This window comes from Amycolatopsis sp. NPDC052450, assembly GCF_044547565.1.
Taxonomy (GTDB): Bacteria; Actinomycetota; Actinomycetes; order Mycobacteriales; family Pseudonocardiaceae; genus Amycolatopsis.
The window spans coordinates 1-114093 of the sequence record NZ_JBIUAQ010000029.1; the positions used below are offsets into that span (position 1 = coordinate 1).

The window sequence follows — 114093 nt, forward strand, 5'->3', positions numbered from 1 at the left end:
CGGCCGCCTCTGTCGCCGCACCTCTGGCCCCGTTTGCTGTTTTTCTTTGTTTTGTTTTTTTTTTGGGGGGGGGGGGGGGGGGGGGTGGGCGCCCCCCCCCCCCCCCCCCCCCCCCCCCACCACCCCAGCCGATCCTTCCCCTGGACACGAAAGAACCCGCAGGCCAGGAGCCTGCGGGTTCTGATGTGGAGCTGTGGAGCGGGTGACGGGAATCGAACCCGCGTAGCTAGTTTGGAAGACTAGGGCTCTACCATTGAGCTACACCCGCATGCCCCGGAGTACCGGGTGCGAAAACAGCTTAGCGTGACCCGCTAGGCTGTGCGCACACCCCCCGGGAGATCGGGGAAGTCACGGGATGTGGCGCAGCTTGGTAGCGCATCCGCTTTGGGAGCGGAGGGTCGCAGGTTCAAATCCTGTCATCCCGACTTAAGGCCTTTGGCCTGCGGTTTCACCGGTGTTTCGGCTCGGCCGTGCCGGTTGTCACTCGATGAGGCCGCGATGGACCTGATCAAGACCGCCATGCAGGCCGGCAGCTGCTCGACGCGGACGTGGACCGGCGACATCGACTGTGTGGATTTTGTTGCGTTGGATGACCCGAAACCCACACGGTCCGCATGACCGGACCGATCACGACGGGCGTGTGGAAACAGGGACACTCAACGTCCCCATTTCCACACACCCCTCACTCCAAGTCAGCGGCCGAAACCTCCGCGACCCTCCGCTTTAATGAGGATCATGGAGATCCGCCACGCCCTCACCACCGACGCTCCCGCCGTGACCACGCTGCTCGCCGAGCTGGGTTACCCGGACAACGACGTGGAGGACGTGCGCGGCCGCCTCGAACGGTGGGCCCGCCATCCCGAAGGTGCCGCGTTCGTCGCCGAGGCGGACGGCGCGGTGGTCGGTGTCGTCGCGGTGGTCGCGATCCCGCTTTTCGAACGAGAAGGCTCAGTGGCGCGGATCGTGGCCTTGGTGGTGGACGAGACCCGGCGCGGCTCGGGCGTCGGACGCGAGTTGGTCGCCGCGGCCGAGGCGGAGGCGCTGCGCTTGGGCTGCGACACCATGGAGGTCACCAGTTCCCGCCATCGGACCGCCGCGCACGCCTTCTACCGCGCGCGAGGCTACGAGGACCGTTGTGAGCACAGCGCCCGGTTCATCCGCCCGCTGAACGCCTGACCAGCTCCCGGATGGTGAGAGCCCTAGGCCCACCCGCACCCGCTTGCGAACATCGGCACCGTGACGGGCAGGCGGAGCGCCAGTGCCAGTGCGGTGCTCCGCGCGGTGCTGGACGAAGGGGCGATAGCGCGCAGCACCATCGCGCGCCGCACCGGGCTGAGTGCCGCGGCCGTCACGGGGCACGTCGCCGAGTTGATGCGCCGCGGGTTCCTCACCGAACTGCCCGAGGTGGCAGGCGCGGTCGGCAGACCGCATGTGCCGGTGGACCTCGACACGGAACGGTTCGTGGTGTGCGGGGCGCATGTCGCGGTCGACCATCTGACGGTCGGGTTGCTCGACCTGCGCGGGAAGGTGCTGGCACAGCACGAGGCACCGCATCACGGTGCCGAGCCGGCGGTGCAGGCCGCGCAGATCGCGGAGCTGCTCGACGACCTCCTCATCGGACACGCGCCGGAGCGGACGCCGCTCGGGTTGGGGGTGGCGACCGGCGGCTGGGTCGACGAGGCGTCGGGGACGGTGGTGGAGCACGGCCTGCTCGGCTGGCGCGGGGTTCCGTTGCGCGACCTGCTCACCGAGGTCACAGGTCTCGACGTCCGCGTCGACGGGCATTCGCGGGCGCTCATCCACGCCGAACGCCTGCTGGGGCAGCCGAGAGCGCGCAGCAGTGTGGTGCAGTTGTTCACCGGCAACGTGGTCGACGCCGCCTTCGCCACCGGTGACACCGTCCATCATGGACCGCGGTCGGCCGCGGGCGCGGTGGCGCATCTGCGGGTCGACGACAGCGAGGAGCCTTGCCGCTGCGGGCGTTCCGGCTGCCTGGAGGCCACGGTGTCCGAGCGAACGGTCGCCCGTAAGGCATTCGAAGCGGGGCTCGTCGAAGAACCGATTTTCACCGATGTACTCCATTCGGCGGCATCGGGAAACAAAAGCGCAATAGCACTGTTTCATGAGCGTGCGCGAATTATCGGACAGGCCGCCGCATTGCTCTTCGACGTCCTCAATCCGGAAATCCTCATCGTGCTCGACCAGAGTGTACGCGACGTCGAAGGTTGCCTTTCCACGATCCGGGACGAGGTCGCTCAGCGCTCCTGGATCTGCCGGGACGCGGCGAAAAACGTTGTGGCGTCGAGTTTTCCGGGAACCGAGCTGGCGACAGCGGGCGCCGCGGTCATGCTGAACGCCCTCTACGAAGATCCGCTCTTCACAAGGCTCGCCAACGCCTCTTGAGTTACTTCACTAAATCGCAAAATTGACGCTCTCCGCCGGGCCTGCGAAGAATCTTCTCCATCGACGCGAACCCGAACGAAAGAGCCCACCGTGAAGAAACCAGTGCCCTTGCTCGCCGCGCTCCTCGCCGGATTGGCGCTGTCGGGCTGCGGCGCCTCAGCGACCCCGGCAGGCGTGGCCGGACAGCCCGAGAAACTCGAACTGCGCTACCAGGGGTCGGCGAACAACGTCACGTTCCCCGAACTCGCCGAGGACCTCGGGTACTTCGGCCCGGTCAAGCTCAAATGGGTCGGCAACACGATCAGCGGACCGCAGGACATCCAGTCCGCCGCGACCGACCAGACCGATTTCGGCGGCGCCTTCACCGGCGCGGTCGCGAAACTCGTCGACGCCGGCGCCCCGATCAAGGCGGTCGTCAACTACTACGGCTCCGACGAGAAGACCTTTCTGGGCTTCTACGTCAAGGAAGACAGCCCGATCCGCACACCGCGTGACCTCATCGGCAAGAAGGTCGGCGTCAACACCGTCGGCGCGAACCTGGAGGCCGCCCTGGACACCTGGCTCAAGCGCAACGGCCTGACCGACGCCGAGATCGACCAGGTGCAACTGGTCGTCCTCCCGCCGATCAACACCGAACAGGCCCTGCGCAACGGCCAGATCGACGTCGCCGCGCTCAACGGCGTCCTGCAGGATCGCGCCCTCGCCGGGGGCGGCGTGCGACCCATTGTGAAGGATGTCGAGGCGTTCGGTCCCTACAACGGCGGGCCGTACGTGCTGCGGACCGACTTCATCAAGAGGTACCCGGAGACCACCAAGACCTTCGTCACCGGCGTGGCCAAGGCGATCGAATGGGCCCGCACCACGCCACGCGACGAGGTGGTCGCCCGCTTCACCAAGATCATCCACAACCGCGGCCGCAACGAGAACACCGAAACGCTCAAGTACTGGAAGAGCACCGGCGTCACCAAGGGCGGGCTGATCTCCGACCACGACTACACGCTCTGGACCGATTGGCTCAAGCAGTCCGGGTTCATCAAGAACGACCAGGTCGACCTCAAAAAGCTCTACACCAACGAATTCAACCCGTACCGCGAAGGCGGTGGCGCATGACCGCCAAGATCAGCCTCCGCTCGGTCACCAAGACCTTCGACACGCTGACCGCGCTGGACGACGTCTCCCTCGACATCGAGGACGGCACGTTCCTCTCCCTCGTCGGGCCGAGCGGCTCCGGGAAGTCCACGCTGCTCGACCTGCTCGGCGGGCTCGCGAAACCCACCTCCGGCGAGGTCCTGATCGACGGGAAACCCGTCACCGGCCCGGGTTTGGATCGCGGTGTCGTGTTCCAGCAGTACGCGCTGTTCCCGTGGCGCACCGCACGCGCCAACGTCGAGTTCGGTCTCGAAGGCGGCACGCTGACCAAACGGCAGCGCGCGGACAGGGCCCGGGAATTCCTCGACCTGGTCGGGCTTTCCGGTTTCGAGGAGCATCTCCCCCACCAGCTTTCCGGTGGTATGAAGCAACGCGTCGCGATCGCGAGAAGCCTCGCCTACGACCCGGACGTACTGCTGATGGACGAACCGTACGCCGCGCTGGATTCCCAGACCCGTGAACTGTTGCAGGAGGAACTGCGGCGGATCTGGCAGCGCACCGGCAAGACCATCGTCTTCATCACCCACAGCATCGAAGAGGCCGTCTACTTGGGACAGAAGGTCGCGGTGCTCACGTCGCGGCCGGGCAGGCTCAAGGACGTCGTCGACATCGACCTCGGCGACCGCTCGAACGACGACCTGCGCTCGGCGCCCGCGTTCGTGGCCCATCGCCACCGCCTGTGGGAACTCCTGCACGACGAGATCCGGAGGGCCGCCTGATGACCGCCACCCTCGAGGCGCCGACAGTCCACACGGGACCGAAAGCCGCCACGAAACCGCGCAAGAAGAGCAGGCTCAGCAAGGCTTTCCGCAGTTCGGCGGCGATCCTGCTCTTCCTCGCGGTCTGGGAGCTGGCACCCCAGTACCTGCTCGACGAGGGCACGCGAACCTTCCTTCCGCCGCTGTCGGAAGATCTCGTCGCGCTCTGGGAGCTGATCCTCAACGGGCAACTGGCCGACCATCTGCTGGCGAGCCTCGGCCGGTCCGCCGCCGGATTCGTGATCGCGGTGGTGGTCTCGGTGCCACTGGGGCTGCTGATCGCCTGGTATCGCCCGCTCGCGGAGTTCCTGAACCCGTTGCTGGAGCTGGCCCGCAACACCGCCGCGCTGGCCCTGCTGCCGGTGTTCACGCTCCTGCTCGGCATCGGCGAGGTGTCCAAGATCGCGCTGATCGTCTACGCCTGCGTCTGGCCGGTGCTGCTCAACACGATCGCCGGGGTGAACACCGTGGATCCCTTGCTGGTCAAGGCCGCGCGTTCGCTCGGGCTGTCGAGTCCGAGCCTGTTCCGCAAGGTGATCCTGCCGTCGGCGGTGCCGACCATCTTCACCGGCATCCGGATGGCGGCGGCGTACTCGATCCTCATCCTGATCGCCGCCGAAATGGTCGGCGCCAAGGCCGGGCTCGGCTATCTGATCAACAACTCGCAGGTCAACTTCCAGATCCAGCAGATGTACGCCGCGATCATCACGGTTTCGGTGCTCGGGCTGGCCATCAACGCGGGCTTCGTCGCACTGGAGCGGCGGTTCTCCACCTGGCGTGTCAAGGAGAAGGCATGAAACACCTGCACCTCAACGCTTTTGTGATGCCGAACGGTCATCACGAGGCGGCCTGGCGGCATCCGAGCACGGATCCGCACCGGGCCTCGACCCTGAGGCACTATGTCGACATCGCCCGCACGGCGGAACGCGGCAAGCTGGATTCGCTGTTCCTCGCCGACGGTGTCGCCTTGTGGGGCAACGTCCGCTACAACTCGCACACCCTGTTCGAGCCGCTGACGCTGCTTTCGGCGCTGGCCGGCGCGACGGAGCACATCGGGTTGATCGCCACCGCGTCGACGACCTACAACGAGCCGTACCACCTGGCGCGGAAGTTCGCGTCGCTCGACCATCTCAGCGGCGGCCGCGCGGGCTGGAACATCGTGACGTCGGCGGGTGAGGACGAGGCCCGCAACTTCAACCGCGACGCCAGGCCGTCGCACGCGGTGCGCTACGAACGCGCCACCGAATTCGTCGAAGTCGCCAAGAAACTCTGGGACAGCTGGGACGACGGCGCGGCCGTGATCGACAAGGCGCGCGGCGTCTACGCCGACACCGACCGCATCCGGCCGATCGACCACGACGGCCCGCATTTCCAGGTGCGCGGGCCGCTGAACATCCCGCGTCCGGTGCAGGGGCATCCGTTGCTGGTCCAAGCGGGTTCGTCGGAGACGGGCAAGGAGTACGCGGCCCGGTTCGCCGAGGCGGTGTTCACCGCGCAGCAGACTTTCGCCGAGGGCAAGGCTTTCTACGACGACGTCAAGGGCAGGCTCGCGAAATACGGGCGCTCGCCGGAGGAGATCAAGATCCTGCCGGGGATCAGCCCGATCCTGGGCCGTACGGAGGCCGAGGCGAAGGAACGCGAGGCCGAACTCAACGCCCTCATCACGCCCGCGTACGGCGTGCGGCAACTGTCGACCATGCTCGACCACGATCTGACGCCGTATCCGCTCGACGGCCCGCTGCCCGACGTCGGCACGTTCACCGAAGGCGCGCAAAGCCGGTTCGAGCTGGTCACCGGCCTGGCGAGACGCGAGAACCTGACCATCCGGCAGCTCATCGAGCGGTTGGCAGGCGGTCGCGGTCACCGTGTCTTCGCCGGCACCGCCACGCAAGTAGCCGACCAATTGGAGCACTGGTTCACCGAAGGCGCCGCGGACGGCTTCAACGTCATGCCGCCCACGCTTCCGGGCGGTCTGGAGGACTTCGTGGATCTCGTCGTCCCGGAACTCCAGCGGCGCGGGCTGTTCCGCACCGAGTACACCGCCACGACCTTGCGCGGCCACTACGGCCTCGCCCGCCCTGTCACCCGCATCCGAGTAAAGGAGCACGCCGCATGACCGCCCTCAACACCCAGGTCGAGGTCCGCAAGATCACCGGCAGGATCGGCGCGCAGGTCGTCGGCGTCGATCCGGCCAAGGATCTCGACGCCGCGACCGTCGCGTTCGTCACCGAGGCCCTGCACGAGCACAAGGCCCTCGTGTTCCGCGACGTCGACCTCGACGACGCGGGCCAGCAGCGGTTCGCCGAGCATTTCGGCGAGCTGACGAAGGCTCATCCGACCGTCCCGTCGGTGGACGGCGAGCCCGCGATCCTGCCGGTCGACAGCGAGCAGGGCCGCGCGAACCAGTGGCACACCGACGTCACCTTCGTCCTCAACCCGCCGAAGGCCAGCACGCTGCGCAGCCTGGTCGTTCCTCCTGCGCGGGGGCGCCATCGATGAGTGAAACGCTGATCGCCAACTCGGCGGCGGCCTACCGGGACCTGCCGGAGCCACTCCGGGCCTTCGCGGACACGCTGCGTGCCGAGCACACCAACGACTACGACTACGCGAAGGCACCGGAGACCCTTGACGATGCGGAGCAGGAACGCCGGAAGGTGTTCGTGTCGCAGAAGTTCCGCACGGTCCACCCGGTGGTGCGGGTGCATCCGGTGACCGGGGAGCGCGGGCTGTACATCGGCGGATTCGCGCAGCGGATCATCGGGCTGTCGAAGGGCGAGTCGCGGGACATCCTGCGGCTGCTGCAGTCCTACGTGACGCGGCCGGAGAACGTCGTGCGGGTGAACTGGGAGCCGAACCAGCTGGTGCTGTTCGACAACCGCATCACCCAGCACTACGCCGTCGACAACTACGACGACCTGCCGCGCCGCCTGAACCGGGTGACCGTGGCGGGCGACGTCCCGGTGGGCATCGACGGGGTGCCGAGCGAGTCCCTCGAAGGCGACGCTTCGCACTACTCCCCCGTCGCCTGACCGCTCGCATGAGGTAAGACTGGCGTCGTGAAGGACGATCGTCAGGTGGAAGCGCTCCTGCGGGAGCTGGCCCCGCAGGTCATCGGGTTGCTGGTGCGCAAGCACGGGCAGTTCGACGCCTGCGAGGACGCCGTCCAGGAAGCCCTGCTCTCGGCCGCGCAGCAGTGGCCGGAGCAGGGCATCCCGGACAGTCCGAAGTCGTGGCTCGCGACGGTCGCGTCACGGCGGCTGGTGGACGAGTGGCGCAGCGAAAGCGCGCGACGGCGGCGCGAGGAGAACAACGCGCTGATGGATCTGGCCGAACCGTCCACTGTGGCCGATTCGGACGACACGCTCACCGTCCTTTTCCTGTGCTGCCACCCTTCCCTGTCCGCGCCGTCGCAGCTCGCGCTCACCCTGCGCGCCGTCGGCGGCCTGACCACAGGCGAGATCGCGAACGCCTTCCTGGTCCCGGAATCGACGCTGGCCCAGCGGATCAGCCGGGCGAAACAGACCATCAAGAAGGCGGGCGCCGAATTCGTCCTGCCGCCGGCGACGGAGCTCGCCGAGCGGGTCCGCGTCGTCCTCCAGGTGCTGTACCTGATCTTCAACGAGGGCTACACGACCAGCGGCGGCCCCGACCTGCACCGCGCCGACCTGACCGCCGAGGCGATCCGGCTGACCCGGCTGCTGCGGCGGCTCATGCCGGAAGAGGACGAGGTCACCGGCCTGCTCGCGCTCATGCTGCTGACCGACGCCCGCCGCGCCGCCCGCGCCGGCGAAGACGGCTCGCTCGTCCCCCTCGCCGAGCAGGACCGGTCGCGCTGGAACGCGGAAATGATCGCCGAAGGCGTTTCGCTGGTGAGCGCGGCACTGGAAGCGGGCCCGGTCGGGCCGTACCAGGTGCAGGCCGCGATCGCCGCCGTCCACAGTGAGGCGGCCACCGCGGCCGGGACGGACTGGTCACAGATCCTCGCGCTCTTCGACGTCCTGGAGAAGGTTTCGCCCGGCCCTGTCGTCACGCTCAACCGCGCCGTCGCGGTCGCCGAGGTCAACGGGCCGGAAGCAGGTCTCGAACTGCTGGCCACCCTCGACGACGACAGCCGGATGAGCCAGACCCACCGCCTCGATTCTGTGCGGGGGCATCTGCTGGAACTGGCAGGCGACACCGGCGCCGCGCGCGAGGCCTACCTCCGAGCCGCCGAGAAGACCGCGAGCGAACCCGAGAAGCAGTACCTGGCCCGGCGCGCGGAGCGGCTCACCTGAGCACCTGGAGGATCGTCTCGTGCGACTTCTCGTGGACGTAGCCGGTGTAGACGGCGTGGATCCGGTGCTCGGTGCCGTCGTAGAGGGTCACGGTCGCCTTGAGCGGGATGTCACGCTGCTTCTCCACGCGTGAGAACTCCTCGTACGGCAGCCATACCGCGCCCGCCCTGGCGGCGACCGCGAACGGGGCCTGCGCCATCAGCGCGAGCAATGCTTCTTTCCCGGAGTCGGACTCGGTCCCCGGCGCGGGTGAGAAGATCAGGCCGCGTTCGGTGATGACCAGATGGCCGAGCGAATCGTCGAATTTCACGTTCGCCAGCCCGCCGATCACCGGCGCCTCCCCCGGCGAAAGCCGCTCCGTCCCGCCGTTCGCGGCCGCCGGGTCGATGCCCAGTTCCGCCAGTGCCGCGCGGGCACGCGCGACATGCTCGGGTTCGCCGATCAGCAGATCCTCGACGAGGTCGAAGTCCAGGAAAGACCCATCGGCGAGGACGAAATCCGGTTCGTCGTCCCACCGGTGCACGAAGCGCATCGTGCCCGCGTCCAGGGCGGCCAGGACGACGGCGGCCATGACCCCGTCCTCCGGGACATCCGCTCCCGGCAACGTGAGAAGCGTTTCGAGGCTGCCGCCTGACTGTCCCGACGCCCGGGCGATGGCCCGGTACGCGGCCTCGGCTTCGACCTTCAGCCGCGCCGATGCCGCCTCGCGCGGGTAGGTGTCCCAGGGGAGACGACGGCGCTCACCGAAGTCGAACGACGCCTCTTCGAGCCGGGCGGTGGACCGGACGGGATCGGCGAGCAGGCCCAGTGCCGGACGTTCGTCCACATCGGACTTGCCGGGTGCGGTTTCCAAGGCCCACAGCCGTTCCGCCGTCGGCGGATGGGTGTCCCAGCGCGAAGGGAGCCGGAGGGGCGCGTCGACGGTGGCCAGCCATTCGCGCCGCGCTTCGAGCATTCTGGCGAAACCGCCGTAGACGGTGTCGGGGGCCATCTCGACCTCCGCCCCGGGTTCGACGTGGACGCCGAGGTACCGCGTCCATTCCCCGTCGAGCCGCGCGTGCAGCCGCAACGCCGAGTGCGCGGTGGCCCGCCCGGCGAGCCGGCCCATGACCTGGTCGGCCCCGTATTCACGGCGGCGGCTCGCCACCCGCTGGGTGAGGACGAACAGCCGCGCGTAGCCGCGGAACAGCCACGCCAAGGGGTTGATCGTGCTTCGGGGAAAGCGGTCGAGCATCCGCGCGACGGCGACGTGGGAGCGGTAGCCGGTCACGCTGGTCCGGCCGTCGAGCTGACCGTAATGGGCGAACTCGTGCGCCAGCACGGCGCGAGCCTGGGCACGGGTGAACGCTTGGAGCGTCGGAAGGCCGATCGACAGAAACCGGCGACCGGGTTTCAAGCCGAACAGCCGCGCTTCCTCGACGACCGACGCCCCCGGCCCGGCGGTGAGCCACACCTGGTCCGGCAGCCGGGTGCCGATCGCCTCCGCCAGTTCGGCGAGGGTCGCCCACAGCTCAGGGGCGTCGTCGCGGTAGAGCGGAACCCCTTTCGGCACGAAGGGCGCCGGGCGCAACGGCAGGAGCGCCGCGACCCCGGTGCCGAAAAGCAGGCCGAGGCCGAGCCCGGCGAGGATGAACAGCGGGACGTTGTCGATCCCGGCCAGCAGGAAGCCGCCACCGAAGGCGAGCAGGAGGAAGATCAGCGTGTCCAAGGCGTAGAACCCCACCACCAGGAGCACGACCTTGACCACGCCGATCCGCATGGCGTGAACCTACCCGGCGGTGAGGTCAGGCACGGGTGTCACTCATCGGCCTTCCTGGCGGTGGCCATGGCGCGCCCGGTTTCCCAGAACGCGCGCATCGACACGATCAGCCCGTCCTCGCGCACCCGGTAGACGAACACGCCGTCGGTGTCGACGCGGTAGCCGCCGGGCAGGTACGTCGTGATCGTCCCGACGTTCGCGACCTCGTCACCGGCGGCATGGGAGTCGCGGATGGTGAACTGGAAGCGTTCGACGTTCGCGATCGTCTTGTCCCAGAAGGCACTGATCCCGTCGTGCCCGTGATGTCCCTTGCCCTCTTCGTCGAACATCGAGGGGCCGATGGGGTCCTCGACGACGGCGTCCCCGGCGAAGAGTTCGAGCCAGGCGGCTTTCTCCCCGGCGGTGACGGCGGTCATCGAGCGGAACGCGGCTTGGCGCGCGGGCGGCTGTGTGGCGGCCGGATCCCAGCAGACGTCGACACCCATGGTTCACTCCCCCATCTTCGCGATGATCTCGTCGCCGAACTTCTTGATGGAATCGAGTTTCGGGCCGACTTCGGCGTCGAAACCGAGACCGTCGAACACCCACGGCATGGTGATGATGTCGGTGACGCCGATGTCGCCCTGTTCGCGATAGCCGTCGAGACCGAACTTGTCGATGCAGACGGCCTGGTACTCGAAGGGATCGTCGGCGCGGCCCCGTTCGGCCAGCAGCCCGCGCAGTTTGGCGATCGTGTCGCGGAGGTCGTCGAACTTCATCATCGCCGACGACCAGCCGTCGGCGACGCGGGCGGCCCGGCGCAGCGCGACGTCGGTGTGACCGCCGATGTAGAACGGCACCCGCGACGGCGGCGTCGGGCTCATGCGGAGCTTGTCGAAGTCGAAGAACTCGCCGTGGAATTCGACCATCCCGCCGTCGAGGATCAGCCGCAGCACCTCGATGGCCTCGTCCACGCGCTTGCCGCGCTTCTCGTACGGGGCGCCGCACCAGCGGAACTCCTCCGGCGACCAGCCGACGCCGAGCCCGAGGCCGAACCGGCCGCCGGTCAGCGCCGCGACCGAGTTGACCTGACGCGCGAGCAGGACCGGATTGCGGGAGCCGAGTTTGAGCACGGAGGTGTAGAACGTGAGCCGTTCGGTGACCGCCCCCATCGAGGCGGCCGCGACCAGCGGATCGGCCCAGGGCGTCTCCTCGGTCCAGAAGCGACTGCCGTCCGGCGTGTACGGATAGTCGGCCGAGACCGTTTCGGAATAGAACAGGGAATCCGGGAGCGCGATCGAGGAGAAACCCGCCTCTTCGGCGGCGCGGGCGAGCTCGCCCAGCTGATCGAGCGGATTCATCGCGATCGACAGGGTGAACTTCATGGAGCCGAACTATAACGTGTTCTAGTTTCTGCCGCCAGTGCGCGCGGGAACCACCGGCGGGCCGTCCGCGTTGATCGGAGCAAAGGCCGAACGATTCCTGGAGTGAACCCATGGGTACCGCGATCTTCCTGATCGTGCTCCTCGTCGTCGTGGCCGGCGGCGGCATCTACTTCGCGAAATCCCAGGCGGCGGCCAAGAAGCGCCAGCTGGACGACGCGAAGGCCGACGCACGGCGCCTCGTCGAGCGGCTCGGCGGTCAGGTCATGAACCTCACCGGCACGGACACCGCCTCGCAGCAGGCGATGGCGGACGCGTCCGAACGCTTCACCGCGGCGGGCTCGCAGATGGAGCAGGCGCAGAGCGTCGAACAGGCCCGGCTGGTGCGCGAGACCGCCATCGAAGGCCTCTATTACGTCCGCGCGGCCCGCCTCGCGATGGGCATGGACCCCGGTCCCGAACTGCCCGCAAGCGAAGAGCGCGACCGCGCCGGCAAGGTCACCGAGTACCGCTCCGTCGACGTCGAGGGCGAGCACTACGAGGCCTCGCCGGACCCGAGCCAGCGGACGCCCCACTACTACCCCGGCGGCCGCGTGGCAGGCCGTCCGGTGCCGCAGGGCTGGTACAGCGAGCCGTGGTGGAAGCCCGCGCTCGTCGCCGGCGCCTGGGGTCTCGGCTCGATGCTGCTGTTCAGCGCGATGTTCTCCGGGATGGCGGGTATCGCGAGCGCGTCGGCCTGGGAATCGGGCTATGACGCGGGCCAGGAGGACGCCGGTGCCGGTGACGCGGGTGGTGACGCCGGAGGCGACACGGGCGGAGACGCCGGTGGGTTCGACGGTGGCGGTTTCGATGGCGGCGGGTTCGACGGCGGCGGCTTCGACTTCTAGTCCGCGCCCCGTCCCTCAAGCGCTATGAACGGTCCGTTACTTGCAAATTTTGCAAGTAACGGACCGTTCATAGCGTTCGGGAAGACCGCCAGGCGGGTAGGCAAAGCCGTGAGGGCCTCCTTCCCTACCTTGAGAGTAGGGAAGGAGGCCCTCACGGCTTTGCGGCACCTTCGGCAACGTCGCGGCGGTAGAGACGGCTCTTGGGCGGTTAGGGCACTGTGGCATGTCGCGAAAGCCACTTTCGGGACGTCAGTGGTCCCGAAAGTGGCTTTCGCGACACCTCACGTCAGTGCCACTCAGCTCGTCAGGCGGGCTGGCAGGTCGGGCACCAGAAGAGGTTCCGTGCGGCCAGATCGCTCCGCAGCACCGCCGTCCCGCACACGAGACAAGGCTGCCCCTCGCGGCGGTAGACGTAGACCTCGCCCCCGTGCCGGTCCTGCCGCGGCGCGCGGCCGGTCGCCTCGGGCAGATGCTCCGGCGCGACCGTGTCGATCCGTCCCACCCGGACACCGTGCCGCATGAGCGTCACGAGATCCGCCCACATGTCGTCCCACAGCCCGCGGTCGAGCGCGCGACCGGGGACGAGCGGGGCGACACCGTGCCGGAAAAGCACCTCGGCGCGATACACGTTGCCGACGCCCGCCAGCACCGACTGGTCCATCAGCAGTGCCGCGATCGACGTCTTCGACCGCGAAATCCGCTCCCACGCCTTGTCCGGCTTCGCGTCCCGGCGCAGCGGGTCCGGGCCGAGCCGCGCCTTGATCGCGTCGACCTGGGGTCCGTCCAGGAGTTCGCACTGGTTCGGGCCGCGCAGGTCGGCGGAATGCGTCGGGCCGACCAGCCGCATCCGCACCTGCCCCACCGGTTCCAGCGCGGGCAGCGGCACGTCGGAGAACGTGCCGTAGAGGCCGAGGTGGACATGCACTGTCCCGTGTGGACCGTAGTCGTGGAACAGGTGCTTCCCGTACGCCTCGGCCTTGACCAGCACCCGGCCGTCCAAACGGGACGCTTCACCGGCGAAGCGTCCTTGCGGGCTGCTCACCTCGACCGGGTGACCGGCGAAACGGCGTTTGTGCAGACGTGCCAGGCGATGGAGCGTGTGCCCCTCGGGCATGTCAGTGCTCGGGAAGCGGCGGCGGCCAGCCGGTGTTCTCGTAGTCCAGGATCTGCTGGACGCGGCGGCCGTGGCGCTCGTCCGGGCTCGGCGGGGTCGCGAGGAACGCCTCGACGATCTCCGTGGCCTCTTCGGTGGTGTGCATCCGCGCGCCGACGCCGATCAGCTGGGCGTGGTTGTGCTCGCGGGTGAGCTTCGCGGTCTCGACGCTCCACGCGAGGCCGGCGCGAGCGCCCTTCACCTTGTTGGCCGCGATCTGCTCGCCGTTGCCGGAGCCGCCGACGACGATGCCGAGGCTGCCCTCGTCCGCGACGACGCGGCGGGCCGCCTCGATGCAGAACGCGGGGTAGTCGTCGGCCGCGTCGTAGACGAAGGGGCCGACGTCCTCGACGTCGTGGCCCTGCTCCTTGAGGTGGGCCACGAGGTGGTTCTTCAGTTCGAAACCGGCATGGTCGGAGCCAAGGTAAACACGCACAGCGCGGAGTCTGCCATCACGTTCCCGGGCGAGCATGCTGTGGGGGTGGACATCAGACTCGAATGGGGAACCGAGGGAGTCGCCGCGCTGGGCGCGGACTGCGCCGTTCTCGTCATCGTCGACGTACTTTCCTTCTGCACCACAACGGATCTCGTCCTCGGCAACGGCGGCCGCGTACTGCCCGTCCGCTGGCGCGATCAGCGCGGTGCGGAAGCCGCGAAAGCGCGAGGAGCCATCCTCGCGGGTGAAAAACGGTGGACCTTGCGACCTTCGTCTGTGACGGAAATCCCTTCCGGCACCCTCCTCGCGCTCCCCTCCCCCAACGGCGCCACGCTCTGCGACGCCGCAGCCACGACCGGTGCCGTCGTCCTGGCGGGTTGCCTGCGCAACGCGACGGCCGTCGCCGCCCGCGCGGCGGAACTGGCGGACGGTGCGCCGATCGGCGTGATCCCGGCGGGGGAACGCTGGGGTATCGACATCCACACCGAAGCCACGACGTTCGGGCCGCTCAGGCCGTGCGTCGAGGACCAGCTCGGCGCAGGAGCGATCGTCGCGGCGCTGGACGGCTACGGCCGTCTGTCCGCCGAAGCGCGTCTCGCCGCCATCGCGGCGAAATCGATCGACATCGCCGAAGCACTGACAGAGTGTTCTTCAGGACGTGAGCTCGCCGCGGCCGGACACGCGAACGACGTGACACTCGCCGCGAGGCTCGATACGAGCAGCATCGTTCCCTTGCTGCGCAACGGAATTCTGGAGGATTCGTGACTTGGCTCGAACTCGCGGACGGCGTGTACGCCCGCCGTTACGAAGAGCTGGACCTGACCGTCGGCCTCGTCGTCGGCAGTGAGCGCTGCCTGGTCGTCGACGTCCGCGGCGACGTCGACCAGGGTGCCGAACTGGCCGCGGCGGTCCGGGAGATCACGCCGCTGCCGTGGTCGGTCGTCTACACCCACGCCCATTTCGACCACGCCTTCGGCACCACGGCGTTCCTGCCGTGCGACGTTTGGGCGCACGAAGGGTGCGTGGCCGAGCTGACCACCTACGGCGAGGGCGCGCGCCGCAAGTGGATCCAGCACTACCTCGGCGAGAACCGGCCCGAGATGGCGGAGGCGCTGGAGCGCACCGAGATCACCCTGCCCGGCAAGCTGGTCACCGACACCGCGGAGATCGACCTCGGCGGCCGCACCGTCGTGCTGCGCTTCCTCGGCCGGGCGCACACCGATCACGACCTGTTCGTGCACGTGCCCGACGCGGGAGTCGTCTACGCGGGCGACGCCGTCGAGAACGCGGAAGCAGGCTTCAGCGCGTTCTCGTTCAACGACGGCAGTTTCCTGGCCGAATGGTCCGGTGTGATGGACGCGATCCGCGCGCTGGAGCCGAAGATCATCGTGGCCGGGCACGGGGACCCGGTCGACACCGCGTTCATCGAAAAGCACCGCGACGGGTTGCGTGAACTCGTCACGCTCAAGGCCCGGATCGCGGAGGGAGACCTCACGACGGACGAAGCCGTCGTGAGGTCCTCCTACCCCGACGATGTCACCAGGGCCGCACTGGCGACGCCTTAGTCGAAGTTCAGCTCACCGGACCGGGTGCGCTTCAGCTCGAAGAAGTCCGGGTAGCTCGCCAGCGCGCGGGCGCCGTCGAACACCTTGACGGCTTCCTCGCCACGCGGGATCGAGCTGAGCACCGGGCCGAAGAAGGCGACGCCGTCGATGTGGATGGTCGGGGTGCCGACGTCCATTCCGACCGGATTCATACCTTCGTAGTGACTCTTTTTCAGCGCTTCGTCGTACTCGGCTGACTCCGCGGCGTCGGCCAGCTCGGCCGGGGCGCCGATGGCCTCGAGGGTCTCCTTGATGACCTTCGGGATGTCCTTGTCGCCCTGGTTGTGATGGCGCGTGCCGAACTCCGTGTAGAAGTCGCGCAGGGCCTCTTCGCCGTTCTTCTGCGCCAGCGCGGTGGCGACGCGGACGGGACCCCAGCCGCGGTCCAACAGCTCCTTGTACTGCTCAGGCAGGTCCTCGCGGCCGCTGTTCAGCTCGGACAGGCTCATGATCCGGAACCTCAGGTCGAGGTCGCGGTGCTTCTCCACCTCGAGGATCCAGCGCGAGCTGATCCAGGCGAACGGGCAGATCGGATCGAAGTAGAAGTCGACCTTGGTCGTCTCGGACGGGGCGGTCATCAGGTTCTCCCAGTGCCATCGTCTTGGGTGGGCCGGTACGCACAGAGTGCTACACAGCGAGCCAACATCGCGGCCATCGGCGTTGTTCCCGTCGTCAGCACCGGCCTGGACATGATTGGATGCCAGTAGTTGGAAACCAAAACCGATACCGATGACCAGAGGTGCCAGTGCCCGCCCCCAACCTGACCCGAGACCAAGCCAAGCTGCGCGCGGAGCTGCTCGACGTCGAGTCCTACGACATCGAGCTGGATCTGACCGACGGCCGCGGCGGTCCCGGTGAGAAGACCTTCACGTCGAAGACGACGATCAAGTTCGCGAGCGCCAGAAGCGGCGAAGCGTCGTGGGTCGACATCGTCGCCGAGGGGATCGAGTCGGCCGTCCTCAACGGGACGGAACTCGACGTCAGCGGGTACGTCGAGGACAAGGGCGTCGAGCTGCCCGCGCTCGCCGAGTCGAACGAGCTCGTCGTGGACGCGGTCTGCCGGTACATGAACACCGGCGAGGGCCTGCACCGCTTCGTCGACCCGGTCGACGACGGCGTCTACCTCTACACGCAGTTCGAGACCGCGGACGCGAAGCGCATGTTCGCCTGCTTCGACCAGCCCGACCTCAAGTCGGTCTACCGGCTCACCGTCGTCGCGCCGAAGGACTGGAAGGTCATTTCGAACGCGCTGATCGAGTCGGCCGAGGAGACCCCGGAAGGGGCCGTCCGCACCGTGTTCAAGGTGTCCGAGCGGATCTCGACCTACCTGGTCGCGTTGATCGCCGGCCCGTACAGCGAGTGGCACGACGAGTTCTCCGACGCCCACCGCACGATCCCGCTGGGCATCTACTGCCGCGCCTCGCTCGCCGAGCATATGGACGCGGACAAGCTGTTCACCGAGACCAAACAGGGTTTCGCCTTCTACCACGAGAAATTCGCCACCCCGTACCCGTTCTCCAAGTACGACCAGCTGTTCGTGCCGGAGTTCAACGCGGGCGCGATGGAGAACGCCGGCGCCGTCACCTTCCTGGAGGACTACGTCTTCCGGAGCCGCGTCACGCGCTACTACTACGAGCGCCGCGCCGAGACGCTGCTGCACGAGATGGCGCACATGTGGTTCGGCGACCTGGTCACCATGCGCTGGTGGGACGACCTGTGGCTGAACGAGTCGTTCGCGACCTTCGCGAGCGTGCTCGCCCAGGCCGAGGCCACCGAATACAAGAACGCGTGGACCAGCTTCGCGAACATCGAGAAGTCGTGGGCGTACCGGCAGGACCAGCTGCCCTCGACGCATCCGATCGCCGCGGACATCGTCGACCTGCACGCGGTCGAGGTGAACTTCGACGGGATCACCTACGCCAAGGGCGCGAGTGTCCTGAAGCAGCTCGTCGCCTACGTCGGTCTCGACCACTTCCTCGAAGGCCTCAAGGTCTACTTCGGCAAGCACGCCTGGGGCAACGCGACCCTGGCGGATCTGCTGGGTGCGCTGGAAGAGGCCTCCGGCCGCGACCTGTCGTGGTGGAGCGCGCAGTGGCTGGAGACCACCGGCCTCAACTCGCTGAGCCCGCGCTACGAGGTCGGCGCCGACGGGAAGTACACCGCTTTCGCCGTCACCCAGACCGGTGCCAAGCCGGGTGCCGGTGAACTGCGCGCGCACCGGGTCGCGGTCGGGGTCTACGACGAGGACGAGCACGGCAAGATCGTCCGCAAGCACCGCGTCGAGCTCGACATCGACGGCGAACGCACCGAGGTGCCGGACCTGGTCGGCCTCCCGGCTGGCAAGCTCGTGCTGGTCAACGACGACGACCTGACCTACTGCACGATGCGGCTCGACCCGGCGTCGCTGACCACGCTGATCGACCGCATCGCCGACATCACCGAACCGCTGCCCCGCACGCTGTGCTGGTCGGCGGCGTGGGAGATGACGCGCGAGGCCGAGCTCAAGGCCCGCGACTTCGTCACGCTGGTGCAGCGCGGCGTGCACACCGAGACCGAGGTCGGTGTGGTGCAGCGGCTGCTGCTGCAGGCGCAGACGGCGCTGAACTCGTACGCGAACCCGGCGTGGGCGGCGGACAAGGGCTGGCCGGAGTTCAGCTCGCGGCTGCTGGAGCTGGCGCAGGGCGCCGAGGCCGGTTCGGACCACCAGCTCGCGTTCGTCAACTCGCTCGCCGGATGCGTGCTCGACGACAAGACGCTGGCGATCATCGCGGGCTGGCTCGACGGCACGGCGCCGCTCGACGGCCTGACCGTCGACACCGACCTGCGCTGGCGGCTGCTGCACGCGCTCGTCGCACACGGCAAGGCGGAGAACCCCGAGATCGACACCGAGCTCGCGAAGGACGACACCGCCGCCGGACGGCGTCAGGCGGAGCGCTCGCGGGCGCTGCGGCCGACCGCCGAGGCCAAGGCCGACGCGTGGCAGCGGGCGGTGTACGACGACGAGCTGCCCAACGCGGTCAGCGACTCTCTCATCACCGGCTTCTCCCACCCCGGCCAGAAGCACCTGCTCGGCGGCTACGTGACGCGCTACTTCGAGGTCATCGACGAGGTGTGGCAGCGGCGCTCCAGCGAGCGGGCGCAGCCGACCGTGGTCGGGCTGTACCCGTCGTGGGCCGTCGAACCGGCGACCGTCGAGGCGTCGGACGAGTGGCTTGCCGGGGAGCACCCGGCGGCGCTGCGCCGTCTGGTGTCGGAAGGCCGGGCCGGGATCGTGCGGGCGCTGGCCGCCCGTGAGTTCGACTCGCAGGCCGGGGTCTAGTCACGTAACGCAATGAAGGGGCCTTTCATAGCAAAATTTGCTATGAAAGGCCCCTTCATTGCACTTGAAAGCGGCTGAAGAGCGTCAGTGCTGCGGAGCGCCCGCCTGGTCGCTCAGCATGCGAAGCGCGTTCACGAGGCCGCCGATGAGGTCGCCTTCCTTGAAGGAGGCCACCATGCTGGCCACGGCGAGCTTCGCGCCGCGGTCGGGCAGGCGGAACCGGGCCTGCGAGCCCGTCACGATCTCGATGGCGCGCTGTCCGGGCGACACGGCGACCACCACGGCGTCGGCCGGGTTGTCGGTCGAGGCCAGCAGGCCTTCGGCGGTGACGCGCGTGTCCTCACCGAGATCGCCGAGGTACACACTGAAGTCCAGGCCGGTCTCGCGGCTGGCCAGCGTCAGCGCCTCGTCCAACCGGGCGAGCTGCTGGGTGGTGAATGGGCTGATCGGCCCAGCCGGTTCGTACATCTTGGCGGCGGAAATCCGGCCGCTGGAAGTAACGGCGGCGCCGTAACCGGGCTCTTCGTCAACAGCGGTGGACGAATGGGTCAGTTCACCAGTTGCCACGAGCGCCTCCCGTCACCGAAGCTCCGTCCGCCGCACCGACGGCGGTCGCGCCGCCCGCGTGCGAATGCCTGGCGCCGACCCCGTCGGGGTTGGCGCTCCACCACATGGCCGGGTACTCCCACGGCTGCCCCGGCCGGTACCGGGCGACGCCCGCGCCCTTCGACCGCAGCGTGGCCACCCCGCAAAGCGCGTAGATGACCAAGGGGATCACCGCGAAGACCAGGATCGTCTCGACAAGGTTCACGCGCGTGAGCGTATCCGATGGCGTGCGGCCGCACCCGCTCGCACGGGTGTGCGCCGCGGCACCAACCGCTCACCGTCCGGAGGGGGCCGTCCGCCGCTTGCCGCGAAAGCGCTCCCACGTTGGGCCGAAGCCCTCAAGGCCGAAAGGTTGCAACTCAACGTACGGGCGGCCGCACCCGGCGCTGTCGTCTTGTCGGAGCCTTGAAATCCTCGTAGCTTTTTCACCTGTACGGGCCTTGCGCCCAGCTCTCCCACCCCAGCAGGTAACGCACCGGTCGCAGGAGGATATGTCATGCAGAGCACCCAGACACCCGGCCAGGCGATCATCGACGACGTTTCGTCACTCTTCGAAATTGGATTCGTCCCCGGCACCCGTGTGACGGCGGGCACACGGGTTACTCGCGGTACTCGTGTCACTCGCGGTACGCGGGTCACCGCCGGTACCCGGGTCACTCGCGGAACGCGCGTCACCCGAGGCACTCGAGTCACCGCCGGCACCCGCGTCACCCGTGGCACGCGCGTCACTCGCGGCACCCGCGTGACCGCCGGAACCCGCGTCACCTGCGGCACGCGTGTCACGCGGGGGACCCGCGTCACCCGTGGCACCCGCGTCACCTGCCAGAGCGACTTCTCCCTCGCCGCCTGAGTTCGGGCACGACCGGTCAACGGGGGACGGCGTACTCCGTAACGAGCTTCATCACGGCATCATCGGCTCGCCCCGGCCGCCGCAAGGCAGCCGGGGCGCCGACGTGTTCATGGTCTGATCAGGCCGCGGTTCCCAGGTACGGCCGCCACAACGGGTCGGCCTCCTTCGAATGCGCGAGCAGCCGCCAGTGCGGCCCGTGCGGGGCCCTCGGCACGACGCGCAGCCGCCAGCCGATCTCGGAAAGCAGCTTGTCCGCCTTCCGGTGGTTGCACTTGGCGCAGCAGGCCACGCAGTTCGTCCAGCTGTGGGGGCCACCGCGACTGCGCGGGACGACGTGGTCGATCGTCTCGGCCCGCCCTCCGCAGTAGGCGCAGCGGTACCGGTCGCGGTGCATCAGCCCGGCCCGGGTCAGCGGCACCTGTGCGCGGTAGGGCACGCGCACGTAGGTGCTCAGCCGGATCACCGAAGGCACGGGCAGCGAGACCGTGGCGGCGTGCAGTTCGAGTCCTCCGGGGTCGCCGTGCACCACCTCGGCCTTGCCACACATCACGAGGACCACCGCGCGCCGCAACGGCAGCGCCGTGAGCGGCTCGAACGTGGCGTTCAACAGCAATACCCGTCTGCGGCCCCAAGACGACGCTGATGTCGCAGTGGGTACCGCCGTGGTCGACGGGTCCCGCCCTCTACGCTGTCCGGGCGGACGGGCTACACCCCCTGGCCGCGTTCCCGGCCCGGCCGGTGGGGCCCCGTGCGAGGGGGCACCTCCCGGATGAGCGCGCAACACGACCTCCGGCGCCTGTCCGGCCAAGGCTTGGCTCGGGACGCCGAGGGGGATGGGTTGTCGGTCTGGCACTCGACCACCTCCACCGGTGCAGGCATAGTCGACCACAGATCAGCCCCAAAACGCACGTGTGTTAGTGGACGTGTCACATGCCCGCGACCCGGCGGCCACCTGTGAGCAGGTATTCCGAATCTCCGCCGCGCGGAGCAGCGCGAACGAACCCTGCCGAGTACGAAAGGACATTTCTTCTCAGTGAACCTGCTGCCCACGGAACCCCCGGCCTGCACGCGAGACGCCGAAACCTTCTGCTACCAGGTGTTCCAGGTCACAAAAAACGAGTGGCTGTCCGCGTCGGCAGGCTGGCTGCTGACCAAGCCGCTCAGGATCCTGATGATCGTCGCCGTGGCGTTCCTGCTGCGGTACCTGGTGCGACGCCTGATCAACCGCGTGACGCGGATGCCGAGCGGTTCCTCGAAGCTGCCCGCCCTGTTGAGACCGCTGCGGGAGAAGGCTCCCGAAGTGCTCGGCTCGGCGGTGATGGAACGACGTCGTCAGCGCGCCGCCACGATCGGCTCGGTGCTCAAGTCGATGGCGACGTTCCTGATCTACGGCCTCGCGTTCATCCTCGTACTCGGCGAACTGGGCATCGACCTGGCGCCGATCATCGCCTCCGCCGGCATCGTCGGCGTCGCGCTCGGTTTCGGCGCGCAGAATCTCGTCAAAGACTTCCTCTCCGGCATCTTCATGATGATCGAGGACCAATACGGCGTCGGTGACGTCGTCGACGTCGGCGAAGCGTCCGGCACCGTCGAGGCCGTGGGCCTCCGGATCACCACCCTGCGTGACATCAACGGCACCGTCTGGTACGTCCGCAACGGCGAGGTGCTCCGGGTCGGCAACTCGAGCCAGGGCTTCGCGGTCGCCGTCGTCGACGTCCCCCTCAGCTACTCCGCCGACGTCGAGAAGGCCATCGAACTGATGGCCCAGAAGTCGACGGCCCTCCTGGAGAGTGAGGGGCTGGCGCCCAACGTCCTCGAGCCGCCCGAGATGCTCGGTGTGGAGACCGTCACGCCCGAAGGCATCAAGGTCCGCATGACGGTGAAGGTCCGCCCTGGCAAGCAGTGGGCCGTCCAGCGCGCGCTGCGGGCGCATCTGCTCGCCGCGCTGGACGAGGCCGGCTTCGAGCCGCCGCTGGGACGCTTTATGTCCACCGGCCCCGCCCCGCAGTAGGACAAGGGCAGAATGGAGCTGTGTCCGTGACCGAACCTGACCCCGCCACCTTGTACGAAGCGATCGGCGGTGAACCCGCCTTCACCCGGATCGTCGCGCGGTTCTACGCCGAAGTCGCCGTCGACGAGGTGCTTCGCCCGCTGTACCCCGAGGAGGACCTCGGCCCGGCCGAGGAGCGTTTCCGACTGTTCCTCATGCAGTACTGGGGCGGCCCGCACACCTACTCGGATCAGCGCGGTCACCCCAGGCTGCGGATGCGGCACGCCCCGTTCAAGATCGGCCCGATCGAACGCGACGCCTGGTTGCGCTGCATCAGGATCGCGGTCGACGAGGAGCACATCGAGGAGCCCTACCGCTCGCAACTGTGGGCGTATCTCGAAATGGCCGCCAACAGCATGATGAACAGCTTCGTGTGATGGCGACGGGCGCGGCTTGGTGGGACCAGGCGGTCTTCTACCAGGTCTACGTGCGCTCGTTCGCCGATTCGGACGGGGACGGCGTCGGTGACCTCGAAGGCATCCGCGGCAAGCTCGGTTACCTGGAGTTGCTCGGGGTCGACGCGTTGTGGCTGACGCCGTTCTACCGCTCCCCCATGGCCGACCACGGCTACGACATCGCGGACCCGCGCGACGTCGACCCGATGTTCGGCACCCTCGGCGACTTCGACGTCCTGCTGACCGAGGCGCACAAACGCGGCATCAAGGTCACCGTCGACGTCGTCCCCAACCACACCAGCAACACCCACGCCTGGTTCAAATCGGCGATGGCGGCGCCGCCGGGCAGCCCCGAGCGGGATCGCTACATCTTCCGTGACGGGCTCGGCCCGCGCGGCGAACTGCCGCCGAACAACTGGGTCAGCGCGTTCGGCGGCCCGGCGTGGACGCGGGTCCCGGACGGCCAGTGGTACCTGCACCTGTTCTCGCCGCAACAGCCGGACCTGAACTGGGCCAACCACGAGGTCGCGGCCGATCTGGAGCGGACCCTGCGGTTCTGGCTGGACCACGGGGTGGACGGCTTCCGCGTCGACGTCGCGCACGGCATGGCGAAACCGCCGGGCCTGCCGGACATGGACCCGCGGGTGAACCCGCTCGGGCCGAGCGAGTTCTACGACCCGAGGTTCGACAACGACCGCGTCCACGAGATCCACCAGATGATCCGCAAGGTGCTCGACGAATACCCGGGCACGATGGCCGCCGGCGAGATCTGGGTGACCGACGAGGAACGCCTCGCTCGCTACCTGCGGCCCGACGAGCTGCATCTGGCGTTCGACTTCCGGCTCGTGCTCACGCATTTCGACGCGGACGCGCTGCGGACGGCCATCGAGCGGTCCCTGGCGGTGCCGAAGTCGGCCGGAGCCCCCGCCACCTGGACGTTGGGCAACCACGACGTCTGGCGGCAAGTCAGCCGCTACGGCGGCGGCGAACGCGGCGTGCGGCGCGCGCGGGCGATGGCGCTCGTCGAACTCGCGCTGCCCGGGGTGGTCTATCTGTACAACGGTGAGGAACTGGGGCTCGGCAACGTCGACCTCCCGCCGGAAGCGCTCGCGGACCCGCGTGCCAAGACCTCCGGCGCCGAGTTCGGCCGTGACGCGTCACGGGTGCCGCTGCCGTGGGAAGGCGACCTGCCGCCGTTCGGGTTCTCACGCAATCCGCGGACATGGCTGCCGATGCCCGCTTCGTGGGCGTCGGTGACGGTGGAGGCGCAACTGGAGGATCCGGCGTCGACGCTGTCGCTGTACCGGCAGGCGATCGAGATCCGCAAGTCGCACAAGGCCTTCGGCGGTGACGATCTCGAGTGGTACGGCGCGCCCGCCGGATGTTTCGCGTTCCGGCGGCGCGGCGGCGGGCTGGTGTGCGCGCTGAACACGTCGGCCAGCCCGATCGCGCTGCCGCCCGGTGAGGTGCTGCTGTCGAGCGTTCCGCTGGTGAACGGGAAACTGCCGCCCGATGCGGCCGCCTGGCTCGTTTGAGCGCCCCTCGAACGCAATGAAAGGCCCCTTCATTGCAAATTTTGCAATGAAGGGGCCTTTCATCTCACGCTAGTGGGTCACTTGTTGAAGCCCGGGTGCAGCTTGTACTGCGTCTGGGCGTTGAACTCGTTCTGCCGGACGAGCTTCGCCGGAGCGGTCCGCCAGTCGTTGAGGTCCAGGACGTCCAGACCCTTCACGATGTCGGACGAGAAGATGTGGCCGTTGTACCAGTACGCCGACCAGGTTCCACCGCCGACGAGCTTCTCGTTCGAGAGCGGGCCCCGCTCCCAGTACGCGATCTCCTTCGGCCGCTTCGCGTCGGTGAAGTCCCACACCGAAATGCCGCCCTGGTACCACGACTGGACCATGATGTCCTTGCCCGGCACCGGGATCAGCGAACCGTTGTGCGCCACGCAGTTCTCGGTCTCGGACTGCAGACGCGGGATCTTGTAGTAGCTGACGAACTCCAGCTTGCGGTTGTCCCCGCGGCCGGTGATCTGGTAGATGCCGTTGGCGCCGCGAGTGGGGCCGAACTTCTCCAGGCAAGTGGCCATCCCGCCACCGCCGAGCTCGTCGGTGAAGACGACCTTGGTGGCGTCGTTGTTGAAGGTGGCGCTGTGCCAGAACGCGAAGTTCACGTTGTCCTGCACGCGGTTGATGACCCGCGGCTTGAGCCGGTCGGAGATGTCGATCAGGACACCGTCACCCATGCAGGCACCGGCCATCAGATCCTTCTCCGGCAGCGCCGTCAGGTCGTGGCAGCCGGTGGTCTCCGACCGGCGGGTGCCGTCGGGGTTGGGACCGCCGGGGTTGCCGCCGCCGTCGGCGGCCGGGAACATCACCGGCGTCGCGACGAGCGAAGCCTTCGCCGGGTCCTTCACGGGGACCTTGATGATCGACAGCTTGTCGTGCGGCGGCTGGCAGTCGGGCAGGTTCGCCGCCGGCGCGTACGACGAGACGTAGATGTAGACGTCCTTGCCGCGCTTGTCCGGCACCAGGGTGTTGGTGTGCGAACCGCAGTCGGTCTCGACCGCCGCGACGTACTTCGGCGCCGCGAGGTTCGAGATGTCGAAGACCTTGATGCCCTCCCACGCCGTCTTGTCCGAAGCGGGCTTCGAGACGCTGTTGCAGGAGTTGTCGCTGCGTGACGCGTCGGTCGAGAGGAAGAGCAGGTCGCCGGAGACCGACACGTCGTTCTGCCCACCGGGGCACAGGACCTGGCTGACGATCTTCGGGCGGTAGGGGTTGCGGACGTCGTAGACGTTGAAGCCGTCGTACGTGCCGATGATCGCGTGACCCTTGGTGAACGCGATGTCGGTGCCGGTCGAGTCCTTGGTGAACGGTCCCTGCTGCGGGAGGTTCGCGATCGACCGGAGGTTCGGGCTGTGGACGATCTCGTCCACCCCCGGAATCGCGGTCGCCGACGGTTCGGCGGTGACGGCCGGCGCGGCGAGCGCGCTGGAGGCCCCGAGGGCGGCGACTGCGGCCGCCGACACGAAGACCCTGGTCAAGCGGCGTTTCAGCCCAGGCTGCAGCACGATATGGCTCTCCTTCCACCCAGCTTTACGCGCACCTTATTCCTTATTTAGGCTCAGCAGATACCGACCAACGGAGGATCTCCCGGGATGAGAAAAAGTTTGACATCGGCGCTGCTCGTTGCCGCTTTCGTAGTCTCGGGCTGCAATGGCGACGAAAACCCGGCCGCACCGGCCCAGAGCGCACCGGTCATCGCTCCCGGGAAGCCCGGCGAGCAGGCGGGCACCGGTGTTCCCGGCCCGGTGAACCGCGATCAGCCCAACGAGGCCGACGTCGAGTACATGACGATGATGATCCCCCACCATCAGCAGGCGAAAGTGATGACCGACCTGGTGCCGGGCAAGACGGCGAACGAGCAGATCCGGGCCATCGCCGGCCGGATCTCGGTCGCGCAGGACGGCGAAATCGCGATGATGAAGACCTGGCTTGCCGACCGCGGCAAGCCGGTGCCGGGCACGGGCCACGGCGACCACGGCGGGGGGCACGATCACGCGCTCATGCCGGGTATGGCGACCGAGTCCCAGCTGGCGGATCTGCGCGCGGCGAACGGGGTGGCGTTCGAAAAGCTGTTCCTCGACCTGATGATCGCGCATCACCAGGGCGCGCTGACCATGGCCGAGACCCAGCTGGGTAAGGGCGTGGAGATCAAGGCGCAGGAGATGGCGCAGGAGGTCATCACCGGCCAGACCGCCGAGATCGAACGCATGCGGGCGATGCGCTCGAAGCTCTAACCCAGTCCCCGCAATTCGGCACCTGCTTGCGATGGTTCGCGATCCGGACTACCGCAAGCAGGTGCCGAATCGCGAAGGTGTCAGGCGTCGCCGGAGGAGCCCAGGTCGAACCCGGAGTCGCCGGAGTCGGCTGAGTCGTCGAGGGTGCCCGAGACGATCCAGGTCGCCAGCGCGGCGGCCTGGACGTAGGGCGCCGCCTTCGCCGCGGCTCGTCCGGCGGATTTGGCACGGCCCCATTTCTCCGGGCGTTCGGCGCGTTCCGGCGCCTCCTCACCCGGCGGACGCTCGGTCCGCCACGGGGTCTCCTCCGGCCGGACCTCGGCGAGGAAGTCCGCGGTCGGGTCCTCCCCGTCCTTACCAGCGTCCTTGTCGGTCATGGGGACAGCCTGACACCGCGGGCGGCCGGAAGCCACCCGCGGTGTGAAGCGGTAAGGGACTCGTCAGAACAGCAGCGGCAGGAGCGCGTGACGGCGCTTCAGCACGGCGCCGTACCTGGCGTCGATGCGCATCCACGAATCCGTCGCGGTCACCCGGACGACGTCGCCGTCGATCGACGAGTCCACGAAACCCATCCCCGACAGCGCGAACAGGCACCGCATCTGGACTTTGATCTCCTGCTCGTTGCCCGAAACGGTGAGCACCGTCTGGTCCATCAGCGAGGCGGGCGGGTTGCCGTGCGGTCCGACGTTGTCGCGGGCCAGTGTGACGCCCCGATCGGCCAGCTCCGAGATCACCGTCGCCGGCAGTTCGTCCACCAGCTGCCAGCGGCCGGAAGCGGGCAGCTCGGAATGCCACATCAGGTCGCGGGCCGGGCCCGGGTCCATCCGCTCGCCGCCGGCCACGGTCAGCGCGGCGAGCAGCTCGTTCCCAGATACGGTGACGTCCGACGGCGTGATGTCGCCGGCGACCGCCCTGGTGGCGAGGACCTCGAACGGGGTCGTGCTCCACGCCTCGACGACGCCGTCACCGCGCTGCCGAAGCCGCACCAGCGTGTTCTGGTCGAGCCGGACCGCCCTGGCCACGAACGCGCCGAGCGTTTCGCGGTCACCCGCGTCCGGGATGACGAGCTCAGGCATCCGCGAACCCCTTCTCCAGGAAGGCGCGTTCGTCCTCGGTCAGCCGCCGGGGCCGCTCCGACCTGGTGTCGAACGGCGCGAGCACCGTCTCCGCGGTGACCGCGACCTTGTCGGACCCGGCGGGCCCGGCGTGCACCCGGTAGCCGAGGGTGAAGCTGGCGTGCTTCAAGTCCTTCAACGAGATCTCCACCCGGATGTCCTGATCGGACACCACGATCGGCGAACGGTAATGGACGGCCAGCTTCACCACAACGATGCCCTTGGGCAGTTCGGTGAGCCCGGCCCGGACGGCGTCCCCGAACAGCAGGGGGATCCGTGCCTCTTCGAGCAGGGTCACCAGATTCGCGTGGTTGACGTGCCCGTAGACGTCCATATCCGACCAGCGCGGCCGGATCAGGGAAATGTACGCCACTACCTCACCGTGCTCCGGATCTGCCTCGCCGCCACCGACAGCGTCGCCAGGTCGAGTTTGCCGAACTGGCTGATCTCGTCCAGCGCGACGCGGGCCCGCTGCAACCGCGAAGCGTTCGTCTTCTCCCAGTGCGCGATCTTCTCGTCCGGGTCGGTGCCCGAATCGCTGTGCCGCAACGCGTCCAGCGTGATCGTCCGCAAGGAACCGTACACGTCGTCCCGCAACGCCAGCCGCGCGAGCGCGTGCCAGCGGTTTCCGCGTTCGAGACCACTGATCGACGTCAGCATCTTGTCGATGCCGAGGTGATCGGAGAGCGCGTAGTACAGGCCCGCGGTCTCCGCCGGGGTGTGCACCGCGTCGATGCCCGCCTGCTGCTCGGCGAGTTCCGCGACGTCGGTGACGTCGAGCAGGCCGAAGGTGTGCAGCAGGAGCGCGACCCGCTCCGCCAGTTCCGCCGGGACGCCCTTCTCGATCAGCCGCTCGGTGTTCGCGTCCACCGAAGCGCACTCGACACCGCGAAGCAGCTCATGCGCCCGCGGGGCCAGTTCGCCGACGACCCGGCCGAACCGGTTGATCTCGGCGAGCGGGGCCAGCGGCTGCGGCCGGTTGGTGAGGAACCAGCGGGCGGCCCGGTCGAGCAGCCTGCGGGTCTCCAGCATCATCTCGTCCGCGACCTCGGTCGGCACGACGTTGTCCAGCGCGTCGATCTGGGCCCACAGCGACGGCAGGTCGTACACGTGGGTGACCACGGCGTACGCGCGGACGGCGTCGGTCGCGGTCGCGTTCATCTCCTCCATCAGGCGGAAGACGTACGAAATCCCGGCGCCGTCGACGACCTCGTTGGCCACCATCGTCGTGATGATCTCGCGCTTCAGCGGGTGCTGGAAGATCGCGTCGCCGAAGCGTTCCCGAAGCGGCTTCGGGAAGTACTCGGGCAGGCGACGCGAGAACACCTCGGAGTCCGGCAGCTCGCTCGCCAGCAACTCGTCCTTCAGGTCGAGCTTGACGTGTGCGAGCAGCGTCGCCAGCTCCGGCGAGGTGAGGCCTTCGCCCGCCTTCTCCAGCGCGCGGAACTCCGCCGAACTCGGCAGCGCTTCGAGCTTGCGGTCGAAAGCGCCCTTCGCGACCAGCGCCGCGACGAGCCGCTGGTGCACCGAGACCATCGGACCGGCGTGCGCGCGGCTGACGCCGAGCACGGCGTTCTGCCGGTAGTTGTCGGCCAGCACCAGCTCGCCGACCTCGTCGGTCATCTGCTCCAGCAGTTCGTTGCGCTGCTCGGCGTCCAGCGATCCGGTCGAGATCAGGTGATCCAGCAGGATCTTGATGTTGACCTCATGGTCGGAGCAGTCGACGCCGGCGGAGTTGTCGAGCGCGTCGGTGTTGATCTTGCCGCCCGTGCGGGCGAACTCGATCCGGCCGAGCTGGGTCAGCCCCAGGTTCCCGCCCTCGCCGACGACCTTGACGCGAAGCTGGTTCCCGTTGACACGCACGGCGTCGTTGGCCTTGTCGCCCGCGTCGGCGTGGGTCTCGTTCTCGGCCTTGACGTAGGTGCCGATGCCGCCGTTCCACAGCAGTTCGACCGGGGCCAGCAGGATCGCCTGCATGAGGTCGTTCGGCGCCAGCTTCGTGACGTCCTCGCCGAGGCCGAGCGCCTCACGGACCTGCGGGCTGATCGGGATCGTCTTCGCCGACCGCGAGAAGATCCCGCCGCCCTCGCTGATCAGCGAGCGGTCGTAGTCCTCCCAGGACGAACGCGGCAGGTCGAACAGCCTGCGCCGCTCGGCGAACGAGGTCGCCGAATCCGGGTTCGGGTCGAGGAAGATGTGCAGGTGGTTGAAGGCGGCCACCAGCCGGATGTGCTCCGAGAGGAGCATGCCGTTGCCGAAGACGTCACCCATCATGTCGCCGATGCCGACGACGGTGAAGTCCTCGGTCTGGGTGTCCTTGCCCAGCTCACGGAAGTTGCGCTTGACGCTCTCCCAAGCACCCTTCGCGGTGATGCCCATGGCCTTGTGGTCGTAGCCGACCGAGCCACCGGAAGCGAAGGCGTCGCCCAGCCAGAACCCGTAGTTCGCCGAGACCTCGTTCGCGATGTCGGAGAACTTCGCGGTGCCCTTGTCGGCCGCCACCACGAGGTAGCTGTCGTCGCCGTCGTGGCGGACCACGCCCGGCGCCGGAACGGTCTTGCCTTCGACGCGGTTGTCCGTCACGTCCAGCAGGCCGGAGATGAACATCCGATAGCAGGCGATGCCCTCGTTCAGCTGGGCGTCACGGTCGAGGCCCGGGTCACCTGTAGCCGTCGGCGGCCGCTTCACGACGAAGCCGCCCTTCGCGCCGACAGGCACGATGACCGCGTTCTTGACCGCCTGCGCCTTGACCAGGCCGAGGATCTCCGTGCGGAAGTCCTCCCGGCGGTCGGACCAGCGCAGGCCACCGCGCGCGACGTCACCGAAGCGCAGGTGCACACCCTCGACCCGGGGCGAGTACACGAAGATCTCGTACTTCGGCCGCGGCTCGGGCAGTTCGGGCACCGCGCTCGGGTCGAGCTTGAGCGCCAGGTACCGGCGGGAGTTCCCCTCGCCGTCGGTGACGTGGTAGTTCGTGCGCAGCGTGGCGAGGATGACCGCCATCAGCCGTCGCAGGATCCGGTCCTCGTCGAGGCTGGTCACCTCGTCGACCAGCTTGCCGATCTCGGTGGTCAGCTGCTCGGCCTGCGACGCGCGGGCCTCCTCGCCGAGCGAGAGATCGAAGCGGGTCTCGAACAGCCGCACCAGCGCGGTGGCGATGTCGGTGTGCGCGAGGACGGTGTTCTCGATGTACTCCTGCGAGAACGGGATCTTCGTCTGGCGCAGGTACCGCGAATAGGCCCGCAGGATGGCCGCCTGACGCCAGGTGAGCCCGGCGCGCAGGACGAGGCCGTTGAAACCGTCGACCTCGCAGTCGCCGCGCCAGGCAGCATGGAAGGCGTCCTGGAAGCGGGTGCGGAGATCGTTGTCCGCCTGGTCGAGGACCTGCGGGTCGATCCGCAGGCCGAAGTCGTAGATCCACGACCGGCCGCCGTCCTCGCGGCGCAGTTCGTACGGACGTTCATCGACGACCTCGACGCCCATCCGCTGCAGGACCGGGAGCACCTGGGAGAGGGTGACGCCCTCGCCGCGCAGGTACAGCTTGAAGCGCCGCTCCCCCGCCTCGGCGTCGGCCGGCAGGTAGAACGACATCGACAGGTCGCCCTCGTCGGTCAGCGCCTCCAGGGCACGGAGGTCCGCGAGCGCTTCGAGCGCGGTGAAGTCCTCTTTGTAACCCTCGGGGAACACCGCGGCGAACCGCTGCCCCTGTTCGCCAGCGGACTCCTCGACCATCAGGCCGATCGCGACGCCACTGTCGCCGGCGCGCTCGCGGCGCTCGGCGAGGATCGCCTCGACCATCCGGTCGTCCCAGCCTCGAACGGCTTCGTTGAGCCGTTCCTGGATGCGCAAGGTGTCCGGTTCGGACCGCTGCGACGGATCGGTGTGCACGATGAAGTGCACCTGCGCGAGCACGGTCTCACCGATGCGCGCGCTGTACTCCAGTTGCGTGCCTTCGAGTTCTTCGAGCAGGACCTCCTGCATCGCGAGCCGCGAACGGGTCGTGTAGCGGTCACGCGGGAGGTACACGAGGCATGAGTAGAAACGGCCGTACGGGTCGCGGCGCAGGAACAGGCGCAGCCGTCTGCGATCCGACAGCGTGATCGCGCCCGTCGTCGTCGAGTACAGCGAATCGGTGTCGGCCGAGAACAGGTCCGCGCGCGGCCAGTTCTGCAGCACCTCGAGCATCCGCTGGCCGGAGAAGGACTCCATCGGGAAGCCCGCGCGGTGGATGACCTCTCGGACCCGGTTGCAGACCACCGGGATGTCCAGCACGTTCTCGTGCAGGGCGGTGGTGGTGAACATGCCGAGGAAGCGGTGTTCGCCGGTGACCGTCCCGTTGGCGTCGAACGTCTTCACGCCGACGTAGTACGGGTAGACCGGACGGTGCACCGTCGACGGCGCACTCGCCTGCGTCAGCACCAGCAGCGTCGGCGCGAGCGCGGACGCCGCCGTGTCGGGACCGGCGGTGAGGCTGCGCGCGGCCAGGCTGTCCTGACGCAGCACACCCAGACCGGTGGCCAGTACCGCGCGCAGGGCGGGCTCGTCGCTGTCCGGATGCGGGTTGTCGATCAGCTCGTAACGGCGGTAACCGAGGAAGGTGAAGTGGCCGTCGGCCAGCCAGCGCAACAGCCGGGCACCCTCCGCGACCTCGTGCGGCGACAGCTGGGGCGGGTTCGCGTCCAGCTCGTCGGCGAGACGGCGAGCCGTCTCCGCCATCTTGTCGGTGTCCTCGACGACCTCGCGGACATCACCCAGCACCGACGACAGCCGGTTGTCCAGCTCGCGGGCCCGGTTCGGGTCCGTGACCAGGTCGATCTCGATGTACATCCACGATTCGGCGGCCGAGTTCGACGGCGGCTCCGCCGGGTCGGCGTCCGGGTGGACCTCCAGCAGCTCACCGGTCAGATCGCGGGTCACCACGACGATCGGGTGCACGATGCGCTGCACCTGCACCCCGTCCCGCGCGAACTCCGCCGCGACGGAATCCACCAGGTACGGCATGTCGTCCGTGACGACCTGCACGACCGTCGCCTCACGCGTCCAGCCGTCTTCGGGGCCTGTCGGGTTCAGCAACCGCACCGCGGGACGGCCGGGCATCCGGTCCTTCGCCAGCTGGAGGTGCGAGCGGACGGCGCCGACGAGGTCGACCGGGTCGTCACCGAGAATCTCTTCGGCCGGGATGTGCCGGTAGTACAGGCGGATCAAGTCGCCGATCTCCGGGGCGTATGCCGCGGCGGCGTCGATCAGGTCGTCCCGGATCTGCTCCGGGTTCGCCGACCGGCGCCGGGCGCCATCCTCGGTGCCGACATCTTTTCCGGGCAGGGACGAGACTCCCGTCGAGCTCATTTGAGGCAACTCTCCACTGTAGCGAGATTGACACCGCGACCGGCACGACTCTGTACCGGCCCAGACCCAACCTACAGCTCCGGACAGTCGGCCCCACAAGGCCGGGTCCTTCCCCGCCGTCGAAGATTTCCCTGCTCAGATACCGGAATCGCCGTGATCGGTTCAGCTACTCACCGGTCACATCGGCGGTCTGTCCGGCCCTTCCCGAGCCCCGCCGCACCGGGGTGACCAGCACCCATTGCCCCGCGAGGGCGCGGCGGACGGTCCCGCCGGACCGACTGAATCGTTCAAGCCACGTTCGGTTCCCACCGAGGTGAGCAAGGGACCTTTGCTATCGCGTGGTCAGTCGCTTCCGTTGGCGCGGTGCCGGTCGTGGCCGTTGACCGGACGCTTTCCCGAGTCCTGGGAACCGAGCTGCTTCACGAGCGCGGCGGCGCTGGCGGTGCCCGCCTGATGCTCCGCGAGCGCGCGGGCGAGCAGGTCGGCGAGACCGGCGTCCGGCGGCGGCTCGTCCTCCGCGATCGCGCGGGCGTAGCTCTCCGGGAACGGCGTGATCGGCCGCCAGGAACCGGTGTCGGTCAACGGATCCAGCGCGGGCGGCATCCGCAGCCGCGGCAGCCACGGATCCGCGACCTCTTCCTTGGCGCTCGGGCGAGGGCTTTCCCGGGTTTCGCGGTTCGGAGGCGGCGGCGGGTCTTCCCGAGGCGGCGGCGCGAGCGGCACGGCGGGTTCGGCGTACTCGACCGGGGGCTGCTCTCGACGGGCACGGCCGGAGTCGGCACGCTCTTCGGCGACGGGTTCCGGATGCACGGGATCCGCGGCGCCGTCCGCGCGGCGGCGGCCACCGCCCTGCCCTCCGGCGCTCGAAATCCCGAGCCGGTCCAGCACCGACTTGGCCGCCACGGAACCGTGTTCGGCGTCGTGCCTGGTCTTGCGCGAAACGGGAGCGGAAGACCGGCGGGCACGCTCTTCGGCCGCCCACTCGTCGCTCTCCCACAACGGGGCGGCGGTCCCCGGCGGACGCGGAGTCCGGACCTCCGCCGCCATACGCGGCCGGGGTTCGGCCGCGGGTTCGGGAGCGAGAAGCAACTCCGGGGCCACGGATTCCGGGAACGCCACGGGCATCGGTTCCTCGGCCCGCACCGGTTCCTCAGTCCACACCGGTTCTTCGGCCCGGACTGGCGCCTCGGGCTCGGGCCGCCGTCGCGCGGCCGGGGTTTCGGGCTGGGCGACCGCTGGTTCGGCCGCGACGGTCTCGCGAGGAGCGGGAGCCTCCGGACGGCGTCGCCGGCCGGTCTCCAGGCCCGGACGCGACGCGGGCGCGGGCTCCGGTTTCGGCGGCGGCATCAGTTTCGGCGCGACGGGTTCGGCCCTGGGCTCGAACCGGATCGACGGCTTGGGTTGCTGAGGTTTTTTCGGCACCCGGCGGCGCCAGTCACTGTCGGACGCCGCCGCTTCCTGAACGGGCTCCGGACGGGGCGGCGGTTTCAACACCGGTGTTTCGATCTTTTCCGCGACCGGCGTCACGGCGGGCTCCACCGGACGTGGCGGCTCGGCGGGACGGGGGACCTCGACCGGCGCCTGCCGCACCGGAGCGGATTCTGTCTGTCGGCTCTGCCGCACCGGAGCGGGTTCCCTCTGCCTGCTCTGCCGTACCCGCGCGGGTTCCGCCTGCGTGTCCTGCCGCACGGGCTGCGTCGGCTCGCGACGGACCGGCGGCTCGGCCGCGGCCCGCTTCGGGGGCGCCGCGTCGATCGGCGCCATCACCGCGGTCACCTCGGCGGGTTCCGGCGCCGGAACCTGCATCGAGGTCGCCGACGGCCTCCCGGCGACGGCCCGCAGGACGTCGTCGAGGTCGACAGCCGCGTTCTCGGCCGCTCCGAACTCGCCGACCAGGACGTTGCACGCCTGCCTGCGCGCCCGCGAGTGCAGGTGCTCGGCGGCACGCGAACGATGCAGGCAGCCGATGGCCTCCTCGGCCCGCCCGAGCCGTTCCTCGATCTGCGCGAGTTCCAGCCACAGCCGTGCCGTGACGGCGTGCAGGTTGTGATCCTCGGTCGCGGCGACCGCTTCACGGACGAGCATGCCCGCGGCTTCCCCGGATCCCGCGGGCAGCAGGACACGGGTGGCCACCGCCAGCCGCAGCCACGCGGCAGGCGCGATCCCGGCGGCCCGGACGGGCGCGTCGAGGATCGGCTGCGCGACCTCCAGCGCCACCTCCGTGTCGCCCCTGTCCAGCAACGTGCAGACGAGTTGCAGGACCAGCCTGATCCGGACGAGACCTCCGTCGTCGTCAGGATTCGCGAGCTTTTCGAGCATGCCGAGCCCGGTCCGCGCGGCGTCGGCGGCCGACGTCAGATCTCCGTGACGGCGACGGTGCGCCGACACCCCGACCCGCAGCATCGCGCGGATCAGCAGTTGCGAGTCCGCCGTCATCGAGCCGTCGCCGAGCACCAGCTTGTCCGCCTCGGCCAGCACCCGATCCAGTTCCGCCTTGCGGCCGAACTGCGCCAAGCAGCCGACGAGGTGACACAACGCCTCTGCCCGGTGCGCCGGCGAGACCGCCGGATCCGCCAGCAACGGACGCAGCGCGGCCAGCCCCGTCAACGGGATGCCGACACTGCGCGCGCAGACCGCCAAGTCGATCCGCAACCGGGCGGCGATGTCGCCGTAGCCCGCGTGTTCGGCGGCGCGCAGGGCGGCCACCGCCCTGCCGACCGTCCGGGGACGGCCACCCAGCCGCACCCGCGCGCTCACCACCAGGCTCTCCGCGCGGATCCACTGTTCGTCGGCACCGGCGGCCTCGGCGAGCGCTGCCGCTCGCTCCCCGAGGACCAAGGCGAGCTCGGGCGCCCTCAGGTGCAGGGCGTCCGCGCGTTCGATCAGCCTGCCGACAGCGGACAGGGTTCCCCCGGTGGCAGCCGTCCGCCCACCCACCAAAGTGGTGGGCGAGCCCGGCCGTTGGCGCTTGCTGGCTTCCACGGGGAACCCCCGGCCCTCAGTCGCGGGTCAGCTTGCGATGGGTGACGCGGTGCGGACGAGCCGCCTCGGCACCGAGACGTTCGACCTTGTTCTTCTCGTAGCCCTCGAAGTTACCTTCGAACCAGAACCATTGCGAGGGGTTCTCGTCCGTGCCTTCCCAGGCGAGGATGTGCGTCGCGACCCGGTCGAGGAACCACCGGTCGTGCGAGATGACCACGGCGCAACCGGGGAACTGCTCGAGAGCGTTCTCCAGCGAGCCCAGGGTCTCGACGTCCAGGTCGTTCGTCGGCTCGTCGAGCAGGATCAGGTTCCCGCCCTGCTTGAGGGTCAGTGCCAGGTTCAGCCGGTTGCGCTCGCCACCGGAGAGCACGCCCGCCGGCTTCTGCTGGTCCGGCCCCTTGAAACCGAACGCGCTGACGTAGGCACGCGAGGGCATTTCGGTCTGCCCGACGTGGATGTAGTCCAGCTTGTCCGAAACCACCTCCCATACCGTCTTCTTCGGGTCGATTCCGCCACGGTTCTGGTCCACATAGGACAGTTTGACCGTCTCGCCGATCTTCACCTGGCCGTCGTCCGGCTCCTCGAGCCCGACGATCGTCTTGAACAGCGTCGTCTTGCCGACACCGTTCGGCCCGATCACGCCGACGATGCCGTTGCGCGGCAGGTCGAACGACAGCCCGTCGATCAGCACACGGTCGTCGAACCCCTTGCGCAGCTTCTCGACCTCGACGACCACGCTGCCCAGCCGGGGCCCCGGCGGGATCTGGATCTCTTCGAAGTCGAGCTTGCGGTGCTTGTCCGCCTCCGCGGCCATCTCTTCGTAGCGGTCGAGCCGGGACCGCGACTTGGTCTGGCGCGCCTTGGCGTTGGACCGGACCCATTCGAGTTCGGACTTCAGCCGCTTGGCGAGCTTGGCGTCCTTCTTGCCCTGGACTTCGAGGCGCTCGCGCTTCTTCTCCAGGTACGTCGAGTAGTTGCCCTCGTAGCCGACGACGCGGCCGCGGTCGAGCTCCATGATCCACTCGGCGACGTTGTCCAGGAAGTACCGGTCGTGGGTGACGGCGAGGACGGCACCGGCGTAGTTCGCCAGGAACTGTTCCAGCCACAGCACGCTTTCGGCGTCCAGATGGTTGGTGGGCTCGTCGAGGAGCAGCAGGTCGGGCGCGGACAGGAGCAGCTTGCACAGCGCGACCCGGCGACGCTCACCACCGGAGAGGTGGGTGACCGGCTCTTCCGGCGGCGGGCAACGCAGGGCGTCCATCGCCTGCTCCACCGCGGAGTCGATCTCCCACGCGTCGGCGTGGTCGAGGTCCTCCTGGAGCTTGCCCATCTCCTCCATCAGCTCGTCGCTGTAGTCGGTCGCCATCAGCTCGGCGACCTCGTTGAAGCGGTTGAGCTTGACCTTGATGTCGCCGAGACCCTCTTCGACGTTCTCGCGGACGGTCTTTTCCTCGTTGAGCTCCGGCTCCTGCATGAGGATGCCGACGCTGGCGCCAGGCTGGAGGAAGGCTTCGCCGTTGCTGGCCTGCTCGATCCCCGCCATGATCTTCAGAACGGTGGACTTACCCGCGCCGTTCGGCCCCACCACGCCGATCTTGGCGCCGGGGTAGAACGCGGTGCTGACGTCGTCGAGGATGACCTTGTCCCCGACGGTCTTGCGCACCTTCTTCATGGTGTAGATGAACTCGGCCATACAAGCGATCGTAGAGCGAGCCGATCGCGGACTCGACGGCGGTCACCATCGAGCTACCGTCAGTCAGCCCGACATCACTGAACGAGCATCGGCACCTCCGGCCGCGGGTGCGTCCTCCAGCGCGGTGACCATGGGATTCCCCCCGGGCGGCGGGGACAGCGGGATCGCCCTCGGCCGGTCGCGTCCCATCCGGTGGATCTCGGCCGAGCAACGCGCGAGGTTGGGCCCGATGGAGAAGGCCTCAAGCTCAGGTAGACCCAGAGGCGCCGGGATCTCCTCCGCGGTTTCGGCGCCGCGCAGCCGTCCGGCCACGATCACCGGATCGCCCTTGCTGAGGCAGGAGAACGCCGCCATCGCCAGCTTGCGCCAGCAGGTGACCTTGACCGCGAGCTGCCGCCCCTCGCCCCACTCCCCTCTTTCCTTGTCGTACCGGCGTTCGACACTCCGCAAGCCGAACGACACGACATCGTGGCCGTGCACCCGCTCCGGATGGTGGACCGGTTCGCTGGTCAGGTTGCCGATCATGGTCACCCACGTTTCGCCCATCGCCATCACACTCGCCCTTCTCCTCGTTCCGGGACCTTCCCGGCGTTTCCCTTGATCACAGACTGCCTCGGATCGAAGGGCGGAAAAGGACGCGAACCGGATCTGTGGACAACTCCGGGCGATGTGGGCTTCCTGTGGACAACTCGGACCGAACGGCCGGCGTGGGCGCGGAGATGTGGTAGGAGACGGTCAGCGCCGGAGCGGTAGTGGCCCTGCCTGTGCTGATCGGCTCGAGGACTTGAGCCACCGCCCCGGCACGAGTCCGGTCAAAGCGTTACGAGCCGGAACCCGGGCCCCGGCCCTGATCCGCGAGTTTCTTCAGCATCGCGTTGTAGGCGGTCAGATCCGCGTCACCCGATGCGTCCTCGCGGCGATCCCGCCGCCGGGCCTCCCGTTCGTCCTGGCGCGCCCACTGCACCAGCAGTGCGACCAGCACCAGCAGGACCGGCAGCTCACCGGACGCCCACGCGATCCCGCCGCCGAGCCGCTGATCGGTGAGCAGGTCGGTGACCCACGGCAGCTTCAGCCCGCGGTAGAAGTCCTGCCCGAGCACGGTCTGCATGCTCATCAGCGCGATCCCGAAGAACGCGTGGAACGGCATGGCGGCGAACATCATCCCCAGCCGCCCCAGCGGCGGGAGCCGTCGTGGTGCGGGGTCGACGCCGATCACCGGCCAGTAGAAGACGTATCCGGCGAGCAGGAAGTGCGCGTTCATCGCCAGATGCGCCCAGTGGTAGTTCAGCGCGGAGTCGAACAGGCCCGAGAAGTACAGGCCGTAGAAGGAACCGACGAACAACAGCAGCGCGACGATCGGATGCGTCAGGAACCGCGAAAGCGGCGAGTGCACGAAGGCGAGGAGCCATTCACGCGGTCCGGGCGGGGCGTCCTTGCCCGCCGCGGGCAGTGCGCGCAGCGCGAGCGTCACGGGTCCGCCGAGCACGAACAGCACCGGCGCCACCATGGACAGCAGCATGTGGTTGCCCATGTGCACGCTGAACATCGCGGGCGCGTACCGCCCGATGCCGGACGACGTCGCGATCAGCAGCACGAAACAACCGCCGAGCCACGCGACCGTCCGGCCCGTGGCCCAGGTGTCGCCGCGGCGCCGCAGCCGCCGGACCCCGGCGAGGTACAGCCCGGCGAGAACGAGCGCGAGCGTGCCGTAGACGAGGTCGAACCGCCAGTCCGTGAGCAGCCTGAAGACGGTCGGCGGACCGTAGAGGTCGTAGCCGATCAGCAGTTCCGTGGTCGACGGCTGGGTGAGCGATTCCTGCGGTGGCGGGGTCTTCGCGAGCCCGGTGGCGATGCCGATGGTGATGAACATGATCAGCACCTCGACGGCGGCGAGCCGCAGCAGCTGCCCGCCGCCCGCGCCGTTCACCAGCCCGGCGACACCCTTCTGCCGCTGCTGGTGGCCGAAGACGCCGAGCAGCAGCAACGCGACGATCTTCGCGAGCACCAGCAGGCCGTAGTCGGTGGTGAACAGGTCGGCGATCCTGATCCGCACCAGCGCGTTGACGACGCCGGAGATCGCCATCACGATCCAGCAGACCAGCGCCAGCTTGGAAAACCGCGACGCGGCGAGCTTCAGGTTCTCGCCGCGGCGCCAGCCGAGCGCGAGCAGCGCGACCAGGCCGCCGACCCACAGCGCGGCGGCGACCAGGTGGTACAGCAGGCTGTTGGTCGCCATGTCGTGCGAGCCACCGCTCGCGGAATGGCCCGTGACCGCGACAGGAACGAGGCCGCCGACGGACAGGAAGAAGACCACCGTCGTCCAGCCCCAGGTCAGCGCGAGACGGCAGCCGAGCGCGACCAGCAGTGCGATCAACGCGGTGAACAGCCATGCCTTGGGCTGCTCGATGGCGTCGACGAGGTCGATCAGCACCTGCGGCGAGAGCACCTCGGTGAACGGGCGGCCGGCGCCGTCGGCCGCGGAGAAGAAGATCGACGCGGCGGCCGCGAAGAACCAGACCCATGCGGCGACGCCCGCGACACGGATGGCCGCGTAGCCGTCGGCCGCGAGCGTGCCGGACTTCTGCGGCGGGACGAGGAACGCGGCGAGCAGCAGCGAACCCACGCACAGCACCGAAGCCGCCTCGGCCAGCACCCGGACGACGGTGATGCCGTAGCGGGTCACCAGCCCGGGATCCGGCAGGCCGGCGATGACGTAACCGGCGCCACCGGTCAGCGCGACCAGGCCGACGGCCACCACCGCGGCCAGCAGCGCACCGATCGACACCAGCGGCAGGACACCGGCCTTCCGCGCGGACGGGGCCGGTTTCGTCTCGGGGTCTGAAGGCACGTCACGAGGGTATGCCGGGCGCGCGAAGGGCAAGATGGCGGCGTGCGGATCATCCTGCTGAGGCATGCCGAGTCGCTCGGCAACGTCGACGAGCTCGCTTACACCCGGATTCCCGACCACGCTCTCCCGCTGACCGAGGCCGGCCGCGAGCAGGCGGAACTGGCGGGCCCGGAGATCGCGGAACTCCTCGGCGGGCAGCGACCGGCGGTCTACGTCAGCCCGTATCTGCGGACGCGGGAAACGCTGCGGCTACTGGACATCCGGGACGAGTGCGAGCGGATCGTGCCGGAGCCGAGGCTGCGGGAGCAGGACTGGGGCAACCTCCAGGATCCGCTGGAGCAGGAGGTCCAGAAGCAGCGGCGCCACGAATTCGGGCACTTCTTCTACCGGCTCCCGTTCGGCGAATCCGGCGCGGACGTCGACGACCGGGTCGCGGCGTTCCTCAGCGAGCTGGCGGCGTGCGGCGAAGATCACCCCGAAACCGTGCTGGTCGTCTCGCACGGGCTGACCATCCGGCTGCTGTGCCGCCGTCTCTTCGGCTGGAGCATCGAGCTGTTCGAATCCCTGTCCAACCCGACGACCTGCGAATACCGCGTCGTCGAGCGCACGAATGGGAAATGGATGCTGGACCGCCCGTTCCGCCAGTGGCGCGACTCACCCGACGGGGACACGCAAGACTGACGGCGCGAGGAGCACCACCCGGGTTCCCAGCCCCGGCGTGGATTCGATCCTCGCGAAACCGCCGATTTCCGCCATCCGCGCGATGATCGAGTTCTCGAGGCCGAAGCCGCGCCGCCGGTCGCCGACATCGAAACCGGCGCCGTGATCGCGCACCGTCAGGGAAACCCCGCCGCCGATCTCCTCGACGCTGACGACGGCCCGCCGGGTCCCGGAGTGCTTCAGCGTGTTGCGCAAGGCTTCCCTGACCGAGTCGTGCAGGGCCATGGCCGCTTCTTCCGGGAGTTCCGGAGCACAGTCGTCCTGGATGACGACCTCGGCGCGCAGGCCTTCCGCGGCCATTTCGGCGGCGAGCAACCGCAACCGCTGGTGCAGTCCGATCCTCTCGGTGGACTCGTGCTCGAGGCTGATCCGGATGCGCATCGCCTGGGCGCGAGCGGTCCGGCGGAGGCGGTCGAGGCTGGCCGCCGGATCGAGTTCGTCGGCGGGCGCGGGGATGGCGAACGACTCCATCACCTGCAGGACCGTGTCGTGGACGTCGCGGCGATGCCGTTCGCGTTCCGCCGCCCGTCCCTGCTGCTCCCCGAACCCGAGCGCGAACCGCATCGAAGCGCCGACCAGGCCGACGATCGCGAGGGACGCCACCAACGCGGTCGCGAGGGCGAGGAAGAGCCCCAGCGAAGAAGCCGGGTCCAGCAGGGTGTTCAGCGCCACCGCCACGCCGGCGACCAAGGACCCCGCCAGCGCGCCACGCAGCAGGGCCCAGATCATCACCGTGCCCATCAGATGGGTCCAGGTGATCGACGTGATCGCGAGATCCGGCGAGATCAGCGCCGCCGCCAGGACGAAGAGGACGGCGAACCCGGCGTCGGCCACCGGCACCATTCGCGTACCGGCCGGAGACCACCGGAAGACCCAGACGGCTTCGGCGACGTTCGGCACGAGGTGCATCAGCGCGAACGCCCACAGCACCGAAGGCCCGTCGAGACCCGCCGACAACAGCGCCTGCACCAGCATCACCAGCCGGAAGACCAGCGGGACCAGGACGAGCCGGGGCAACGTGGTCTGCACCAGTCGCGCCGGGATCCCGGGCACCTGGTGACGACCGGTCAGGATCCCCACGCCGCCGCCGAGCATCAGCACCCTCACGCCGCTCCTCCCCGGATCAGCCGTCCTGAAACAGCGAACGAGTCGCATTCATTTCAGTTTACTGAGCAATCAGCTTGCCCGCGTCACGGCGAGGATGTCAACGGGCGACGGGTTCGGAAACCTCCTCCCGTTTGCGCGCCCGAGCCGCGGCCACCGCGGACGGCACGATCAGCGCGGCGGTCAGTCCGACGAACAGGAACGACACCGAAAGCGACGTCACCTGCGCGATCCCGCCGATCAGGGGTGGCCCGGCAAGGAAACCGGTGTAGGCGATCGCGGTGACGAAGGCCAGTTCCCGCTCGCCTCCGGTACCGTCCGCGCGTTTGCCCGACGCGCCCGCGAGGCTCAACGCGATCGGGAAGGCAGCGGCCAGCCCGGCGCCCGCCAGCGCGAAGCCGACGAACCCGAACACGGGAACGCGGGCCAGCGCGGCGAGGACGAGCCCTGCCGCGGCGATACCGGCACCCACCGCCAGCGCACGGGTCGCGCCGAAGCGGTTCTGAACCCAGGCGCCCGCGAGCCTGGCGAGCGCCATGGCCAGTGCGAATCCGGAATAGGCGAACGCCGCGGCGCCGTCGCCGACCCCGTGCACGGACGTCATCAGCAGGGCGGACCAGTCCGAACTCGCGCCTTCCGCGATCGCCGAGAACAACGCGATGGCGGCGAGCAGCCAGAGGACGGGCCGTTTGATCGGCGCCACCCGCGGCTTCTCGACGGGTTCGGTGTGCTCGGGCCGCGCTCCGGGCACGGCGACGATGACGAAGGCGAGCACCACCAGCGCGGCCAACGCGGCGACCGTGAGATGCCGCCCCGGTGACCAGTGGTGCGACGCGGCGAATCCGGCGGCGATGGAACCCGCCAGCGCGCCGAAGCTGAACCCGGCGTGCAAGATCGGCATGATCGCGCGTCCGGACCGGCGCTCGACCTCGACTCCGGCGACGTTCATCGCCACGTCCAGCGCGCCGACACTCGCGCCGAGGACGAACAAGGCCCCGGCGAGCAGGGCGACCGACGTCGAGAAGCCGATCATCGGCAGCGCGGCGCAGGCGATGATCGTGCTGCCCGCGACCACCGCGCGGGCACCGTGGCGCTCAATCAGCCGTCCCGAAACCGACGCCGCGATCAGCATGCCGACGCTGGCGCCCAGCAGGGCGAGGCCGAAGACACCCGGCGAGGCGCCCACTCGTTCCGACAACGCGGGAGTCCGCGGCGCCCAGGAGCCGAGCGCGGCCCCGTTGAGCGCGAACACGACGAAAACGGCCGTACGGTCACGCATAGACCCCAGTCTCCCTTCCATTTCCTCTTCCCCCAGAATGACTTAAGCGCTTCAGAAAGTCCACCGGCCGAGGTCAGGACTAGACTGCCGCCGTGACCAGCACCCGACGGCGAAGGCCGACGTTGGACGATGTCGCCGACGCCGTCGGGGTGTCGCGGGCGACCGTCTCCAACGCCTACAACCGGCCCGATCAGCTGTCCGCCCGACTGCGCGAAGAGGTGCTTCGCGCAGCCAAGAAGATCGGGTACGCGGGGCCGAACCCGACCGCCCGCAGCCTGGCCACCAGCCGCACCGGCGCGATCGCCGTCCTGCTCGACAACCATCTTTCGACGGCCTTCTCCGATCCCGCGCTGTCGCTCACCCTCGACGCGCTCTCGACCGTCGTCGATCCCGAGGGTCACGCCCTCCTGCTGCTCCCCGGCGACGGCGAGAGCGGCGGGCCGCGCGCGGAGCGGATCCTGACCGCGCAGGCCGACATCGCGGTGGCGTATTCGCTGGCCGACGGTGCCCCGGCGCTGAACGCCGTCCGTGATCGGGGGATGCCGCTGGTGGTGATCGACCAGCCGCGTATCCGTGGTTCCGCGAGGATCGGGGTGACTGACCGGGCGGGGGCGGCCGCGGCGGCCCGGCATCTGCTCGGCCTCGGGCATCGGCGGATCGGGATCTTCTCGGCGCAGTGCCTCTCGGCGCCACGCGGCGGCGAACTGAGCGCGGCTGAGGCCGGGAACAGCCGGTTGCACAACAACCGCGAGCGGATGGCCGGCTACCTGGAGACGCTGGCCGAAGCGGGTGTCCCGATGGCGGACGTGCCGATCTGGGAAGCGTCCGGAATCTCGGTCGAGGGGGCCATCCCGAGCGCCTTCAGGCTGCTCGACCGGCATCCACGGCCGACCGCGCTGTTGTGCATGTCGGACCTGCTGGCACTGGCGGCGATCTCGGCGGCGAGACAACTCGGGCTGTCGGTTCCGGGTGATCTTTCCGTCGTGGGCTTCGACGACGTCCCGCCCGCACGGTGGTCCGAACCACCGCTGACGACGGTCCGACAGGACCTCGCCGCCAAGGGGCGCGCGGCCGGTGATCTGGTGCTGACCCTGCTGCGCGGGGAAAAGACGCCCGCGCCCGCCGAAATCCCCACCGCACTGGTCGTCCGGGACTCCACCGCGCCCGCTTAGCAGCCGTTTTCGGCGAGCACAAGGCGGTCCCGGTGATCTGTGGACAACTCGCCCCGATCGAGCGGCGCACAACTACTTATCCACAGAAGTAGAAATGCGGGCTGACAAAGCCTTCCCGTCGGGTCATCGTGGAATCACACATTCACCGACGGCACCCGAGCCGCCGATTCACGGGGGAGAACCCAGCCATGCAACGACGTTTGACGAACCTGCGCGCCCGCCTCCCGCACGTGCTCCTGCTGGCCATGTTCGGCCTGCTGACCAGCGCCGGAGTCGCGAACGCCACCACGGCGCCGCCCGAACCCGCCTGCCAGAAGGGCGAGTTCTGCGTCTGGGACGAAGAATCGTACGGCGGCGCGGTGCACAAATTCGACCTGCGTACCTCCAATCCCGACGAATGCATTCCCTTACCCGAAGGCTTCGACGGACATTCGTTCGTCAACCGGCTGAGCCGCGACGTGACGATTTACCAAAGCGAGGAGTGCACGACCGAAGGAGATTTCATCACCTATCCGGGTGGCGGCACCTACGTCCCCCAGGGACCGTTCGTGATCCGCGCCCTCAAGATCTGGGACTGACCACCCCGGCGGTTCGTGCCGGTCACTCGCGGAAGAGTCGACTCGCGACCTGCACGAACCCAGGGGCCGCTCCCCCGAAGCGGCCCCGGCCCGTGGGCGCGTCACCCCGCGTCGTGACGCGCTCACGGGCGTTCCAAAAAACGGTGGGCTCGACCTGAAACGATCTGGCGGTGTCGAACGATCGACAGGTTGGCGACGGCTAAGCTGCCGATGCTGGGCGACACCCAACGTCGCCGACGTCGGCCCTCGTAGCTCAGCTGGATAGAGCAAGAGCCTTCTAATCTCTAGGTCGCAGGTTCAAGTCCTGCCGGGGGCACGCCGCCACAGGGAAACCCCTGGTCACGCAAGTGGCCAGGGGTCCCCCATCAAATGCCGTCCGGCTCTCAGCGTGCCTGTGGAGGCCGAGGAAGCCCGACTTCCGTGACTCGGATCACCGCGCCGCAGAGCCAAATGGCGCAAGCGTCAAAACCCACCAAGGTTTCCCGCTCCAGCGCCAGTAATTCACCGATGCGGCGGCCCAGGCCGGGATGTCGGCGAGGTCTCACCGGGCCGCCTCCTTCGAGTCGCCGTTCCTTTGCTTTGTCCACAATGGACACACGCATCAGCCCGGTGGTCTCAAGTCCCGCACGAGCTCAACCGGTCAGGACCAGCCAGGCGACCATCACGACGACGTCGAACCACGGACCACGCGAGGCCCAGACGAAGCGTCTTCACTTCCTGATCAGGTGACACCCCGTAGTCAGGGACACGACAGTGCTCGTTCCTGACCCGACCGACAGCTGCGCACCCAACTGGTCGGTGAGGTTGAGCTGGGCGTCGCCGGCCTTGTTCACGTCGAGTGTCACGGTGGTGAACCCGGATCCACCCGCGACTTCGCGAACCACCGATTTGACCTGGTCCCATCGTGCAAGCAACGAGGTTTGCGCATACCAGCGCGGCAGGAACTTCTTGGCCGCTTCCTGCTCGTTCAACGCGGGGAACTGCGGAGCACATCCGCTGAACTCAGCTGACCCAGGTTCCTCGGTCCACTGCGTGACACCGAACTCGGCGGTGAGGCGGTCCCGGATCGTGACGCGGAGCTTCTCGTAACCGGCGACGGCCTCGTCCAACGTCGACCGGGTCGCCAGTTGTGCCTGTTGCTGTTGTTTCGACATCGACGGTCCTGTGGGTTGTGGATCAAGGTACTGGTGACCGTCGCTGCACCCGGCCAGCAGCACGGCGCCGGTCAACACGGCCGCGAACAGCCCTACTCGTGACAACACGTGATCAACTTCCTAGTGGGCGGAGACCGCCAGCTGTGGCCTGCCGGCCACGATCGCGGCGATATTGTGCTTGCTGGTGCTGTCGACGCCCTCCGGCGTGGTCCGGGTGTACTCGCTGTGCCCATGCGATGCGGCCAGCGCGCTTCCGTCCGGGCCTGTGGCCGCATCCGCCGAGAGCTGGTTCATGCCCTCCATCGCGTACGGGGCACGTCCATACCGCCAGAGCTCCGGAACGTATTGGGCGACGTCGTCCCCGTCAGCCTTGATGTTGTAGGCATGGCCTTCAGGAACCTTCAGCTCGCGCGCGGTGTTATCAATCCCGAAATGATCCGCCACACCGGGCGAGCCGAACACGACCGCGTCATCGACCCCAGTAGCGCCATGGGTGAGACTGACCCCCGTCACGATCGAACCTTGCGAATGCCCCAATGCGGTCAAGTGCGGATCTGTGGGACGCGAAGCGTTGATGCCCTGGTCGAACTTCGCGAGCTTGTCTCCGCCTGAAGCCGAGTTTTCGCCGGTGACCAATCCCAACAGGGAGCTCGAGTCATCGCCGGTGCTCGGCTCGTAGCCGATCCATGTCACCGTGGCGACGTTCGACATGTCCCCGCCACGGCGCAGCATGTCCTCCGCGCTGTGACGAACCCCCTGCATGTCGTTGACATAGCCCGACATATTCCCGTCGACCGTGGAGTTCATACCGGGGGTGAAGACCGCGACGTGCTGTGCGGTGTCGACATCACCGTTGGCGATCGCCGCCTTCGGGTGATCACCGGTCAAGTCCAGCGACATCAGCTGCCGGTTCGGGCTCAGACTGCCGTCCGGGTTGTGCATCATGCCGGTGATCGAGTCGATCGCCTTCATCCGCTGTTCCAGGCGCGCGATCTCGTCAGAATCGCCGTCCTCCCGCCGGAGCCGCTCCAGTTCCGCGGTGAAGCCGCGTTTCTGCTGCTCGAGCAGGTTCAGGTTGGCTTTGCTGCGATCAGCGGCCTTCACCCCGTCCCGGTTACCGACCCAGTCCGGGTGCTGCGCGATCAGCTGCTTGCGCTGTGCCTCGGACAAGGCGGCCCACCACGCGGCGTTCGTCGACGGATCCGCTCCCACCGGCGGTGGAGCCAACACCGACAAGGCACCGTTCACAGCTCCCGAATTGCCGGCCGCGGCCAAGCTGGTGTTCTCGTTGTCGTTCCCCGTGGCGTCGATGACGTTCCCGGCTTCGATCCGCTCCAACACCGCACACAGGTCATCATCGATGTCGGCGGCTTGCCGCAAAACCTGTACGACCCGGTCTTTGAGCTCCTCGGCGAGCCGGGTTCGTTCCTCTGCCATCAGTTGTGCCCGCTCCGGCGGTATGTCCGGCACGCCGTTGTCTACGATCCCTCCGTCCGGGGCGATCGTGAAGTGATTGCTCGAGGCGATCGCTTCGGCTTCCCGCACCCCGTTCCGCACACCTGTTATCGCATCGCCGGTGTCACCTGCCGCTCGGCGCAGCGCCGCGATGTCGGCGGCATACTCTTCCAGGCCGTCGATGATCTGGCTGACCTCCGCCGCCGCCGCGCCGGCCGAGTCACCGTGCCAACCCTCAGGCGTGTTGATGTCGCGCAGATCATCCGAACACGCCACAAGTTCGTTGTAGGCGGCGTTGATCTCTCCGACCGCCTCCTGCAACACCGCCGGATTCCATCGCGTCGCCTCACCCCAGCTGACCATTAGCTCGGCTTCACCTGCCCCAGTGCTCGCACGCTCAGATCCGCCGCCGCGGCATCTTCCCGGCCGGCATAGTGGTCCGCGGCCTTCGCCATGTTTCCGGCATAGGCCGCAAGCCGGGATTCGAAGCCCGCCTGCCGAGACACCAACACGTGCTTGACCCGGGCCATCGCCAACGCCGCCCGTGACCCCGGCATACCGAGATCACCAGCCGGCACCGCGGTCGGGCATCCAGCGCCCCGTAACCCGTCGACGACCCGCCCTGCGGCCTGACCGGTGCCGCGGATCTTGTCGACCACCACCTGATAGCCCGTCACAAACGCCTCCCCGTCGTTGGTAACCAATGGTCACCTTACGACAGCGATGCGTATCCACTCAACCGTCAACCTGCCTGTGAACAGCGAAAACAGTGTTTCGAGCCGATCTACCCACTACCTGGCAAGGAGGACTACTCAATCCTTGACACCAGTTGCCGGATCGCCGGAATCCGGTGAAATCTCACGGACTGCGGCTCGCCGGAGTCGGTCGGTCAACTCCTGAGCACTCGCCTGGCTCCGACCATGAGCGGCTTTCCCGGCGAAGTGGTCCATCCGCGTCGCCGGTCGCTATAGGTTGTCCCCATGTTCGTGCCGACGCCGACGCACCACGATCAGCAGCCGACCGCCGGACCGCCCTGGTGGCTGATGATCGGGCCGGGGTTCGCCGCGCTGATCGGGCTGTTCCTGCTCACCGTGATCTACCGCTTCGACGGCTCGTCCGCCCTGCAGATCGAGCTGGGCATGTCGAGCCAGTCCCTGCTGCTGAGCGGGCTCGTCGCGTACCTCGTCGCGGCCGCGATCGCCTTCCCGGCGGGTCTGCTGCTCGGCGCGCGCTTCCCGACGTCGGTGACGGTGCCCGCGCTCTTTCTGATGCTCCTCGGCGTGGTGCTGGTCGCTTTCGTTCCCAGCAGCGGTCTGCTCCTCGTCGGGCGGGTGCTCAACGGGCTCGGCGCGGGCGCGGCGATCGGCGTGACGGTCGCGTTGATTCGGCGGCTCCAGTCCGGTCGCGGCGCCGTGGCCGGTGCGGCAGCGGGCGCCGGTGTCCTTGCCTTGGTGATCGCACCGTTCCTCGGCGGGCTGCTCTCGGACGCCTTCAGCTTCCGCCTGGTGTACGTGGTGGCCGCGCTGTTCGTGGTCGTCGCGCTCGTCGTCGCCGGCGTTGTCGGCATCGTCGCGCTGACGAGGGCGAAGCCACCGGCGCGGCAAATGCCGTATCCGCCGCAGGCCTGACCTTCAGTCGCCGAGGCCCCGCAACGCCACGAGCACGTCGTCCGTCACGTCGAGACTGGCTTCCACCTCGGCGACCTTCGCGGCCACGCGCCGGTACGTCGCCCGGCCGCGGGCGCTGAGGTGCACGAGCACTCGGCGCCTGTCCGCGGCGTCGACCTCGCGGTACGCCTGCGCCGTGGTGACCAGTTTGTCGACCACCCTGGTGAGCGTCGGGGCGGTGGCCAGTGTCCGGTCGGCGAGGTCGGCCATGGCGAGGCCGCCCTTGCCGCTCAGCGCGTCCAGCACCAGCCACTGGTCCAGGGTGAGACCTTCCTTGGCGAGCACCTGCTCCACCTTGCCGGCGACGGCCCTGGCGGCGCGGGTGAGCGAGCCGGTGAGCGACGTTCCGGCGGTCGCGACGCCGCGTGTCCCCATATCCCGTCCCCTTGCCAAAACCGGACACCCTCGCAATACTTCCAGGTGAAAGCACTTTGACCTTACCGGGCCACCGCACGGAGCGCCATGCCCCTACGCCTCGCCACCCGGACCCGCGACGACACCTGGCGTGTGGCCATGGTGGTCCCGTTGCAGGGGCCAGCCGGGCTGTTCGGCCCGTCCTGCGAGGCGATCACGGATCTCGCCGTCCACGAACTCAATGAGTCCGGCGGGATTCTCGGCAGGCAGGTCGAGGCCGAGGTGGTCGACGGCGGCGGCACCCCCGCGCAGGTGGCCGAAGACCTGCGCCGGCTGGTCGACGCGGGACGGGTCGACGCGGTGAGCGGCTGGCACATTTCGTCGATCCGGCACGCGCTCGCGCCGGTCGTGGCCGACAGGGTGCCGTACGTGTACACGTCACTCTATGAAGGCGGCGAGCGGCGTTCCGGCATCTTCTGCACGGGAGAGACGCCGCGCTGCCAGATCGAACCGGCGCTGCGCTGGTTGCGCGACAACCTCGGCGCCCGGCGGTGGTTCGTGGTCGGTGACGACTACGTGTGGCCGCATCGGTCGACGCGGGCGATCCGGCAGTACGCCAAGGATCTCGATCTGCGCATCACCGGCGAGGCGTTCGTCGGGCTCGGCGCGGGCGACATGTCCACAGTGGTCCGTTCGGTCGAACAGTCCACAAGCGACGGTGTGCTCATGTTGCTGGTCGGGCAGGACGCGGTGCGTTTCAACCGCGCCTTCGCCGCACAAGGGCTCAGCGACCGGCTGGTCCGGTTCAGCCCGCTGATGGAGGAGAACATGCTCCTTGCGAGCGGCGCGCACGCCACCGGCAACCTCTACGTCTCCGCCGCGTACTTCCGGTCGATGGTCACCGCCGACGCGATGGACCTGCTCGGCCGGTACGTCGACCGCAACGGTCCCGGAGCCCCGGCCTTGAACAACGCCGCCGAATCCTGTTACGAGGGACTGCACACACTGGCCGAACTCGTCCGCCGGGCAGGCAAGCCCGACCTGCCCGCGCTCAACGCGGCGATCGACGGCGTCGCCTATCACGGCCCGCGCGGCACGATCGAGTTCCGCGGGCAGCAGGCCGACCAGCACGTCCATCTCGCGGTCGCCGACGGTTACGACTTCGAAGTCCTGACCCGGCTCTGAACTCCACCCTTGACTCACTCCGGCACACCACATACTTTCATTTGAAATTATTCCACGTGATGCACATTACGCGGAGGTGAGCATGGGCAACGTGGGCCTTCTCTACGTCGGCGCCGCCTTGATGATCAACGGCCTGATGTTGCTCGGCCGGATACCGCCACGCTCGGCGGCGGTGCTGAACCTGTTCGTGGGCGCGCTCCAGTGCGTCACCCCGACCGTGCTGATCGTCCAGGCGGGCGGGAACCAGGACGCGATCCTCGCCGCGTCCGGGTTGTACCTGTTCGGTTTCACCTATCTGTACGTCGGCATCGCGAATCTCGCCGGCCTGGCACCCGAAGGCATCGGCTGGTTCTCGCTGTTCGTGGCGGGCGCCGCCGTGGTGTACGCGGGAATCGCGTTCTGGCACGACGCCGATCCGGTGTTCGGCGTCATCTGGCTGTCCTGGGCACTGTTGTGGACGTTGTTCTTCCTGGTGCTCGGCCTCGGCAAGGAACGGCTGACCCGGTTCACCGGCTGGACCGTCCTGCTGCTCAGCCAGCCGACCTGCACGGTGCCCGCCTTCCTCGGCCTCACCGGTGCTTACCGCAGTGACGGCGGGACGGCGCTGATCGCGGCCGCGATCGCCTGCGTGCTGGTCGCGGCGGCCATGTTGCTCCAGAAAACCCACCAGGAGAAGAGGAATCCCCATGCGACACGGTGATATTTCCGCCAGCCCCGACACGGTCGGCGTCGCGGTGGTCAACTACAAGATGCCGCGGCTGCACACCAAGGCCGAGGTGCTCGACAACGCCCGCAAGATCGCCGAAATGGTGGTGGGCATGAAATCCGGGCTTCCGGGCATGGACCTCGTGGTGTTCCCGGAGTACTCGACCCAGGGCATCATGTACGACCCGAAGGAAATGTACGAGACCGCGGCGACGATTCCCGGTGAGGAAACCGAAATCTTCGCCGCCGCCTGCCGCGAAGCCCAGACCTGGGGCGTCTTCTCCATCACCGGCGAGCGGCACGAGGACCACCCGCACAAGCCGCCGTACAACACGCTCGTGCTCATCAACGACCGCGGCGAGATCGTCCAGAAGTACCGCAAGATCCTGCCGTGGTGCCCGATCGAAGGCTGGTACCCCGGCGAGGACACCTACGTCAGCGACGGCCCGAAGGGCATGAAGATCTCGCTGATCATCTGCGACGACGGGAACTACCCGGAGATCTGGCGCGACTGCGCGATGAAGGGCGCCGAGCTGATCGTGCGCTGTCAGGGTTACATGTATCCGGCCAAGGAGCAGCAGATCCTGATCGCCAAGGCGATGGCGTGGGCCAACAACTGTTACGTGGCCGTGGCGAACGCCGCCGGTTTCGACGGCGTGTACTCCTACTTCGGCCATTCCTCGATCATCGGCTTCGACGGGCGCACGCTCGGCGAGACCGGCGAAGAAGAGTACGGGATCCAGTACGCGCAGTTGTCGGTGTCGGCGATCCGCGACGCGCGGACCTACGACCAGTCGCAGAACCACATCTTCAAGCTGCTGCACCGCGGTTACACCGGCGTGCAGGACGCGGACGAGGGCGACAAGGGCGTGGCGGACTGCCCGTTCGACTTCTACAAGCTCTGGGTCACCGACGCCAAGAAGGCGCAGGAGAAGGTCGAGTCGATCACGCGCGACACCATCACTCCTCGGACCCCATGATGAGGACGGTGAGCCGGACACCCCGTGACGTGTGGGCGAAACTCAGCACCAGCGGGACGAGCACCAGCGCGAAGTAGGTCCACAAAGGCCAGTGGTACAGATGGTTCAGGTGCCAGGTTTCCTTGAGGGCGATGAAGAAGGCGCCCGCGGTCACGATGAACCAGCCGCGGGCCTTGTTGGCGAAGGTGGCCATGGTGCGCCGCTGCTCGGTCGTGAACGACTTCATGACCTCGCGGTGCACCTTGCGCCGCCGTCGCCGTTCCTTGGCGATGGCCACCGGTGGCAGCAACCACCACCAGCGCGAAACGGGCCGTCCGAAGTCGGGGCGGGGCATCTCCTCGAGCGAGCGCAGGTCGGCGAATCGTTTGCTCTCCTCACGGAGTTCGAGCGCGCCCTGGTACATGGGCCCGGCGACGAGGAGCCAGCCGCCGAGGAAGGCGGACCAGGCGACGAAGTACTCGATGTGGATCACCCCTCCCGGACCACCGGCGTCCGTGATCCGCGATGATCAGCTTATCCGCCCTAGACTCGGGAGGATGGACAGGATCGACAGCGGCCGCCGGGTGATCGCCGCCCCGCCCGAGACCGTCTACCAGGCCCTTCTCGACCGCGAGTCGCTGGAGGCCTGGTTGCCGCCCGAAGGTATGCGCGGCCGGATCGACCGCTGGGATCCGCGGCCGGGTGGCGGTTTCCGGATGATCCTCACCTACCTCGACGCGTCCGCCGCGCCCGGTAAATCTTCGGACGCGACGGACGTGGTCGAAGTCGGGTTCGCCGACCTGGTGCCCGCGGAACGCGTGGTGCAGCTGGCCGTGTTCGAGTCCGGGGACCCGGCGTTCGCGGGCACCATGACGATGACCTGGGAGCTGGCCGCCGCGGGTGACGGCACCGAAGTGACCGTCACCGCGACGGACGTCCCGTCCGGCATCGGCCAGGCGGATCACGAGACCGGGATCGCCTCTTCGCTGGCCAATCTGGCCTCCTTCGCCGAAACACGCTGACGGCCGGACGCGATGACGATCGCGGCGAGGACGGCCATCACCAGCGGGACGACCAGCGCCGCGCGGAAGCCGCCGAGCGCGGCCTCTCGCGACCCGTCACCGAGGGCGGCGACGTTGACGGCGGTCACCGCGGACAGCCCGAGCGCCGCGCCGAACTGGAACGCCGTGTACAGCAGACCGCCGGCGAGTCCCTGTTCGTCCTCGGCGATCCCGTCTGTGGCGACGATCGTCAGCGGACCGTAGGCGAGGGCGAATCCGAGGCCCAGGATGATCATCGACGGGAACATCGCCGCGTATGTCCAGTCCAGGTCCAACGGCAGGAAGAGCGCGTACGCCACGGCCGCCAGCACGAAGCCGCCGAAGATCAGCCGCGTGTTGCCGAACCTCGCCACCAGACGCGGGGTCAGCGTCGGCGCCAGGATCGCGTCGATCCCGACGGCCAGCAGCGCCAGGCTCGTCTCCAGCGTCGACCAGCCCCGGAGTTCCTGCAGGTACAGCGTGACCAGGAACTGGAATCCGAAGAACGAACCCGCGAAGAGCAAGGCGCTGACGTTCGCCCGCACCAGCGGTCCCGACCTCAGGATGCCCAGCCGCACCAGCGGCGCAGGCGAGCGCCGCTCGACGGCAACGAAGGTGACCAGCGCGGCCACTCCGCCGGTGAAGGACGCCACGGTCCAGCCCCAGCCCTGCGCGGGGTGCTCCAGCCGGACCACCGCGTAGGCGATCAGCAGCATCGCCATGGTCACGGTGAGCGCGCCGGCGAAGTCCAGGCGACGGGGCCCGCGCTCCTGCCGCGCGGGTTCCTTGATGAGCCAGAGCGCGGCGACCAGGATGACGGCCGACAGGATCACCGGCGTGAAGAACACCCAGCGCCAGTCGATCCTGGCCAGCAGGCCGCCGATGACCAGGCCGAGCGAGAAACCACCCGCCCCGGTTCCGGCGTAGAACAGCAGCGCTTTGTTGCGTTTCGGGCCCTCTTCGAAGCTCGTGGTGATGATCGAGAGGCCTGCCGGGGTCATGAAGGCCGCGGCGACGCCGGTGACGAACCGGGCGAGCAGCAGCATCCAGCCCTCGGTGGCGAACCCGCCCAACCCGGAGAAGACGAGGAACACCACCAGCCAGCCGAGGAACATCCGGCGGCGGCCGTACAGGTCGGCGGCGCGCCCGCCCAGCAGCATGAACCCGCCGTAGCCGAGCACGTAGGCGCTCACCACGCCGCTCAGCGTCGCCGTCGACAGGCCGAGTTCGGCCCGGATGGACGGCAGCGCCACGTTCAGCATCGCGACGTCGATGCCCTCCAGGAAGATGGCGCCGCACAGCACTATGAGCACGCCCCAGGCCCGGCCATCCATCCGGTCTGCGGCACGCGGCTGCGGTTGCGAGTTGTTCAAGGTCTTCTCCCTCAGTGAACGGGAACCGACGGTTACTCATCAGCCGGTCGGTTCCCTCTTGTAACCAAGGGGATCTTCCGTCACTATCGATGACCATGGAAGAAGGCACTTTGAACTCACCTAGTCGTTGTGAACTCACCGAGGAGGACTACGAGGCCTTCCAGTGGGACACGCGTGAGGACTGCGAGGTCCGCCAGATCCTGGACAGGGTGGCGGACAAGTGGTCGCTCCTGGTCATCGCGCTGCTCGACCGGAACACGCTGCGGTTCACCGAGCTCAAGTACAAGATCGACGGCATCAGCCAGCGCATGCTCACCACGACGCTGCGTCATCTCGAACGCGACGGGCTGGTGCAGCGGACCGTCTATCCGGTGGTGCCGCCCCGCGTCGAGTACGCGTTGACGCCGCTGGGGATGACGCTGCACAAGACCATCCAGTCGCTGGTCACCTGGACCGAAGACCACCAGAGCGAGATCGCCCTCGCGCGCGCCCAGTACGACAAACGCGTCACCGTTTAGGGAGCCGCATGGCCAGACTGTCGCGAGGGGATCCGTCACTGTTGCGGCGGCTGAACGCCATCGCCGTCCTGCGGGCGCTGTACGCGGCCGAGGAACTCACCCTCGCGGAACTGGTCAAGGCGAGCGAGGTCTCCCGGCCGACGGTCGAGGAGATCGCCGCCGATCTCGGCGAACAGGGCCTGGTCGAGGAGGTGCCGCTCTCCCCCGACGCGCCGCGGCCGGTCGGCAGACCCGCCAAGCGCTACCGCTTCCGCCCCGAGGCCGGCCACGTCGCCGGCCTCGAAGTCGGCCCGCACCAGGCGTTGTGCCTGGTCGCCGACCTGCGGGGCGAGGTCGTCGGGCGGGCGAAGACCGGCCTCACCCCGGAAATGGCCGCCTCCGACCGGCTCGGCGCCGCGCGCCGGGTGCTCGGCACGGCCGTCGAAGGCCACGTCAACGTGCGGCTGCTCGGCGTCGGCACCACCGGCGTGGTGTCCGGCGGCAAGGTCGTCCGCGACGACCGCCTTCCCGGCTGGACCGGTGTCGACCTGCCCGCGGAGTTCGGCGGTGGATGCCCGGTGCTGGCCGGGAACGACACCAAGCTCTCGACGCTGGCCGAACACTGGCGCGGCGCCGCGCACGGCCTCGACGACGTCGTCTACGTGCACGCCGGGCGCACCGTCTCTCTGGGCCTGCTGCTCGGTGGGAAGCTGCACGCCGGCCACCACGGCGCGGCGGGCGAGATCGGCGCCCTGCGCCAGGCCGGCGGGTTCGTCGAACTCGTCGCCGCGACCGTCCTCGCCGTCGACCCGCAACTGGTGGTGATCGGCGGCACCGGAAACCCGCTGGCCCTGCTGATGGCGCCGCTGCGTGCCGAACTGGCCCGGCTGTGCCTGTTCCCGGTGCGCGTCGAGACGTCGACACTCGGCGAAGACTCGGTGGCGCTCGGCGCGGTCCGGCTCGCCCTCAGCCGCGTGGAGCACGAGCTGTTCAGCGTCGCGGATGTCGCCTGAGCAGGCCGATCACCACGATCAGCACGGCCACCGCACCGCTGGTGAACAGCTGCGTCCGCGCGTCGGCGTCCGTCCACATGAGAATGAGCACGCCCGCCATCGCGATCAGCGCGACCCAGCTGAGCCACGGGAAACCCCACATCCGCACCGGCAGGTCAGCGGCCGTGCCGTCGCGGTCGGCGGCCCGGCGCAGCCTGAGCTGCGAGATCGCGATGAAGATCCACACCAGCAGGATGTTGGCGCCGATGGCGTTCAGCAGGAACGGCAGCACGTGTTCGGGGGCGAGGAAGTTCAGCAGTACGGCCACGAAACCGAAGGCCACCGACGCCAGCACCGCCGTCCGGGGGACGCCCGCTCCCGACAGCTTGAGCATCGCGCGCGGCGCTTCACCACGATCGGCCAGGGAGAACACCATCCGCGAGGCGCCGTAGAGGTTCGCGTTCAGCGCCGAGAGCAGCGAGGTCAGCACGACGAAACTCATCAGCAGCGCCGCCGACGGCACCCCGATCTGCTCCAGGATGGTCACGAACGGGCTGGTGTTCGCCGAGGCGGACTCCCACGGCAGCAACAACACCATCAGCGCCACGGAACCGATGTAGAACAGCAGCAGCCGGACGATGACCGTGCGCGTGGTGCGGCGGATCGAGTCCGCCGGGTCGTCGGACTCCGCCGCGGCGATGGTGACCAGTTCCATGCCGCCGAAGGAGAACGCGACCGCGAGCAGACCGGTCAGCACCCCTTGGAGGCCGTTGGGCAGGAAACCGCCGTGCCCGGTGAGATTGTCCAGCCCGACCGGTGACGTCCCCGGCAGGATCCCGAACACCGCCAGCGTGCCGAGTACGAGAAACCCGACCACGGCGGTCACCTTGATCGCGCCGAACCAGAACTCGAATTCCCCGAACGAGCGCACCGCGAACAGGTTCACCACGGTCAGCACCGCCATGAACAGCAGCACCCAGGTCCACTGTGGAATCACCGGCAGCAGCCCGCTCGCGATGCCCGCCGCCGCGGTGGCCTCGGCGGCCACCACGACCACCAGCAGCGACCAGTACAGCCAGCCGACGGTGAACCCGGCCCAGCGCCCGAGCGCCTTCTCCGCGTACACCGAGAACGAACCGCTGCTCGGCTCGGCGGCGGCCATCTCGCCCAGCATGCGCATGACCAGCACCATGAGCAGGCCCGCGACCACATAGGACAGCAGGATGCCGGGGCCGGCGGTCTTGATCCCCGCGCCGGTGCCGACGAACAACCCGGCGCCGATGGCCCCGCTGACGGCCAGCATGGTGACGTGGCGCCGCCGGAAACCGGTGCCGAGCGACCGGGTCTCGATCGCGGTCACGGGTTCGGCGGGACCTGGTTCGGGCATGGCGGATCCATTCGTCTGCGGCGTACTGAGAAGCTCAACCGCGGGACAACTCTTCCAGCCGCTCGTGGAGCCGGTCGACGTGGTCCTCGCTTTCGGGCTTCATCAGCACGCTACGCAGGATCCTCGCGCCGTCCGCATCCGCGTCGACCCCGGTGTGACGCAGACCGAACTGCGGCTCGCTCACCCGGAGCGTGCTGAGGAACACCGGTTCCCTCGCCGCGGCCATGCCGTTGCGCAGGATCCGCGCGCTCTCCTGGTCGATCTTCGACAGCGAAAACGGTTCCGTGCGGGGGAAGTAGCCGACGATGTCGAGTTCCGGTGGCTGGTACAGGTCGAACCGCTCGGAGTCCTCCAGCAGTTTCGCCCACCGCAACGCCGCGCGGCGCCCGGCCGCGAGCACCCGGCCAAGGCCGTCCGGGGTGGGCGGCAGCACCCGGAAGGTGAGCCACAGCGCGGCGGCCGCGGCACCCGCGCGGGAGCATTCGAGACTGATCTCGCCGAGGTGCAGGTCTTCCGAGGTGAAGTAGGTGTACGGCGAATCGTGCAGGTAGAACCGGCCCGCTCCCGGATCCTTGAACAGCACCGCGCCGCAGCCATAGGGCTGGAGGCCGTGTTTGTGCGGGTCGATGACGATCGAATCGGCCTCGGCGATGGCGAGCCAAGGGGCCTCTGGCAGCCCTTCCGGTCCGTCCAAACCGGACAGAAGCCGGAAGAACCCCCCATAGGCGGCGTCGACGTGCACCCGGACGCCGTAGCGTTCGCGCAGCGCCAGCGCCTCGTGGACCGGCTCCACCGTGCCGAGCGCGGTCGTGCCCGCGGTGAGCACCACGGTGCCGATCTTCCCGGTGCGCAACAGTTCTTCGAGCGCGTCGAGATCCATCGCGCCCCGGGCGTCGACGGGCACCGTATGCCCCTCCACGCCGAGTACGCCGCACATCCGGCCGTGCGTGTAATGCGCCTCGGCGCTGTACGCGATCCCCTTGCCCGGATGTGTTTCCCGCGCGACGAACAGTGCCTCGAGGTTCGCCACCGTGCCGCTGGTGGTCAGATGCCCGAGGTGCTCCGTGTAGCCGAACATCGTGGCCAGCTGCCGGACGACCTCGCGTTCCATCTCGGCGGTCGCGGGGCCGCCGTCGAGCGCGTGGTTGTTGGGGTTGACCAGCATCGCGGTCAGGTAGCCGACCACCGCGGCCGGATGCGGCGGTTTGAGCATCTGACCGGCGTAGGACGGGTGGAAGAACGGGTAGTTGTCCTTCAGCCGCTCGGTGAGCTCCTCGAACGCGGCCTCGAACCGCCCGTCGGAGATCTCCAGCGACGGATGCGGCCGGAAGGGGGCGAACGTCTCCCCCCACGCCTCGTTCGACGTCAACGCCTGACCGAGCCAGTACCGGAAGTCCATCAAGCGCGCCCTTCGCTTCGTTCGGCTCCAAAAAACGTAGGAGTCCCCGGAGGTCCCGCGCAACCGTCTTCGGTAGGGGTCAGTTCCCCCGCGCCGCCGCCTGACGCCGCTCCTCGCCCTTCTCCTCCAGCTGCCTGACGATCTCGCGCAGCGAAGCGGCCAGCTCGGTGCATTCCCCGGGGCTGAGCCGATCGGTGACGAACGCTTCCTCCTGGTTGAACTCGGGGAAGAGCTCCCGCATCAGCCGCTCCCCCTCGGCCGTCAGCGCGAGCAGCACCAAACGTCCGTCGACCGGATGTTTGCGCCGGGTGACCAGGCCGTGTGCCTCCAGCGTCTTCATCACGCCGGTGAGCGTCCCCTTGGTGATCCCGGACTCGGCGGCGACGTGCCTGGTCTCCTTCTCGCCGAAGATCCACACCACCCAGAGCACCACGAACGCGGTCCAGGTGAGGCCCGCGTTGCGCAGGACCGAGTTCTCGAAGTGCAGCCGCACCGCCGTCGCGGCGCGGTGGAGGTTGGCGACCGCCTCCATCCGCTCCCACAACAGCGGGATCCCGCCCAGTTTGGCCCGTACGGCGTTTTCGGTCTCGGCCAGTGTGTGATACCCGGTCAACAGCCACATCCTCACCGGCCCCGGAGGCACCAGCCCGGTGGGCGCGCACCCCCGCGCACCCGCTCCGCCGATCGTATGCGGAACGGGCAGGAGTCCACAGTGGTCTTTCCGGGTTGCTCCCCGCTAGGCGGCGGACGCCAAGGGCTCCAGCAGATCCTGTCCGGTTTCGGACAACTCGGCGGCCACGCGGCTGCCCAGAACGCCTTCGCGCGGCATCCGGATCAGCCCGGCGTGGGCGAGGCGGTGCGCCGTGTTCTGGTCACTGCACGGCAGGCCGTCGACGTAGAGATCCGGCTCCAGGCTGACGGTGATCTCGGCCCTGCCCTGCGCGACGGCTCGCAGCATGGCCAGGGCGCGGCAGGACAGGCTTTCGGGGTCTATGGCTTTCTCGTTCATTCGGGGTCACTCCTCTGACCTGGGAGTTTCCCGTACGCAGCCGTTCAAACATGACACCGGTCACCGGGCGGGGACGGCCGCGCGGTGCTCGGTGATGTCGCCGAACAGGTCACCCATCTCGTCGACGCGTTCGATCACCTGATCGGCGGTGAACAGCAGGTCGGCGGCCTTGCGGCAGGATTCGACCTCCTCCCAGGTCACGGGCGTGGAGACCGTCGGGATGGCGCGGCCCCGCAGCGAGTACGGCGCGATGGTGGTCTTGGCGGTGTTGTTCTGGCTCCAGTCGATGAACACGCGGCCTGGGCGGATCGCCTTCGTCATCCGCGCGACCACGGTTTCCGGTGACCGGCGCGCGAGTTCCTCCGCGACCGCCTTGGCGTACTCGGAGGTGCGTTCGTCCGAGCGGGTGCGCACCGGGCAGTACAACTGCATTCCCTTGTTGCCGCTGGTCTTCGCGTACACGGTGAGACCGTCTCCGGTGAGCAGGTCGCTGAGCGTCTCGGCCACCCGGCAGCAGTCGACGACGTCGGCGGGCGGGCCGGGGTCGAGGTCGAAGACCAGCAGATCGGGTGATTTCCGCGCGCCGCGCGGGCCGACTGTCCACTGTGGAACGTGCAGTTCCAGCGCGGCGAGATTGGCGGCCCACATCAACGTCGGCAGGTCGCCGACGACGGGGTACTCGAGCGTTTCCTCCCCGCCGCGACGGCCCCGGTTGGTGAGCCGCGCCGTGCGCACCCAATCGGGCGCGTGCCGGGAAACGTTCTTCTCGTAGAACGGCTCCCCGTCGACGCCGTCGGGAAAACGGCGGAACGTGGCGGCGCGGTCGCGCAGATGCGGGAGCAGCACGGGGGCGATCCGGCGGTAGTAGTCGAGGACCTCCCGTTTGGTGAAACCGTGCGACGGGTAGAGCACCTTGTCCAGATTGGACAGCGCCAGCCGCCGTCCCTCGACCTCGACCGTTATCCGCTCCTCAGGCACCCTTCGACGGTACCGTGAGGTGTGACCACCGTGCCGGACGCGATCGCCCCGATGCTGGCGACCGAGGGTGACCTGCCCACCGGCGGGTGGGGGTACGAATACAAATGGGACGGCTACCGCTGCTGCCTGCGGGTCGCCCGCGACGGTGAGACGCGCTTGACCAGCCGGCGCGGCCTCGACACGACGGCGACGTACCCGGACGTGACCGGTGAAGCGCTCGATGGCCGCGAAGCCGTCCTCGACGGCGAGATCGTCGTCCTCGACGACAAGGGGCGGCCGAGCTTCCCGCTGCTGCAAACACGGCATCTGCGCACGCCGGACGCGCCGCTGCTGGAGCGCAGCCCCGTGCACTTCTTCGCCTTCGACGTGCTGTTCCTCGACGGCGACCTTCTGCTCGACGAGCCCTACGCCGCCCGCCGCGAGCTGCTGACGTCGCTGGGCGGCGGCCGCATCGTCATCCCACCGGGGTACACCGACGACGACATCTCCCCCGATCGGCTGCTCGACGTCGCGCGGGAACACGGGCTAGAAGGGCTGATCGCGAAGAAGCTCGACAGCCGGTACTACCCCGGCAAGCGGACGCGGCAATGGGTCAAACGGGCGCTGTGGCACACCCAAGAGGTCGTCATCGGTGGCTGGCGCGCGGGCGAAGGGCGGCGTTCGGGCACTCTCGGCGCCCTGCTGCTGGGCGCGCACGACGAGTCCGGCGTTCTGCGGTACATCGGCGACGTGGGCACCGGGTTCAGCGACAAGGCCCTCGAAGACCTGCATGTCAGGCTCGCGCCACTGACAAGAAAGACACCTCCCTTCGCTTCGGAAGTCCCGCGTGACCGGGCGCGGCTGGCGCGGTGGGTGGAGCCGGAACTCGTCGGGGAGGTCGTGCACCGCAATTGGACCCCGGACGGCCGCCTGCGGCACACGACCTGGCGGGGGCTGCGCGCGGACAAGACCCCCGGCGACGTCGTACTGCCGTCGTAGCGGCTCGCCTCGGCCGGGATTCTCGGAAGCCGGGGCGTCCTTACCCGGTCACGTCGTGTCCCCGGCATGTCAGCGTCGTGGCGGTCCCGTGTCAGTGCGGTCGGCGATCGTTGCTCTCACAACGAAAGACCACCGCGACCGAGGAGTTCCTCTCATGTCTGTCTTCCCCACGCCGTCCCCGATCACCGCCACGCTGACCACCGCGGGCGCCCGGATCCGCGTCACCGCGAGCGAACGCCCCGACACGGTGGTGCTCGTCGAGCCGATCGACGCCGCGAGCAAGTCGGACGTGAAGGTCGCCGAGAACACCAAGGTCGGCTTCGACGACGGCAAGCTGTCGATCGAGACGAAGAAGGCGGGCGGCAAGAACGGTTCGGTCGCGATCACCATCGAGGTGCCCACGGGTTCCCAGCTGGTCCTCAACACGGCCTGGTCGGACGTGACCGCCGAAGGCCGGTTCGGCGAGTGCGCGCTGGAGGTGTCGTCAGGCCGGATTCAGGTCGACCGCGTCGCGTCGGTGCGCGGGAACCTGTCGGCGGGCGAGATCGCGATCGGGCACGTCGCCGGCACCGTGGACGTCGACGGCGGCTCGGCCGGAGTGCGGATCGGCGAGGTCGAGGGCACCGTCCGATACGAGGGCGCGACCGGCAAGGTCTGGATCGGGCACGCCCGGTCCGACGTCGCTCTCTCCGGTTCGAGCGGGAGTTTCGACATCGACCGCGCCGACGGCGACGTCACCGCACAGGCCGCCAACTGCCCGATCCGCGTAGGCAGGCTCTCACGCGGCGAGGCCGAGCTTACGAACGCGTCCGGCGGCATCGAGGTCGGGATCGAAGGGGAAACCGCGTCGGTGGATGCCAAGAGCACCAAGGGATCCGTGCGCAACTCCTTCACCACGGACGGCGGGCAGGGCGGGGTCAAGGTCTACGCCCGCACTCGGCTCGACGACATCGTCATCCACCGGGCGGCTTGAGCCCTGGTGCTCCGGGGCCGCGGATTTGTGGTCTTTGGGGCGGTGCCGTCTTGGAGTGGCGGGGGGCCGGCGCAATTAGTCACCTAATTGCGAAGCGTTTCAAAGCCACGGTGCTCCCAATGTGGCATTGGGGACGATGAGTGTCCCCAATGCCACATTGGGAGCACCTTCCGCAGCCGAAGCCGATCCTCATGAAGCGAACCGGTCCAGCGCCGCCAGTTTCCAGGCCCGTTTCACGTCGCTCGACCGATGCCCGGAGCCGTCGTCGATCAGCAGCTCCGCGCCGGGCCAGGCGCGGGCGAGTTCCCACGCGGTGTCCACCGGGCAGCTTAGGTCCCGGCGTCCGTGGATCAGCACACCGGGGATGTCCCGCAGCAGGACGGCGTCGCGGATCAGCGCGCCGGGCTCCAGCCAGCCGGCGTGGGAATAGTAGTGCGTGACGATGCGCGCGAAGGCCAGTTCCCAGTCTCCGATCGGACCATTGTGGACGGTCGCGCCGGGTTCCAGTGAGAGCACGGTGTCCTCCCAGGCACACCACGAGCGAGCGGCCTCGGTTCGCACGTGCGGGTCGGGATCTTCCATGAGCCGCGCGTAGGCCGCGACGAGGTCACCGGAAAGATCGCCGCGGAAGCGAGCCCATTCTTCGGGGAAGAACCGGCCGGCACCGCGGTACAGCCAGTCGATCTCGGAAGGCCGTGTCGTGCTGATCGCGCTGAAGATGATCTCCGTGACCCGCTCCGGGAACCGTTCGGCGTAGGCGAGCGCGAGCGTCGTGCCCCACGAACCGCCGGTGACGAGCCAGCGTTCGATACCCAGGTGTTCCCGCAACCGTTCCATGTCGGCGACGAGATGGTGTGTCGTGTTGTGCCGCAGGTCGGTCGCGGGGTCGCTCGCGTGCGGAGTGCTGCGGCCGCAGCCGCGCTGGTCGAACAGCACCGCGCGGTAGCGGGCCGGGTCGAACATCCGCCGCATTCCCGGCGTGCAGCCCTGCCCGGGGCCGCCGTGCAGCATGACGGCCGGCTTGCCGTCCGGGTTCCCGCAGGTCTCCCAGTGGACGAAGTTGCCGTCACCTACATCGAGCAGTCCGTTGTCATACGGCTCGGCAGGGGGATACAGATCGATCATGAACTCAGCCTAGACCGTCAGTGAGACCACGAAACACTTTCGCCGCAACGAAGTTCAGCACACCGGCCCTTTCCCCGCCGCGCTCGGAGGAGGAGATTCAGAGGTACCGGCGAATTCCCCGGAAACGGAGAGACATGGCGGTCGACGGCATGGACTTCACCCTTGGGGTGGAGGAAGAATTCGTCCTTCTCGACCCGGTGGACGGCGCGGTCGCGTTGCGTGCCCCCGAACTTCTCGCAAGTCTCGTTCCCGGGCCGGACGTCAGCGGTGAGCTGATGCGGTTCCAGATCGAGACCGCGACCGGCGTCTGCCGCGGCCTGGACGAGGTGCGCTCGGAGCTGACGCGGTTGCGGCAGACCGTCGCGACGGCGGCGGAGGCCGACGGTTGCCTCATGGTGGCGGCGGGGATCCCACCCGGCGAACTGCGGGGTGACACGCTCACGCCCGAACCCCGGTACCGGCGGATGGCACAGGCGTTCCCGGAGCTGATCGACGAGGCGGGAACGTGTGCCTGTCATGTGCACGTCGGGCTGCCGTCGCGGGATCTCGGCGCGCGGATCCTCACCGGACTGCGGCCGTGGCTCGCCCCGTTGCTGGCGCTCAGCGTGAACTCCCCGGTGGAGCGCGGCGCCGACTCCGGCTGGTCGAGCAGGCGTTTCCCGATCTGGGATCGCTGGCCGACGGCGAAACCGCCGGACGAGTGGTCCGGCGCGGCCGCGTACGACCGGAGTATCGGCGACGCCTTGCGCCGGGGCGACGCGCTCGACGCGGCGGGGGTCTACTTCTACGCCCGCCTTTCCCCTCGCCATCCCACGGTCGAGGTGCGGATCGCCGACGTCTGCCTTGCCGTCGACGACGCGGTGCTCCTCGCCGCGTTGGTGCGCGGACTGGTCGCGACCTGTGCCGTGACGACGCGATCGCCGCGAGCCCGCGGGACCCGGATCGGCGCGGCTTTGACGGCCGCCGCGCGCCGGGGTCTCGACGGGCCGGGCATCGACGTCTTCACCGGCAGGGAGGCCGATCAGCGCCACCTGCTCGGTGAACTGGTCGATTTCGTCCGGCCGGCGCTCAAGGCCGCGGGCGACGAGGAAGACGTCGAGCGGGGGTTGGACTCGGTGTTCGAACACGGGACCGGCGCTGCCAGGCAGCGCCGGTTGTTCGCGGAAGCCGCTTCGCTCGGCGAGTTCGCCGCGGAGCTCGCCCACGCGACGATGAACGTCCCGACCCGGTGAAACGAACCGGCTTCACAGCCAGCCGGACTCCTTGGCGATCCGCACCGCGTCGACCCGGTTGCGCGCGCTGAGTTTCGACACGATGGTGGTCAGGTAGTTCCGCACGGTGCCGGCGGACAGGAACAGTTCGGCCGCGATCTCGGTCGGGTCGGAGCCGACCGACGCGAGCCGGAGCACCTCGATCTCGCGGGCGGTGAGCGGGCATTCCTCGCTGTCCCAGGCGGCGAGCGCCAGATCGCCGTCGACGACGCGCCGCCCGGCGGCGACCCCCCGGACCGCGTTGGCGAGCCTGTCGGCGGGCGCGTCCTTGCGCAGGAAACCGTTGACCTTCGCCGCCAGGGCCCGCCGAAGGGTTCCCGGGCTGCCGAGCGAGGTGAGGATCAGCGTGCGCACACCGGGCAGTTGTTCGTGCAGTTCGGCGGCGGCGGTGAGCCCGTCCTTGCCGGGCAGGTCGATGTCGATGAGCGCGATGTCGGGATTCGCGGACCGCGCGAGCGGGAGGATCTCGTCGCCGCTGGCGCATTCGGCGACGACCTCGATGTCGGGTTCCAAACCGAGCAGCGCGACCAGGGCTCCACGGACAATGTGCATGTCCTCGGCCACCAGGACCTTGATCATCGACCCCATCTGCCTTTCACCGCATCCCGCCCCCGAGCCGCCGATACCATCCTCACACACACGTTCCCCGAAATGGAAACCGGCCCTTGACCGCCGCGGGGGGACGCGGTCAAGGGCCGGTTCTGTGTTGCCGCGGGAATACGTTCTTCGGACCGCGCCAACACGGCCGGGGAAGTTCCGGCGTGAATGCGCTACCAGGAATTCTGCGGCCATCGGCCGGTGAGATCCAGTGTGCCCAGCACCGCCGGACCGTGGTTTTCGCATGTCCGGGACCCCGTGAAATTTTCACGTCGGCGCACACATGAATCCATATCCGGCGGTGAATCAAGCACTTCAGGAGAAGCGGCGGCGAACACTAGTGTCGAAACCGCAAAGCAAGCCAGAATTCCTCGAGCGAAAGGACGGTACAATGGATGAGACTGTCCGGCGAGCCGTGGAGCGAGCCATTGGGGCCATGAACGAGAAACTGGGCGAAGAGCTCACTATCGATGACATCGCCCGTGCGGCGACGTTCAGCAAATTCCATTTCACCAGGGTGTTCCAGCAGGCCACCGGCGTCTCGCCGGGCCGGTTCCTGTCCGCGCTGCGGCTCGACGAGGCCAAGAGCCTGCTGTTGACGACCTCGATCACGGTCGCCGACATCAGCCGCCAGGTGGGCTACAACAGTGTCGGCACCTTCAGCACGCGGTTCAGCAGCCGGGTCGGCCTCTCCCCGTCCGCGTACCGGCGGCAGGGCGGGTTCCAGCGTCACCTCGCGGGCGATCCCCGTCCGGGCGCGAAGCGGGCCGTCGTCCGAGGTTTCGTGTCGGCGCCGCCGGAGATTTCGCCCGGCCTCGTCTTCGTCGGTCTCTTCCCGACGCGCATCCCCGAGGGCGCGCCCGTGCGGTACACGGTCATCGACGTCCCCGGCCCCTATCAGCTGACCGATGTCCCGGAAGGCACCTGGCACCTTGTCGCGCACTGCGTGACCGGCCCGCCCATGCGCCGCGGCACCGGGTACACCGGGCACCACGGCCCGATCACCGTCGAACCGGGTGTCTCCGCGCGGCTGGCGGATCTGCGGATGCGCCCCAAACGCCTGTTCGACCCGCCGGTCCTGCTCGCGTTGCCCGATCTGCGGCACCGGCCGGAGCCGTTCAAGCGCGCGGCCTGATCCTCCCCCGGATGTCAGGAAAGGGTCGTTCAGGACGGAAAACGTCTTGAACGACCCTTTCCTGACATCTGCGGCACCTCAGGCGGACAGACGGCCGGCCGCGGGGGCCAGCCCGTCCCGGATGTTCTGCCGCCACAGTTCGTAGGCGGGTGTCCCGTCCGCGGCGTCCGCGGTGACCTCGGTCGAGTCGGCCAGGCCGACGGCCTCCTCGATGCTCAGCCCGGCGAGGGCCCGCGCGGCGAGGCGGGTGTGCGGCGGAACGAACGACGAGAACGTCCTCGCCTTCACCGCGAACACGACACCGAGGCCGAGTTCGTCCTGGTGCTCCCCCGCCGACTCACGCAGTCTCACCAGTCCCGGCCGGTCACAGCCGCCCGCGAAGGTCGCGGCCAGCCCGACCCCGCTCCACAGGTCCGGACGGCGTCCGGCGGGGAAGCGGTTCACCGCCGCGGCGACCTTCACCGGGTCGCCGCCGTTGATGAACCACAGCGCCCGCCCGATGCCCTGGTCGCAGGCGCGCGGGAAGTACGCGGGGGCGCCCGCCCACGGGTACGGCTTGGGGACGAACTGCTCCTCGACCCACTTGCGCGTGTCGAAGTAGGCGCGATCGAAGGCGTAGCCGTCGACGGCCAGCCAGCTCATCGTCGGGTGGAACGGGACGCCGTCCAGTTCCGGCAGCACCTTCTTCCACAGCGGGCGGGGCAGCCGCGCCATCGCGAACCCGATGCCGATGTAGGTCAGGAACACGTGCGGGAGTCCGGGGCCGCTCATCAGTTCGGCCGTGCGGTCCGTCCGGCCGCCGGGCATGACGTCGAGGATGGTGAACGCCATCGCCGCACCCTCGTAGGCGAACCCGCGCAGCTCCGGCTCGACCATGTCCAGCCGCCGTTCGGCCTCCCACAGCGCCGGCGCGTCGATCCCCCACTCGAAGCCGCACACCACCGCCTGCGGGATCGACTCCAGACGGGCGGTCGCCGGCGTCGGCGGCACTCCGAAGCCTCGCCCCTCGAAGCCGACCGAAGCCAGCGAAGGCGCGAACATGACCTTGCGCAGGGCACCCAGCAATGAGCTCATCACTTACGTCCTTTGTGGATAGTGTCGGCTTCGCGCGAACTCGGCTCGTGCCGAGGAGACCACGCCGCGCTCGACGGCCGATCGAGGTCGGCGCCCGGGTACCGCCGAACAGTCCATCCCCGTCTTCGAAAGACGTCGAATTCACCCGTTCGCCGGACTAATTCACCGTAATGGAACGTACTCAACAGAGAATGAAAACCACTTATGGCAATACTTTTTACCGTCTTCTCACCTAACAGCGAGTAATCGATCGCTCTCAGTTTCAGTATGCTCGAAGCCATGACATCGTCGCAGCTCACCAGGGTTCCACCCGGCCGAGCAGGCGGCCGAAAAAAGCGCAACCTTGTATCGTGCGATTCCGATTCACTCTTCCGGGTTTGCTATGTACACTGAGAGTTAGCGCGTTTCTGGGGAAGAGGAGGTCGGAGTGATCCGAGTCCTATTGGCCGAGGATATGCACATGGTCCGCGGCGCCTTGGTCGCTCTGCTGAACCTCGAACAGGACATCGAGGTGGTCGCGGAGGTCTGCTCGGGCGACAAGATCCTTCCGATGGCCGCGGAGTATCTGCCGGACGTCGCGATCATCGACATCGACCTGCCCGCCAAGGACGGGCTCGCCGCCGCTTCCGAGCTCTATCAGCAACTTCCGAGCGTCCGCACGCTGATCCTCACCTCGCTCGGCCGGCCGGGCACCGTGCGCCGCGCGCTCGACGCGAAGGTGAACGGTTTCCTGCTCAAGGACGCGCCCGCCGACAAGCTCGCCAACGCCGTCCGCTCGGTCGCCATCGGCCGCCGCGTCATCGACAGTGAACTCGCGCTGTCCGCCTGGGAAACCGAGGACTGCCCGCTGACCCCGCGGGAAGCCGAGATCCTCCGCCTCGCCGCGAACGGGCACACGGTCGCCGACATCGCGGCGGAGTTGTTCCTGTCACCGGGAACCGTGCGGAACTATCTCGCCACGGTGGTCACGAAACTCAACGCCCGCAACCGGGTGGACGCCATCCGCATCGCCACCGATTCGGACTGGCTCTGACCCGTTCCGCGTCTTCTCTTTTGCCACAAACAGTTCTCTGCTCCAGGTCGTGAGGATCGCATACGGGGGCAACGAAGAAATCACCGTGCGCCGGGTGTTTCCGGCACTGTTCCGAAGGTTCCGCCTCTGTCACCGTCATTGAGGGGGATTCCGCCGGAGGGGCAGGGATGCACGCGATGACCATCGGACCAGGTGACACGGCCAGGGTTCTGGGGCCGCTCGAGCTGCACATCGGCGGGGTCGATCGCGCGCCGAGCACGCCGAAACTCCTGCAGCTGCTGGCGATGCTGCTCATCCGTCCCGGCAAGACGGTCCACGTCGACTCGCTGGTCCACGAGCTGTGGAACGACACGCCGCCGCGCAGTGTCCGCCGGACTCTGCACACCTACGTCCATCACCTCCGCCGCCATCTCGACCCGGACGGCACCGGCCGCCTGCTGGTCACCAGCTCGCCAGGGTACCGGCTCGACATCGACGCGGGCGTGGTCGACGTGTCGGAGTTCCACCGGCTTCACCGCCTCGGCCGCGACCTGCTGGACGAAGGCGGCGACGCGGCGGCCGCGCACGCGTTCCGTACCGCGCTGGACCTGTGGTCCGGTCCCCCGCTGGCGAACATCCACTGTGGACCGACCTTGGCCGCCTACACCGTCTATCTCCTGGAGCATCGGCGCAACGCCCGCGACCTGTGGATCGAGGCCGAGATCCGCGCCGGGAACCACCGGGAGATGCTCGGCGTGCTGCGGTCGCTCACCACCGCCGACCCGTTCGACGAAAGCCTGCACGCCCAGCTGATCCGCGCGCTCGGGCTCAGCGGGAGGCGCAGCGACGCGCTCGCGACGTTCGAGTGGCTGCGGACCAGGCTCGAGGACGAACTGGGGGTGAAACCCTGCGCCGAACTGCGGGAGCTGCACCGCGAACTGCTTTCCGAGGGACACCCCGTCCGCTGAACGAGCACCACCCCGTCACCAGATCAAGGAAGTTGAGGAGTCAAGCATGACCGCTCGCACCTACGGCCAGTTCTGCGGCCTCGCCCGCGCGCTCGAGATCATCGGGGAACGCTGGTCCCTGCTCGTGATCCGCGACCTGGTGCTCGGCCCGAAGCGTTTCGACGAGCTGCAGCACGGCCTGCCGAAGATCCCGACGAGCATCCTGTCGACCCGGCTCAACGAACTCGAACGGCACGGCGTCGTCCAGCGCCGGGTGCTCTCGCAGCTCGACGCCGGGGTGGTCTACGAGCTCACCGAGTACGGCAACGACCTCGACCAGATCCTGTTGCAGCTGGGCCTGTGGGGCGCCCGTTCGCTGACCGACCCGGCCGCCGACGATCTGTTCACCCTCGACGCGGCCATCCTGTCGCTGTACACGACGTTCCAGCCGGACGCCGGACGCGGCATCCAGTGCTCGTTCGAGCTCCACTACGGCGATCAGATGATCGTCCACGCGGTGATCGACGACGGCGCGGTGACGGCGGGCGAGGGCCCGCTTCCGGAGCCGGACCTCGTCATCGAGCCGCGCGGCCCGGTCGTGCTCAAGCTGCTGAACGGCGAGCTGGACGCCGCGAGCGCGCTCACCTGCGGCGCGGTGGCCGTGAAGGGCGACCCGGCGATGCTGGAGCTGTTCACCCGGCTGTTCCACATCCCCTCGGCGCCGTCGAAGACCGAAGGGCTCGTCACGCACTGAAGATGACCTCCGCCATTCGGCACCTGCTTGCGGTCCTTGCACACGCAACGATCGCAACCAGGTGCCGAATGGCGTCATTCGAAGCGTGAGGTGTCGCCGGCGCCGCGCCGGACGATCTCCGGCTCCCCCGACGAGAAATCGATGACCGTGGTGGGCTCGACCCCGCACTCGCCGGAATCGATCACCGCGTCGACCACGTGCTCCAGGCGTTCCTTGATGTCCCAGCCCTGGGTCATCGGCTCCTCCTGGTCGGGCAGCAGCAGCGTGCTCGACAGCAGCGGCTCGCCGAGCTCGCCCAGCAGCGCCTGGGTCACCACGTGGTCCGGGATGCGCACGCCGACGGTCTTCTTCTTGGCGTGCAGCAGGCGGCGCGGCACCTCCTTGGTCGCGGGCAGGATGAAGGTGTAGCTGCCCGGCGTCGACGCCTTGACCGCGCGGAAGACCGCGTTGTCCACGTGCACGAACTGGCCCAGCTGGGCGAAGTCCTGGCACACCAGGGTGAAGTGGTGGCGGTCGTCGAGTTTGCGGATGCTCCGGATGCGGTCGATGCCCTGCCTGTTCCCCAGCTGGCAGCCGAGGGCGAAACAGGAGTCCGTCGGGTACGCGATGAGCCCGTCTTCGCGCAGGATGCCGACGACCTGTCCGATCGCGCGTCGTTGCGGATTCTCCGGATGTACGTCGAAATACCTGGCCATGCGCCGAGCTTAGGGCCACCGGGCCACGGCCGCCGCGAGAGCCCGCCCGGCGCGGCGTGCCGGGCGTGCGCGACGTACAGGGCGTACGCGGCGTACACGGCGTACACAGTGGAACAGCGGATCGGCGCACGTCTTCCATCGTGGCGTCTTCCGCGATCGCGTTCATGGTCCGAACGAACCACACCCGCGCGGGTGATCGAGGCGATTTTTTCCCTGTCCCCAGCGGGGAAAGCGCCTCCCTTGCGGCAGTCCCGCCCTACCCGGAAGAAGCCACCAGGGTAACGAACATGGGTTAGGATCCGAATCACACGGCGATGGAAGGTCGTGCGGCGGCCTGCCACGGCCAACGCAGGGGGAAGCACGACGAAGACCGAGACTTCTTCTGTGACCACTGGGGTGCCTGTGCCGGAACAGCTCGCGGTGACCGCCGAACCTCTGGGTACCGCCGGGGTCGACCGGCGCCCCCGGCGGGCCTTGTTCCTCGCCGGGCTGATCATCACCGTCGTCTTCGTCAACTCCTGTCTGTTCGGTCTCCTCGCGGTTCTGCTGCAGCCGGGGGTCGACTTCTGGCAGGGCCTGCTGGCGGTGCTGTACGTGGGGCCCGTGCTGGCGATCCAGCTGCTGTACTTCAGCCGTCCGGCGGTCCGCCTGGACACCAAGCTCGCGAAAGCGATGCTGGTGGTGCAGGCGTGCCTGGCCTACCTGTCGACGCTGCACTTCGACGCGGCGCTGAGCTCGCTGACCACCCTCGCCGCGGGCAGCGCGCTGCTGCTGTTCCGGCCGAGGACGGGCTGGACCGTGTTCACCGTGTTCATGGCGGGCACGATCTGGATCCTGTGGACCTACGACGAGACCTGGCTCGGGGCGTTGTTCGACAGCGTCACCGCCGTCTTCTACGCCCTGGTCGTGTATCTGCTGACCTGGCTCGCGCGGCTGGTGACCGAGCTGCACCAGGCCAGGACCGAACTGGCGCGGCGGGCCGTCGCGGAGCAGCGGCTGGCCTTCGCGAGGGACCTGCACGACCTGCTCGGGCTCAGCCTGTCCGCGATCGCGCTCAAGGGCGAGCTGGTCCACCGGCTGCTGCGCAAATCCCTGGACCAGGCGCGCGCGGAACTCGCCGAGATCACCGGGATCGCCCAGCGGACGCTGTCCGACGTGCGGTCGGTGGCCAGGGGCTACCGGGAGCTTTCGCTCGACAAGGAATCACGGACCGCGGTGTCGCTGCTCTCGGCGTCGAACGTCTCGGTGCGGCTCGAACTCGAGCAGGTCGAGCTGCCGGTGAAGCTGCGCACCCTGCTGGCGAAGGTGCTGCGCGAGGGTGTGACGAACGTGCTCCGCTACACCGGCGTCGGGCATTGCGAGATCACCGTGCGAGAGACCGGTGGCAAGGTCGCGCTGGAGATCGTGCACGACGGGACGGCGCACGAGGACGTCCCGGAGGAGACGGCGGAGAGTCTGCGTGCGGTGACCGAGGAGGTCGCCGGGCACGGCGGGAGGCTCAGCGCGGGCCCCGACGCGGCGGGCCGGTGGCGGCTGCACGCCGAACTCCCGGTGCCCGAGCAGGCCGAGCCCGCCGAGGCGGCGCTGGAGCAGGAGCCCGGCCACTGGTCCCGGATCGACGCCAGGAACGTCCAATGGACGATGTCCGCGGTCTTCGTCATCTTCAGCCTCTCCGCGATGGCCCGGGCCTTCATGCTGACCGACGACGGCTGGTCCCTCCTCCTCATCGCCGGGTATCTCACCGCGTTGACCACGCTGCAACTGTCCTATTTCGCCCGGCCGAACGTCCGGTTGCGTTCGCGGCAGAGCTACGCGCTGCTGTTCGTGCAGGCCTGCCTGATCTTCCTGCCGCTGATCCCGCTCGGGCACGCCTGGGTGAGCTTGCCCAGCCTGTTCGCCGGCACCGCGCTGCTGGTGCTGCCGCCGCTGGCCGGATGGACGGCGTTCGCCGCGACCGCGGCGGGCGTGGTGCTGATCCGGATCGGCTACGGCACCGACTTCCTCGGCGGCTTCTACAGCTTCGCGTCCATCCTGAACACCGGGCTGATGGTCTTCGGTCTCATCTGGCTGATCCGGCTGGTGACCGAACTGGGCGAGACCAGGAAACGCCTCGCCGAGGTCGCGGTCGCCGAGGAGCGGCTGCGGTTCGCCCGCGACCTGCACGACCTGCTCGGGATGAGCCTGTCGGCGATCGCGCTGAAGAGTGAGCTGACCAGCCGGATCATGGACATCGACACCAACCGCGCGTCCGACGAGCTGCTGGAGATCCTCGGGCTGACCAGGCAGGCGCTGGCCGACGTCCGCTCGGTGGCCAGCGGCTACCGCGAACTGTCGCTGGATCAGGAGTCCCGGTCGGCGCAGGCCGTGCTGGTGGCCGCCGACGTCCAGGTGCGGCTGGAGATCGAGCAGGACGACCTGCCGACGACGGTGCGGACGGTGCTGGCCGTGGTGCTGCGCGAAGGCGTGACGAACGTGTTGCGGCACAGCAAGGTCGAACGCTGCGAGATCGCCGTGCGGCGGACCGTGAACGGCGTCGCGCTCGACATCGTCAACGACGGTGTCCAGAACGGACGGCCACCGAGTCCGGAGCGGCCGGCGCGGGTCGAGGCCCCGGGCAGCGGCATCACGAACATGTCCGACCGCGTCGCCGGACTCGGCGGGGAGCTGACCGCCGGGGTCGAGGCCGACGGGCGGTTCCGGCTGCGCGCCGTGGTGCCCGTCTAGATCCAGCCGGAGTCCCTGGCGATCCGGATCGCGTCGACGCGGTTGCGCGCGTTGAGCTTCGAAACGATCGTGGTCAGGTAGTTGCGCACGGTTCCGGTGGAGAGAAAGGCCTTCGCCGCGACCTCCAGGGTGTCGCGGCCTTCGGCGGTCAGCCGCAGGACGTCGATCTCCCGCGGGGTCAGCGGGCATTCCACGGTGTCCCACGCGGCGAGTGCGAGGTCGCCGTCGACCATCCGGCGCCCGGCCGCCACGCCGCGCACGGCGTTGGCGAGTTTCTCCGCGGGGGCGTCCTTCAACAGGAACCCGTTCACCTTGGCCGCCAGCGCCCGCCGGAGCGTGCCGGGCCTGCCGAGACTGGTCAGGATCAGGGTCCTGACCTCGGGCAGCTGCTCGTGGAGTTCGGTGGCCGCGGTGAGCCCGTCCTTGCCGGGGAGGTCGATGTCGATGACCGCGACCTGCGTCCGGGAAACCCGCGCGGCGGCGAGGATCTCGTCACCGGAAGCCACTTCGGACACCACTTCGATGTCGGGCTCCAGCCGCAGCAGCGCCACGAGCGCTCCCCTGACGATATGCATGTCTTCAGCCACCAGAACTCTGATCACCATCGCGCCGTCCCCTCACGCGCACCCCCATGGCCCCAACATAAACACGCCCGGACGGAACGCGTTCCACCGTTCGGGTGGTGCGTCGGTCCGGTCCGTTTTGGGGACGTCACGGCAAAAGCGGCGCGGGGCGACCGGTTCCGCAGTCGGTCGGCTACTTTCCGTCGACATGCCGGACCGCCGCTCGCCTTCGGGGCGCGAGCGGCGGTCCGGTGGGGTGCGCTCAGCTCGCCTCGGCCAGTGGCGGAGCGGTGCAACAGGCTCCGGTGAAACAGTTGAAGACGTCACCGCGTGGCTGATTGGTCCAGTTGTCGAAACGGTCGATCACCAGATCGACCTGGTTTCCGGCGAAACCGGTGTCGATTCCCCGGACGGCGAAGAGCGAGCGGACGTTGTCGGTCACAGCGTTCTTCATCGAATGGCTCCCAGGCTGTTCGGCGGTTTTCCTTCGCTGAGGGAATCGTGCTGCCCAGGGCCGGTTCGCGGCCAGTGCCATGCATCATCGCGGCGATGTGCTTTTCACCTACGCCAGAAGGTTCTCCTCGACTGCTCCACTTCCGCGACCTCCGCTGTCGAACGGAGTAACAGCGGCATTGCCGGTGACGGAACGCGGCCGGCCGGTCTCAGTGCGGCACGGTTGTCCGGTGTGGACAGTCGACTCAGGATTCGAGCAGGCGCGCCAGACCGGCGTACCCGCCCTCCTTCAGCCGCACGCCCGAAATCTTCGCGTAGGCGTCGTCGGCGCGGATCCCGAGCCCCTCGACCATCCGGTTCATGAAGTTGAACAGGGCGCAGACGAGGACGGCGTCGTGCAGCGCGGCCTCGTCCCAGCCCGCCGCGAACACCGCTTCCGCGTCGGCGTCGGTCATCCGGGACGGCGTGCGCGTCAGCTTGCCCACGTAGGCCAGTACGGGCTTCATGCGCGCGTCCACGGGCGAGGAGTCCAGATCGGCCAGTGCGGCCGTCAGAAGCCCTTCCGGCACACCGAAAGCCTCCGCGGTGACGGTGTGGACCCCGTGGCAGTACCGGCAGTCGTTGACGCCGGAGACGTAGGCCGCGATCAGCTCCCGCTCCCCCGCGTCGAACACCGACGGCGCCCGCATGATCAGTTCGTGGAGATCCAGCAGTTTCGACGCCGGCGCCGGGAACTTCCGGAAGACCTGCAGCAGCGTGGTGTCAGTCGGCAAAGACCCGAGATAGGACATCGTGTGTACCGCTCCCCTTTTCCGGCGCCCGCCCGTGCTCGGCGAACTTTTCGACGTCGTCGCGACGCAGCCAGCAGGCCGCGAGGCACGCCACCGAAGCCGGTCCCAGCCCGGTCACCGCGGCGGTGACCCGCGCGGTGGCGTGTTCCCATTCTCGGCGCAGGGAACCCGCCGCTGTCATCTCCGGACCTGCTTCGATCAACGGGCGCACCGCGCGCCAGCGGGCGATCCCGGCTTCGACGAGCGCGTCGGTGCCCAGGTCGAGCGCGTCGTGCCGGGCCTGGTCCACGGCGAGGGCGACCAGCGCGGGCTCGTCGGCGAGACGGGCGAGCCCGACGCCGGCCAGCAGTCGTTCGGCGTCCAGGCCCAGCAGGATCACCCCCGCCTCCGTGGAGGGAGCGTCGTCGATCGACGGCAGGGTGAAGCGGGAGTCGTACGGCTCAGACACGGGCGACGTCCTTCGCGGCCGTCCGCGGCAGGGCTTCCCGCCGCAGGTTCTCGGCGATGGCGGCCGCGACCCGCGCGGTGGCGACGCGGTGGCCGTCGATGTTGCGGGCGGCCGGGCCCAGCGCCATCCCCGCGGCCGCGCCGACGGCGAAGACCCGCGCCGCGCCGAGGTAGGCGAAGGTGCGCTCGTCCAGCTGAGGCCAGCCGCCGCGGTCGAGGACGGCCTCGCCGGGCATCAGGCCGTCACCGATCGACGGCGTGGTGCCGAGCGCCAGGACGGCGTGGTCCACGGAAACCCGCGAACCGTCTTCGAGGTGGAGGGCGGCCCCCGGTGCGACCTTCGTGATCGCCTTGCCGCGATGCACGATCAGCCGTCCCTCGGCTTCGGCGGCCTCGAGCATCGGCCGGAACTCGAACATGATCGACGCGCGCCGGAAGCGGCCCATCAGTTCGAGCCGTTCCGACCAGGTCACACCGTCGAAGCGGGCGCGGCCTTCCGGCCGGAAGAACGACGAGTTGACGTCGGCGCACTGGTAGCGTTCGCCCGTTTCGCGAACCACCCAGTGCACCTCGCGGCCTTGCGTGAGCCCGTTGGAGATCAGGTGTGCGGCGGTGAGGCCGGCGCCGACGACTGCGAGCCGCTTGCCGGCGGCGGGAACGGGTTCGTCCCAGTAGCTCACCCCGCGCGGCGGATGACCGCCGCCCCACCAGGTGTCCGGGGCGGACCGGCGCTCCTCGCCGAGGCACAGCACGACGTGGCGCGCGGTCACGGTGAACCGGTCGGCGCGCACGGTGACCGTCTCCGAGGACGCTCCAGCCGGCAGCACCTCGCGTACCGAACCGCGCCAGGTCCGTTCGGTGACGTGATGGCTCGCGGCCAGATGACGGCAGTACGCCTCGAAGACGTCGACGGGGACGACGGACCGGTGCCCGGCCTGCGCCATCCGGATCTCACGGCGCTCCACCGGCGTCAGCACCGACCAGTGCAGCCGGGCGAAGTCCAGCAGTTCGCAGTCGCGGTAGCCCTCGACGCCGGGGTGGTGCTCGTACGGTGACCGCAGCACGCGCTGGCCGAGCAGGTCGATCCGGTCGAAGAACCGGCCACAGGGACGGCCGTCGCGGTCGACGACGACGAGGTCTCGCACGCCGTGGTGCCACAACGCGGAAGCGACCGCGAGCCCCGCCGGGCCCGCACCGACGATGACCACGTCGGCGCCGGACGGCGGTTCGGCGGTGGCCGCCGCGCGGGCGCCGGGGACGACCGGCCACTCCCGCCCGCGCGGCGATTCGAGCAGATGGGGTTCCGGGACGAACGTGATCACCGGCGTACTCAGCCGATCACGGTCACCGGGACGATCAGCTCGATCACGGGGCGCTGTTTCATCCCGTTGCTGATCATTTCGTCCAGGGTCTGCTGGGACTGCTCGGCGGTGTCGGTCGCGATCGGGCTGTACCGGGAGTAGGAGTAGGTCGGCTTCCGCCCGCCCGCGTCCAGCGAATACACCTTCAGCACGGCCTCGCCGGGCCGGACTTCACCGTCGTAGAAGGTGAGGCGGCGCTGGTCGGGTGTCATGAAGGACTTCGAGAACTGGCGGGAAAGCACGAGGGTCTCGGCGTCGTTGACGAAGGTCGAGTCCTCGTCGGTGACGACCTGCATCGCGACCCAGGTCTTGTCGGTCAGGTTGGTCTCGGACTTGATCACCTGCCAGCGACCCGGCTCCGGGAGGTTGACGCTGACCGAAATATCGTGGTCGGTGGTGTCGATCGCGCCGGAGATCATCAGCACCCGGCGGCGGACATCGGCGACCCCGGCCATCTGAATGTCACGTGCGCGAACCCGTGTGGAAACATCCAATCCCGGGAATTCAGGTGATGACATTTTTTGTGCCTCCAGCCCTCGAACACAAATTCCAGCCCGGCAGAATTCCCCCGCCCCCAAACACCGGAAGAATTTCACGCCGAACTGGACGATGTCAAGATGAGGAACGCATGACCCACTGGTACGAAAGGCTGCCGGTAAGGGGCAGGAGACTGGGCCGTTCAGCGGTACCGGCTCAGGAACCGTCGGCGTCCTCGATCCAGGCAGCGGCGGGTGTGCCGTGCTCCAGCGCGCCGATGTAAACGATCTCGAACGACGAATCGGACCGCTTGAGCCCTATCCGGATGACGAGATCATGTTTCACCAGAATAATGAACTGATGCGGATCCCGGCCGTCTCCGAAAATGTCGTAGATGAGAAAGGCGGATCCGTCGGCCACCGCGAAAAGTGCTTCGTAGATGACATTTCGATCAGCCTGCGGTGCATTGATCGCCCATTCTTCCAGCACCTGCAAACCCGACGTGAGCTGGAGGCGCATAGCCATCCGGAGGCCTCCTCGTGGTCTGGCCGGGTCGTGGGCGATCTTCATTCTCGCGCGCGCGATACCCGGTGGTCTTCTTTGTTCGTGCTTTACGTACCGGTCGAGCAGGCCGTGTCCGGCCTAGTTGTAGCCGAGGATGATGTGGTCGGCGGGCGGCTCGTTCTCGGCGGCCTGCCGCGGCTCCGGGACGAGCGCCGTCGCGTCGGCCTCGACGGTCCCGCGCGGGTCGAAATCATCGCCGACCACTCGAATTCGCACCTGTGCCGTCATGGCGTTCCTCCCGGCCTTCGATGAACGACTCACTTGACAACCAGGATGAACCCGTCCGATCGGGAGCCGATCGTGGCACGATCGAGGACGCCGGGGGCTCGTGCTGAGCAAAGAAAAAGTTGCGGGCGAGGGGGTGCCGGTAGTGCCCTTGTGGTATCCGGAAGACCAAGGAGCACACCATGACCGAGCGCCTCGACCCGTACGAGATCTACGCCGACGACGAACTCGACGTCGACCTGCTGGGCCTGTCGTGGCCCGACCCGGCCGTTCCCGAGCAGCGAGACAGGCAGTGAGCGCGGCGGAACGGCAGCGGACCTGCGCGGTCTGCGGAGGCCCGTTCGCGCCTGGGGAGCGAACGGACCTGGAGACGGTGATCGACGGCGGCGTCCTCTACGTCGCCGTGCACACCTGCCACAGCACGTATCCGCCGCGGCGGGAAAGCGAGGCCGCGCGACGGCTCAGCGCGTAGTGCGGCGCCCGATCACGCGAGTCACGCGCTCAAGCACGCGAGTCACGCCTCCGATCACGCGAGTCACGCGCTCAAGCACGCGAGTCACGCCTCCGATCACGCGAGTCACGCGCCTGAACGCACATGACGCGAAAGCCACTTTCGCAACGTTGAAGGTTGCGAAAGTGGCTTTCGCGTCATGTGGCAACGGCCGTCAGCGCAAGACCGAAGTGCGCCAGCTCGCCGGGGTCCGGGACGACCAGGCGGATCGCGCCGGCGCGGCGGGCGGAGGCTCGGCCGAAGCGAGCGCGGTGAAGACGGCGACGAGTGCCGCCAGTTCGGCGTCTTCCGGGTCCCCCCGCAGGACCCGGAAGATCGCCACACTGTCCTTTTCGGACGGTGACATGGTCCCCCCGTTCAGATCGGATGGTTGCCGTGCTTGCGCTGGGGTGCGGCCTTTCGCTTGTCTTGCAGCATGTCCAGCGCCCTGGCGACGGCGGACCGGGTGTCGGCTGGGTCGATGATGTCGTCGACCAGCCCCCGTTCCGCCGAGTACTGCGGGTTCATGAACTCTTCGGTGTACTCCGCGACCAGGTGGGCGCGCAACGCGTCCGGATCGGGCGCGACCGCGAGGTCCTTGCGGAACAGCACGTTGACCGCGCCCTCGGCGCCCATCACGGCGATCTGGTTGGTGGGCCACGCCAAGGACAGGTCGGTGCCGATGGACCGCGAGTCCATCACGATGTACGCGCCGCCGTAGGCCTTGCGCAGGATGACCTGGATCCGCGGCACGGTCGCCTCGCAGTAGGCGTGCAGCAGTTGCGCGCCGTGCCGGATGATCCCGGAATGCTCCTGCTCGACTCCCGGCAGGAAACCCGGGACGTCGACGAGGGTCACCAGCGGGATGCTGAACGCGTCGCAGAACCGCACGAACCGCGCGGCCTTCTGCGAAGCGGGTCCGTCGAGCACGCCGGCGAAAACCATCGGCTGGTTGCCGACCAGGCCGACCACGCGCCCGTCGATCCGCGCGAGCGCGCACAGCACGTTCGGCGCCCATCGCTCGTGCGTCTCGAAGAACTCGCCGTCGTCGGTCAGTTCCGTGAACACGTCCCGCATGTCGTAGGGCTTGTTCGGCTCCACCGGGACGAGTTCGGCGAACCTCGGGCGCCGGTCCTTGCCCGCGTCCTGTGACGGTTCGCGAGGCGCGGGCTCCAGATAGTTCGACGGCAGCAGCGAGACCAGGTAGCGGACGTCGGCGAGGCAGCTGTCCTCGTCGTCGTGCACCACGGTCGCCACGCCGGACGACGCGCCGTGCACGTCCGCGCCGCCCAGTTCGTCGTGGCTGACCCGTTCCCCGGTCACGGTCTCGACGACGTCCGGCCCGGTCAGGTACATCCGGGCGGTGTCGCGCACCATGAAGACGAAGTCCGCGAGCGCGGGCGAATACGCCGCCCCGCCCGCGCACGGCCCCAGCACCACGCTGATCTGCGGGATGACGCCGGACGCCTCGACCTGACGGCGGAAGATGCCGCCGTAGCCGTTGAGCGCCATGACACCTTCCTGGATCCGCGCTCCCCCGCTGTCGTTGAGCCCGATCAGCGGCGAACCGGTGGCGATCGCCAGATCCATCACCTTGTGGATCTTCGCCGCGTGCGCCTCGCCGAGCGAACCGCCGAAGACGGTGAAGTCCTGCGCGTAGACGAAGACGCGCCGTCCGTCGATGGTGCCCGAGCCCGCGATCACCCCGTCGGTGTACGGCCGGTTCTCCGCCAGCCCGAGCCCGTTCGCCTGATGCCGCCGGTACAGCTCGACCTCGGTGAAGGAATCGGGGTCCAGCAACAGATCCAGCCGTTCGCGCGCGGTGTGCTTCCCGAGCGAATGCTGCCGCCGGACGCCGTCGAGCCGCCCGTCGACGATGTGCTCGCGCAGTTCGTCGCGCTGGGTGCGCAGCAACGGCATCGTCGGTTCCGGGGGGTGCACCGGTTCGGCGCCCCTGGCGAGCGGGATCACCTGCCCGTCGGTCGCCCTCGGGATCCGGGGGCGCCGCAGCCGGTCTTCCGGCAGCGGCACCACCTCGGAGTCCTCCGTGCGCTGAGCGCCCGGATCGCCCTGCAGGGTCACGCCGCCTCCTTGAGCCTGGCCTCGCGCTCGAGCTCGTCGAGTTCGATCTCCCGCTTGATGTCGCCCCAGCACACCCCCCGTCCGAGACGGGGCATCGTGGTCACCACCGGCGGCCGTTCGGCCGAGGGCGCCGGGGCGGTCGTGGCGGATTCGTTGATGGTCATGGCAATTCCTCTCCCTTGATGGGGACCACTCAGGCCGATGCCCGTATCCGGCCGTCGATCTGGTGGTAGCCGCCGCTGTAGAAGACCAGCGAGTCCTGTGCGGTGCCGCGGCTGGAGGCGACCACCTTGCCGAGGAAGATCGAGTGGTCACCGCCCTCGTAGACCTCCGCCAGCTCGCATTCCAGCCACGCGAGCGCGCCGTCGAGCAGCGGGGCGCCGGTCCGCGGCCCCGCCGTCCAGTCCACCGAGTCGAACTGCGCGAGCCCGGCCGGGCGGCGCCAGTCCGCGAAGTACTTCGCCAGCTCCTTCTGGTCCGACGCCAGCACCGTGACCGCGTACGAACCCGCCGTCACGATCGCCTCGTGCATCCGTGCCGCGCGGGAAACGCAGCACAGCACCATCGGCGGCTCCAGCGACACGGAGGTGACGGCGTTGGCGGTCATCCCGTGTGCCCGTTCGCCCCCGGCGGTCAGCACGGTGACCCCGGTGGCGAACTGGCCCATCACCTCCCGCAACCCGGACTGCGCGGACAGCCGTCGTCGCGCCGCGGGTGTCGGCAGGCGTTTCAGCACCGGCCGCGTAGGTTCCTCCACCTCACCCACGTCACTCCCCCTTGCCGTCGACGGCGTACGGGGCCAGCGCCTCACGCAGCTGCTCGGGCACCCTGCTGGGCACGGTCGCCGTGTTGGGGCCGCGCATGCAGGCGATCCGCTGCCGTCCGCGCGCCACCAGCCGTTCCCCCTCGCCGGTGAGGTGGACGTAGTCGAAGGTGAACTGGATCTGGGTCTGGGTCAGCTCTTCCAGCCGCAGCCGGATGGAGAGCTCGTCGAACGCGGTGATCTCCGCGTAGAACTCGCAGTCCACCTTGAGAGTGAAGAGCTTCAGATCGCGGCGGACCTCTTCGAGCACCGCCGGCGCCTTGTCCTTCAGGAACATTTCGCGGCACCGGCCCTGCCAGCGCACGTAGTTCACGTAGTAGACGTTGCCGACCAGGTTGGTCTCTTCGAACCCGACCGTGTGCAGGATCTCGTAGTAGTCGGCCATGTCAGTTTCCTTCTCCCTGTAGCACCGCGAAGACCACGGGATCGGTCCGGTCGTTGACGGTCGTCACCCAGGTGGCGATGCGGGCGGCACCGTGCGAGAGCACCGCCCAGCCGTCCGGATCGACCCGGTGCACGGTGAGTGCCTGTGTCATGTCCCCGGTCTTGCGCACGCATTCGAGCGCGCTCCAGACCCTGGTGTGCGCGACCGAAAGCGGCTCGCGGGCGTCCGCGGCGAGCAGTTCGCCCACCGCGAGCAGATCCTCGCCGAGCAGACCCGCCCAGTCCTGGGGTGTCCGTTCGATCGCCGTCTCGACGTCGCAGGCGATCCGGCCGTCTCCCGCGATGGCCAAGGTGAGTCCGGCGCTGTGCGACGCGCTGATCTCGACCCCGTCGGCCTCCGGTTTCCCGTCCGGCCGGTAGCGGATCTCGAGCGGGGTGTCGACGGCGCGGCCGGCGGCCAAGGCCGTCTGCGCCCGCCGTTCCGTCGTGGTCTCCACGGAAACACCCACCGGGTCCGGTTCGACGACGATCGCGCGGGACGAGCCGAGCAGTCGTTCGACGGAACGCTCCAAATAGGACCCGAGCATCGACGGGACCCAAGGGCCTTCACCGTCGCGTTTGCGCACCGCGCGCAGTTTCAGCCCTTCCCATCGCTCGACGAGCTTCCCGTCGGGGTTGCGGACGTCGAGGTCGTAGAGGTAGCTGTCGCCGTCCTGCGAACGCTCGCGGGCGTCGAGGAGCACGTACTCCGGGTCCTGCTCGCCGGGCTCGGCCAGGTACAGCCGCTCGATCCCTTGCGGCAGCAGGGTCGCGTCCGGGACGCAGCACTGGATCGCGTGCATCATCGCGTCGCGGGTGCCGGGGTCGGCCAGAAGCTGTTCCTGCGGGAGGAACGGCGCGAACCAGTCGACCTCGGCGCCGGTCGCGATCTCCGCGACCGCGTGCCGCGCGCCCGCCCGGCGATATCCGGTGACCCGCTGGAATCGCTTGCCCTGGAACAGGACCGTGCCGTAGAGCTCGGTCGTCGGGTCGACCGGGACCGGCGGCAGCGCGACGTCGCGGACGACGGTGTCACCCAGCGGGTCGGGCCGGGAGAACCGCAGCCGGGCGCGGAAGTGGTCGGCGCTGAACCCGGTCTCCCCGCTGCGCAGCACCACGTCCACCGTTTCGGCGTCCCTGGCCAGCGCGGCGAGCCGGATCGTGGTCGAGCCGCCCGGTGAGACGATGATCGGGCGCAGGAACTCGACGTCGGAGAACACCGGTGCCGGCAGGGTTTCCACGCCGAGCGCGGCCTTGGCGACCTGGGTCATCGCCTCCATGCCGATCACCGCCGGGAACAGCAGCTGGCCGTCGAGCAGATGGTCGGCCAGATACGGGTCGCTGCCCGCGGAGAGGTCGGCCTCGGTGATCAGCTCGACCCCCGGGTAGTGCACGACGGCACGGTCGACGAAGCGGGTCAGCGGCAGTTCGCGTTTCTCCACCGGCAGGGTGACCAAGCCCGCTGTCCGGCCGCAGACGACCAGTACCGACGGGGCGGCCGGGTCGCCGACGACCTGGCGGAGGATCTCGATGCCCTCCTCGGTCGGGATCGGGGTGATGCCGTCGCGCATCAACGCGCTGACGACGCCGAGCTTCTCGCCCATCCCGGTCCCGGACCAGACCGACCATTCGAGGGCGATCGCGCGGGCCTGTGGGTGTTCCTGGCCGAAACGCACGGTCAGTTCGGTCATCCAGTCGTTGGCCGTGGCGTAGTGCGCCTCACCGCGCAGCCCCGCCCGTCCGATGATGCTGCCGAAGGTCACCAGCAGCTTGATCTTGTCCTTGTCGACGGCGTCGAGGACGGCGTTGAGGCCGCCGATCTTCGGGGCCAGCGTCTTGCGGAAGGTCTCCTCGGTCAAGGAGAACAGCGCGGCGGGCTCGTTGCGGCCCGCGCCGTGCAGTACCGCGGTGACCGGGCCGAACCCGTCCTGGATCCGGTTGATGGCGTCGGCCACTTGGCGGGCGTCGGTGACGTCGGCGCGTTCGTAGCGGTAGTCGATGCCCGCCGCCGCCATCCGGCCGAGGTTCTCCGACAGTTCGGCGTCGTCGGCCGGGTCGCTTCGGCCGAGCAGCGCGAGTTTCGCACCGGAATCCTTGGCCAGCGCCAAAGCGCTCTCCGCGGTGATGCCCTTGCCGCCACCGGTGACGAGCAGGACGTCTTCGGCGCCCAGCGGCGTCCCTTCGGCCTCGGACGGTTTGAGGGCACCGAGCTTCGGCACCGTGCGGACACCGGCGGAGTCGTAGCGGACTTCGCTGAAGTCGCTGGTGGCCGCCACTTCGGTGACCACAGTGGACACCGCGGCACGGATGGCCTCGGGGTCCGCCGGGCGGACGTCGGCGAGGTCGACGATCGTGGTCCGGGCCGACGGGTCTTCCAGCCGCAGCGTCTTCGCCAGGCCGGAGGCACCGAGACCGTGCTGCACCACGACGAACCGCGTGCCGTTGGGCGCGGACAGCACCGCGCGGCCCGCGTCCAGGAACAAGCCGACGTCACCGGAATCGCTGTCCGCGTTCAGGCACAGGACGACACCGTCGCCGACGCCCGCGGTGGCCAGCGCCGCGCGCAGCGGCTCCGCCAGCGGATGGCCCTCCGGGGCGAACGCCGTCCACTCCGCTTGCGAGAGGCCGGCGGTTCCCGGCGTGAGGTCGGGCGACGGCTTCGGCGCGACGACGTACTCGACCGCGAACGGCCGGACCCACGGCCCGACCCCGGCGACCTCGGCCTGGTTGCTGTCGGCGGGTTTGGCGGTCTGCGCGAGTTCGTCGATCATGTCGGCGAGTTCGCCGAGACAGACGGTCGCGAAGTTCGGCATGCCCTCCAGTGCCGGACGGCCGAGCGCGCGGGTCACGTCGTTGACCAGCTGGCCGACGGTGATCGACGAAAGGTGCAGGTCGTCGAGCGGATGCGTGTCGGCGGTGACCGCTTCGAGCGGCAGTTCGACCCGCTCGGAAGCGAGTTTCCGCAGCAGTTCGAGAGTGCTGCTGCCGCTTTCCGACGCCGCTCCTGCTGTGGCCTCGGCAGGTGCGGTCGGGTCGGTGACGCGGTCGCGGGCCAGCTCGGCGTCGATGGACGGCGCGGCCTCACACGGGCTGGTGAGGAACGAGAACTTCCCGTCCACCGGCAGTGCCCGCACGACACGGCCGTCGAAGAGCGCGGACGTCTCCAGCGGGGCGCCGAACGCGAACGCGGCACCGGCCACCTTCAGCACCGAAGCCAGCGTCGGGCTGTCGGTGTCGATCGCGAGCGCCGGGGTGCCGGGCGCGATCGCGCCGAACAGCCCGGTGAGCACGCGGCCGGGGCCGACCTCGATCACCAGGTCGCTGCGCTCGGCGACCTTCGCGGCCGCCTCCCGGAAGCGGACCGGCAGGACCACCTGATCGCGCAGCAGGTCACGCAGGTCTTCGGCGGCGTGCAGGACGTCGCCGGTCACCGTGGAGACGACCGGGCGGTCGAGCCTGGCGAAGTCGAACGTCGCGAGTTCGCCGGTCATCGCCTCGGCGGCCGGCACGACCGCGGGCGAGTGGAACGCGTGCGAGACGTTGATGCGGGTGGCGGTGACGCCTTCCGCGCGGGCACGGGCGACCACCCGGTCGATCGCGTCCGCCGGTCCGGAAAGGACGGTCTGCTCGGGAGCGTTGTACCCCGCGATGACCACCTCTTCGCCCTCGGCGAGCCGCTCCGCGACCCCCGGGGTGGCGGCGATTCCCGCCATGGCACCGTTTCCGTCGCTCGCGGTCGCCATCACCTTGCCGCGGATCTTGGCCAGCCGGAGGACTTCGCGTTCGGTGAGCGCACCGCCCCAGTGCAGCGCGGTCAGTTCACCGAGGCTGTGCCCGGCGACCGTCCGCGCTTCGATACCGAGGCTCTTCAGCACCCGGAGCCCGGCGAGCGAGCCGGTGACGATCCGCGGTTGCGCGACGTCGGTGGCGACCTGGTCGGCGCCGGTGGACAGGCCCGCGGCGCGGTAGATGTCGTCGGCGTGGCCGAAGCGTTTGCGCAGCGCGCCGACCGTGCCCTGCCCGGAACCCTGACCGGGGAACAGGAACCCGATCTTCGGATCCGTCGACCGCGCACTGGCGAAGATGCCTTCGCGGGAGGAGAAAAATTCCGGCTCACCCTCGCCGAGAAGGTCGAGGAGCTTGGCCAGCTTGCGCTCGGCGTCCTCGGGGTTGGTCGCGACGATCGCGGCGCGGACCGATTTCCCGGACAGTTCCGCGGAAAGCGTGCCCGCCAGGTCCGCGAGCTCCGCGAACGAGAGCTTCGGGACGACCTCCAGCAGACCGGTCACCTTGCCCCGCAGCGACGCGGCGTCGTCGGCGTCGAGGAGCAGCAGTTCGCTGTCCTGCCGTCCGGCGACCAGCGACCGGGTCTTCTCGTCGAGTTCCTTGCGCCGGGCCGCACCCGGCGCTTCGGTGACGGTGACGTGCGAGTTGATGCCGCCGAACCCCATCGCGGAGACCCCCGCGCGGACCGGGTGGTCCGAGGGCCACAGCCCGGCCTCGGCCGGGACGTACATCCGCGCGGAGTCGCCGACCAGCGACTCGTGCGGCTCGAAGTGGCCGGTCGCGGGCGGGATGACCTGGTGGTAGACCGCCAGCGTGGCCTTGATCAGCCCGGCGACCCCGGCCGCGGCCTTGGTGTGGCCGATGTTGCCCTTGATCGTGCTCAGCGCGGCGGGATCGGCGAGCGGGTCGGCGTCACGGCGGGCGGTGGAGAGGGCCTCGATCTCGGTGGCGTCGCCCAGCGCGGTCCCGGTGCCGTGCCCTTCGAAGTACGAAACGGTCTCGACCCCGTAGCCGGCCTTCTCGTAGGCCCGTTTGAGCGCGAGGCGGTGACCCGACGCCTCGGGGCGGGTGATGCCGCCCTTGCCGTCGGAGGAGACACCCCAGCCGCCGATGGTGGCGTAGATGCGCTTGCCCTGCGCGATCGCGTCGTCCTCGCGCATCAGCACGAGCATGCCGGAACCCTCGCCTGGCCAGAAACCGTTGGAATCGGCGTCGTAGACCTTCATCTCCCGTTTGGCGAGCGCGCCGGTCTTGGCGAATCCGATCACCTCGAACGGGTCGATCGACAAGTCGACACCACCCGCGACGGCGACGTCGAGGTCACCCTCCGAGAGCGCGTTCGCCGCCGTGACCACGGAGAGCAGCGACGACGAGCAGGCACCGTCCACGGTGAAACCGCCGCCGCCGAAGTCGAAGAAGTTGCAGACCCGGCCGGCGATCGTGTTCGCCAGCCCACCCGCGAGGGAGTCCTCGTCGATCTCGGGGAACGGCGCCTTGTACTGCGCCTCGAGATCGTGGAGGAATTCGGCGGTGTCGCCCTCGGCCCAGCCGCGTTCGGCCAGCGCCGCCGCGATGGTCCGGCGCACGTACGGCCAGCGCAGCCGCATGATGTTGGCCCGCGAGAACTCGCCGGTCAGGCTGTTGCCGATGACCACGCCGGTGTTGGGCCGCGGCAGCCCGTCACCCTCCGGGAAACCCGCGTCCGCCAGCGCCTGCGCGGCGACGTCGAGGGCGAGCCAGTGCGTGGTGTCGGTCGAGCGGAACGTACTGCCCGCCACCTTGTACTTGATCCGGTCGAACTCGTAGTCCCGGAGTACGGCGGCCTTCTGGGCGTAGAAACGGTCCGGCGCCTTGGGGTCGGGCGAGTAGTAGTCCTCGCGGTTCATCCGCTCGTCGGGCAGCCTCCGGAACGCCCGGCGGCCGGCGAGGACGTTCTCCCACAGTTCTTCCGGGGAACCGGCGTCCGGGTATCGGAGACCGATACCGACAATCGAAATCCGCTCAACGCTCATGCCACCGCACTCCCCTAGCTCTCAACCACTCAAGTCACGGAATCGGAGTCTCGGCGCCAGAACCGGTGTTCCGGGAACGAGGGCGCCGTCCGCACCTGCAGTCCGGTCAAGCATGAACCGGAGCAGGGCGAGAAGTCTTCTCTCATGTTGTTGAAGGCGAGCCCGAGAGCGAGACGCGGTGGGCGGCCGCGGCGAAACTCGTCCACCCCACGAGCTCGACCAGCTCTCGATCGCCCAGGCCCGCCGCGGTCACCAAAGCGTCGTCGACCTGATAGGGCGCCTTCGCCACCACCAAGGCCAGCCGGACCGCCGGATCGTCGAAGGCGTCCACCCAGGAGCGGCTCAACCCTGGCGCGGAACCGTCCCATGTGGACAGTTCTCTCGCCACGACTTCCCGTACGGCCGAAGGCACCGCCAGCGAGGCGAAAGCCGATGCGGCACGCGAGAACGCGTCTTCCATGATCGGATTCCCCGCGGCCCAGGAGAAGTCCCGTGACCCCGCCGGAAGCAAGTCCAACGACTCACCAGGCAGGGCCGCCGACGCCGGGCGAAGGAGCCGCCCGAGGACGGCCTTCGCCTTCGAACGCGCCGAATCCGGCACGGTCGACGGCAGCGGCGACGGCCCGAGGAACACGCTCACCACCCGGTTCAGGTAGTGGAACGTGAACGCGACCGCGGTCAGCTCCGCCCTGGCCGCCACGGACAGCGCCCCGGCGAACGGATCCGCGACGGGACGCCCTTCGGCGATCGCCGAAGCCTCCGAGGCGCGCCCGAGCGAATCCAGCGCCATCCCATGGACCTCGACACAGTACGGACACGAGTTCGCCCGCGACACCAGTGTCGCGACGACCTCGCGGTCCGCCCGGCTAGTCGCCCCCGCCGCCACCAGGGACTCCCGCAGCATCACCCAACTCGCCGCGAGCACCGCCGGTGACGGCGAATGCAGTGCCACCGGCGGGGCCAGCATGCCGAATTCGCGTTCCAGCCGACGGTAGACGTCACGCACGAGCCCGGTCGCCCTGCCGTACGGGACCGGCCGGACGTACCGGACTTCGCGCAGCACCCGTCTCAGCGCGAGTCTCACCAGCGCGGGAGCCATGCTCAGCTCCCGGCGACCAGCGATAGCTTGCTGACCGCCCGCCGCCCGGTGATCGAGCCGTCCGGAGCCGGCGCGCCGTACGTGACGTCGACACCGCGTGCCTGCAACGCCCGCACGATGCCCGGTACCGAACGTTCGGCCAGCGCCGCGATCGTCATCGCCGGGTTCACCGTCAGCGCGCCCGGCACGGAGGCACTGTCGGTCACGAAGATCCCGGGATGGTTGCGGAGTTCGTGGTTCGGGTGCAGCGCCGAGGTCTCCGGGTCGTCACCGATCCGGCACGACGCCAGCGGGTGCACGGTGTACGCGCCGACGACGTCGTTGGTCCACGGCGACACCTTCGCCAGGCCGTCCTTCTCGAGGATCTCCTTGCACTCCGCGTCGGCCAGCGACCAGCCGTGCAGGGTGTTCGGCGTCGGGTCGTACTTCAACGGGCCGCGGCCGAGCATCTGCTGGGAGATGCGGTACGCGTTGCCGGTCGGCGGCGGCGCGCCGAAGACACCTTCGTTGTCGTCCTCGGTCATCAGGAAGATGGTCAGCCACGACGACCACTTCTTGAGGATCTCCTTCTTCTGCGCGCCGAACCATCGCGGTTCGGCGCCGTCGGGCACCTGCGCGAGGATCGTGCCGAGCCCCGGCGGGAAGTACAGCTGCTCCAGCGAGTACCGCTCGTACTCCGGAAGCGAACCGTCGAGCTTGTCCCAGTTCGCCACGGTCGGCCCCTTGCCGATGTGGTTGGCCTCGTAGACCTTGCCGTCCTCACGGGACAGCCCGAGCACCTCGCGGACCCGCTCCTCGTCGATGATCGCGGTGTTGAGCCGCTCACCGTTGCCGGAGAAGTACCGGCCGACCGCGTGCGGCATGGTGCCCAGAGCCGCCTCGGAACGCTGCAGGATCACCGGGGTCGCCCCCGCGCCCGCGGCGATGATGACGACCTTCGCGTCGATCGTCCCGCTGCCGGTCTGCGCCCGGTAGTCGGTGTCGTCGACGACGTTGAAGTGCACGCGGTAGTCGCCGTCGTCGATCCGCTCGATGCGCTGGACCTCGTGCAGCGGCCGGATCTTCGCACCGTGCGCGAGGGCGGCGGGCAGGTAGTTGGTCAGCAGCGAGCGTTTCGCGTCGAAGCGGCAGCCCGCCATCATGAAGTTGCAGTTCACACAGCGGTCGTTGTCCACCGCGACCGGCGCCGGGTTCGCGGTCCGGCCGGAGTGGTCGCACAACGCCGCCCACAGCCCGCCGGCGTACGAGACGTCGTTCCAGTCCTGTGTGGACACCGGAAGCGAATCCGAAACCCGGTCGTACCAAGGCTCCAGGGTGTCCCGCGTCAGCACCGACGGCCACATCCGGCGGCCGATACTGCCGTGGCGCTCGAACACGAACTTCGGCGCGCGCGGCATCGCGGCGAAGTACACCACGCTGCCGCCGCCGACACAGTTCCCGCCGAGCACGCTCATCCCGTCGCCGACGACGAAATCGAAGGCCCTGGTGTAGGACGAGCCGAGCAGGTAGTCGTGCTCGAACTCCTTCGTCTCCAGCCACGGCCCGCGTTCCAGCACGGTGACCTTCGCCCCGCCCGCGGCCAAGTGGTAGGCGGGGATGGAGCCACCGAACCCGCTGCCGACGATGACGACATCGGTCTTGTCGTAGGCGCTCATGCGGGGCTCCCGGAAGGCGTGGTGTCAGGGTGGAGTCGCGCCAGTTCGCGACGGTAGGAGAACTTCGGGAACCGCCACAGGCCGTCTTCGTCCGGCGCGGTGTACCCCATCGCCAGCAGGCCGGGGTGTCCCTCGGCGATCGCTTCGGCGGTGTGCTTGTGCGCCGCGCTGTCGAAGGACATGTTGCAGAACAAGGCGAGGCTGACCCAGCCGTCCTTCTCCGGATGCCCCGGCGCGGTCAGCGATCGCACGAGCGCCGTCCTGTCCGCAAAGGACAGTGCGACGAACGACGGCAGCCCCTCGTCGAGTTCGAGGTCGTTTTCCTTGGCGTAGATCTTCGCGTGATCGTTGAGGGCCTGCGCCAGATAGGGCAGCCCGACGGTCACCCCGGTCGCCTCGGTGTGCAGCAGTTCGAGCGCGCCCGCCACCACCGCGCCCGGCCCCGGCGAGGCGCCGGCGATCGCGTGATCCCCGGGGAACCGCTTCTCCCCCGGCAAGATCGTGTCCGCGTAGGCCTCCAAAGTGGACACCTTGACCTGTTCGTCCGAATCCACGGAACCTACCTCCTGTTCCTGCTGTGCACCGTCATCGGCAGCCCGCCGCGCACCCGCAGCGACAACATCGCTTCGGGGACCACGTCGTAGCCTGGGACCTTCCTGAGTTCGAGGTCGCGCAGGACCATCGTCAGCACGAAAACGGCCTCCATCACGCCGAGGCTGTTGCCGATGCAGAATCGCGGCCCCGCGCCGAACGGGATGTACGCGTACCGGGGCCGCCCGCTCGGCCGGTCCGGATCGAACCGGTCCGGATCGAATCTCTCCGGCTCCGGCCAGAACGCCGGATGCCGGTGCAGGGTGAAGGGCACGACGACGACGTCGGATCCGGCCGGGATGTGGTAGCCGCCGATCTCGTCGTCGGCCTGCGCCACCCTCGGCAGCAGCCACACCGGCGGGTACAGCCGCATGACCTCTTCGACGACCCTGGCCGTGTACGGCAACCGGTGCAGATCGTCGTGCGTCGGCAGCTGGTCGCCCAGCACCGCGTCGGCCTCGGCACGCAGTTTCGCCGCGACGCCGGGATGTTCGTCGAGCAGGTGGAACGCCCAGCCCAGGGTGCTCGCCGTCGTCTCGTGCCCGGCGAGCAGCAGGGTGATGAGCTCGTCCCGCATCTGCTCGCGGGTCCCGTCGGTCGCGATGAGGCGGGACAACACGTCCTCGCCGCCCTCGACCGGATTCGCCAGCCGCTGCTCGACGAGTTCCTCGGCGATCCGGCGGAGATCGTCCCGGGATTCCCGGAACCGCAGCTGTTTCTTCAGCGGTGCCCACTGCGGGACCATGCTCAGCGTCACCGCTTCGAACATCGCCTGGTCCTGCACGGCCTCGAACGAATGCCCCAGCGACGTGAAGCCACCGAGGTCGGAGTCGAGCAGGGTCTTGCCGAGCACGGCGAGCGTCAGCCCGGTCATCTCGTGCAGGATCTCCACCGGGCCTTCGGTGTCCCGCAAGCGTTTCACGAGACCTTCGACCTCGTTCGCCACGACCGAGGCCTGCCGCGCGATCCGCTTGGGCTGGAACACCGGCTGGATGGTCCGGCGCTGTTTCTTCCAGACGTCACCGTCGCTGGTGAGCAGCCCGTCACCGAGCGCCCGCCGCGCCTCCTGGAGACCGATTCCCTTGTGGTAGTTGGCCGCGTTGTCCGCGAGCACGTGTTTCGCCAGTTCGGGGTGGTTCACCAGGTACATCGTCTTGGGCCCGATCGCGATCCGGACGACGTCCCCGTGCGCCTCCGCCGAATCCGACATGAGCGCCAGCCGGTCGGTGAAGAGTTTCTTCAGCAGACCGAAGGTCGCCCGGCGCGGCGGGCCGGGCGGCGCGAGACGCGCCGCCCGGCTGAGTTCCGCCTCGTGGGTCATGCCGCCACGGCCCCGGTTTCCGGCTTCTCGGCCGGCTTCGGCAGGCTCGTGACGTCGGCCGACTTCGCCTGGTCGGCCTCCCACTTCTCGGTGGCCTTCTTGGAGAAGTGCAGGCCCCACAGGAACATCCCGCGGATCAGGCAGACCAGCGCGGTGGCGAGGAACAGGCCGTACGACACGTGGACCACCATGAAGAACCCGTACGCCAGCGCCACGCCCGAACCGAACAGGACCTGCGACGCGGGCTTCGACGGCGTCGTGCCGGGGTCGGTGACCATGTAGTTCGTGTAGAGCACGAACGCCACCCCGGTCATCATCCCGAGCGCGCCGGGGATCGCGGTGTCGAGCACCAGGCCACGGATGATCGCCTGCAACGCGAAGGTGATCAGCCAGGCGCCGATCAGCCACATGCGCTGGGTCAGCATCGCGTTGAGCACCGTGCCCGACACGATGATGATGCCGACGATCAGCCAGCCGACCCACGAATCGACCTGCTCGGTGAAGTGGTACGGCGGCGCGATGCTCGCCCACGGGAACACCAGCAGGATGATCGTGATGCCGAAGTTCGACGGGTTCATGTAGTGGCGGAGCCTGCCGCGCACCGGGGCCTGGAGGACCCACTTGGCGCCGACGGCGACCACGACGCCGAAGATCATGACCAGCACCTGGTCGTTGACGTAGGTCAGCATGTTCAGCGCGAGACCGGTGATATGCGCCGGGAAGAGGAACTCCACCAGCCCCTTGAACCCGTTGCCGCGGAAGCGGACCGGACGGCCCTGTGCCCGCGCCCCGATGATCTCCAGCAGGATTTCCGTGGTGTACGCCGTCGCCAGCGCGATGAACGGATAGGTGTAGGGCTGCTCGAAACCGAGCACGGTGTAGCCGATGATGTTGAAGACGGTGATCGAGATCGCGAACCGGCGAAGGGCCGTGATCGTCTTGTTGCTCTTGGGTGCGGTGAGTGTCTGCTCAGCCATGACGGTCACTTCTCCTTAGCCTGAGCGCCGAGCTGGAACGTGTGGCTGCCCGGGGTCAGCTGGACCTCCTGGGTGCGGATGGTCCCGGTCAGGTCGCGCCATTGCAGGCTCACCTTCACCGGCCCGGTGACCTTGCCGAGTCCGATCTGGATCTCGTGGCTGCGCTTGCCGGAATGGCCGCTGCCACCGTCGACGCGGTCCATGTACTTCTTGCCGTCGGGGGTGACGACGGTGACCTGCGCGCCGATCGCCGCGGTGCCCGCCGCCTTGCGCGGACCGTCCGCCGAAGCCTTGTCGTGCACCAGCTTCAGGTTCAGGTACGACCCGGAATCGGGGCTGACGTTGTGGTAGAAGATCGGCTGCTCCCACTGGCGGGCCACGGCGAAGTCGAGCTTGCCGTCACCGTCGGCGTCACCGGTGGCGATACCGCGGGTGGGCACCGGGACGGCGAGACCGAGGCGCGGGGCCAGGTCGGTGTAGCGGCCGTCGGAACCCTTTGCCCAGAAGTGCAGGGTGTGGTCGCCGCCGACGTCGTCACCGGCCACCATGTTCGGCCAGAACGACGGGTGCTTCAGCAGTTCGTCGTTCGACGTCGCCAGTTCCTGCAGCTGCGGCCAGCGGTTGACGTCACCCTTGACGAATCCGGTCGCCTGCGTGATCACCGATTCGCCACTGTTGTTGTAGTCGGCGATCTTCACGTCCCAGCCCCAGCCGGACCACGCGGTGCCGGCCTGCGCGCTGCGGTCCACCCACGGCGCCTCGCCGCCCTGCAGACGGCCACGCAGATCCGCGGTGTCCTTGGCGGTGTTCATGAACTGGAAGTGGCTTTCCTCGATCCCCCAGGACGTCGTGATGTTGCTGACGTACAGGTCGTAGAGACCGTCGTGGTCGAGGTCGGCGAAGTCGACGCCCATGCCCTTGAAGGAGTCGTTGCCGAGCACCTTCGACTTCGGCTCGTTCGGCCCGCGAACACCCTTCACCTCGGCGAATTCGACGTGACCGGGGCGGGACTTGTTGTACAGCAGGCGGTCGTGCCCGAAGTCGTTGCCGATGTAGAGCTCCGGCAGGTTGTCCCCGTCGACGTCGGTCGCGCTGGCCGCGAGCGACCAGCCGCCCTGGGCGTCGGCCGGGATGGCCTTGTCGTCGAGGGCGAACGTCGCGCTCGGCTTCGCGCCCTGCGTCGCGCCGGTGAACCGCAGGATGTACTTGCCACCCGCGTTGTCCGCGTGCGACATCGACTTGTTCATCTCGACCCCGCCCTGGACGCGGTCGTCCAGCACCGCGCTGTCGGGGAAGTAGTTGCCGATGAAGATGTCCTGGTGGCCGTCGCCGTCGAAGTCACCGACCGAGGCGGCGTTGGTGTTCCACAGTGGACCGGCGTACTCGCCGTTCTTGGAGTTGTTGCCCGGCACCAGTTCCACCGCCTCGTAGGCCTTGGGCTCGAGCTTCGTCGCGCCCGGCTTCGAGAGGAACAGGATCGGGGTCCGGCCCCAGTAGTAGGCCAGCAGGTCGACCCGGCCGTCCTCGTTGTAATCCGCGGGCACACAACCCATGGGCGCGATGTACTTGCCCATCGGCAGCGGCGCCGCGTCGAGCGCGAACGGCGCGTAGCGGTCACCGCCCTTGCCCGGCGTCGGGGTGATCACCAGCTGGTCGCTGCGCGGGTCGACGAAGCACAGATCGTTCGCGAGCTCGTCCCCGTCGAGGTCGTTGACCGCGATCGCGGCACCGACCGAGGAGATCCAGGCCCGGATGTGCTCGTAGTCCTTGTTCACCGTCCGGATCGACTGGCTCTTCGCCGCCTCCGGCAAGGCGATCGTCAGCGGTTCGAACGCGTACTTCGAGGCCATCGTGTCGGCCTCGGCGGTCGAGACCGCGGGCAGCTGGGCCACCACGAACAGTCCCGCCATCAGCAACAGCGCCACGATGCCCGCAAGCTGCTTGCGGAGCCAGCCCAAGGTCGCGGTCATTTCCCTGCACCTCCGTCTTTATTGGAAAGCGCGCTACCGCGATCACGTCGCCAGGGCGCTCGTTCTGCCTGAACCTGCGGATGTACCGACCGGCGCCCTGCCGCCGTGATAGCGGGGCCTCCGGCCAGGGGCGCGCTTACGTCCTCAGTTGGCTGCTCCGCCATCTGTCCCGAACTGAGAACCTCGGCGGCGATGCGCTGTCGCCAGGTTTCGAATGCCGGGAGTTCGCCGTCGACCACGGTCGCGGGGCGCACCTCCTGGGTGATGGCCGCGGCCCGTTCGGCCGGCAGCCCGCAGATCGCCTGCGTGGCGACCTCGGTCTCGGGGATCAGCAGCCCGGCGCGGACGCGGGCTTCGGCGGCGAAAGCGCTGCCCTGTGCCAGATTCCCGTGGTGCTCGCCGGCGAACTCGGCCAGCTTCCGCAGTTCCTCGCCGGTGACACCGCACGCGTAGGTCGAGGCGAGCCCGACCCCGGCGTAGAGGTCTCCGTGCCGCCGCTCCGGGAAGCGCGCGATCGTGTCGGCGACCAGATCGACGTCGGTGCCGCAGATGAACCACAGCGCCCGCCCGATGCCCTGGTCGATCGCCCGCAGCGAGTAGCCGTCGTTCCCGGGCGGCCAGGAGAAGTCCGGGTCCTGGAACTGTCCGTCGATGTACTTGGCCGTCTTGAAGTAGGCCTGGTGGAAGCCGTACCCGTCGAGCACCAGCCAGCGCAGCAGCGGGTCGAAGTCCTCGGCGGACGGCCAGCGGAACCGCGGCAGCCGCGCCATCGCCCAGCCGACACCGACGTAGATGATGTAGTCGTGCTTCTCGGCGGGACCGTCGAGGAAGTCCGCGATATGCCCCCGGCCGCCGCCCGGCAGGCCGTCCAGCATCCCGTACCCCATTCCCGCGCCTTCGTAGGCGAAGCCGCGGAATTTGACCGGCATACGCTCTAACCATTCTTCGGCCTGCCCGGTGGTACGCGCTTCGACCGCGTGCGCATAGCCGAGCAGGAATTTCTCGCCGACGGTCTCCAGCAATTCCTGAGCGGCTGGGCTCTTCTTGTGGAAACCCCGCTTCTCCAGCGTGGTCTCGGAGACATCCGGCGTGATCATGCGACGTCTGATCGTGCGCCAACCATTGCCCAACGCACTCTCCCCCTAACGGGTGGATTCGAATTCTGGATTGGTTAAAGGCTCACACGCGCGACGAGGGCGCGGCTACTCCGCGGTTGCGCCCCGGTTCTCCCGGTTTGCGAAACCGGGAGAACGCGGGAATACCGTCGGTCAGGCCACCGCGCGCAGGTAGTCGGGAGCGGGCATGGTCATCCGGTTGCCCGCCGACGTCGGGCCGCCGGCGAGGGTGATCGCCATCGGCGCGTCGGTCGGCCGGGGAGCGCGCATCGGCATCCGCAGATGCACCCGGCCGTACCGGGTGATGTCGACCCGGCCGGGCAGGGTGCCCACGGAGAACGCGGAAGCCGCGGTCCCGGCGGCGTGCTCGGCCACCCCGATCACGGTCCACCTACCCTCGGGGACGTTCTGGATCTCGATGTCCGCCGACAGGACGTTCGCCCTGCCGCCGAACGCGACCGGGCCGCACTGCGGGATCGACTCGGCGAACAGTCCGATGAGGACACTCGCCGGGCCCGCCCCGCGCGGGGTCTCGACGCGCACGCTGATCGTGCCGGTGCCGCTGCGCATCGTGGCGCTGCCCATTCCGGCGCTGTGCAAGGCTTCCAGTGTCGGGAGCCGCTGGAAATGCGGGGCCAGCGCGACGAGCAGTTCGCCGACCTCGGGGTCACGGTACTGGGTCGGGGTCATCCCGACCGCACGGGTGAAACGGCTGGTGAAGGTGCCCACGCTGCTGTAGCCGACGCTGCACACGATGTCCGACACCGTCAGCGATGTCGTCAGCAGCAGTCTTTTCGCTTCGAAGAGCCGGATCGCGGTGAGGTACCGGCCGGGCGTGACCCCGGTCGCCTTGGTGAAGATCCGCGAGAAGTGGAACGGGCTGACGAAGACTTCCGATGCCAGGTCGCTCAAGGTGATCGGGTCGAAGTACCTCGCGTGCATCGATGAGATGGCCTGCAGCACCGCAGGTTGCAAGGGGGACGCCGGCTCGGGGAGCCGACCGGGTTCGGTGACGCCTTTCTCGTTCGCCGCCATGGCGACTGTTCGTAGCTGCATCAGACCAACCTCGGATTCGCTGTCGCTTTTCCTCTGCTGACAGCAAACGCGGCGGCGATTTCGGAGCACTCGACTCGCGATGGAGATGGGGTCCATCGGGGGGTATCCGGATCCGCGCGATCGGCGGACGGCCGAACGCACGGCGCGTACGGCGATCACACGCGAGTTCCGCCCTCAAGCACGCGAGTTCCGCCCTCAAGCACGCGAGTTCCACCCTCAAGCACGCGAGTTCCGCCCTCAAGCACGCGAGTTCCGCGTCCGATCACGCGAGATCGGTCTCCGCTCAGACCGGGAGGTCGAGCACGCACTCGCCGACGCTCACCTCGGCGGGCCAGTCGAGTTTGAGGGCGCGGTCGACGCGGTCGCCGGCGTCCACCGGGACGGCGTGCGCGGCCAGCCCCATGGCGCGGGCGACGAGGTACAGCGTCTGTTGCAGGGCACCGACATGCGCCAGCGTCGTGGCGTACGCGCCTCCGCCGAGCACGGACGCCATCCGCGGCATCCGCGCGGTCACGGTGATGAGCGCCGAAGGCCGCTGATGGTTGCCGCCGCCGATCATCGCCATGTCGAGGATCGCGTCGAGATCGGCCTCGTCGTCGTTGACAAGGACGAGTCGATGCTCCAGCGGGTCGTAGTGGTAGATCCCGCGGTCCAGCCCCGAGCATCGGTTGACCGAGACGTACAACTCCAGCTCGTACAGGCAGGCGACGCTGAAGTACGGCCGCTGCGAGGCACTGTGCGCGGGCCCGTTCGGGAGGTGCGCGGGCCCGATCGACCGGATCCGCGCGCCGCGGAACAGGAACTCGCCGATCTGTTCGGCGGACAGCGCGCCCTCGGTGAATTCGGGGCAGGTGTGATCGTGCTCCAGCAACGCCGTCAGCGTCGGGTCGGTCCGCGCGCGGTCGTCCAGGTCCGGCCGGTACAGCGCGTGGGCCGGGCCGTCGCCGGTGGCGGCCTTGACCACCGGCGGTTTCCCGAGCCCTGGCAGATCGGCCGGGCCACCGGGCCGCCATGTCCGGCTGGTGGTGTGGAACGACAGTTCGTCCGGGGACCACAGGCCCAGTTCGGGATCCTCGTCCTCGGCGAACCGGCCGTTTTCCCCGGCGACCTGGACGACGCCCGCGGCGACCAGGTACGACACGATCGCGCCGACCACCCCGGCGTCGATACCCGTCGTGGACGCGATGTCCGCGACCGATTTCGCGATCGCCAGGGTCGCCGCGACGTGCACCGCCCACGGCTGGGACAGCACGACGCGATACCGCGCGGACGGCGACTCCAGTCCCATCCCGTCGGCGTCGGACCGCAGGGAACTGAAGCGGGACAACCGGATCGGGCGCGTGGACGGGATCTCCGCCGGCGTGAACACCGGCGCGAGCACCACCGGGATCACCGACAGCAGCGGCCCCCGGCCGTCGGCGAGGCCGAGCGAGCGCACCACGGAACCGCCGAGTTCCTTCAACGCCTGTCGCAGCGCGTCGGCGCCCTCGGCCGTCCAGCTGAGCTCGCCTTCGAGATCGGGCTCCCGCTCGACCGGCTCCCAGGACGAGGTCACGTTCGCGAGCGAGACCGGCCCCAAGGCCATCCGCCGCAACGATTCCCGCACCAGTGGTTGCGCGTGGTCGAACTCGTACTCGCCCCAACGGGTGACGACCACCAGCGAGCCGTCCTCACCGATCTCGACAAGGCTGTCGTCGGTGAGCGACCACAAGGGGATCGTTTCGGCCACACCGCCGGGGGAATCTGTCGTCAACTGCCGCTCCAGCCGGATCTACAAGAACATGGGGAAGGGATTGAGCCGTTCGTACGGGGTCGGTTCGGCGAGCCTGCCCATCCGCACCGGCACGTCGAAGAGCCGTCCGGGGGCGAAGCGGCTCCAGAACGGACGCAGTCCCGGAACGACCACCCGGACCACCGGGAGGTCGATGTCGGGCCTGGTCTGATCCAGCACGAGCGTCTCCATTCCCAGTGCGGAAAGCTTGCGTACCAAGCTCTCCACGTCGTCCCGGACATCGGGCCGCCGGACGAACTTGAAGTCCGCGGCGCGTTTCGCCGACCGTCCCGGCGCCGGAAGGAGGTACGGCTGGTTCGCGACCGTGGCGTACCGGAGCCATTTCGACGCGTCGGGGTCGTCGAGTTCGACGTCGTTCGGGAGCACCGCCGGGATCATCTGGTTGAGCTCGCTGACCGCCCTCCTCAGCGCCGTCCTCGGGTCCAGATGGGCACCGAAGCCCATCATGACGTTCTCGCGCGGCCCGGCGATACTTCTGGACAGCGCGACCATCACCGGCACGCCGAGGTCCGCGGTCAGGTCGAGGACCCAGAGTTCCCGGCCGGCCCGCGCGTACTGGCCGACCATCTCCTCGGCCCACGGGTCGTCGAACGACGCGATGTCGACGCCGGGCACGGGGAGCCGGTTGTACCACCACATCGCGACGGCGTCGCGTTCGACGAGTTCGAGCAGCCCCTGCAGGATCGCGTCCTCGATGCTGCTTCCGGCAGCGCAGCCGTTGGAGTCCGCGCGCATCCCGGTGATCCCGCACTCCGGCGGCACCCCGTAGTAGAGGTACGCGGTGGGCATCAGTTTCCGGCGCTGCTGCGAAAGCGACCACAGCGGCGTCCAGTCGACGGCGGCCTCGGTGTCGAATCGGTCGGGGACGTGCTGGAAGTTCGCGTGCGCGGCGTTCCACTCGACGCGGCCGTCGTACTGGCGCTCGTCGAAGAGCATGCACGAGTTCGGGTGGACGGCGTCGTCGCCGAGCGCGCGGAAGGTGTCGCGGATCCGCAGTTCGTCGCCCTGGTAGTTCGCCGAGAACCGTTCGATCGCCTCGCACAGCGCGCCGACCTCGGCGTCGATCGGGCTCGCGCCCTTGCCGCCGTTGTCGCCGCGCAGCCCGGCCTGCAACCCCGCCTCACCGCGCACGCGGCGCGCGACGTTCAGCCCGGAGCGGTACGCGTTCACGAACGCGGGCGCCCTCGGGTCGCGGGCGATCTCCTTGACGATGCCGGTGACCGGGCTGACCAGGTGGCCGAAGCGGTCGAGCACCTCGACCGGGGTGAGCGTGCGGTGCCCACCGCCGCCCGACGTCGCCTTCTTGGCCTCCCGCAGCACGATCGGCTCGGCGGTCCGCGCGGCGACGATCCCTTCGTCCCCGCATTCGGGGCACTGCGGGCGCCGGCGCAGTTCGTGCAGCCTGCCCTGCAGGTCGAGAGTGTCCAGGATCCACACCGCCTGCTGCCCCGGATAGCGGTGTCCGGCCAGCCATTTGGACGCTTCGAGGGAGATCAGCTGCGACGCGGCCGCGGTCAGCGGCGGCACGGCTGGCATCGGGAACGAGGCGGGACCGTCGTGCCCGAGGACCTCCTGCACACATGCCTCCGCGTGCCGGTGCCCCCACAACCGGTTCGTCAGGCAGTGCCAGCAGCCGGACCGGCCGGGCTGCATGATCGGGCCGATCCACACCTGCGAACCCGACGGACGGGCCAGCAGCCACGGCCGCCCGGTGCGCCGGTGCTCCGCGTCGATCTCGGCCAGCCTCGGGTCGAGGTAGTCGTCGCACAACACGATCGCCAGCTCGGACGCCGTCCCGACCACCTCGATGCCGCTCGCGGCCAGCGCGCTCGCGACCTGCGAGGTGTCGACGCCGCGGCCGATCGCGGTCAGGCTCGCCGTCGCCGGCTTCCGGCGGCCCGCCACCGCGGACGCGTCGAGGCCGCACGCGTCCCAGTACGCGAGCGCGCGTTCGTCCCCGCTGACCTCTTCCGGCACGTGGACGGTGACCAGACCGGCCTCGACCAGCCGGGCCAGCACCCCGGTGACCTGTTCGGCGTTCATCCCGTCCGGGCAGGCGGACAGGAGCCCGTCGAGGTCACGGGTGCCGTCGAGCAGGGCCGCCACCGACGCGACCTGCGCGCCGCGGATCGCGATGACCCCCTGTTCCGAGAACAGGTAGGCACCGTTGCCCTCGCTGATCTCCGCACGCAGATGCCGTTTGAATCCCAGACCGCCGCTGACCGAGCCGGGCGTGGACGATGCCTCGCGCATGAAGACCCCCATAGGTCGATTGGTCCTCGAATCCTGCTGCGCGGAGCCTTGTACCGGCCAGTGTCCGTTTCATGCTTCCGACATGAAAAACCCACGTCTTCCCGGGACGCACGCACGCGGGACCTGGTGGACGGCTCACTGGCCCGGCGACCCGCCGCTCTGTCACTGTCGACGTACTGGGAAACAGCCCACGACGCGTATCGAGCTGGAGGGCGCTTGCGATGTACACCGGATCACGAGTAGCGGACACGCACCACGGCTCGGCACCGAACCCGGCCTCGCCCGCGAGCCCCGTCCGTTTCACCCTCCTCGGCCCGCTGGAACTCGTGCGGGACGGGATCGACTACGCGCCGACGACGCCGAAGCTGCTGCAGGTGCTCGCCATGCTGGTGATGAGTCCGGGGAAGATCGTGCACATCGACACGATCGTGCAGGAACTGTGGGCGAACGACCCGCCGCGCAGCGTCCGCACCACGATGCACACCTACGTCTACCAGCTGCGCAAGTGCATCGACGAGAACGACCTCGCCCCGTACGGCGAGACCATGCTGGCCACGAAGCCGCCGGGGTACGTGTTCCGGATCGCCCCGCACCAGGTGGACGTCTTCCAGTTCCAGGAGCTGCAGCAGAAGGGCCGGGAGCTGCAACTGCGGGGCGAGCACGTCGAAGCGGCGAAGGCCTTCCGGTCCGCGCTCGACCTGTGGTCGGGGCCCCCGCTCGCGAACGTCCACTGTGGACCAGTGCTGTCGGCCTACGCGGTCGACCTCGTCGAACAGCGGCGCAGCACCCTGCACCTGCGGATCGAGGCGGACATCGCGGCCGGGATGCGGCACGAGCTGATCGGCGAACTGCGCTCCCTGGTCACCGCGAACCCGCTGGACGAGGCCCTGCACGGGCAGCTGATCCGCGTACTCGGCCGCAGCGGGCGGCGCTCCGACGCGCTCGCCACGTACCGTCAGGTGCGCGCGAGGCTCAACAACGAACTCGGCGTCGAGCCCTGCGACGAATTGCAGGTACTGCACCACGGCCTGCTTTCCGAGGGTGAACCCGCGTGAACCCCCGCTCCCACCACGGAAACGAAAGTGAGGATCGACGGATGAGCAGTCGTACCTATGGACAGTTCTGCGGCCTCGCCCGCGCGCTGGAGATCATCGGCGAGCGCTGGTCGCTGCTGATCGTCCGTGACCTCGTCCTCGGCCCGAAGCGGTTCACCGAACTGCAGGCGGGTCTGCCCAAGATCTCGGCGAGCACGCTGTCGGCGCGGCTCAACGAACTCGAGCAGGCCGGGGTGCTCCGCCGTCGGCTGCTCCCCCAGCTCGACGCCGCGGTGATCTACGAACTCACCGAGTACGGCAGCGAACTCGACCAGGTCGTGCTGGACCTCGGCCTGTGGGGCGCGCGGTCGCTCGGCCGTCCGGCCCCCGAGGACGTGCTCACCAAGGACGCGGCGATCCTCTCGCTGTACACGACCTTCCAGAGCGAGAAGGCCAAGGGCGTCCAGGTCACCTACGAAGTGCGCCATCCGGGCGACATGGTCCTGCACGCGATCGTCGAAGACGGCGCGCTGAAGGTCGCGGACGGCGCGCTTCCCGGCGCCGACGCGGTCATCGAACCGCTGGGCCCGTTCATCAAGGACCTGCTGAGCGGGGACCTCACCGCCGCCGAAGCGATGCGAACCGGGAAGGTCCGCATCGAGGGCGCCTTCGAATACCTGGAACTGTTCACGGAACTGTTCCACATCCCGGCGGCGCCCAAGGCCGCGCAGGGAATCGTGGTGCGCTGAACGGCCTAGCGTCGCAGGTCGGATCAGCAATCTGGAGTAATTGAACCGCCGTTTCACGGGCTATCGTCGACTTCCGTCACCGGCCGGTCTTTCGCCCAAGGAGCCCCTTCATGGCCGCACTCGATTCGGATCGTCCCGGTCTCATCGCGTCGCTCAACGGTAAATACCACCGCGCCGCGCTCGGCGTCTTCGCGGTCGTCGTGGTGGCCCACTGGGCGGAACACCTGGTGCAGGCGTTCCAGATCTACGCCCTCGGCTGGAAGACGCCGGACGCCCGCGGCGTGCTCGGCATCCCCTTCCCCAAGCTGATCAGCTCCGAATGGCTGCACTACGGCTACGCCATCGTCATGCTGATCGCGCTGTTCGCCCTGCGCAAGGGCTTCGCCGGCCGCTCGCGGCAGTGGTGGAATCTCGCGCTCGGCCTGCAGTTCTGGCACCACATCGAGCATCTGCTGCTGCTGGTCCAGGCGCAGACCGGCTGGCGCCTCGGCGGCGGCACCGCGCCGAGCAGCATCATCCAGCTGTTCATCCCCCGGGTGGAGCTGCACCTGTTCTACAACACGATCGTCACCATCCCGATGATCATCGCGATGCTCGTGCACCGGAAGGCCTCCGCCGCCGAACGGGAGCTCACCGGCTGCACGTGCTCGCCCGAAAGCCGGCGTGAGCTGGCGACAACGGCCTCGTGACCAGGAGGCTCTTCGCGCTCCTGGCTCTCGTGGCGGCGTGGTTCGGGGTCGCGGTGCTCGCCGCGGCCCCCGCTTCGGCCCACGTCGAACTCCTCTCCTCGAATCCCGTCGACGGCGCCCGGCTCACCTCGGCGCCGGCACAGGTGTCGATCACCCTGTCGGAGAACATCGGCATCCAGCCGAACTCGATCAAGGTCGTCGACCAGCAAGGCACCGACGTGGTGTCCGGTCCGGTGTTCCAGCCGGGCGAGGTCGCCGAAGAGGTCGCCGTCAAGCTGGAGCCCGATCTCCCTGACGGCAGTTACCTCGTCGAGTACGCCTTCGTCTCGACCGACTCGCATCCGGTACGCGGCACGATCGCCTTCGTGATCGGCACCGGCCCCCTGATCACCTCGGCGGGCGCGGTGTCCGCCTCCACCGGGACCGATCCGGTGACCGACGCGCTGTTCACCACCTTCCGCTGGGGTTCCTTCGGCGGTGTCGCGCTGCTCGGCGGAACGGTGTTCTTGCTGGTCTGCCGTCCGGGAGGCCGGACCGATCCGGCGGCACGGAAGCTGATCACCACCGGACTGTGGCTCTCGGGTGTCACGGCCGTGGCCGGGTTCCTGCTGCAAGGCCCGTACGTCGCGGGCCGCGGGGTGGGCGCGGTCTTCGACCCGGCGATGATCGAGGCGACCCTGCGGGTGGCGTACGGGAAGCTCCTGCTCCTTCGCCTGGTCGCGATCGTCGCGCTCGCCGTGATCTTGCGACGGCTGCTGGCCGGCGAGCTGCCGCAGCGACTGCGCTCCCGCTACGAGAACCTCGGCATCGCGGCCGGGTTCATCGTGATGCTGAGCTTCTCCGCGACCGGGCACGCGGTGGCCGACAAGATCATGTTCCTCTCGGTCAGCGCCGACCTCGCGCACTTCGGCGCCATGGCCGTCTGGGTGGGCGGGCTGATCCAGCTGGCCGTGCTCCTGCGCGGCAAGTACTCGGCCGAGGAGGCCGAGCCGGCGCTGGCGCGGTTCCATCCGATCGCGACCTGGTCGATCGTGACCATGGTGGCCAGTGGCGCCTACCTGGGCTTCCGGCTGGTCCCGTCGGTGGAGGCGCTCTGGACGTCGGCGTACGGCATCGTCTTCGTGCTGAAGCTGACCGGGTTCGCCGCGTTGCTGCTGGTGGCGAACCTGAGCCGCACGGCGGTCCGGCGCGGCGTCCCTGGCCGCGGCGGCGCCGGTGTGGTGACCGCCGACTTGCGGAAGCTGCGGGTCAGCGTCGGGGTCGAGGTGCTGATCGTGGCCGTGGTCCTCGCACTGGCCGCGGCGCTGTCCTCGATGTCCCCGACCGGCTGATCAGCGCTCGATCTCCTCGTCCGGCGGAGCGAACGGCCCCCAGGTGAAGGCCCGTAGCCACGGCTCCGGATCACCCAGCCAGTCCAAGGCGGCGATCTGGGCCGGGGTCCGGCGCCCGGCGAGCGACCGGTACAGGTCGACGGGCCTGCCCGAGAGCACCGCGGCGACCGGTTCGGTACCGGCGATCCACGTCGCGCCCTCGGTCTCGATCCGCATCCCGGGCAGTCCATGCCTGCCCAGCGAGGCGCCGAGGCCGCCGACGAGCACTTCGAAACCCCGCTGCCAGGCGCCGTGCGCCTCGGGCGGCGGCGCGCCCAGCGCGAACCGGAGATCGAGTTCGTGGGTGAAGGCGTCCATCACCATGATGTCGCCGCGGCTCTTGCCGTCGCCGTCGGCGGCGAGGAGCGTGTCGGCCTCGGGGCCGCGTTCGATCCAGAGCCGCAGCAATGCGGCGACCGACGCCGTCTCCGGAATCGCGCAGGCCTCGCCGCCGAACCGGGTGATCACCCGGTCGCAGATCTCGGTCAGATGGGCGATCAGGTCCCGGACAGTCCACTGTGGACAAGCGGGGACGGGCCGCTCGCCCGCGCTCGCGTGATCGGTGAGCAAGATCGCGATGTTCTCCCTGACCTGCCGATATCCTTCGGCCGCGGTCGCCGGATTCCAGCCAGGGACCCGAATTCGGCTGCTCGTCACGCGGCCACCTCCAGTGGGGGCAAGGGATGATCGTCCATTCTCCCATCGTTCACGGAAGCACCCTTCTTCCCGCTTGCGGCGGACCGTTCACCGCAAAGACCACCCACCCGTGGCACATGTCGTCGAGGCTTCAGGCACACTGGTCGATGAAAGCCCCGTGTGGCAACGCCCGTGCGCTGTAAGAGAAAGCGCCCAATGGCGACACATCGACCACTGTGGAGGTGACCAATGGAGATGCCCGGCTTCGATCTGGCGTGGCGCGGATTCAATCGCGCTCAGGTCCGGGAATTCGTTCGCGAGGTGGAAGCCGAACTACGACGAGTGGAAGCCGAACGCGACGAAGCCATTCGCCGCGGCGAGGCTCTCGCCGCCAGGCTCACCGCCACCCAAGAGGAAAACCGCGAACTCAAGGCCAGCGTCGACCGGATCAGCCGCGTGCCGATCGCGCCGGACGCGTTGCAGGAACGCTCGCGCCGGATGCTGGAACTCACCCGCGAGGAAGCCGACGACATCACCGCCCGTGCCGCCGAAGCGGCCGCCAAGGCCGAAGCGGAACGGAAACGGATCACCGAAGATTTCGAACGCGCCATGACGCTGCGCCGCGCGGAGGCGATGCGCGCGCTCGCCGCACAGGACGAAGCAGCGCAGGAGCGGGCGCGAAAACTGCTCGACGCCGCCGCCGAAGAGAGCGAGCGCCTGGTCGCCGAAGCGCGGCAGGAGGCCGACGTGGCCCTCCGCCTGCGCGATGACGTGCTGAAACAGCTGGTCGGCTGCCGCGAACTGCTCACCGAGGCAGGTTCGGTCCTGGCCGTTCCCGACTCACCGAAACCGGAAGTGCCCGTTCAGCGCCGGAGCAGAGCCGAAGCCCGCGCCGGCGCCGAAGCGGCCACCACTTAGGCGTTGTCGCCGGAGGAGAAGACCACGGGCCGGATCTCCATCGCGTTGATGTGCGCGTCCGGGATCTGGCCCGCGATCTCGATCGCCCGCTCCTTGCTGTCGCATTCGACCAGGTAAAAGCCGGCCAGGTACTCCTTCGACTCCGCGAACGGGCCGTCGGTGACCACCGGGACGCCGTCACGCACCCGGACCACCGTGCTCTCCTTCGGCTCCCCCAGCGCCTGCGTCCCGAGCAGTTCGCCGCTCTCGGTGAGCTTCTTCATGAAAGGGTCGATGCGGGCGACCACCTCGTTGCGCTCCTCCTCGGGAAGGGCGTCCCAGGCGGTGGGGTTCATGGTGATCATGATCATGTACTTCATCGGTGTTCCTCCTGGTCGTCCGGCCGGCTCCCGGCCGCTCACGAGTGAGTCGGAGCCGCCGGATCGTCCTCGACATCCTGGCAGCCGCGAATTTCGAGCCCCCCGGGCGCATACGCTGGGTGGGTATAGTGGTCGCCGACGGGCGAACGACGAGAGAACGGGTGTGCGATGACGGGCTACGGCACCGAGCGGGAGGCCTATCTCAAGCGCCTGCGCCGGATCGAAGGACAGATCCGCGGTCTGCAGCGGATGGTCGAAGAGGACAAGTACTGCATCGACATCCTGACCCAGGTGTCCGCGGCCACGAAGGCACTGCAGTCGTTCTCCCTCGAACTGCTGGACGAGCACCTCGCCACCTGCGTGGTCCACGCCGCCGCCGCGGGCGGTGAGGAGGCCGACCTCAAGGTCCGGGAGGCGTCCGACGCCATCGCCCGGCTGGTCCGTTCCTGATCAGGCCACGCCGGCGAACCGTCGCAACCGCAGGCTGTTGGTGACGACGAAGACCGAGGAGAACGCCATCGCGGCCCCGGCGATCATGGGGTTGAGCAGGCCGAGCGCGGCCAAGGGCAGCGCCGCGACGTTGTAGGCGAACGCCCAGAACAGGTTGCCCTTGATCGTGGCGAGCGTGCGGCGCGAAAGCCGGATGGCGTCCACGGCCGCACGCAGGTCACCGCGCACCAGCGTCAGGTCACCCGCTTCGATCGCGGCGTCGGTCCCGGTGCCCATCGAGAGGCCGAGGTCGGCCTGCGCGAGCGCGGCCGCGTCGTTGACGCCGTCACCGACCATGGCGACCACGCGGCCCTCGGCCTGCAACCGTTTGACGACGTCGACCTTGTCGGTGGGCAGCACCTCCGCGATGACCTCGTCGATCCCCACTTCGGCGGCGACGGCCTTCGCGGAGCCGGTGTTGTCGCCGGTCAGCAGGACCGGCCGGAGCCCGAGCGCTTTCAGTTCCGCCACGGCCCGGGCCGACGTCGGCTTGACCGTGTCGGCGACGACGACCACACCACGGGCCTCGCCGTCCCAGGCGACGAGGACAGCGGTCGCGCCGCGGTCCTCCGCGGCCTTCTTGACCTGGGCGAACTCGGCGCTGACGGGGATGTCGTGCCGGTCGAGGAGAGCGGCACGGCCCGCCAGGACGGTCCTGCCCTCGACCTCACCGGAGACGCCCAAGCCCTCGACGTTGCGGAATCCGCTGACCGGCGGCAGCTCACCCAGCCGGTCTTCGGCGGCCGCGACGATCGCGCGGGCGATCGGATGCTCGGAAGCGTGCTCGACCGCCCCCGCCAGCCGGAGCACTTCGGTCTCGTCGCCTCCGTACAGATCAGTGAGGCTCATCTTCCCGGCGGTCACCGTGCCGGTCTTGTCCAGGACGACGGTGTCGACCTGCCGAGTGGACTCGAGCACCTCGGGCCCCTTGATGAGGATGCCCAGCTGCGCGCCGCGGCCGGTGCCGACCAGCAACGCCGTCGGCGTGGCCAGGCCGAGTGCGCACGGACAGGCGATGATCAGGACCGCGACGGCGGCGGTGAAGGCGGCGTCCGCCCCGCTGCCCGCGCCGAGCCAGAAGCCGAGCGTACCGACCGCGAGCGCGATCACCACCGGGACGAATACGGCCGACACCCGGTCGGCGAGCCGCTGGACGCGTGCCTTGCCGTTCTGCGCGTCCTCGACCAGCCGCGCCATCTGCGCGAGCCGGGTGTCGGCGCCGATCCGGGTGGCACGCACGACGAGCCTGCCGCCCGCGTTGACCGTCCCGCCGACGACGGCGTCCCCCGCGGTCACCTCGACCGGGACGGCTTCACCCGTCAGCATGCTCACGTCGACGGCCGATCCGCCGTCGGTCACCACACCGTCAGTGGCGATCTTCTCCCCCGGCCGCACGACGAACTCGTCACCCGTCTTCAGCGCGCCGATCGGGACACGGCTCTCGACACCATCCCTGAAGACCGCGACGTCCTTCGCACCGAGCTCGAGCAACGCCCGCAGAGCGGCGCCGGAGCGGCGCTTGGACCGGGCCTCGAAGTAGCGGCCTGCCAGGAGGAACGTGGTCACGCCGGCGGCGACTTCGAGATAGAGGTTGCCCGCGCCGGACCCGCGTTCCATGGTCAGCTCGAAGCCGTGCCGCATACCGGGCGTACCGGCGGTGCCGAACAGCAGCGCGTACAGCGACCACAGCGTGGCGGCCGCGACGCCAAGTGAGATCAGGGTGTCCATGGTGGCGGCGCCATGGCGGAAGTTCGTCCAGGCGGGGCGGTGGAACGGCCACGCGCCCCAGGTGACGACGGGGGCGGCCAGCGCCAGCGAGACCCACTGCCAGTAGGTGAACTGCCAGGCCGGGACCATCGCCAGCACGATCACCGGCACGGCGAGCACGGCGGAGACCAGCAGCCGCGTTCGCAGGGAAGCGGCCTGGTCCTCTTCGTCCTCGTCAGGCTTGGGCGGCTGGGCCGTGTAGCCCGCGGACTCGACGACACCCACCAGGTGGTCGACCGAGACCGCGGCCGGGAAGTCGACCTGCGCCTTCTCGGTGGCGTAATTGACCGTGGCGGAGACGCCGTCGACCTTGTTCAGTTTCCGTTCGACCCGCGCGGCGCAGGACGCGCAGGTCATCCCGCCGATGGCCAGTTCGACCCGCTGGGATGTCCCGACGCTCACGGCGTACCTCCCGGGTGGTGCCCGTGGTGTTCGCTGGGCGGCGGCGGCGCTTCGTCGAGCGGCCCGACCGCGGACCCGATCGCCCAGGCGAGGACGAACACCGCGACCAGAGCCGCGGCGAACGCCGACACCTTGACGACTGTGCTCACGAGACGAGCTGGTAACCGGCCTCGGTCACAGCCGCGTCGACGGCCTGGACGTCGAGCGGCGACTCGCTGGTGACGGTCACCTTGCCGCTGGCGACGTCCACGTTCACGGCGCTGACACCCGCGATCCCGCTGACCTCCTCCGTGACGGACGAGGCGCAGTGTCCGCAGGACATGCCCTTGACGGTGTAGGTGGTTTCGGCCATCGGTACTGACTCCTCTGCGGGACAGGCGAAGCGATCACTTCCTTTATACCCCGTGGGGGTAGGGGTTTGCACAGAGGGTGCGGGCACACTGCGGAAATGAGGAAGATCTCCGCCATCGGCATCGGCGCCGGCGACCCGGAACACCTGACCGTCCAGGCCGTCCGGCGGCTCAACGAGACCGATGTGTTCTTCGTCCTCGACAAGGGCTCGGAGAAGCAGGACCTGGTGGGCCTGCGCCAGGAGATCCTCGACCGCTTCGTCGAACAGCCCGGCTACCGCGTCGTACGCGCACCGGACCCCGAACGCGACCGTACTCCTGACGACTACCGGAAGGCCGTCGCCGACTGGCACCGGCTCCGGACAGACGTCTACGAGAACATGATCGCGTCACTCGGGCCCGACGAGCGGGGCGCCTTCCTCGTATGGGGTGACCCGGCGCTCTACGACTCGACCCTCACGTTGCTGGACGCCGTACTCGCCCGAGGGAACGTCGAGTTCGAGTACGACGTCATCCCCGGCGTCAGCAGCGTGGCCGCGCTGACGTCCCGGCACCGGACCACGATGAACCAGATCGGGCGCCCGGTACTGGTCACCACCGGCCGTCGCCTCGAGGCAGGCTGGCCCGCGGACGTCGACGACGTCTTCGTGATGCTGGACGCTCAGTGCACTTTCACCCAGTTCGCCGGCACCGGCCTGGAGATCTACTGGGGCGCGTACCTCGGAACCCCCGACGAGCTCCTGCTCTCCGGTCCCCTGTCCGCCGGCCTCGCCGCGGAAATCCGCTCCGCCCGCACCGCTGCCCGCTCACGCAAGGGCTGGATCATGGACATCTATCACCTGCGCCGCCCCGTCCCACCCCGTCCGTAACCCCTTCGCCCACCCCGCCCTCACGTGCCCACCCCCGTGACGCCTCCAATCACGCGAGTTACGGCTTCAATCACGCGAGTCGCGTCTCTGATCACGTGAGTTACGTCTTTGATCACGTGAGTCACGGGTTCCGTCACGGGTGTTCCGGGTTTGTTCGCATGGGCCCGGTCGCGTAGCTCGCGTGTCCAGGGATGTATCTCGCGTGTTTGGACTCGTGACTCGTGTGTCTGGAGCCGTATCTCGCGTGATTGGAGCCGTAACTCGCGTGTTCGGGGGCGGGACTTGTGGAGTTGCCCCCGGATGGCGGACACGGGGTTTCACGCGGCTTGTTGGTGACTGTAGCTGGTTCGGGTTTCGTGGGGTGTGCGGTGACCGACTGTCGAATGTAGACGGTCGTGGTTGTAGTAGTGGAGGTAGCGGAATATGTCGTGTCGTGCCTGGTCACGGGTGCGCCAGATGGTGGTGCCGATCTCGGTTTTGAGGGTGGCGAAGAACGACTCGGCGACGGCGTTGTCGTAGCAGGACCCGACCCGTCCGATCGAGGGCTGGATCCGGTGTTCGGTGAGCGCGGCGCGGAATTGGCCGGAGGTGTACTGGACGCCGCGGTCGGAGTGGAAGACCGCGTCGGGGCGGATCAGGCCGCGCGCGGTGGCCAGGGCGATCGCGTCGCAGACCAGGTCTGTGCGCAGGTGCTCGGCCATCGCGTGCCCGACGATCTCGCGGTTGTGCAGATCGATCACCGTGGCCAGGTAAAGCCAGCCCTGGAACGTGGGCAAGTAGGTGATGTCCCCGACGAACCGCTGACCAGGGCGCTCGGCGGTGAAATCACGGCGGATCACGTCCGCCACCGGTGGCACCGGGGTGGCGGCGGGTCTGGTCAAGCTCCGGCGTTTGCGGCGGGTGATCCCGGCCAGGCCCTGCTCCCGCATGAGCCGTTCCACCCGCTTGTGATTCACCACGGCCGTGTCATGACAACCGTGTAAGCCGCGGATGGACCAAGATCGGGTCGTCGGACGCGACCCAGAAGGGCTCCATCTGTGACCGAGGACACAT

General features: G+C 68.8%; 105 protein-coding genes, 3 tRNA genes and 2 pseudogenes. 44 read left to right on the plus strand and 66 right to left on the minus strand.

Annotation, left to right across the window (positions count from 1 at the left end; genetic code table 11):
- Positions 1-194: 194 nt before the first annotated feature.
- Positions 195-268 (minus strand) — tRNA-Gly (locus ACIHAO_RS33670).
- Positions 269-351: 83 nt separating this feature from the next.
- Between ACIHAO_RS33670 and ACIHAO_RS33675 the strand changes: the two genes are divergently transcribed.
- From ACIHAO_RS33675 to ACIHAO_RS33715, 9 genes and pseudogenes are all read left to right on the plus strand, one after another.
- Positions 352-425, plus strand: a tRNA-Pro gene (locus tag ACIHAO_RS33675).
- 310 nt (positions 426-735) lie between these two features.
- Positions 736-1176, plus strand: a complete 441-nt coding sequence (locus ACIHAO_RS33680; RefSeq protein WP_396564739.1) for a GNAT family N-acetyltransferase — start codon at positions 736-738, stop codon at positions 1174-1176.
- 60 nt (positions 1177-1236) lie between these two features.
- Positions 1237-2403, plus strand: coding sequence for an ROK family protein (locus tag ACIHAO_RS33685; protein WP_396564741.1), 1167 nt, complete (start codon positions 1237-1239; stop codon positions 2401-2403).
- A gap of 90 nt (positions 2404-2493) precedes the next feature.
- Positions 2494-3513 (plus strand): ABC transporter substrate-binding protein, encoded by a 1020-nt coding sequence (locus ACIHAO_RS33690; RefSeq protein WP_396564743.1) that lies wholly within the window; start codon positions 2494-2496, stop codon positions 3511-3513.
- The gene (locus ACIHAO_RS33695) at positions 3510-4271 is read left to right on the plus strand and encodes an ABC transporter ATP-binding protein (protein ID WP_125676359.1); all 762 of its coding nucleotides are present in this window, start codon (positions 3510-3512) and stop codon (positions 4269-4271) included. Before ACIHAO_RS33690 ends, ACIHAO_RS33695 begins: the two co-directional genes overlap by 4 nt.
- Positions 4271-5107, plus strand: coding sequence for an ABC transporter permease (locus ACIHAO_RS33700; protein ID WP_396564745.1), 837 nt, complete (start codon positions 4271-4273; stop codon positions 5105-5107). Before ACIHAO_RS33695 ends, ACIHAO_RS33700 begins: the two co-directional genes overlap by 1 nt.
- Positions 5104-6426, plus strand: coding sequence for an LLM class flavin-dependent oxidoreductase (locus ACIHAO_RS33705; protein WP_396564747.1), 1323 nt, complete (start codon positions 5104-5106; stop codon positions 6424-6426). Before ACIHAO_RS33700 ends, ACIHAO_RS33705 begins: the two co-directional genes overlap by 4 nt.
- Positions 6423-7339: pseudogene (locus ACIHAO_RS33710) on the plus strand (TauD/TfdA dioxygenase family protein). The gene ACIHAO_RS33705 and the pseudogene ACIHAO_RS33710 overlap by 4 nt, the downstream one beginning before the upstream one ends.
- Positions 7340-7366: 27 nt before the next feature.
- The gene (locus ACIHAO_RS33715; protein ID WP_396564749.1) at positions 7367-8584 is read left to right on the plus strand and encodes an RNA polymerase sigma factor; all 1218 of its coding nucleotides are present in this window, start codon (positions 7367-7369) and stop codon (positions 8582-8584) included.
- Here ACIHAO_RS33715 and ACIHAO_RS33720 read toward each other — a convergent pair.
- Genes ACIHAO_RS33720 through ACIHAO_RS33730 form a run of 3 tightly spaced genes read right to left on the minus strand, consistent with a single transcriptional unit; the run spans position 8577 to position 11707 of the window.
- Positions 8577-10343: a M48 family metalloprotease gene (locus tag ACIHAO_RS33720; RefSeq protein WP_396564751.1), complete on the minus strand. Its 1767-nt coding sequence runs from the start codon at positions 10341-10343 to the stop codon at positions 8577-8579. The two genes, ACIHAO_RS33715 and ACIHAO_RS33720, sit on opposite strands and share 8 nt — an antisense overlap.
- A 38-nt stretch (positions 10344-10381) precedes the next feature.
- Complete coding sequence (locus ACIHAO_RS33725; RefSeq protein ID WP_396564753.1) at positions 10382-10828, minus strand: nuclear transport factor 2 family protein; 447 nt, start codon at positions 10826-10828, stop codon at positions 10382-10384.
- Positions 10829-10831: 3 nt separating this feature from the next.
- Positions 10832-11707, minus strand: coding sequence for a TIGR03619 family F420-dependent LLM class oxidoreductase (locus ACIHAO_RS33730; RefSeq protein WP_396564755.1), 876 nt, complete (start codon positions 11705-11707; stop codon positions 10832-10834).
- Between the two features lie 110 nt (positions 11708-11817).
- Here ACIHAO_RS33730 and ACIHAO_RS33735 point away from each other — a divergent pair, with 110 nt between their 5' ends.
- Complete coding sequence (locus ACIHAO_RS33735) at positions 11818-12591, plus strand: hypothetical protein (protein ID WP_396564757.1); 774 nt, start codon at positions 11818-11820, stop codon at positions 12589-12591.
- Between the two features lie 304 nt (positions 12592-12895).
- On the opposite strand, the gene ACIHAO_RS33740 is transcribed toward ACIHAO_RS33735, so the two are convergent.
- Both ACIHAO_RS33740 and ACIHAO_RS33745 read right to left on the minus strand, forming a co-directional pair.
- Positions 12896-13705, minus strand: coding sequence for an Fpg/Nei family DNA glycosylase (locus ACIHAO_RS33740; protein ID WP_396564759.1), 810 nt, complete (start codon positions 13703-13705; stop codon positions 12896-12898).
- A gap of 1 nt (position 13706) precedes the next feature.
- Positions 13707-14180 carry a ribose-5-phosphate isomerase gene (locus ACIHAO_RS33745; RefSeq protein WP_007034718.1) on the minus strand — a complete coding sequence of 158 codons (474 nt, stop codon included), beginning with the start codon at positions 14178-14180 and terminating at the stop codon, positions 13707-13709.
- A 45-nt stretch (positions 14181-14225) separates the two neighbouring features.
- Here ACIHAO_RS33745 and ACIHAO_RS33750 point away from each other — a divergent pair, with 45 nt between their 5' ends.
- Together ACIHAO_RS33750 and ACIHAO_RS33755 are read left to right on the plus strand one after the other, a co-directional pair.
- On the plus strand, positions 14226-14945 hold the full coding sequence (locus tag ACIHAO_RS33750) for a 2-phosphosulfolactate phosphatase (RefSeq protein ID WP_396564762.1): 720 nt from the start codon (positions 14226-14228) through the stop codon (positions 14943-14945).
- Complete coding sequence (locus tag ACIHAO_RS33755; protein WP_396564764.1) at positions 14942-15745, plus strand: MBL fold metallo-hydrolase; 804 nt, start codon at positions 14942-14944, stop codon at positions 15743-15745. Before ACIHAO_RS33750 ends, ACIHAO_RS33755 begins: the two co-directional genes overlap by 4 nt.
- On the opposite strand, the gene ACIHAO_RS33760 is transcribed toward ACIHAO_RS33755, so the two are convergent.
- Positions 15742-16362, minus strand: a complete 621-nt coding sequence (locus ACIHAO_RS33760) for a disulfide bond formation protein DsbA (RefSeq protein ID WP_396564766.1) — start codon at positions 16360-16362, stop codon at positions 15742-15744. The two genes, ACIHAO_RS33755 and ACIHAO_RS33760, sit on opposite strands and share 4 nt — an antisense overlap.
- A gap of 167 nt (positions 16363-16529) precedes the next feature.
- Here ACIHAO_RS33760 and pepN point away from each other — a divergent pair, with 167 nt between their 5' ends.
- Positions 16530-19103 (plus strand): aminopeptidase N, encoded by a 2574-nt coding sequence (pepN, locus tag ACIHAO_RS33765; RefSeq protein WP_396564768.1) that lies wholly within the window; start codon positions 16530-16532, stop codon positions 19101-19103.
- Between the two features lie 84 nt (positions 19104-19187).
- Here the strand turns inward: pepN and ACIHAO_RS33770 are convergent, their stop codons facing one another.
- The 3 genes from ACIHAO_RS33770 to ACIHAO_RS33780 form a co-directional block, all read right to left on the minus strand.
- Entirely contained in the window at positions 19188-19670 is a 483-nt protein-coding gene (locus tag ACIHAO_RS33770) for a DUF5130 family protein (RefSeq protein ID WP_125785992.1), read from the minus strand.
- Positions 19657-19914 (minus strand): hypothetical protein, encoded by a 258-nt coding sequence (locus ACIHAO_RS33775; RefSeq protein ID WP_034313897.1) that lies wholly within the window; start codon positions 19912-19914, stop codon positions 19657-19659. Before ACIHAO_RS33775 ends, ACIHAO_RS33770 begins: the two co-directional genes overlap by 14 nt.
- A gap of 763 nt (positions 19915-20677) precedes the next feature.
- The gene (locus tag ACIHAO_RS33780; RefSeq protein WP_037319481.1) at positions 20678-21172 is read right to left on the minus strand and encodes an HNH endonuclease; all 495 of its coding nucleotides are present in this window, start codon (positions 21170-21172) and stop codon (positions 20678-20680) included.
- Between the two features lie 420 nt (positions 21173-21592).
- On the opposite strand from ACIHAO_RS33780, the gene ACIHAO_RS33785 reads away from it, so the two are divergent.
- The 3 genes from ACIHAO_RS33785 to ACIHAO_RS33795 are packed head-to-tail and all read left to right on the plus strand — an operon-like array spanning position 21593 to position 24539.
- A complete protein-coding gene (locus ACIHAO_RS33785) occupies positions 21593-22570 on the plus strand; it encodes a mechanosensitive ion channel family protein (RefSeq protein ID WP_396564771.1) in 978 nt (325 codons plus the stop codon).
- A 20-nt stretch (positions 22571-22590) separates the two neighbouring features.
- Entirely contained in the window at positions 22591-22986 is a 396-nt protein-coding gene (locus ACIHAO_RS33790) for a globin (protein ID WP_396564773.1), read from the plus strand.
- Positions 22986-24539, plus strand: a complete 1554-nt coding sequence (locus tag ACIHAO_RS33795) for a glycoside hydrolase family 13 protein (protein ID WP_396564775.1) — start codon at positions 22986-22988, stop codon at positions 24537-24539. The genes ACIHAO_RS33790 and ACIHAO_RS33795 overlap by 1 nt, the downstream gene beginning before the upstream one ends.
- A 77-nt stretch (positions 24540-24616) precedes the next feature.
- Here the strand turns inward: ACIHAO_RS33795 and ACIHAO_RS33800 are convergent, their stop codons facing one another.
- Positions 24617-26077, minus strand: a complete 1461-nt coding sequence (locus ACIHAO_RS33800) for an LVIVD repeat-containing protein (RefSeq protein ID WP_396564777.1) — start codon at positions 26075-26077, stop codon at positions 24617-24619.
- Positions 26078-26164: 87 nt separating this feature from the next.
- Between ACIHAO_RS33800 and ACIHAO_RS33805 the strand changes: the two genes are divergently transcribed.
- The gene (locus ACIHAO_RS33805; RefSeq protein ID WP_396564779.1) at positions 26165-26806 is read left to right on the plus strand and encodes a DUF305 domain-containing protein; all 642 of its coding nucleotides are present in this window, start codon (positions 26165-26167) and stop codon (positions 26804-26806) included.
- Positions 26807-26886: 80 nt separating this feature from the next.
- Here ACIHAO_RS33805 and ACIHAO_RS33810 read toward each other — a convergent pair whose 3' ends face one another.
- The 8 genes from ACIHAO_RS33810 to ACIHAO_RS33845 all read right to left on the minus strand — a co-directional run bounded on the left by ACIHAO_RS33810 (position 26887) and on the right by ACIHAO_RS33845 (position 40790).
- Complete coding sequence (locus ACIHAO_RS33810; protein WP_396564781.1) at positions 26887-27183, minus strand: hypothetical protein; 297 nt, start codon at positions 27181-27183, stop codon at positions 26887-26889.
- A 63-nt stretch (positions 27184-27246) separates the two neighbouring features.
- On the minus strand, positions 27247-27882 hold the full coding sequence (locus tag ACIHAO_RS33815) for a hypothetical protein (RefSeq protein ID WP_396564783.1): 636 nt from the start codon (positions 27880-27882) through the stop codon (positions 27247-27249).
- Positions 27875-28294, minus strand: a complete 420-nt coding sequence (locus ACIHAO_RS33820) for an acyl-CoA thioesterase (protein ID WP_396564785.1) — start codon at positions 28292-28294, stop codon at positions 27875-27877. Before ACIHAO_RS33820 ends, ACIHAO_RS33815 begins: the two co-directional genes overlap by 8 nt.
- Entirely contained in the window at positions 28294-33267 is a 4974-nt protein-coding gene (locus tag ACIHAO_RS33825; RefSeq protein ID WP_396564787.1) for an NAD-glutamate dehydrogenase, read from the minus strand. Before ACIHAO_RS33825 ends, ACIHAO_RS33820 begins: the two co-directional genes overlap by 1 nt.
- 342 nt (positions 33268-33609) lie before the next feature.
- A complete protein-coding gene (locus tag ACIHAO_RS33830) occupies positions 33610-36249 on the minus strand; it encodes a hypothetical protein (protein WP_396564789.1) in 2640 nt (879 codons plus the stop codon).
- 16 nt (positions 36250-36265) lie between these two features.
- Positions 36266-37942, minus strand: a complete 1677-nt coding sequence (gene ettA / locus ACIHAO_RS33835) for an energy-dependent translational throttle protein EttA (RefSeq protein WP_396564791.1) — start codon at positions 37940-37942, stop codon at positions 36266-36268.
- Between the two features lie 63 nt (positions 37943-38005).
- Positions 38006-38488, minus strand: coding sequence for a single-stranded DNA-binding protein (locus ACIHAO_RS33840; RefSeq protein WP_396564793.1), 483 nt, complete (start codon positions 38486-38488; stop codon positions 38006-38008).
- Between the two features lie 274 nt (positions 38489-38762).
- Positions 38763-40790, minus strand: a complete 2028-nt coding sequence (locus tag ACIHAO_RS33845; RefSeq protein WP_396564795.1) for a cytochrome c oxidase assembly protein — start codon at positions 40788-40790, stop codon at positions 38763-38765.
- Between the two features lie 42 nt (positions 40791-40832).
- Between ACIHAO_RS33845 and ACIHAO_RS33850 the strand changes: the two genes are divergently transcribed.
- A complete protein-coding gene (locus ACIHAO_RS33850) occupies positions 40833-41471 on the plus strand; it encodes a histidine phosphatase family protein (protein ID WP_396564797.1) in 639 nt (212 codons plus the stop codon).
- Here the strand turns inward: ACIHAO_RS33850 and ACIHAO_RS33855 are convergent.
- Together ACIHAO_RS33855 and ACIHAO_RS33860 are read right to left on the minus strand one after the other, a co-directional pair.
- Positions 41445-42611 (minus strand): sensor histidine kinase, encoded by a 1167-nt coding sequence (locus tag ACIHAO_RS33855; RefSeq protein ID WP_396564908.1) that lies wholly within the window; start codon positions 42609-42611, stop codon positions 41445-41447. The two genes, ACIHAO_RS33850 and ACIHAO_RS33855, sit on opposite strands and share 27 nt — an antisense overlap.
- 103 nt (positions 42612-42714) lie before the next feature.
- On the minus strand, positions 42715-43893 hold the full coding sequence (locus ACIHAO_RS33860) for an MFS transporter (RefSeq protein WP_396564799.1): 1179 nt from the start codon (positions 43891-43893) through the stop codon (positions 42715-42717).
- Positions 43894-44015: 122 nt separating this feature from the next.
- Between ACIHAO_RS33860 and ACIHAO_RS33865 the strand changes: the two genes are divergently transcribed.
- The 3 genes from ACIHAO_RS33865 (at position 44016) to ACIHAO_RS33875 (ending at position 45959) form a co-directional block, all read left to right on the plus strand.
- Positions 44016-45065 carry a LacI family DNA-binding transcriptional regulator gene (locus ACIHAO_RS33865; RefSeq protein ID WP_396564910.1) on the plus strand — a complete coding sequence of 350 codons (1050 nt, stop codon included), beginning with the start codon at positions 44016-44018 and terminating at the stop codon, positions 45063-45065.
- Between the two features lie 188 nt (positions 45066-45253).
- A complete protein-coding gene (locus ACIHAO_RS33870; protein ID WP_396564801.1) occupies positions 45254-45643 on the plus strand; it encodes a peptidase inhibitor family I36 protein in 390 nt (129 codons plus the stop codon).
- Between the two features lie 242 nt (positions 45644-45885).
- Positions 45886-45959 (plus strand) — tRNA-Arg (locus ACIHAO_RS33875).
- Positions 45960-46353: 394 nt separating this feature from the next.
- Here the strand turns inward: ACIHAO_RS33875 and ACIHAO_RS33880 are convergent.
- The 3 genes from ACIHAO_RS33880 to ACIHAO_RS33890 are packed head-to-tail and all read right to left on the minus strand — an operon-like array spanning position 46354 to position 48929.
- Positions 46354-46905: an LppA family lipoprotein gene (locus ACIHAO_RS33880; RefSeq protein ID WP_396564803.1), complete on the minus strand. Its 552-nt coding sequence runs from the start codon at positions 46903-46905 to the stop codon at positions 46354-46356.
- Between the two features lie 12 nt (positions 46906-46917).
- Positions 46918-48615 (minus strand): alpha/beta hydrolase, encoded by a 1698-nt coding sequence (locus ACIHAO_RS33885; protein WP_396564805.1) that lies wholly within the window; start codon positions 48613-48615, stop codon positions 46918-46920.
- Positions 48615-48929 (minus strand): hypothetical protein, encoded by a 315-nt coding sequence (locus ACIHAO_RS33890; protein ID WP_396564807.1) that lies wholly within the window; start codon positions 48927-48929, stop codon positions 48615-48617. The genes ACIHAO_RS33885 and ACIHAO_RS33890 overlap by 1 nt, the downstream gene beginning before the upstream one ends.
- A 303-nt stretch (positions 48930-49232) precedes the next feature.
- Here ACIHAO_RS33890 and ACIHAO_RS33895 point away from each other — a divergent pair, with 303 nt between their 5' ends.
- Positions 49233-49880, plus strand: a complete 648-nt coding sequence (locus tag ACIHAO_RS33895) for an MFS transporter (RefSeq protein ID WP_396564809.1) — start codon at positions 49233-49235, stop codon at positions 49878-49880.
- 3 nt (positions 49881-49883) lie between these two features.
- On the opposite strand, the gene ACIHAO_RS33900 is transcribed toward ACIHAO_RS33895, so the two are convergent.
- Positions 49884-50294, minus strand: a complete 411-nt coding sequence (locus ACIHAO_RS33900; protein ID WP_396564811.1) for a MarR family winged helix-turn-helix transcriptional regulator — start codon at positions 50292-50294, stop codon at positions 49884-49886.
- A gap of 87 nt (positions 50295-50381) precedes the next feature.
- Here ACIHAO_RS33900 and ACIHAO_RS33905 point away from each other — a divergent pair, with 87 nt between their 5' ends.
- The 3 genes from ACIHAO_RS33905 (at position 50382) to ACIHAO_RS33915 (ending at position 53143) form a co-directional block, all read left to right on the plus strand.
- On the plus strand, positions 50382-51458 hold the full coding sequence (locus tag ACIHAO_RS33905; RefSeq protein WP_396564813.1) for a substrate-binding domain-containing protein: 1077 nt from the start codon (positions 50382-50384) through the stop codon (positions 51456-51458).
- 82 nt (positions 51459-51540) lie between these two features.
- Positions 51541-52158: an AmiS/UreI family transporter gene (locus ACIHAO_RS33910; protein ID WP_396564815.1), complete on the plus strand. Its 618-nt coding sequence runs from the start codon at positions 51541-51543 to the stop codon at positions 52156-52158.
- On the plus strand, positions 52145-53143 hold the full coding sequence (locus ACIHAO_RS33915) for an aliphatic amidase (RefSeq protein WP_396564817.1): 999 nt from the start codon (positions 52145-52147) through the stop codon (positions 53141-53143). Before ACIHAO_RS33910 ends, ACIHAO_RS33915 begins: the two co-directional genes overlap by 14 nt.
- Here ACIHAO_RS33915 and ACIHAO_RS33920 read toward each other — a convergent pair.
- Complete coding sequence (locus ACIHAO_RS33920; RefSeq protein WP_396564819.1) at positions 53124-53615, minus strand: hypothetical protein; 492 nt, start codon at positions 53613-53615, stop codon at positions 53124-53126. The genes ACIHAO_RS33915 and ACIHAO_RS33920 overlap by 20 nt on opposite strands.
- Positions 53616-53679: 64 nt before the next feature.
- Between ACIHAO_RS33920 and ACIHAO_RS33925 the strand changes: the two genes are divergently transcribed.
- On the plus strand, positions 53680-54144 hold the full coding sequence (locus tag ACIHAO_RS33925) for an SRPBCC family protein (RefSeq protein WP_396564821.1): 465 nt from the start codon (positions 53680-53682) through the stop codon (positions 54142-54144).
- Here the strand turns inward: ACIHAO_RS33925 and ACIHAO_RS33930 are convergent.
- Positions 54084-55496: an MFS transporter gene (locus tag ACIHAO_RS33930; RefSeq protein WP_396564912.1), complete on the minus strand. Its 1413-nt coding sequence runs from the start codon at positions 55494-55496 to the stop codon at positions 54084-54086. The genes ACIHAO_RS33925 and ACIHAO_RS33930 overlap by 61 nt on opposite strands.
- Before the next feature lie 128 nt (positions 55497-55624).
- Between ACIHAO_RS33930 and ACIHAO_RS33935 the strand changes: the two genes are divergently transcribed.
- Together ACIHAO_RS33935 and ACIHAO_RS33940 are read left to right on the plus strand one after the other, a co-directional pair.
- Positions 55625-56053, plus strand: a complete 429-nt coding sequence (locus tag ACIHAO_RS33935) for a winged helix-turn-helix transcriptional regulator (RefSeq protein ID WP_396564823.1) — start codon at positions 55625-55627, stop codon at positions 56051-56053.
- 8 nt (positions 56054-56061) lie between these two features.
- A complete protein-coding gene (locus ACIHAO_RS33940; RefSeq protein WP_396564825.1) occupies positions 56062-57045 on the plus strand; it encodes an ROK family protein in 984 nt (327 codons plus the stop codon).
- Here the strand turns inward: ACIHAO_RS33940 and ACIHAO_RS33945 are convergent.
- From ACIHAO_RS33945 to ligD (ACIHAO_RS33965), 5 genes are all read right to left on the minus strand, one after another.
- Positions 57023-58411, minus strand: a complete 1389-nt coding sequence (locus ACIHAO_RS33945) for an amino acid permease (protein WP_396564827.1) — start codon at positions 58409-58411, stop codon at positions 57023-57025. The two genes, ACIHAO_RS33940 and ACIHAO_RS33945, sit on opposite strands and share 23 nt — an antisense overlap.
- 34 nt (positions 58412-58445) lie before the next feature.
- Positions 58446-59810 (minus strand): pyridoxal phosphate-dependent decarboxylase family protein, encoded by a 1365-nt coding sequence (locus tag ACIHAO_RS33950; protein WP_396564829.1) that lies wholly within the window; start codon positions 59808-59810, stop codon positions 58446-58448.
- A 79-nt stretch (positions 59811-59889) separates the two neighbouring features.
- Positions 59890-60432: a MarR family winged helix-turn-helix transcriptional regulator gene (locus tag ACIHAO_RS33955; protein ID WP_396564914.1), complete on the minus strand. Its 543-nt coding sequence runs from the start codon at positions 60430-60432 to the stop codon at positions 59890-59892.
- Between the two features lie 114 nt (positions 60433-60546).
- Entirely contained in the window at positions 60547-60819 is a 273-nt protein-coding gene (locus ACIHAO_RS33960; protein ID WP_396564831.1) for a hypothetical protein, read from the minus strand.
- A 60-nt stretch (positions 60820-60879) separates the two neighbouring features.
- Positions 60880-61797: a non-homologous end-joining DNA ligase gene (gene ligD / locus ACIHAO_RS33965; protein WP_396564833.1), complete on the minus strand. Its 918-nt coding sequence runs from the start codon at positions 61795-61797 to the stop codon at positions 60880-60882.
- Positions 61798-61818: 21 nt separating this feature from the next.
- Between ligD (ACIHAO_RS33965) and ligD (ACIHAO_RS33970) the strand changes: the two genes are divergently transcribed.
- Together ligD (ACIHAO_RS33970) and ACIHAO_RS33975 are read left to right on the plus strand one after the other, a co-directional pair.
- Positions 61819-62775, plus strand: a complete 957-nt coding sequence (ligD, locus tag ACIHAO_RS33970) for a non-homologous end-joining DNA ligase (RefSeq protein WP_396564835.1) — start codon at positions 61819-61821, stop codon at positions 62773-62775.
- Positions 62776-62929: 154 nt separating this feature from the next.
- Positions 62930-63748, plus strand: a complete 819-nt coding sequence (locus ACIHAO_RS33975; RefSeq protein WP_396564837.1) for a DUF4097 family beta strand repeat-containing protein — start codon at positions 62930-62932, stop codon at positions 63746-63748.
- Positions 63749-63937: 189 nt separating this feature from the next.
- Here the strand turns inward: ACIHAO_RS33975 and pip are convergent, their stop codons facing one another.
- The gene (gene pip / locus ACIHAO_RS33980) at positions 63938-64873 is read right to left on the minus strand and encodes a prolyl aminopeptidase (protein WP_396564839.1); all 936 of its coding nucleotides are present in this window, start codon (positions 64871-64873) and stop codon (positions 63938-63940) included.
- A 134-nt stretch (positions 64874-65007) separates the two neighbouring features.
- On the opposite strand from pip, the gene ACIHAO_RS33985 reads away from it, so the two are divergent.
- A complete protein-coding gene (locus ACIHAO_RS33985) occupies positions 65008-66105 on the plus strand; it encodes a glutamate--cysteine ligase (RefSeq protein ID WP_396564841.1) in 1098 nt (365 codons plus the stop codon).
- A gap of 12 nt (positions 66106-66117) precedes the next feature.
- Here the strand turns inward: ACIHAO_RS33985 and ACIHAO_RS33990 are convergent, their stop codons facing one another.
- Positions 66118-66723, minus strand: a complete 606-nt coding sequence (locus tag ACIHAO_RS33990; RefSeq protein WP_396564843.1) for a DNA-binding response regulator — start codon at positions 66721-66723, stop codon at positions 66118-66120.
- Between the two features lie 454 nt (positions 66724-67177).
- Here ACIHAO_RS33990 and ACIHAO_RS33995 point away from each other — a divergent pair, with 454 nt between their 5' ends.
- Entirely contained in the window at positions 67178-67876 is a 699-nt protein-coding gene (locus ACIHAO_RS33995; RefSeq protein ID WP_396564845.1) for an AraC family transcriptional regulator, read from the plus strand.
- Between the two features lie 78 nt (positions 67877-67954).
- Here ACIHAO_RS33995 and ACIHAO_RS34000 read toward each other — a convergent pair whose 3' ends face one another.
- Entirely contained in the window at positions 67955-68950 is a 996-nt protein-coding gene (locus ACIHAO_RS34000; protein ID WP_396564847.1) for a DUF1702 family protein, read from the minus strand.
- Between the two features lie 427 nt (positions 68951-69377).
- Between ACIHAO_RS34000 and ACIHAO_RS34005 the strand changes: the two genes are divergently transcribed.
- The 3 genes from ACIHAO_RS34005 to ACIHAO_RS34015 all read left to right on the plus strand — a co-directional run bounded on the left by ACIHAO_RS34005 (position 69378) and on the right by ACIHAO_RS34015 (position 71663).
- Positions 69378-69983, plus strand: a complete 606-nt coding sequence (locus ACIHAO_RS34005; protein ID WP_396564849.1) for a DNA-binding response regulator — start codon at positions 69378-69380, stop codon at positions 69981-69983.
- 167 nt (positions 69984-70150) lie between these two features.
- Positions 70151-70930 carry a BTAD domain-containing putative transcriptional regulator gene (locus tag ACIHAO_RS34010; protein ID WP_396564851.1) on the plus strand — a complete coding sequence of 260 codons (780 nt, stop codon included), beginning with the start codon at positions 70151-70153 and terminating at the stop codon, positions 70928-70930.
- A 46-nt stretch (positions 70931-70976) separates the two neighbouring features.
- A complete protein-coding gene (locus tag ACIHAO_RS34015; RefSeq protein ID WP_396564853.1) occupies positions 70977-71663 on the plus strand; it encodes a winged helix-turn-helix transcriptional regulator in 687 nt (228 codons plus the stop codon).
- A 74-nt stretch (positions 71664-71737) separates the two neighbouring features.
- On the opposite strand, the gene ACIHAO_RS34020 is transcribed toward ACIHAO_RS34015, so the two are convergent.
- Positions 71738-72358 (minus strand): L-threonylcarbamoyladenylate synthase, encoded by a 621-nt coding sequence (locus tag ACIHAO_RS34020; RefSeq protein ID WP_125793003.1) that lies wholly within the window; start codon positions 72356-72358, stop codon positions 71738-71740.
- Between the two features lie 402 nt (positions 72359-72760).
- On the opposite strand from ACIHAO_RS34020, the gene ACIHAO_RS34025 reads away from it, so the two are divergent.
- Positions 72761-75082: a sensor histidine kinase gene (locus ACIHAO_RS34025; RefSeq protein ID WP_396564916.1), complete on the plus strand. Its 2322-nt coding sequence runs from the start codon at positions 72761-72763 to the stop codon at positions 75080-75082.
- On the opposite strand, the gene ACIHAO_RS34030 is transcribed toward ACIHAO_RS34025, so the two are convergent.
- The 8 genes from ACIHAO_RS34030 to ACIHAO_RS34065 form a co-directional block, all read right to left on the minus strand.
- Positions 75079-75687, minus strand: coding sequence for a DNA-binding response regulator (locus ACIHAO_RS34030; protein WP_199748907.1), 609 nt, complete (start codon positions 75685-75687; stop codon positions 75079-75081). The genes ACIHAO_RS34025 and ACIHAO_RS34030 overlap by 4 nt on opposite strands.
- Positions 75688-75907: 220 nt before the next feature.
- Complete coding sequence (locus ACIHAO_RS34035) at positions 75908-76099, minus strand: hypothetical protein (RefSeq protein ID WP_396564856.1); 192 nt, start codon at positions 76097-76099, stop codon at positions 75908-75910.
- 244 nt (positions 76100-76343) lie between these two features.
- The gene (locus ACIHAO_RS34040; protein WP_396564857.1) at positions 76344-76889 is read right to left on the minus strand and encodes a carboxymuconolactone decarboxylase family protein; all 546 of its coding nucleotides are present in this window, start codon (positions 76887-76889) and stop codon (positions 76344-76346) included.
- Complete coding sequence (locus ACIHAO_RS34045; RefSeq protein ID WP_396564859.1) at positions 76861-77337, minus strand: DUF6187 family protein; 477 nt, start codon at positions 77335-77337, stop codon at positions 76861-76863. The genes ACIHAO_RS34040 and ACIHAO_RS34045 overlap by 29 nt, the downstream gene beginning before the upstream one ends.
- Positions 77330-78658 carry an FAD-dependent oxidoreductase gene (locus ACIHAO_RS34050; RefSeq protein ID WP_396564861.1) on the minus strand — a complete coding sequence of 443 codons (1329 nt, stop codon included), beginning with the start codon at positions 78656-78658 and terminating at the stop codon, positions 77330-77332. The genes ACIHAO_RS34045 and ACIHAO_RS34050 overlap by 8 nt, the downstream gene beginning before the upstream one ends.
- Positions 78659-78666: 8 nt before the next feature.
- Positions 78667-79152 carry a DUF6423 family protein gene (locus ACIHAO_RS34055; protein WP_257488493.1) on the minus strand — a complete coding sequence of 162 codons (486 nt, stop codon included), beginning with the start codon at positions 79150-79152 and terminating at the stop codon, positions 78667-78669.
- Between the two features lie 238 nt (positions 79153-79390).
- Entirely contained in the window at positions 79391-79699 is a 309-nt protein-coding gene (locus ACIHAO_RS34060) for a DUF6235 family protein (protein WP_125786038.1), read from the minus strand.
- A 117-nt stretch (positions 79700-79816) separates the two neighbouring features.
- Positions 79817-79966 carry a hypothetical protein gene (locus tag ACIHAO_RS34065; RefSeq protein WP_396564864.1) on the minus strand — a complete coding sequence of 50 codons (150 nt, stop codon included), beginning with the start codon at positions 79964-79966 and terminating at the stop codon, positions 79817-79819.
- A gap of 289 nt (positions 79967-80255) precedes the next feature.
- Here ACIHAO_RS34065 and ACIHAO_RS34070 point away from each other — a divergent pair, with 289 nt between their 5' ends.
- Positions 80256-80435, plus strand: coding sequence for a hypothetical protein (locus tag ACIHAO_RS34070; protein ID WP_396564866.1), 180 nt, complete (start codon positions 80256-80258; stop codon positions 80433-80435).
- Between the two features lie 193 nt (positions 80436-80628).
- Here ACIHAO_RS34070 and ACIHAO_RS34075 read toward each other — a convergent pair whose 3' ends face one another.
- The 16 genes and pseudogenes from ACIHAO_RS34075 to ACIHAO_RS34150 all read right to left on the minus strand — a co-directional run bounded on the left by ACIHAO_RS34075 (position 80629) and on the right by ACIHAO_RS34150 (position 103408).
- Positions 80629-80820 carry an acyl-CoA carboxylase subunit epsilon gene (locus ACIHAO_RS34075; RefSeq protein ID WP_396564868.1) on the minus strand — a complete coding sequence of 64 codons (192 nt, stop codon included), beginning with the start codon at positions 80818-80820 and terminating at the stop codon, positions 80629-80631.
- Between the two features lie 11 nt (positions 80821-80831).
- On the minus strand, positions 80832-82373 hold the full coding sequence (locus ACIHAO_RS34080) for an acyl-CoA carboxylase subunit beta (RefSeq protein WP_396564918.1): 1542 nt from the start codon (positions 82371-82373) through the stop codon (positions 80832-80834).
- A gap of 158 nt (positions 82374-82531) precedes the next feature.
- Positions 82532-82699: a hypothetical protein gene (locus ACIHAO_RS34085; protein ID WP_396564870.1), complete on the minus strand. Its 168-nt coding sequence runs from the start codon at positions 82697-82699 to the stop codon at positions 82532-82534.
- 29 nt (positions 82700-82728) lie between these two features.
- The gene (locus tag ACIHAO_RS34090; protein WP_396564872.1) at positions 82729-83301 is read right to left on the minus strand and encodes a flavin reductase family protein; all 573 of its coding nucleotides are present in this window, start codon (positions 83299-83301) and stop codon (positions 82729-82731) included.
- Between the two features lies 1 nt (position 83302).
- Positions 83303-83743, minus strand: coding sequence for a thioesterase family protein (locus ACIHAO_RS34095; RefSeq protein WP_125779735.1), 441 nt, complete (start codon positions 83741-83743; stop codon positions 83303-83305).
- 1 nt (position 83744) lies between these two features.
- Entirely contained in the window at positions 83745-89579 is a 5835-nt protein-coding gene (locus ACIHAO_RS34100; RefSeq protein WP_396564874.1) for an SDR family NAD(P)-dependent oxidoreductase, read from the minus strand.
- A gap of 142 nt (positions 89580-89721) precedes the next feature.
- Positions 89722-90678 carry a carboxymuconolactone decarboxylase family protein gene (locus tag ACIHAO_RS34105; protein WP_396564876.1) on the minus strand — a complete coding sequence of 319 codons (957 nt, stop codon included), beginning with the start codon at positions 90676-90678 and terminating at the stop codon, positions 89722-89724.
- Between the two features lie 2 nt (positions 90679-90680).
- A complete protein-coding gene (locus ACIHAO_RS34110) occupies positions 90681-92333 on the minus strand; it encodes a GMC family oxidoreductase N-terminal domain-containing protein (RefSeq protein ID WP_396564878.1) in 1653 nt (550 codons plus the stop codon).
- The gene (locus ACIHAO_RS34115) at positions 92330-92887 is read right to left on the minus strand and encodes a DUF5987 family protein (RefSeq protein ID WP_396564880.1); all 558 of its coding nucleotides are present in this window, start codon (positions 92885-92887) and stop codon (positions 92330-92332) included. The genes ACIHAO_RS34110 and ACIHAO_RS34115 overlap by 4 nt, the downstream gene beginning before the upstream one ends.
- Positions 92888-92892: 5 nt before the next feature.
- Positions 92893-94245 carry a cytochrome P450 gene (locus ACIHAO_RS34120; RefSeq protein WP_396564882.1) on the minus strand — a complete coding sequence of 451 codons (1353 nt, stop codon included), beginning with the start codon at positions 94243-94245 and terminating at the stop codon, positions 92893-92895.
- The gene (locus ACIHAO_RS34125) at positions 94242-95222 is read right to left on the minus strand and encodes an enediyne biosynthesis protein (RefSeq protein WP_396564884.1); all 981 of its coding nucleotides are present in this window, start codon (positions 95220-95222) and stop codon (positions 94242-94244) included. The genes ACIHAO_RS34120 and ACIHAO_RS34125 overlap by 4 nt, the downstream gene beginning before the upstream one ends.
- A gap of 5 nt (positions 95223-95227) precedes the next feature.
- Positions 95228-97192 carry a CRTAC1 family protein gene (locus ACIHAO_RS34130; RefSeq protein WP_396564886.1) on the minus strand — a complete coding sequence of 655 codons (1965 nt, stop codon included), beginning with the start codon at positions 97190-97192 and terminating at the stop codon, positions 95228-95230.
- Positions 97193-97359: 167 nt separating this feature from the next.
- A pseudogene (locus ACIHAO_RS34135) lies at positions 97360-98301 on the minus strand (DUF1702 family protein); the annotation flags it as partial.
- A 159-nt stretch (positions 98302-98460) separates the two neighbouring features.
- Positions 98461-99363 carry a helix-turn-helix transcriptional regulator gene (locus ACIHAO_RS34140; RefSeq protein ID WP_370305246.1) on the minus strand — a complete coding sequence of 301 codons (903 nt, stop codon included), beginning with the start codon at positions 99361-99363 and terminating at the stop codon, positions 98461-98463.
- Between the two features lie 283 nt (positions 99364-99646).
- The gene (locus ACIHAO_RS34145) at positions 99647-101092 is read right to left on the minus strand and encodes a SagB family peptide dehydrogenase (protein ID WP_396564920.1); all 1446 of its coding nucleotides are present in this window, start codon (positions 101090-101092) and stop codon (positions 99647-99649) included.
- Between the two features lie 42 nt (positions 101093-101134).
- The gene (locus ACIHAO_RS34150; RefSeq protein WP_396564888.1) at positions 101135-103408 is read right to left on the minus strand and encodes a TOMM precursor leader peptide-binding protein; all 2274 of its coding nucleotides are present in this window, start codon (positions 103406-103408) and stop codon (positions 101135-101137) included.
- 221 nt (positions 103409-103629) lie between these two features.
- Here ACIHAO_RS34150 and ACIHAO_RS34155 point away from each other — a divergent pair, with 221 nt between their 5' ends.
- The 4 genes from ACIHAO_RS34155 to ACIHAO_RS34170 all read left to right on the plus strand — a co-directional run bounded on the left by ACIHAO_RS34155 (position 103630) and on the right by ACIHAO_RS34170 (position 107211).
- Positions 103630-104463 carry a BTAD domain-containing putative transcriptional regulator gene (locus ACIHAO_RS34155; RefSeq protein WP_396564890.1) on the plus strand — a complete coding sequence of 278 codons (834 nt, stop codon included), beginning with the start codon at positions 103630-103632 and terminating at the stop codon, positions 104461-104463.
- Between the two features lie 41 nt (positions 104464-104504).
- Positions 104505-105191, plus strand: a complete 687-nt coding sequence (locus tag ACIHAO_RS34160) for a winged helix-turn-helix transcriptional regulator (protein WP_396564892.1) — start codon at positions 104505-104507, stop codon at positions 105189-105191.
- A 110-nt stretch (positions 105192-105301) separates the two neighbouring features.
- Positions 105302-105880, plus strand: coding sequence for a hypothetical protein (locus tag ACIHAO_RS34165; RefSeq protein WP_125792982.1), 579 nt, complete (start codon positions 105302-105304; stop codon positions 105878-105880).
- A complete protein-coding gene (locus ACIHAO_RS34170; RefSeq protein ID WP_396564895.1) occupies positions 105877-107211 on the plus strand; it encodes a copper resistance protein CopC in 1335 nt (444 codons plus the stop codon). Before ACIHAO_RS34165 ends, ACIHAO_RS34170 begins: the two co-directional genes overlap by 4 nt.
- Here the strand turns inward: ACIHAO_RS34170 and ACIHAO_RS34175 are convergent, their stop codons facing one another.
- Positions 107212-107820, minus strand: coding sequence for a hypothetical protein (locus tag ACIHAO_RS34175; RefSeq protein WP_396564922.1), 609 nt, complete (start codon positions 107818-107820; stop codon positions 107212-107214). It abuts the gene before it with no gap.
- Positions 107821-108135: 315 nt separating this feature from the next.
- Between ACIHAO_RS34175 and ACIHAO_RS34180 the strand changes: the two genes are divergently transcribed.
- A complete protein-coding gene (locus ACIHAO_RS34180; RefSeq protein WP_396564897.1) occupies positions 108136-108804 on the plus strand; it encodes a M protein in 669 nt (222 codons plus the stop codon).
- On the opposite strand, the gene ACIHAO_RS34185 is transcribed toward ACIHAO_RS34180, so the two are convergent.
- Positions 108801-109163 (minus strand): YciI family protein, encoded by a 363-nt coding sequence (locus ACIHAO_RS34185; RefSeq protein WP_125779762.1) that lies wholly within the window; start codon positions 109161-109163, stop codon positions 108801-108803. The two genes, ACIHAO_RS34180 and ACIHAO_RS34185, sit on opposite strands and share 4 nt — an antisense overlap.
- 168 nt (positions 109164-109331) lie before the next feature.
- Here ACIHAO_RS34185 and ACIHAO_RS34190 point away from each other — a divergent pair, with 168 nt between their 5' ends.
- Positions 109332-109613 carry a metal-sensitive transcriptional regulator gene (locus ACIHAO_RS34190; protein WP_007034631.1) on the plus strand — a complete coding sequence of 94 codons (282 nt, stop codon included), beginning with the start codon at positions 109332-109334 and terminating at the stop codon, positions 109611-109613.
- Here the strand turns inward: ACIHAO_RS34190 and ACIHAO_RS34195 are convergent, their stop codons facing one another.
- The 3 genes from ACIHAO_RS34195 to ACIHAO_RS34205 are packed head-to-tail and all read right to left on the minus strand — an operon-like array spanning position 109614 to position 112173.
- Positions 109614-111821: a heavy metal translocating P-type ATPase gene (locus tag ACIHAO_RS34195; protein ID WP_396564900.1), complete on the minus strand. Its 2208-nt coding sequence runs from the start codon at positions 111819-111821 to the stop codon at positions 109614-109616.
- Complete coding sequence (locus ACIHAO_RS34200; RefSeq protein ID WP_396564902.1) at positions 111818-111970, minus strand: hypothetical protein; 153 nt, start codon at positions 111968-111970, stop codon at positions 111818-111820. The genes ACIHAO_RS34195 and ACIHAO_RS34200 overlap by 4 nt, the downstream gene beginning before the upstream one ends.
- Positions 111967-112173 (minus strand): heavy-metal-associated domain-containing protein, encoded by a 207-nt coding sequence (locus ACIHAO_RS34205; RefSeq protein WP_007034629.1) that lies wholly within the window; start codon positions 112171-112173, stop codon positions 111967-111969. The genes ACIHAO_RS34200 and ACIHAO_RS34205 overlap by 4 nt, the downstream gene beginning before the upstream one ends.
- A gap of 96 nt (positions 112174-112269) precedes the next feature.
- On the opposite strand from ACIHAO_RS34205, the gene cobF reads away from it, so the two are divergent.
- Positions 112270-113040, plus strand: a complete 771-nt coding sequence (gene cobF, locus ACIHAO_RS34210) for a precorrin-6A synthase (deacetylating) (RefSeq protein ID WP_396564904.1) — start codon at positions 112270-112272, stop codon at positions 113038-113040.
- 317 nt (positions 113041-113357) lie between these two features.
- On the opposite strand, the gene ACIHAO_RS34215 is transcribed toward cobF, so the two are convergent.
- On the minus strand, positions 113358-113999 hold the full coding sequence (locus ACIHAO_RS34215) for an IS3 family transposase (protein WP_396564906.1): 642 nt from the start codon (positions 113997-113999) through the stop codon (positions 113358-113360).
- Positions 114000-114093 lie beyond the last annotated feature (94 nt).

Excerpts from the sequence above, each read along its gene's own strand:
- ACIHAO_RS33680 (WP_396564739.1), top strand. The coding sequence starts at position 736 with ATGGAGATCCGCCACGCCCTCACCACCGACGCTCCCGCCGTGACCACG.
- ACIHAO_RS33695 (WP_125676359.1), top strand. The coding sequence starts at position 3,510 with ATGACCGCCAAGATCAGCCTCCGCTCGGTCACCAAGACCTTCGACACG.
- ACIHAO_RS33700 (WP_396564745.1), top strand. The coding sequence starts at position 4,271 with ATGACCGCCACCCTCGAGGCGCCGACAGTCCACACGGGACCGAAAGCC.
- ACIHAO_RS33705 (WP_396564747.1), top strand. The coding sequence starts at position 5,104 with ATGAAACACCTGCACCTCAACGCTTTTGTGATGCCGAACGGTCATCAC.
- ACIHAO_RS33720 (WP_396564751.1), bottom strand. The coding sequence starts at position 10,343 with ATGCGGATCGGCGTGGTCAAGGTCGTGCTCCTGGTGGTGGGGTTCTAC.
- ACIHAO_RS33725 (WP_396564753.1), bottom strand. The coding sequence starts at position 10,828 with ATGGGTGTCGACGTCTGCTGGGATCCGGCCGCCACACAGCCGCCCGCG.
- ACIHAO_RS33730 (WP_396564755.1), bottom strand. The coding sequence starts at position 11,707 with ATGAAGTTCACCCTGTCGATCGCGATGAATCCGCTCGATCAGCTGGGC.
- ACIHAO_RS33735 (WP_396564757.1), top strand. The coding sequence starts at position 11,818 with ATGGGTACCGCGATCTTCCTGATCGTGCTCCTCGTCGTCGTGGCCGGC.
- ACIHAO_RS33740 (WP_396564759.1), bottom strand. The coding sequence starts at position 13,705 with ATGCCCGAGGGGCACACGCTCCATCGCCTGGCACGTCTGCACAAACGC.
- ACIHAO_RS33760 (WP_396564766.1), bottom strand. The coding sequence starts at position 16,362 with ATGACCGCCCCGTCCGAGACGACCAAGGTCGACTTCTACTTCGATCCG.
- ACIHAO_RS33795 (WP_396564775.1), top strand. The coding sequence starts at position 22,986 with ATGGCGACGGGCGCGGCTTGGTGGGACCAGGCGGTCTTCTACCAGGTC.
- ACIHAO_RS33805 (WP_396564779.1), top strand. The coding sequence starts at position 26,165 with ATGAGAAAAAGTTTGACATCGGCGCTGCTCGTTGCCGCTTTCGTAGTC.
- ACIHAO_RS33810 (WP_396564781.1), bottom strand. The coding sequence starts at position 27,183 with ATGACCGACAAGGACGCTGGTAAGGACGGGGAGGACCCGACCGCGGAC.
- ACIHAO_RS33815 (WP_396564783.1), bottom strand. The coding sequence starts at position 27,882 with ATGCCTGAGCTCGTCATCCCGGACGCGGGTGACCGCGAAACGCTCGGC.
- ACIHAO_RS33825 (WP_396564787.1), bottom strand. The coding sequence starts at position 33,267 with ATGAGCTCGACGGGAGTCTCGTCCCTGCCCGGAAAAGATGTCGGCACC.
- ettA (WP_396564791.1), bottom strand. The coding sequence starts at position 37,942 with ATGGCCGAGTTCATCTACACCATGAAGAAGGTGCGCAAGACCGTCGGG.
- ACIHAO_RS33840 (WP_396564793.1), bottom strand. The coding sequence starts at position 38,488 with ATGGGCGAAACGTGGGTGACCATGATCGGCAACCTGACCAGCGAACCG.
- ACIHAO_RS33860 (WP_396564799.1), bottom strand. The coding sequence starts at position 43,893 with ATGCGTGACCGTACGGCCGTTTTCGTCGTGTTCGCGCTCAACGGGGCC.
- ACIHAO_RS33870 (WP_396564801.1), top strand. The coding sequence starts at position 45,254 with ATGCAACGACGTTTGACGAACCTGCGCGCCCGCCTCCCGCACGTGCTC.
- ACIHAO_RS33885 (WP_396564805.1), bottom strand. The coding sequence starts at position 48,615 with ATGGTCAGCTGGGGTGAGGCGACGCGATGGAATCCGGCGGTGTTGCAG.
- ACIHAO_RS33895 (WP_396564809.1), top strand. The coding sequence starts at position 49,233 with ATGTTCGTGCCGACGCCGACGCACCACGATCAGCAGCCGACCGCCGGA.
- ACIHAO_RS33900 (WP_396564811.1), bottom strand. The coding sequence starts at position 50,294 with ATGGGGACACGCGGCGTCGCGACCGCCGGAACGTCGCTCACCGGCTCG.
- ACIHAO_RS33905 (WP_396564813.1), top strand. The coding sequence starts at position 50,382 with ATGCCCCTACGCCTCGCCACCCGGACCCGCGACGACACCTGGCGTGTG.
- ACIHAO_RS33910 (WP_396564815.1), top strand. The coding sequence starts at position 51,541 with ATGGGCAACGTGGGCCTTCTCTACGTCGGCGCCGCCTTGATGATCAAC.
- ACIHAO_RS33915 (WP_396564817.1), top strand. The coding sequence starts at position 52,145 with ATGCGACACGGTGATATTTCCGCCAGCCCCGACACGGTCGGCGTCGCG.
- ACIHAO_RS33925 (WP_396564821.1), top strand. The coding sequence starts at position 53,680 with ATGGACAGGATCGACAGCGGCCGCCGGGTGATCGCCGCCCCGCCCGAG.
- ACIHAO_RS33930 (WP_396564912.1), bottom strand. The coding sequence starts at position 55,496 with ATGGATGGCCGGGCCTGGGGCGTGCTCATAGTGCTGTGCGGCGCCATC.
- ACIHAO_RS33935 (WP_396564823.1), top strand. The coding sequence starts at position 55,625 with ATGACCATGGAAGAAGGCACTTTGAACTCACCTAGTCGTTGTGAACTC.
- ACIHAO_RS33940 (WP_396564825.1), top strand. The coding sequence starts at position 56,062 with ATGGCCAGACTGTCGCGAGGGGATCCGTCACTGTTGCGGCGGCTGAAC.
- ACIHAO_RS33945 (WP_396564827.1), bottom strand. The coding sequence starts at position 58,411 with ATGCCCGAACCAGGTCCCGCCGAACCCGTGACCGCGATCGAGACCCGG.
- ACIHAO_RS33950 (WP_396564829.1), bottom strand. The coding sequence starts at position 59,810 with ATGGACTTCCGGTACTGGCTCGGTCAGGCGTTGACGTCGAACGAGGCG.
- ACIHAO_RS33955 (WP_396564914.1), bottom strand. The coding sequence starts at position 60,432 with ATGTGGCTGTTGACCGGGTATCACACACTGGCCGAGACCGAAAACGCC.
- ACIHAO_RS33960 (WP_396564831.1), bottom strand. The coding sequence starts at position 60,819 with ATGAACGAGAAAGCCATAGACCCCGAAAGCCTGTCCTGCCGCGCCCTG.
- ACIHAO_RS33975 (WP_396564837.1), top strand. The coding sequence starts at position 62,930 with ATGTCTGTCTTCCCCACGCCGTCCCCGATCACCGCCACGCTGACCACC.
- pip (WP_396564839.1), bottom strand. The coding sequence starts at position 64,873 with ATGATCGATCTGTATCCCCCTGCCGAGCCGTATGACAACGGACTGCTC.
- ACIHAO_RS33985 (WP_396564841.1), top strand. The coding sequence starts at position 65,008 with ATGGCGGTCGACGGCATGGACTTCACCCTTGGGGTGGAGGAAGAATTC.
- ACIHAO_RS33990 (WP_396564843.1), bottom strand. The coding sequence starts at position 66,723 with ATGATCAAGGTCCTGGTGGCCGAGGACATGCACATTGTCCGTGGAGCC.
- ACIHAO_RS33995 (WP_396564845.1), top strand. The coding sequence starts at position 67,178 with ATGAACGAGAAACTGGGCGAAGAGCTCACTATCGATGACATCGCCCGT.
- ACIHAO_RS34000 (WP_396564847.1), bottom strand. The coding sequence starts at position 68,950 with ATGAGCTCATTGCTGGGTGCCCTGCGCAAGGTCATGTTCGCGCCTTCG.
- ACIHAO_RS34010 (WP_396564851.1), top strand. The coding sequence starts at position 70,151 with ATGCACGCGATGACCATCGGACCAGGTGACACGGCCAGGGTTCTGGGG.
- ACIHAO_RS34015 (WP_396564853.1), top strand. The coding sequence starts at position 70,977 with ATGACCGCTCGCACCTACGGCCAGTTCTGCGGCCTCGCCCGCGCGCTC.
- ACIHAO_RS34020 (WP_125793003.1), bottom strand. The coding sequence starts at position 72,358 with ATGGCCAGGTATTTCGACGTACATCCGGAGAATCCGCAACGACGCGCG.
- ACIHAO_RS34030 (WP_199748907.1), bottom strand. The coding sequence starts at position 75,687 with ATGGTGATCAGAGTTCTGGTGGCTGAAGACATGCATATCGTCAGGGGA.
- ACIHAO_RS34035 (WP_396564856.1), bottom strand. The coding sequence starts at position 76,099 with ATGAAGAACGCTGTGACCGACAACGTCCGCTCGCTCTTCGCCGTCCGG.
- ACIHAO_RS34040 (WP_396564857.1), bottom strand. The coding sequence starts at position 76,889 with ATGTCCTATCTCGGGTCTTTGCCGACTGACACCACGCTGCTGCAGGTC.
- ACIHAO_RS34055 (WP_257488493.1), bottom strand. The coding sequence starts at position 79,152 with ATGGCCGGGGTCGCCGATGTCCGCCGCCGGGTGCTGATGATCTCCGGC.
- ACIHAO_RS34060 (WP_125786038.1), bottom strand. The coding sequence starts at position 79,699 with ATGGCTATGCGCCTCCAGCTCACGTCGGGTTTGCAGGTGCTGGAAGAA.
- ACIHAO_RS34065 (WP_396564864.1), bottom strand. The coding sequence starts at position 79,966 with ATGACGGCACAGGTGCGAATTCGAGTGGTCGGCGATGATTTCGACCCG.
- ACIHAO_RS34075 (WP_396564868.1), bottom strand. The coding sequence starts at position 80,820 with ATGTCACCGTCCGAAAAGGACAGTGTGGCGATCTTCCGGGTCCTGCGG.
- ACIHAO_RS34080 (WP_396564918.1), bottom strand. The coding sequence starts at position 82,373 with ATGCCGTTGCTGCGCACCCAGCGCGACGAACTGCGCGAGCACATCGTC.
- ACIHAO_RS34085 (WP_396564870.1), bottom strand. The coding sequence starts at position 82,699 with ATGACCATCAACGAATCCGCCACGACCGCCCCGGCGCCCTCGGCCGAA.
- ACIHAO_RS34095 (WP_125779735.1), bottom strand. The coding sequence starts at position 83,743 with ATGGCCGACTACTACGAGATCCTGCACACGGTCGGGTTCGAAGAGACC.
- ACIHAO_RS34100 (WP_396564874.1), bottom strand. The coding sequence starts at position 89,579 with ATGAGCGTTGAGCGGATTTCGATTGTCGGTATCGGTCTCCGATACCCG.
- ACIHAO_RS34105 (WP_396564876.1), bottom strand. The coding sequence starts at position 90,678 with ATGGCTCCCGCGCTGGTGAGACTCGCGCTGAGACGGGTGCTGCGCGAA.
- ACIHAO_RS34110 (WP_396564878.1), bottom strand. The coding sequence starts at position 92,333 with ATGAGCGCCTACGACAAGACCGATGTCGTCATCGTCGGCAGCGGGTTC.
- ACIHAO_RS34120 (WP_396564882.1), bottom strand. The coding sequence starts at position 94,245 with ATGACCCACGAGGCGGAACTCAGCCGGGCGGCGCGTCTCGCGCCGCCC.
- ACIHAO_RS34125 (WP_396564884.1), bottom strand. The coding sequence starts at position 95,222 with ATGGCTGAGCAGACACTCACCGCACCCAAGAGCAACAAGACGATCACG.
- ACIHAO_RS34130 (WP_396564886.1), bottom strand. The coding sequence starts at position 97,192 with ATGACCGCGACCTTGGGCTGGCTCCGCAAGCAGCTTGCGGGCATCGTG.
- ACIHAO_RS34140 (WP_370305246.1), bottom strand. The coding sequence starts at position 99,363 with ATGCAGCTACGAACAGTCGCCATGGCGGCGAACGAGAAAGGCGTCACC.
- ACIHAO_RS34150 (WP_396564888.1), bottom strand. The coding sequence starts at position 103,408 with ATGCGCGAGGCATCGTCCACGCCCGGCTCGGTCAGCGGCGGTCTGGGA.
- ACIHAO_RS34155 (WP_396564890.1), top strand. The coding sequence starts at position 103,630 with ATGTACACCGGATCACGAGTAGCGGACACGCACCACGGCTCGGCACCG.
- ACIHAO_RS34160 (WP_396564892.1), top strand. The coding sequence starts at position 104,505 with ATGAGCAGTCGTACCTATGGACAGTTCTGCGGCCTCGCCCGCGCGCTG.
- ACIHAO_RS34165 (WP_125792982.1), top strand. The coding sequence starts at position 105,302 with ATGGCCGCACTCGATTCGGATCGTCCCGGTCTCATCGCGTCGCTCAAC.
- ACIHAO_RS34180 (WP_396564897.1), top strand. The coding sequence starts at position 108,136 with ATGGAGATGCCCGGCTTCGATCTGGCGTGGCGCGGATTCAATCGCGCT.
- ACIHAO_RS34185 (WP_125779762.1), bottom strand. The coding sequence starts at position 109,163 with ATGAAGTACATGATCATGATCACCATGAACCCCACCGCCTGGGACGCC.
- ACIHAO_RS34190 (WP_007034631.1), top strand. The coding sequence starts at position 109,332 with ATGACGGGCTACGGCACCGAGCGGGAGGCCTATCTCAAGCGCCTGCGC.
- ACIHAO_RS34205 (WP_007034629.1), bottom strand. The coding sequence starts at position 112,173 with ATGGCCGAAACCACCTACACCGTCAAGGGCATGTCCTGCGGACACTGC.
- cobF (WP_396564904.1), top strand. The coding sequence starts at position 112,270 with ATGAGGAAGATCTCCGCCATCGGCATCGGCGCCGGCGACCCGGAACAC.